106 protein-coding genes, 20 tRNA genes and 1 other annotated feature (1 of these 127 running past the window's edge) are annotated in these 115,343 nt (G+C 30.9%); of the genes, 25 read left to right on the forward strand and 101 right to left on the reverse strand.

The features are described from left to right. Positions 1-343: 343 nt before the first annotated feature. Positions 344-1,336: a DUF5050 domain-containing protein gene (locus tag PTZ02_RS12160; RefSeq protein ID WP_274228098.1), complete on the forward strand. Its 993-nt coding sequence runs from the start codon at positions 344-346 to the stop codon at positions 1,334-1,336. 97 nt (positions 1,337-1,433) lie between these two features. On the opposite strand, the gene murD is transcribed toward PTZ02_RS12160, so the two are convergent. The 51 genes from murD to purR all read right to left on the reverse strand — a co-directional run bounded on the left by murD (position 1,434) and on the right by purR (position 39,711). After that, positions 1,434-2,813 (reverse strand): UDP-N-acetylmuramoyl-L-alanine--D-glutamate ligase, encoded by a 1,380-nt coding sequence (gene murD / locus PTZ02_RS12165; RefSeq protein ID WP_274228099.1) that lies wholly within the window; start codon positions 2,811-2,813, stop codon positions 1,434-1,436. 267 nt (positions 2,814-3,080) lie between these two features. Further along, positions 3,081-4,472, reverse strand: a complete 1,392-nt coding sequence (locus PTZ02_RS12170; protein ID WP_274228100.1) for a glycine--tRNA ligase — start codon at positions 4,470-4,472, stop codon at positions 3,081-3,083. Positions 4,473-4,859: 387 nt separating this feature from the next. Further along, a tRNA-Asn gene (locus PTZ02_RS12175) sits at positions 4,860-4,934 on the reverse strand. Positions 4,935-5,039: 105 nt separating this feature from the next. Continuing rightward, entirely contained in the window at positions 5,040-6,545 is a 1,506-nt protein-coding gene (lysS, locus tag PTZ02_RS12180; RefSeq protein ID WP_274228101.1) for a lysine--tRNA ligase, read from the reverse strand. A 13-nt stretch (positions 6,546-6,558) separates the two neighbouring features. After that, a complete protein-coding gene (gene greA, locus PTZ02_RS12185) occupies positions 6,559-7,041 on the reverse strand; it encodes a transcription elongation factor GreA (RefSeq protein ID WP_202766002.1) in 483 nt (160 codons plus the stop codon). A gap of 117 nt (positions 7,042-7,158) precedes the next feature. Further along, a complete protein-coding gene (locus PTZ02_RS12190) occupies positions 7,159-7,971 on the reverse strand; it encodes a hypothetical protein (protein WP_274228102.1) in 813 nt (270 codons plus the stop codon). A 46-nt stretch (positions 7,972-8,017) separates the two neighbouring features. Next, positions 8,018-9,004, reverse strand: a complete 987-nt coding sequence (gene dusB, locus PTZ02_RS12195; protein ID WP_274228103.1) for a tRNA dihydrouridine synthase DusB — start codon at positions 9,002-9,004, stop codon at positions 8,018-8,020. A 6-nt stretch (positions 9,005-9,010) separates the two neighbouring features. Next, entirely contained in the window at positions 9,011-9,790 is a 780-nt protein-coding gene (locus PTZ02_RS12200; RefSeq protein ID WP_274228104.1) for a type III pantothenate kinase, read from the reverse strand. 239 nt (positions 9,791-10,029) lie between these two features. Next, on the reverse strand, positions 10,030-11,697 hold the full coding sequence (locus PTZ02_RS12205) for a formate--tetrahydrofolate ligase (protein ID WP_274228105.1): 1,668 nt from the start codon (positions 11,695-11,697) through the stop codon (positions 10,030-10,032). Between the two features lie 148 nt (positions 11,698-11,845). Beyond that, positions 11,846-13,648, reverse strand: a complete 1,803-nt coding sequence (gene ftsH, locus PTZ02_RS12210) for an ATP-dependent zinc metalloprotease FtsH (protein WP_274228106.1) — start codon at positions 13,646-13,648, stop codon at positions 11,846-11,848. Positions 13,649-13,725: 77 nt separating this feature from the next. After that, the gene (hpt, locus tag PTZ02_RS12215) at positions 13,726-14,265 is read right to left on the reverse strand and encodes a hypoxanthine phosphoribosyltransferase (RefSeq protein WP_274228107.1); all 540 of its coding nucleotides are present in this window, start codon (positions 14,263-14,265) and stop codon (positions 13,726-13,728) included. A 5-nt stretch (positions 14,266-14,270) separates the two neighbouring features. Further along, complete coding sequence (gene tilS / locus PTZ02_RS12220) at positions 14,271-15,665, reverse strand: tRNA lysidine(34) synthetase TilS (RefSeq protein WP_274228108.1); 1,395 nt, start codon at positions 15,663-15,665, stop codon at positions 14,271-14,273. Positions 15,666-15,787: 122 nt separating this feature from the next. Next, entirely contained in the window at positions 15,788-18,184 is a 2,397-nt protein-coding gene (gene spoIIE / locus PTZ02_RS12225; RefSeq protein ID WP_274228109.1) for a stage II sporulation protein E, read from the reverse strand. A gap of 489 nt (positions 18,185-18,673) precedes the next feature. Further along, positions 18,674-18,762: transfer RNA gene (locus PTZ02_RS12230), tRNA-Leu, on the reverse strand. A gap of 13 nt (positions 18,763-18,775) precedes the next feature. Next, positions 18,776-18,852: transfer RNA gene (locus PTZ02_RS12235), tRNA-Met, on the reverse strand. Positions 18,853-18,861: 9 nt separating this feature from the next. Further along, positions 18,862-18,937, reverse strand: a tRNA-Met gene (locus PTZ02_RS12240). 6 nt (positions 18,938-18,943) lie between these two features. Then, positions 18,944-19,032: transfer RNA gene (locus PTZ02_RS12245), tRNA-Leu, on the reverse strand. Between the two features lie 13 nt (positions 19,033-19,045). Further along, positions 19,046-19,122: transfer RNA gene (locus tag PTZ02_RS12250), tRNA-Met, on the reverse strand. A 9-nt stretch (positions 19,123-19,131) separates the two neighbouring features. Further along, positions 19,132-19,207: transfer RNA gene (locus PTZ02_RS12255), tRNA-Met, on the reverse strand. 6 nt (positions 19,208-19,213) lie between these two features. Further along, positions 19,214-19,302 (reverse strand) — tRNA-Leu (locus tag PTZ02_RS12260). A gap of 13 nt (positions 19,303-19,315) precedes the next feature. Then, positions 19,316-19,392 (reverse strand) — tRNA-Met (locus PTZ02_RS12265). 9 nt (positions 19,393-19,401) lie between these two features. Further along, positions 19,402-19,477, reverse strand: a tRNA-Met gene (locus PTZ02_RS12270). A 6-nt stretch (positions 19,478-19,483) separates the two neighbouring features. Next, positions 19,484-19,572, reverse strand: a tRNA-Leu gene (locus PTZ02_RS12275). Positions 19,573-19,585: 13 nt separating this feature from the next. Then, positions 19,586-19,662 (reverse strand) — tRNA-Met (locus PTZ02_RS12280). 12 nt (positions 19,663-19,674) lie between these two features. Next, a tRNA-Met gene (locus PTZ02_RS12285) sits at positions 19,675-19,750 on the reverse strand. Positions 19,751-19,756: 6 nt separating this feature from the next. Next, positions 19,757-19,845, reverse strand: a tRNA-Leu gene (locus tag PTZ02_RS12290). A gap of 13 nt (positions 19,846-19,858) precedes the next feature. After that, positions 19,859-19,935: transfer RNA gene (locus PTZ02_RS12295), tRNA-Met, on the reverse strand. Between the two features lie 12 nt (positions 19,936-19,947). Next, positions 19,948-20,023: transfer RNA gene (locus tag PTZ02_RS12300), tRNA-Met, on the reverse strand. 6 nt (positions 20,024-20,029) lie between these two features. Further along, positions 20,030-20,118 (reverse strand) — tRNA-Leu (locus PTZ02_RS12305). 13 nt (positions 20,119-20,131) lie between these two features. After that, a tRNA-Met gene (locus tag PTZ02_RS12310) sits at positions 20,132-20,208 on the reverse strand. A gap of 12 nt (positions 20,209-20,220) precedes the next feature. Further along, a tRNA-Met gene (locus PTZ02_RS12315) sits at positions 20,221-20,296 on the reverse strand. A 6-nt stretch (positions 20,297-20,302) separates the two neighbouring features. Continuing rightward, positions 20,303-20,391: transfer RNA gene (locus PTZ02_RS12320), tRNA-Leu, on the reverse strand. 155 nt (positions 20,392-20,546) lie between these two features. Further along, positions 20,547-20,951 carry a S1 domain-containing RNA-binding protein gene (locus PTZ02_RS12325; protein WP_274228110.1) on the reverse strand — a complete coding sequence of 135 codons (405 nt, stop codon included), beginning with the start codon at positions 20,949-20,951 and terminating at the stop codon, positions 20,547-20,549. Between the two features lie 54 nt (positions 20,952-21,005). Beyond that, positions 21,006-21,287: an FtsB family cell division protein gene (locus PTZ02_RS12330; RefSeq protein ID WP_274228111.1), complete on the reverse strand. Its 282-nt coding sequence runs from the start codon at positions 21,285-21,287 to the stop codon at positions 21,006-21,008. A gap of 77 nt (positions 21,288-21,364) precedes the next feature. Beyond that, complete coding sequence (gene yabQ / locus PTZ02_RS12335) at positions 21,365-21,757, reverse strand: spore cortex biosynthesis protein YabQ (protein ID WP_274228112.1); 393 nt, start codon at positions 21,755-21,757, stop codon at positions 21,365-21,367. Positions 21,758-21,766: 9 nt separating this feature from the next. After that, on the reverse strand, positions 21,767-22,054 hold the full coding sequence (gene yabP / locus PTZ02_RS12340; protein WP_274228113.1) for a sporulation protein YabP: 288 nt from the start codon (positions 22,052-22,054) through the stop codon (positions 21,767-21,769). 123 nt (positions 22,055-22,177) lie between these two features. Next, entirely contained in the window at positions 22,178-22,438 is a 261-nt protein-coding gene (locus PTZ02_RS12345) for an RNA-binding S4 domain-containing protein (protein WP_274228114.1), read from the reverse strand. A gap of 75 nt (positions 22,439-22,513) precedes the next feature. Beyond that, on the reverse strand, positions 22,514-22,789 hold the full coding sequence (locus PTZ02_RS12350) for an HU family DNA-binding protein (RefSeq protein ID WP_202766016.1): 276 nt from the start codon (positions 22,787-22,789) through the stop codon (positions 22,514-22,516). Positions 22,790-23,003: 214 nt separating this feature from the next. After that, positions 23,004-24,455, reverse strand: coding sequence for a nucleoside triphosphate pyrophosphohydrolase (gene mazG, locus PTZ02_RS12355; RefSeq protein ID WP_274228115.1), 1,452 nt, complete (start codon positions 24,453-24,455; stop codon positions 23,004-23,006). Positions 24,456-24,471: 16 nt separating this feature from the next. Beyond that, positions 24,472-26,004 (reverse strand): putative polysaccharide biosynthesis protein, encoded by a 1,533-nt coding sequence (locus PTZ02_RS12360; protein ID WP_274228116.1) that lies wholly within the window; start codon positions 26,002-26,004, stop codon positions 24,472-24,474. Between the two features lie 142 nt (positions 26,005-26,146). Beyond that, on the reverse strand, positions 26,147-26,698 hold the full coding sequence (gene spoVT / locus PTZ02_RS12365) for a stage V sporulation protein T (protein WP_274228117.1): 552 nt from the start codon (positions 26,696-26,698) through the stop codon (positions 26,147-26,149). Positions 26,699-26,915: 217 nt separating this feature from the next. Beyond that, positions 26,916-27,920 (reverse strand): peptidylprolyl isomerase, encoded by a 1,005-nt coding sequence (locus PTZ02_RS12370; RefSeq protein ID WP_274228118.1) that lies wholly within the window; start codon positions 27,918-27,920, stop codon positions 26,916-26,918. Positions 27,921-28,063: 143 nt separating this feature from the next. Then, complete coding sequence (gene mfd / locus PTZ02_RS12375; protein WP_274228119.1) at positions 28,064-31,564, reverse strand: transcription-repair coupling factor; 3,501 nt, start codon at positions 31,562-31,564, stop codon at positions 28,064-28,066. 25 nt (positions 31,565-31,589) lie between these two features. Further along, positions 31,590-32,153, reverse strand: a complete 564-nt coding sequence (pth, locus tag PTZ02_RS12380; protein ID WP_274228120.1) for an aminoacyl-tRNA hydrolase — start codon at positions 32,151-32,153, stop codon at positions 31,590-31,592. A gap of 174 nt (positions 32,154-32,327) precedes the next feature. Continuing rightward, positions 32,328-33,494, reverse strand: a complete 1,167-nt coding sequence (locus PTZ02_RS12385; protein WP_274228121.1) for a S1C family serine protease — start codon at positions 33,492-33,494, stop codon at positions 32,328-32,330. A 14-nt stretch (positions 33,495-33,508) separates the two neighbouring features. Then, complete coding sequence (locus tag PTZ02_RS12390) at positions 33,509-34,930, reverse strand: sensor histidine kinase (RefSeq protein ID WP_274228122.1); 1,422 nt, start codon at positions 34,928-34,930, stop codon at positions 33,509-33,511. Between the two features lie 3 nt (positions 34,931-34,933). After that, on the reverse strand, positions 34,934-35,620 hold the full coding sequence (locus PTZ02_RS12395) for a response regulator transcription factor (protein WP_274228123.1): 687 nt from the start codon (positions 35,618-35,620) through the stop codon (positions 34,934-34,936). 229 nt (positions 35,621-35,849) lie between these two features. Then, complete coding sequence (locus tag PTZ02_RS12400; protein ID WP_274228124.1) at positions 35,850-36,809, reverse strand: ribose-phosphate diphosphokinase; 960 nt, start codon at positions 36,807-36,809, stop codon at positions 35,850-35,852. Positions 36,810-36,859: 50 nt separating this feature from the next. Beyond that, positions 36,860-38,227 carry a bifunctional UDP-N-acetylglucosamine diphosphorylase/glucosamine-1-phosphate N-acetyltransferase GlmU gene (gene glmU, locus PTZ02_RS12405; RefSeq protein ID WP_274228125.1) on the reverse strand — a complete coding sequence of 456 codons (1,368 nt, stop codon included), beginning with the start codon at positions 38,225-38,227 and terminating at the stop codon, positions 36,860-36,862. A gap of 296 nt (positions 38,228-38,523) precedes the next feature. Continuing rightward, positions 38,524-38,808: a septation regulator SpoVG gene (gene spoVG / locus PTZ02_RS12410; RefSeq protein ID WP_274228126.1), complete on the reverse strand. Its 285-nt coding sequence runs from the start codon at positions 38,806-38,808 to the stop codon at positions 38,524-38,526. 84 nt (positions 38,809-38,892) lie between these two features. Continuing rightward, positions 38,893-39,711 (reverse strand): pur operon repressor, encoded by an 819-nt coding sequence (purR, locus tag PTZ02_RS12415; protein ID WP_274228127.1) that lies wholly within the window; start codon positions 39,709-39,711, stop codon positions 38,893-38,895. 225 nt (positions 39,712-39,936) lie between these two features. Between purR and murC the strand changes: the two genes are divergently transcribed. Beyond that, positions 39,937-41,310 carry a UDP-N-acetylmuramate--L-alanine ligase gene (gene murC / locus PTZ02_RS12420; RefSeq protein ID WP_274228128.1) on the forward strand — a complete coding sequence of 458 codons (1,374 nt, stop codon included), beginning with the start codon at positions 39,937-39,939 and terminating at the stop codon, positions 41,308-41,310. A 252-nt stretch (positions 41,311-41,562) separates the two neighbouring features. Further along, entirely contained in the window at positions 41,563-42,285 is a 723-nt protein-coding gene (locus PTZ02_RS12425; RefSeq protein ID WP_274228129.1) for a hypothetical protein, read from the forward strand. Positions 42,286-42,400: 115 nt separating this feature from the next. On the opposite strand, the gene PTZ02_RS12430 is transcribed toward PTZ02_RS12425, so the two are convergent. Then, positions 42,401-42,964: a YdcF family protein gene (locus PTZ02_RS12430; RefSeq protein ID WP_274228130.1), complete on the reverse strand. Its 564-nt coding sequence runs from the start codon at positions 42,962-42,964 to the stop codon at positions 42,401-42,403. Between the two features lie 262 nt (positions 42,965-43,226). Here PTZ02_RS12430 and PTZ02_RS12435 point away from each other — a divergent pair, with 262 nt between their 5' ends. From PTZ02_RS12435 to PTZ02_RS12445, 3 genes are all read left to right on the forward strand, one after another. Then, positions 43,227-44,255, forward strand: a complete 1,029-nt coding sequence (locus PTZ02_RS12435) for a LacI family DNA-binding transcriptional regulator (RefSeq protein ID WP_274228131.1) — start codon at positions 43,227-43,229, stop codon at positions 44,253-44,255. Between the two features lie 122 nt (positions 44,256-44,377). Continuing rightward, entirely contained in the window at positions 44,378-45,550 is a 1,173-nt protein-coding gene (locus tag PTZ02_RS12440) for a phosphopentomutase (protein ID WP_274228132.1), read from the forward strand. Positions 45,551-45,570: 20 nt separating this feature from the next. Continuing rightward, a complete protein-coding gene (locus tag PTZ02_RS12445) occupies positions 45,571-46,389 on the forward strand; it encodes a purine-nucleoside phosphorylase (protein WP_274228461.1) in 819 nt (272 codons plus the stop codon). Between the two features lie 88 nt (positions 46,390-46,477). On the opposite strand, the gene PTZ02_RS12450 is transcribed toward PTZ02_RS12445, so the two are convergent. The 4 genes from PTZ02_RS12450 to PTZ02_RS12465 form a co-directional block, all read right to left on the reverse strand. Then, the gene (locus PTZ02_RS12450) at positions 46,478-47,251 is read right to left on the reverse strand and encodes a nitroreductase family protein (RefSeq protein ID WP_274228462.1); all 774 of its coding nucleotides are present in this window, start codon (positions 47,249-47,251) and stop codon (positions 46,478-46,480) included. A 66-nt stretch (positions 47,252-47,317) separates the two neighbouring features. Then, a complete protein-coding gene (locus PTZ02_RS12455) occupies positions 47,318-47,671 on the reverse strand; it encodes an ArsR/SmtB family transcription factor (RefSeq protein ID WP_274228133.1) in 354 nt (117 codons plus the stop codon). A 134-nt stretch (positions 47,672-47,805) separates the two neighbouring features. Beyond that, positions 47,806-48,171, reverse strand: coding sequence for a zinc ribbon domain-containing protein (locus PTZ02_RS12460; protein WP_274228134.1), 366 nt, complete (start codon positions 48,169-48,171; stop codon positions 47,806-47,808). Between the two features lie 26 nt (positions 48,172-48,197). Beyond that, complete coding sequence (locus tag PTZ02_RS12465; protein WP_274228135.1) at positions 48,198-49,271, reverse strand: M24 family metallopeptidase; 1,074 nt, start codon at positions 49,269-49,271, stop codon at positions 48,198-48,200. A 165-nt stretch (positions 49,272-49,436) separates the two neighbouring features. Here PTZ02_RS12465 and PTZ02_RS12470 point away from each other — a divergent pair, with 165 nt between their 5' ends. Beyond that, a complete protein-coding gene (locus PTZ02_RS12470) occupies positions 49,437-50,135 on the forward strand; it encodes a metallophosphoesterase family protein (protein ID WP_274228136.1) in 699 nt (232 codons plus the stop codon). A gap of 156 nt (positions 50,136-50,291) precedes the next feature. Then, a complete protein-coding gene (gene asnS / locus PTZ02_RS12475) occupies positions 50,292-51,689 on the forward strand; it encodes an asparagine--tRNA ligase (RefSeq protein WP_274228137.1) in 1,398 nt (465 codons plus the stop codon). Positions 51,690-51,748: 59 nt separating this feature from the next. Here the strand turns inward: asnS and PTZ02_RS12480 are convergent, their stop codons facing one another. Together PTZ02_RS12480 and PTZ02_RS12485 are read right to left on the reverse strand one after the other, a co-directional pair. Further along, a complete protein-coding gene (locus tag PTZ02_RS12480; RefSeq protein ID WP_274228138.1) occupies positions 51,749-52,693 on the reverse strand; it encodes a magnesium transporter CorA family protein in 945 nt (314 codons plus the stop codon). A gap of 120 nt (positions 52,694-52,813) precedes the next feature. After that, a complete protein-coding gene (locus PTZ02_RS12485; RefSeq protein ID WP_274228139.1) occupies positions 52,814-54,289 on the reverse strand; it encodes a leucyl aminopeptidase in 1,476 nt (491 codons plus the stop codon). 159 nt (positions 54,290-54,448) lie between these two features. Here PTZ02_RS12485 and PTZ02_RS12490 point away from each other — a divergent pair, with 159 nt between their 5' ends. Further along, complete coding sequence (locus PTZ02_RS12490; RefSeq protein WP_274228140.1) at positions 54,449-55,336, forward strand: alpha/beta fold hydrolase; 888 nt, start codon at positions 54,449-54,451, stop codon at positions 55,334-55,336. Positions 55,337-55,416: 80 nt separating this feature from the next. Here the strand turns inward: PTZ02_RS12490 and PTZ02_RS12495 are convergent, their stop codons facing one another. The 7 genes from PTZ02_RS12495 to nrdD all read right to left on the reverse strand — a co-directional run bounded on the left by PTZ02_RS12495 (position 55,417) and on the right by nrdD (position 64,168). After that, positions 55,417-56,013, reverse strand: coding sequence for a hypothetical protein (locus tag PTZ02_RS12495; protein WP_274228141.1), 597 nt, complete (start codon positions 56,011-56,013; stop codon positions 55,417-55,419). A 23-nt stretch (positions 56,014-56,036) separates the two neighbouring features. Then, on the reverse strand, positions 56,037-56,546 hold the full coding sequence (gene nrdG / locus PTZ02_RS12500) for an anaerobic ribonucleoside-triphosphate reductase activating protein (RefSeq protein ID WP_274228142.1): 510 nt from the start codon (positions 56,544-56,546) through the stop codon (positions 56,037-56,039). Between the two features lie 211 nt (positions 56,547-56,757). Then, positions 56,758-57,222, reverse strand: a complete 465-nt coding sequence (locus PTZ02_RS12505; RefSeq protein ID WP_274228143.1) for a hypothetical protein — start codon at positions 57,220-57,222, stop codon at positions 56,758-56,760. Between the two features lie 119 nt (positions 57,223-57,341). Further along, positions 57,342-58,550, reverse strand: a complete 1,209-nt coding sequence (locus PTZ02_RS12510; protein WP_274228144.1) for an NADP-dependent isocitrate dehydrogenase — start codon at positions 58,548-58,550, stop codon at positions 57,342-57,344. A 25-nt stretch (positions 58,551-58,575) separates the two neighbouring features. Then, on the reverse strand, positions 58,576-60,498 hold the full coding sequence (locus PTZ02_RS12515) for an aconitate hydratase (protein WP_274228145.1): 1,923 nt from the start codon (positions 60,496-60,498) through the stop codon (positions 58,576-58,578). Positions 60,499-60,514: 16 nt separating this feature from the next. Then, positions 60,515-61,669 carry a homocitrate synthase gene (nifV, locus tag PTZ02_RS12520; protein ID WP_274228146.1) on the reverse strand — a complete coding sequence of 385 codons (1,155 nt, stop codon included), beginning with the start codon at positions 61,667-61,669 and terminating at the stop codon, positions 60,515-60,517. Between the two features lie 381 nt (positions 61,670-62,050). Continuing rightward, positions 62,051-64,168: an anaerobic ribonucleoside-triphosphate reductase gene (gene nrdD / locus PTZ02_RS12525; RefSeq protein WP_274228147.1), complete on the reverse strand. Its 2,118-nt coding sequence runs from the start codon at positions 64,166-64,168 to the stop codon at positions 62,051-62,053. Positions 64,169-64,431: 263 nt separating this feature from the next. On the opposite strand from nrdD, the gene PTZ02_RS12530 reads away from it, so the two are divergent. The 4 genes from PTZ02_RS12530 (at position 64,432) to PTZ02_RS12545 (ending at position 67,186) form a co-directional block, all read left to right on the forward strand. Next, entirely contained in the window at positions 64,432-65,427 is a 996-nt protein-coding gene (locus PTZ02_RS12530) for a DUF3048 domain-containing protein (RefSeq protein WP_274228148.1), read from the forward strand. 178 nt (positions 65,428-65,605) lie between these two features. Continuing rightward, positions 65,606-66,448 carry a DegV family protein gene (locus PTZ02_RS12535; RefSeq protein WP_274228149.1) on the forward strand — a complete coding sequence of 281 codons (843 nt, stop codon included), beginning with the start codon at positions 65,606-65,608 and terminating at the stop codon, positions 66,446-66,448. 4 nt (positions 66,449-66,452) lie between these two features. Beyond that, on the forward strand, positions 66,453-66,905 hold the full coding sequence (locus PTZ02_RS12540) for a PadR family transcriptional regulator (protein ID WP_274228150.1): 453 nt from the start codon (positions 66,453-66,455) through the stop codon (positions 66,903-66,905). Between the two features lie 71 nt (positions 66,906-66,976). Then, a complete protein-coding gene (locus PTZ02_RS12545; protein WP_274228151.1) occupies positions 66,977-67,186 on the forward strand; it encodes a hypothetical protein in 210 nt (69 codons plus the stop codon). Positions 67,187-67,220: 34 nt separating this feature from the next. On the opposite strand, the gene PTZ02_RS12550 is transcribed toward PTZ02_RS12545, so the two are convergent. From PTZ02_RS12550 to PTZ02_RS12575, 6 genes are all read right to left on the reverse strand, one after another. Further along, the gene (locus PTZ02_RS12550) at positions 67,221-67,409 is read right to left on the reverse strand and encodes a ferredoxin (RefSeq protein ID WP_202766821.1); all 189 of its coding nucleotides are present in this window, start codon (positions 67,407-67,409) and stop codon (positions 67,221-67,223) included. Between the two features lie 114 nt (positions 67,410-67,523). Continuing rightward, on the reverse strand, positions 67,524-68,372 hold the full coding sequence (locus PTZ02_RS12555) for an Mrp/NBP35 family ATP-binding protein (RefSeq protein ID WP_274228152.1): 849 nt from the start codon (positions 68,370-68,372) through the stop codon (positions 67,524-67,526). A 140-nt stretch (positions 68,373-68,512) separates the two neighbouring features. Next, on the reverse strand, positions 68,513-69,340 hold the full coding sequence (locus PTZ02_RS12560; RefSeq protein ID WP_274228153.1) for a hypothetical protein: 828 nt from the start codon (positions 69,338-69,340) through the stop codon (positions 68,513-68,515). Further along, entirely contained in the window at positions 69,324-70,100 is a 777-nt protein-coding gene (locus PTZ02_RS12565) for a prolipoprotein diacylglyceryl transferase (RefSeq protein ID WP_274228154.1), read from the reverse strand. The genes PTZ02_RS12560 and PTZ02_RS12565 overlap by 17 nt, the downstream gene beginning before the upstream one ends. Before the next feature lie 92 nt (positions 70,101-70,192). Continuing rightward, a complete protein-coding gene (locus tag PTZ02_RS12570) occupies positions 70,193-70,753 on the reverse strand; it encodes a hypothetical protein (protein WP_274228155.1) in 561 nt (186 codons plus the stop codon). A gap of 180 nt (positions 70,754-70,933) precedes the next feature. Continuing rightward, the gene (locus tag PTZ02_RS12575) at positions 70,934-72,175 is read right to left on the reverse strand and encodes a DUF7922 domain-containing protein (RefSeq protein WP_274228156.1); all 1,242 of its coding nucleotides are present in this window, start codon (positions 72,173-72,175) and stop codon (positions 70,934-70,936) included. A 142-nt stretch (positions 72,176-72,317) separates the two neighbouring features. Here PTZ02_RS12575 and PTZ02_RS12580 point away from each other — a divergent pair, with 142 nt between their 5' ends. After that, the gene (locus PTZ02_RS12580) at positions 72,318-72,806 is read left to right on the forward strand and encodes a GNAT family N-acetyltransferase (RefSeq protein WP_274228157.1); all 489 of its coding nucleotides are present in this window, start codon (positions 72,318-72,320) and stop codon (positions 72,804-72,806) included. A 50-nt stretch (positions 72,807-72,856) separates the two neighbouring features. Here the strand turns inward: PTZ02_RS12580 and rsmA are convergent, their stop codons facing one another. The 4 genes from rsmA to PTZ02_RS12600 form a co-directional block, all read right to left on the reverse strand. Continuing rightward, positions 72,857-73,699, reverse strand: a complete 843-nt coding sequence (rsmA, locus tag PTZ02_RS12585) for a 16S rRNA (adenine(1518)-N(6)/adenine(1519)-N(6))-dimethyltransferase RsmA (RefSeq protein ID WP_274228158.1) — start codon at positions 73,697-73,699, stop codon at positions 72,857-72,859. Positions 73,700-73,702: 3 nt separating this feature from the next. Further along, positions 73,703-74,257: a ribonuclease M5 gene (gene rnmV / locus PTZ02_RS12590; protein ID WP_274228159.1), complete on the reverse strand. Its 555-nt coding sequence runs from the start codon at positions 74,255-74,257 to the stop codon at positions 73,703-73,705. A gap of 62 nt (positions 74,258-74,319) precedes the next feature. Then, positions 74,320-75,345: a ubiquitin-like domain-containing protein gene (locus tag PTZ02_RS12595; protein WP_274228160.1), complete on the reverse strand. Its 1,026-nt coding sequence runs from the start codon at positions 75,343-75,345 to the stop codon at positions 74,320-74,322. A gap of 380 nt (positions 75,346-75,725) precedes the next feature. Further along, positions 75,726-76,508, reverse strand: a complete 783-nt coding sequence (locus tag PTZ02_RS12600) for a TatD family hydrolase (RefSeq protein WP_274228161.1) — start codon at positions 76,506-76,508, stop codon at positions 75,726-75,728. Between the two features lie 423 nt (positions 76,509-76,931). Between PTZ02_RS12600 and PTZ02_RS12605 the strand changes: the two genes are divergently transcribed. Continuing rightward, positions 76,932-77,612, forward strand: coding sequence for a Crp/Fnr family transcriptional regulator (locus PTZ02_RS12605; RefSeq protein ID WP_274228162.1), 681 nt, complete (start codon positions 76,932-76,934; stop codon positions 77,610-77,612). A gap of 152 nt (positions 77,613-77,764) precedes the next feature. Here the strand turns inward: PTZ02_RS12605 and metG (PTZ02_RS12610) are convergent, their stop codons facing one another. From metG (PTZ02_RS12610) to PTZ02_RS12620, 3 genes are all read right to left on the reverse strand, one after another. Then, positions 77,765-79,393: a methionine--tRNA ligase gene (gene metG / locus PTZ02_RS12610; protein WP_274228163.1), complete on the reverse strand. Its 1,629-nt coding sequence runs from the start codon at positions 79,391-79,393 to the stop codon at positions 77,765-77,767. 191 nt (positions 79,394-79,584) lie between these two features. Next, entirely contained in the window at positions 79,585-81,522 is a 1,938-nt protein-coding gene (gene metG, locus PTZ02_RS12615; protein WP_274228164.1) for a methionine--tRNA ligase, read from the reverse strand. Between the two features lie 57 nt (positions 81,523-81,579). Then, positions 81,580-81,845: a binding site (T-box leader), on the reverse strand. A gap of 61 nt (positions 81,846-81,906) precedes the next feature. Further along, the gene (locus PTZ02_RS12620) at positions 81,907-82,350 is read right to left on the reverse strand and encodes a MarR family winged helix-turn-helix transcriptional regulator (RefSeq protein ID WP_274228165.1); all 444 of its coding nucleotides are present in this window, start codon (positions 82,348-82,350) and stop codon (positions 81,907-81,909) included. Positions 82,351-82,588: 238 nt separating this feature from the next. On the opposite strand from PTZ02_RS12620, the gene PTZ02_RS12625 reads away from it, so the two are divergent. Beyond that, entirely contained in the window at positions 82,589-83,086 is a 498-nt protein-coding gene (locus tag PTZ02_RS12625) for an FUSC family protein (RefSeq protein WP_274228166.1), read from the forward strand. A gap of 59 nt (positions 83,087-83,145) precedes the next feature. Here PTZ02_RS12625 and ppcA read toward each other — a convergent pair whose 3' ends face one another. From ppcA to PTZ02_RS12645, 4 genes are all read right to left on the reverse strand, one after another. After that, on the reverse strand, positions 83,146-84,762 hold the full coding sequence (gene ppcA / locus PTZ02_RS12630) for a phosphoenolpyruvate carboxylase (protein ID WP_274228167.1): 1,617 nt from the start codon (positions 84,760-84,762) through the stop codon (positions 83,146-83,148). Positions 84,763-84,899: 137 nt separating this feature from the next. Continuing rightward, a complete protein-coding gene (locus PTZ02_RS12635; protein ID WP_274228168.1) occupies positions 84,900-86,501 on the reverse strand; it encodes an ABC1 kinase family protein in 1,602 nt (533 codons plus the stop codon). Positions 86,502-86,670: 169 nt separating this feature from the next. Beyond that, on the reverse strand, positions 86,671-86,964 hold the full coding sequence (locus PTZ02_RS12640) for a phasin family protein (RefSeq protein ID WP_274228169.1): 294 nt from the start codon (positions 86,962-86,964) through the stop codon (positions 86,671-86,673). 91 nt (positions 86,965-87,055) lie between these two features. After that, entirely contained in the window at positions 87,056-88,291 is a 1,236-nt protein-coding gene (locus tag PTZ02_RS12645; protein WP_274228170.1) for an aminopeptidase P family protein, read from the reverse strand. Positions 88,292-88,546: 255 nt separating this feature from the next. Between PTZ02_RS12645 and PTZ02_RS12650 the strand changes: the two genes are divergently transcribed. Together PTZ02_RS12650 and PTZ02_RS12655 are read left to right on the forward strand one after the other, a co-directional pair. Next, on the forward strand, positions 88,547-89,893 hold the full coding sequence (locus tag PTZ02_RS12650; protein WP_274228463.1) for an MATE family efflux transporter: 1,347 nt from the start codon (positions 88,547-88,549) through the stop codon (positions 89,891-89,893). 112 nt (positions 89,894-90,005) lie between these two features. Beyond that, positions 90,006-91,379, forward strand: a complete 1,374-nt coding sequence (locus PTZ02_RS12655) for a radical SAM protein (protein WP_274228171.1) — start codon at positions 90,006-90,008, stop codon at positions 91,377-91,379. A 49-nt stretch (positions 91,380-91,428) separates the two neighbouring features. Here the strand turns inward: PTZ02_RS12655 and PTZ02_RS12660 are convergent, their stop codons facing one another. From PTZ02_RS12660 to PTZ02_RS12675, 4 genes are all read right to left on the reverse strand, one after another. After that, on the reverse strand, positions 91,429-93,084 hold the full coding sequence (locus tag PTZ02_RS12660) for a putative ABC transporter permease subunit (RefSeq protein WP_274228172.1): 1,656 nt from the start codon (positions 93,082-93,084) through the stop codon (positions 91,429-91,431). Further along, complete coding sequence (locus PTZ02_RS12665; protein ID WP_274228173.1) at positions 93,077-93,802, reverse strand: ABC transporter ATP-binding protein; 726 nt, start codon at positions 93,800-93,802, stop codon at positions 93,077-93,079. The genes PTZ02_RS12660 and PTZ02_RS12665 overlap by 8 nt, the downstream gene beginning before the upstream one ends. A gap of 184 nt (positions 93,803-93,986) precedes the next feature. After that, positions 93,987-94,508: a spore maturation protein gene (locus tag PTZ02_RS12670; protein ID WP_274228174.1), complete on the reverse strand. Its 522-nt coding sequence runs from the start codon at positions 94,506-94,508 to the stop codon at positions 93,987-93,989. A gap of 9 nt (positions 94,509-94,517) precedes the next feature. Beyond that, positions 94,518-95,093 carry a nucleoside recognition domain-containing protein gene (locus tag PTZ02_RS12675; protein WP_274228175.1) on the reverse strand — a complete coding sequence of 192 codons (576 nt, stop codon included), beginning with the start codon at positions 95,091-95,093 and terminating at the stop codon, positions 94,518-94,520. 158 nt (positions 95,094-95,251) lie between these two features. Between PTZ02_RS12675 and PTZ02_RS12680 the strand changes: the two genes are divergently transcribed. After that, positions 95,252-95,434: a hypothetical protein gene (locus tag PTZ02_RS12680; protein ID WP_274228176.1), complete on the forward strand. Its 183-nt coding sequence runs from the start codon at positions 95,252-95,254 to the stop codon at positions 95,432-95,434. 92 nt (positions 95,435-95,526) lie between these two features. Here PTZ02_RS12680 and PTZ02_RS12685 read toward each other — a convergent pair whose 3' ends face one another. The 3 genes from PTZ02_RS12685 to ileS all read right to left on the reverse strand — a co-directional run bounded on the left by PTZ02_RS12685 (position 95,527) and on the right by ileS (position 100,679). Beyond that, positions 95,527-96,207: a M48 family metallopeptidase gene (locus tag PTZ02_RS12685; protein WP_274228177.1), complete on the reverse strand. Its 681-nt coding sequence runs from the start codon at positions 96,205-96,207 to the stop codon at positions 95,527-95,529. Between the two features lie 80 nt (positions 96,208-96,287). After that, positions 96,288-97,286 carry a LacI family DNA-binding transcriptional regulator gene (locus PTZ02_RS12690; protein ID WP_274228178.1) on the reverse strand — a complete coding sequence of 333 codons (999 nt, stop codon included), beginning with the start codon at positions 97,284-97,286 and terminating at the stop codon, positions 96,288-96,290. Positions 97,287-97,571: 285 nt separating this feature from the next. Continuing rightward, positions 97,572-100,679, reverse strand: a complete 3,108-nt coding sequence (ileS, locus tag PTZ02_RS12695; RefSeq protein ID WP_274228179.1) for an isoleucine--tRNA ligase — start codon at positions 100,677-100,679, stop codon at positions 97,572-97,574. A 597-nt stretch (positions 100,680-101,276) separates the two neighbouring features. Between ileS and PTZ02_RS12700 the strand changes: the two genes are divergently transcribed. Then, on the forward strand, positions 101,277-101,495 hold the full coding sequence (locus PTZ02_RS12700) for a (2Fe-2S)-binding protein (protein ID WP_202766793.1): 219 nt from the start codon (positions 101,277-101,279) through the stop codon (positions 101,493-101,495). A 138-nt stretch (positions 101,496-101,633) separates the two neighbouring features. Here PTZ02_RS12700 and PTZ02_RS12705 read toward each other — a convergent pair whose 3' ends face one another. The 4 genes from PTZ02_RS12705 to PTZ02_RS12720 all read right to left on the reverse strand — a co-directional run bounded on the left by PTZ02_RS12705 (position 101,634) and on the right by PTZ02_RS12720 (position 103,653). After that, positions 101,634-102,230 (reverse strand): CHAP domain-containing protein, encoded by a 597-nt coding sequence (locus PTZ02_RS12705; protein WP_274228180.1) that lies wholly within the window; start codon positions 102,228-102,230, stop codon positions 101,634-101,636. Next, entirely contained in the window at positions 102,220-102,834 is a 615-nt protein-coding gene (locus tag PTZ02_RS12710; protein ID WP_274228181.1) for a DUF1643 domain-containing protein, read from the reverse strand. The genes PTZ02_RS12705 and PTZ02_RS12710 overlap by 11 nt, the downstream gene beginning before the upstream one ends. Positions 102,835-102,961: 127 nt before the next feature. Beyond that, positions 102,962-103,195, reverse strand: a complete 234-nt coding sequence (locus PTZ02_RS12715) for a hypothetical protein (RefSeq protein WP_202766790.1) — start codon at positions 103,193-103,195, stop codon at positions 102,962-102,964. Between the two features lie 62 nt (positions 103,196-103,257). Continuing rightward, complete coding sequence (locus tag PTZ02_RS12720; protein WP_202766789.1) at positions 103,258-103,653, reverse strand: hypothetical protein; 396 nt, start codon at positions 103,651-103,653, stop codon at positions 103,258-103,260. Between the two features lie 130 nt (positions 103,654-103,783). Between PTZ02_RS12720 and PTZ02_RS12725 the strand changes: the two genes are divergently transcribed. From PTZ02_RS12725 to PTZ02_RS12735, 3 genes are all read left to right on the forward strand, one after another. Next, a complete protein-coding gene (locus tag PTZ02_RS12725; protein ID WP_274228182.1) occupies positions 103,784-104,959 on the forward strand; it encodes a class I SAM-dependent rRNA methyltransferase in 1,176 nt (391 codons plus the stop codon). Between the two features lie 140 nt (positions 104,960-105,099). Next, positions 105,100-105,432: a PadR family transcriptional regulator gene (locus PTZ02_RS12730; protein WP_274228183.1), complete on the forward strand. Its 333-nt coding sequence runs from the start codon at positions 105,100-105,102 to the stop codon at positions 105,430-105,432. Between the two features lie 2 nt (positions 105,433-105,434). After that, the gene (locus PTZ02_RS12735) at positions 105,435-106,400 is read left to right on the forward strand and encodes a VanZ family protein (RefSeq protein WP_274228184.1); all 966 of its coding nucleotides are present in this window, start codon (positions 105,435-105,437) and stop codon (positions 106,398-106,400) included. Between the two features lie 41 nt (positions 106,401-106,441). On the opposite strand, the gene PTZ02_RS12740 is transcribed toward PTZ02_RS12735, so the two are convergent. Both PTZ02_RS12740 and PTZ02_RS12745 read right to left on the reverse strand, forming a co-directional pair. Beyond that, complete coding sequence (locus PTZ02_RS12740) at positions 106,442-107,371, reverse strand: TIGR01212 family radical SAM protein (RefSeq protein WP_274228185.1); 930 nt, start codon at positions 107,369-107,371, stop codon at positions 106,442-106,444. 148 nt (positions 107,372-107,519) lie between these two features. Further along, positions 107,520-108,644, reverse strand: coding sequence for a hypothetical protein (locus PTZ02_RS12745; protein WP_274228186.1), 1,125 nt, complete (start codon positions 108,642-108,644; stop codon positions 107,520-107,522). A 163-nt stretch (positions 108,645-108,807) separates the two neighbouring features. Between PTZ02_RS12745 and PTZ02_RS12750 the strand changes: the two genes are divergently transcribed. Both PTZ02_RS12750 and PTZ02_RS12755 read left to right on the forward strand, forming a co-directional pair. After that, positions 108,808-109,869 carry a YkvI family membrane protein gene (locus PTZ02_RS12750; protein ID WP_274228187.1) on the forward strand — a complete coding sequence of 354 codons (1,062 nt, stop codon included), beginning with the start codon at positions 108,808-108,810 and terminating at the stop codon, positions 109,867-109,869. A 47-nt stretch (positions 109,870-109,916) separates the two neighbouring features. Continuing rightward, positions 109,917-110,822, forward strand: a complete 906-nt coding sequence (locus PTZ02_RS12755) for a radical SAM protein (protein WP_274228188.1) — start codon at positions 109,917-109,919, stop codon at positions 110,820-110,822. Positions 110,823-110,874: 52 nt separating this feature from the next. Here PTZ02_RS12755 and PTZ02_RS12760 read toward each other — a convergent pair whose 3' ends face one another. From PTZ02_RS12760 to murI, 6 genes are all read right to left on the reverse strand, one after another. Continuing rightward, complete coding sequence (locus PTZ02_RS12760; RefSeq protein WP_274228189.1) at positions 110,875-112,200, reverse strand: peptidoglycan-binding domain-containing protein; 1,326 nt, start codon at positions 112,198-112,200, stop codon at positions 110,875-110,877. Between the two features lie 270 nt (positions 112,201-112,470). Beyond that, the gene (locus PTZ02_RS12765; protein ID WP_274228190.1) at positions 112,471-113,166 is read right to left on the reverse strand and encodes a helix-turn-helix domain-containing protein; all 696 of its coding nucleotides are present in this window, start codon (positions 113,164-113,166) and stop codon (positions 112,471-112,473) included. 60 nt (positions 113,167-113,226) lie between these two features. Further along, entirely contained in the window at positions 113,227-113,589 is a 363-nt protein-coding gene (locus tag PTZ02_RS12770; RefSeq protein ID WP_274228191.1) for a DUF3783 domain-containing protein, read from the reverse strand. 13 nt (positions 113,590-113,602) lie between these two features. Continuing rightward, positions 113,603-114,121, reverse strand: a complete 519-nt coding sequence (locus PTZ02_RS12775; protein WP_274228192.1) for a peptidylprolyl isomerase — start codon at positions 114,119-114,121, stop codon at positions 113,603-113,605. A 267-nt stretch (positions 114,122-114,388) separates the two neighbouring features. Then, positions 114,389-114,661, reverse strand: a complete 273-nt coding sequence (locus tag PTZ02_RS12780; RefSeq protein WP_274228193.1) for an STAS-like domain-containing protein — start codon at positions 114,659-114,661, stop codon at positions 114,389-114,391. A gap of 200 nt (positions 114,662-114,861) precedes the next feature. Further along, on the reverse strand, positions 114,862-115,343 hold the 3' portion of the coding sequence (gene murI / locus PTZ02_RS12785) for a glutamate racemase (protein WP_274228464.1). 292 nt of this gene lie beyond the right edge of the window; the window shows 482 of its 774 coding nt (coding positions 293-774); its start codon lies beyond the right edge, outside the window — the gene reads right to left on this strand; the stop codon is at positions 114,862-114,864.

The following is a 115,343-nucleotide window of genomic DNA, read 5'->3' on the forward strand; positions in this document are numbered from 1 at the left end:
AAATCTTACTTCATTTCCTCTGTTTAATTTTCAAAGAGCAATTAAAACTTGCTTAACTATAGTAACATTTTACTAATGTTGTGTCAAGCACTTTTTTGTTGCATCGCCATCAGCGACGAATAAAATAGTACCATGATGTATATATATATATTTCTCATTTAACCTTCAAATAATTCAAATAAATTGTTATTTCTTCAAATTCCAATTAAATTCTCATTTGTTCTATTATAGATACACTAGGATATGTTTATTTCGCTTTATCAATTATATCATGTTATCGTATAGTCTTTTCACTAAATTACGATATAATAAAATATATACCATTTAAAGGAGGTAATTAAATTTGAAGAAAATATTAATAGCTGTTTTAATATCATCCTTAAGTTTTTCTCTAATATCTTGTAGTAAAAGCAGTAGCAATGATACTAAAACCCCTAGTAGTTCATCTATATCTATTAATTCTCCAAGTACAAATGAAGCAACGCCAGTTACAATAACAGATACTATCGACACACCAAACAATTTTTATGCTATGGATTCAGAAAATATTTTTCCTGATTGGAGAAATAATAATAAATTAACATCATTTGATAAAAACCTTACAAATGGGATTAAGACAAATACTATATTTGATTCTATATCTTCCCCTAATTCAATTGCAGTTTCCGGAACCATTGTATATTTTGGAAATGCTAGTGATTCATCAGCACTTTACTCTTTTGATACTACTAGCAAAACTCCAACCAAAATATCTGATGACGTTCCTCAGAACATAATATTATCTCAAAATAACTTATTTTACATAAATAGAAATAATAATAACTATATAACAAAATATGATTTAGATAAAAAGACAAGTACTGCATTAACTCAAGATTCTAGTGGTAATTTTATTATTTCTGGACAATGGGTAATATATCAAAATTCCTCTGACAATTTCTCAATATATGCAGTAAAAACAGATGGTACTAATAGAGTGAAATTATCTAAATCTTCTGTTGAAAGCTTTATTATATATAAAAGCAATATAATTTTTGTTAATTCTTCTGACAATGATAAATTGTATTATTTAGATTTATCTACTCTAGAAGAAAAGAAGATATTTGATGTCAAAGCTGAAAAACTAAAATCTTCTAATAACAGTATTTTCTTTTTAAACAAAGATTCTTCCAATAGCATTTATTCTCTAGTAGACTCTGGCAATAACTCTTTTACAGACAAACAAATAACAACTGATTCAGTTATTGACTATTATATATTAGGTACTTCTATCTTATATCAAAAAAGTATCGCACCTGAAGAAAATGTGCTAATAGTTCAAAATGTTGTTAGTTAACTTAATTATTATAAATAATAAAACTTCGAAGGAGATAATGTACTTACAGACTTGTGTGAGTACATTATCTCCTTCTTATATAATTTCATATTTCAAACTACTTTAAGTTATTTACTATTTCCTTAAACTTATCTCCTCTTACTGCAAAATTAGGGAACATATCAAAGCTTGCACATGCAGGTGAAAGAGTTACAATATCCCCCTCTTTTGATAAGGCCTTAGCTATATCAACTGCCTCTTCTAGTGAAGCAACCATATGAACGGGCACATCAATTCCTTTATCCTCTTTTAATTTATTAAAGGTAGATTTAATCTTTTCTTTTGTAGCACCAAGTAATATAAGTTCTTTTATAAACATATATCCTTCTTCTGCTAGTGGTTCGAATGGTATATGCTTATCATAACCACCCGCTATCAATATTACTTTCTTATCAAAAGCTTTTAGTCCTGCTAAAGTTCTTGTAGGACTAGATGCTATTGAGTCATTATAATACTTTACTCCATCTATTTCTTTTACTAACTCACATCTATGTTCTACCCCTTTAAAAGTTGTAGCAACTTTCTTCATCGTAGCTATACTTACATCATCTTTTGTCACTAAAAATGCTGCTAAGTAGTTTTCCATGTTATGAGTACCTCTAAGTATTACATCTTTCTCAGCAACAACTTCTCTTTCACCTAGATATAGGATGCCATTTCTTAAATAAGCTCCATTTATCACTTCTTCTTTTGAGGAAAAAAAGTTCACTTCCCCCTTAGCCTCTTTTTCAAAACCATTGGTTATAGGATTGTCTTTATTTATAACTAACAAGTCATTTTTAGATTGGTACTTGAAAATATTTTTCTTAGATTCTATATATTCTTCCATTCCTTTATGCATATCTAAATGATTTGGGGTTAAATTAGTCACTATCGCACTCTCTATTCTGCTATCCATTGTCATTAATTGAAATGAAGATAACTCCAGTACAACTCTATCAGCTCCACTTATTTCTTCAATTTTTGAAAAAAGAGGAGTTCCTATATTTCCTCCAACCCAAGTTTTATATCCTTCCTCCATTAGCAATTTAGAAACAATAGTTGTTGTTGTTGTCTTTCCATCACTACCAGTTATTCCATATATCTTTGCAGGACAATACCTGACAAACTCCTCCATCTCTGAAGTTATATATGTCCCTTGTTCCTTTGCTTCAACTAATTCTGGAATATCAATTCTCATTCCTGGAGTTTTAAATATAACTTGGAAGCCTTTAAGCTTGGTCAAATAATCTTCACCCAACATTAGTTTCACATTTTTATTTTTTAATGATATAGCTATATCTCCAAGATCATTTTCTTCTTTTTTATCGAAAGTTGTTACTTTAGCATCTAAATTTAACAAAAAATCTATTAGAGGAATATTACTTACTCCAATACCTACTACAGCAACATTCTTTCCCTTTATGAATTTCTTAAATTCATTAAAATCTTTTTTCATTTAGTTTTCCTCCAAAAAATCTATATACACTAAATTTTTGCCTATTTTATTTTTATTATATCATTGGTTGTATTATAATTCCACTTTAGACAAGCTGCTTCACATACAATATACCCTTTTACTTTAAATCTGCTCAAAATATATATACATAGTATGATTTTATGAAATAATATTCTACTAAAATATTGTGGTAAATCTTTTTAATTGTAAAAAGAGCTGCCACAGAACGTTTTTCAATAAAATCATTCTGCGACAGCTCCCTTAATATTAAAACTCTAATCTTTTTTCTATATATGCTTCTAAATCACTTATTTTAATTCTCTCTTGAGCCATTGTATCTCTATCTCTTACAGTTACTGCTCCATCTTCAAGAGTATCAAAATCTACAGTTATACAGAATGGAGTTCCTATTTCATCTTGTCTTCTGTATCTCTTACCTATACTTCCTGCTTCGTCATATTCAATATTAAACTTTTTGGCAAGAGATGCATATACTTCATCTGCCTTTTCTGATAATTTCTTTGAAAGTGGTAACACTGCTGCTTTAAATGGTGCTAAAGCAGGATGTAGGTGTAATACTGTTCTTACATCTCCACCTTCAAGTTCTTCTTCATCGTAAGCATCTATTAAAAATGCAAGTGTTACTCTATCTGCACCTAAAGATGGTTCTACACAGTATGGAACATATCTTTCATTTGTAGCAGGATCTAAATAGCTTAAATCCTCCCCTGAATGCTCTTGATGCTTTTTAAGGTCATAGTCTGTTCTATCAGCTATCCCCCATAATTCTCCCCATCCAAATGGGAATAAGTATTCTATATCAGAAGTTGCATTTGAATAAAATGAAAGTTCTTCAGCTTCATGATCTCTCATTCTTAAATTATCTACATTTACCCCTAGGTTTAATAGGAAGTTCCAGCAGTATTCTCTCCAGTATTTAAACCATTCTAAATCAGTTCCTGGCTTACAGAAGAATTCCAACTCCATTTGTTCAAATTCTCTTGTTCTGAAAGTAAAGTTTCCTGGTGTTATTTCATTTCTAAAAGACTTACCAATTTGAGCTATTCCAAAAGGAACTTTCTTTCTTGAACTTCTTTGAACTGATTTAAAGTTTACAAATATACCTTGAGCAGTTTCTGGTCTTAAGAAGATTTCTGACTTAGCATCTTCAGTTACTCCTTGGAAAGTTTTAAACATCAAATTAAATTTTCTTATCTCAGTGTAATTCTTCTTTCCACATTTAGGACAAACTATATTATGATCATCAATATACTTCTTAAGTTCTTCATTACTCCATCCATCTGCTGTTGCTACCTCAGCTCCATTTGCAGTCATGTGATCTTCTACAATCTTATCTGCTCTAAATCTAGTTTTACATTCTTTGCAATCCATTAATGGGTCAGAAAATCCACCTACGTGTCCTGATGCTACCCAAACTTCTCTATTCATAAGTATTGCACAATCAACACCAACGTTATATGGGCTCTCTTGAACAAACTTTTTCCACCATGCTTTTTTAACATTGTTCTTAAACTCTACTCCCAAAGGACCATAATCCCATGAATTTGCAAGTCCTCCATAAATCTCAGATCCAGGAAATATAAAACCTCTGTTTTTTGCAAGTGCAACAATTTTATCCATTGTTTTTTCTACCGCCATAATAATACCTCCAACCTAACTTAATTTATACTTTATAAATTTCCAGTAAAATAAAAAAAGCCATCACCACAAAGGGACGAAAATATCTTTCCGCGGTTCCACCCTTCTTGGCAATTGCCCTGCTTTAACATTTTGTGCACTCAAAAGCGCCCTTCACTTTAAGACTTGATAGTTTTCACCAAACACTACCTCTCTAAATAAATCCTTAAGCTACTCCTCTTTATCATCATGCTTATTAAATTTTATATTAATAATATAATCAAATCCTTACATATTGTCAACCAAAATCCATAATATTCAAAACATCTATTTTAAATTTTCACCTTAAAATAAAAAAAATCAGCTTACGCTGAATCTCATTAACATTATTCTCTTATAAAATAAAATTGGCTCCGCGAAGAGGGCTCGAACCTCCAACCTATCGGTTAACAGCCGAGTGCTCCACCATTGAGCTATCGCGGAACGTCAATCACAAATATTATTATATCAAGATTTTAATAAAATGCAATAGTTTTCTCAAAAATTTTTCATAAAAAAATCGCCCACTTCTGGGCGATTTATCAAAACTTACTGTAATGGCTTCATTGTTGGGAATAGAATTACGTCTCTAATTGACGCAGAATCTGTTAAAAACATGATTAATCTATCAATACCGATTCCTAATCCACCTGTTGGAGGCATACCTGTTTCTAAAGCACTCATGAATTCTTCATCAATCATGTATGCTTCATCGTCTCCTAGATCCCTTTCCTTTTCTTGTTGTTCAAATCTTTCTCTTTGAACAATAGGATCATTTAATTCTGAGTAAGCATTACATACTTCTCTTCCAAAAACAAATCCTTCAAATCTTTCAGTGAATTCTTCATTTCCTCTTTTCTTTTTAGTAAGAGGAGATATTTCAACTGGATAATCTATTACAAAAGTAGGTTGTATCATTTTTTCTTCACAATATTCTTCATAAAGAGCATTTAATACTTCTCCTTTTGTTACAGTTGATAAAGGTTTCTTAAATTCTAGATTTCTTTCTTTTGCTATTTTTTGAGCTTCTTCATTGCTTGAAATAGCATTGTAATCTACATTAGCATATTCCTTAACTGCATCAACCATAGTTATTCTTCTCCATGGTGGTTTGAAGTCTATCTCAGTTCCTTGATATGAAACCTTAGTTGTTCCATTAACTTTTTCACAAACATATGCCACCATATTTTCAGTGATTTCCATCATATCATTATAATCTGCGTATGCTTCATATAATTCTATTGTTGTAAATTCAGGATTATGTTTTACTGACATCCCTTCATTTCTGAAGATTCTTCCCATATCATATACCTTTTCAAATCCACCAACTATACATCTTTTCAAATGTAATTCTGTAGCAATTCTTAAATACATATCTATGTCTAATGTATTATGGTGAGTAATAAATGGTCTAGCAGCTGCACCTCCTGCAGTTGGTGATAGCATAGGCGTGTCAACTTCTAGATATCCTCTATTGTCTAAGAATTGTCTAATACCAGATATTATCTTAGATCTCTTAATAAAAGTTTCTCTAACATCTTGATTAGTTATTAAATCTAATTCTCTTTGTCTATATCTTAAATCTGGGTCTTTTAGTCCGTGCCACTTTTCTGGTAGAGGTTTTAATGACTTACAAATAAGTTTAAATTCATTAACCTTTACAGATATTTCCCCTGCCTTAGTTTTGAAAACTTCTCCTTCTGCTGAAATCCAATCTCCTAAATCGAAAGTCTTAAAGGATTTAAGATTTTCTTCTCCTACAGCATCAAGTTTTATAAATAATTGAAGTTTTCCTTCTTTATCATGGATATCTGCAAAAATTACTTTTCCTTGACCTCTTTTAGACATTAGTCTTCCAGCAACCTTTACATTTTTTCCTTCCAAAGATTCAAAATCTTCTTTTACTGCTTTTGAAGAATGGCTTACTTCAACCTTATAAACGTCGAAAGGATCATTCCCTGCAGCCTTTAATTCTTCAAGTTTTTGTCTTCTCAATCTCTCTTGTTCACTAAATTGAGCTTCTAACTGGTTAATGTTCATTTCCTCATTTGACATTGTGAAACCTCCGTTACTCTCTTCTAATTCCTAAAACTTCGAATTTATTTGTACCACCTGGCACTATAACTTCTACTGTGTCTCCTACTTTTTTACCTAAAAGTGCAGCACCAACTGGTGACTCATTTGATATTTTATAGTTCATTGGATCTGCTTCTGCTGAACCAACTATTATATACTCTACTTCTTCATCGAACTCAAAATCTTTAACTTTTACAACTGACCCTACTGTTACTGAATCTGTTGAAATTTCAGACTCATCAACAACTACTGCATTTTTAAGCATATTTTCTAATTGAAGAATTCTTCCTTCAGTGAAAGCTTGCTCATTCTTAGCTTCATCATATTCTGAGTTTTCACTTAAATCACCGTAACCTAAAGCTACTTTTATTTTTTCAGTAATTTCTTTTCTTTTAACAGTTTTTAAAAATTCAAGTTCATCTTCTAGTTTTTTAACTCCTTCATAAGTTAAAATTACCTTTTTTTGCTCGCTCATTTCTTTCTCCCCTTCTACATAGCTCATTTTATACAGTATATTTTAATTTAATACATATTTTTGACTATAGGATTATTTAACATATTATAAAACTAAGTACACTTACTGTCAATAATTCTATACCTTTATTTCCTTTTTTCCAAGTTTTATTTTGCTAATTTCTATCTTGTTAAAACTTAGTATTTCCTCTACTGTTTTATTATTCCTCTTGCTGGATTTTAATAAAGCTCCTAATAATTCAGGTGGGATATCCTCTTTTAGTTCGGGAAAATAAAACTCAACATCATTTATTGCATGCATAATATCATTTTTAGGGAAATAGTAATTATTTAAATACCAAACCCCTAAAGAATTATATTCCTTATCATATTCTGAGACTATAAAATCTATATTCTCAGCCTTATCCTCTGTAAAAACTATTTCTGGTGATACTCCATAGTTAGCTATTATATATTCCCTTATTTTACTTGCTTCTTTATATTTTTTTGTTATTAAAAGAATTTTATTTGTATACAAGGCACATTGCTTTATTATCGGCAAGTTTGATATATTTCCTCCGTCTTCTATACCTATGGTAGCGCTGCTTATTTTCTTATGATTATTCATAAGAATAATTTTTATTGATGCAATAATTCCATAGGATAAAACATCTCTTTGGAAATTCCCTAAATAATTAAAATCATATTTTCTGTTTCCTTTTACGCTAACGGAATCCCATCTTCTCTTTCCTATTGCCCTAACTACATTATTAGAGTAAGAATCCCAATCAAGATTTGGTGGGATACTTACTCTAACTATATTACTGTGAAACTCATTTAAATTAATTTGTTCAATTCTTTTTATTTTAAAACCGTCTAATATTTTTGTTACAGAGTTATTTTTGAAATATGGTTTTCCTTCAGCTACCCGTATATCTAAAATATCTCTCACTTAACTTTACCTCTTATATTATTCTTATGGTATATTATTCACTAAGCTAATTATTAATACCTTCTGATTCTAAATATATCATATAACTTTTTAAAACTTCAAAAACATCATCGATATTTTCTTCAAGGTTTATTTTATTTTTAATATCTGTACAATTACTTAATCCTTTTATATACCAAGCTGAATGTTTTCTCATTTCTCTGATAGCTTTATATTCTCCATCATACTTATTAGCCAATTCATAGTGTCTCATACACATTTTTATCTTTTCTGAAGGAGTTGGATATGTAACCTCTTCGCCTTTAAGTATCTGAGAAATTTGCTTAAATATCCACGGATTCCCCATACTTCCTCTTGCAATCATGATTCCATCACAATTAGAAATTCTTTTTAGTTCTAAAGCATCCTCTGGTTTGAATACATCCCCATTTCCTATAACAGGAATATTAACAGCATTCTTCACCTTAGCTATTATGTCCCAATCAGCCTTACCTTCATACATTTGTTCACGAGTTCTTCCATGGACTGCAATGGAATCGGCTCCTGCATCTTCCATACATTTACCAAATTCTACTGCATTTATATTATCCTCATTAAATCCTTTTCTAAACTTTACAGTTACAGGTTTCTTTGAAACTTTCTTTATAGAATTTACTATCTCCCAAGCAAGTTTTGGATCTTTCATCAAAGCTGACCCTTCACCATTTTTTACTATCTTAGGAGCTGGACATCCCATATTTATATCAATAATGCATATATCTTCTCTTTCATTAAAATATTTCTCAACTACCTCAGCCATAATTTTTGGATCATTTCCAAAAATTTGTGCTGCTACAGGTCGTTCTTCCTCTGCAGTTCTAAGTAAGTTCATTGTATTGTCGCTACCATAATACATAGCTTTTGAACTTATCATTTCTGTATACACGAGCTCGCAACCCATCTCTTTGCAAAGTCCTCTGAAAGAAATGTCTGTAACACCTGCCATAGGAGCTAAGAAAATAGCATTTTCAAATTCTAGATTTCCTATTTTCACTATATTCTACTCCTTATTCTTTTCATAAATTATCTTTAGTCCTTCTAATGTAAGTTGTGGCTCTATAATATCAATTACATCAGTACTTTCTGCAATAAGTTTAGCTAGTCCTCCAGTTGCAACTACTATAGGTTCATCTTCTCCAACTGCCATCATTTCTTTTTTCATTGCTTTTACTATATACTCAACTCCACCAACATATGAATATATTATACCAGCTTGCATACTAGATATAGTATTTTTACAAATAACACCCTTAGGTTTCTCTAATTCAACTCTAGGTAATTTAGCTGCTCTTTGGAAAAGTGCTTCTGATGATATTTTTATTCCTGGTACAATATTTCCGCCTAGATAATTTCCACTTTTAGTTAATGCACAGAATGTTGTTGCAGTTCCAAAATCTATTATTATTGAACTTCTTCTAAACTTTTCATGTGCTGCAACAGCATTTACTATCCTATCTGCGCCTACTTCTTTAGGATTATCATACTTAATATTTATTCCAGTTTTCACTCCTGGCCCTACAATTACAGGGTCAACATTAAAGCATTTTCTGATCATATGTTCCAGGGAATACATTATATTAGGAACTACTGAAGAAATTATTATCCCTTCAACGTCCCTTGGGTTTATGTCATTTTGATGAAATAACTGAGTAACTTGTATTCCATACTCATCAGATGTTTTATTTGCATCAGTTGATATTCTCCAACTTGCACTAAATCCATTTTTATCATTAAGTCCTAAAACTATGTTAGTATTTCCAACATCTATTAATAATATCATATTGCACCACCTAAAATAATAAAATAAGGAGGGTAAAAGATTCCTTCAAATCATTTAATAACAAAAGAACCGCCTCTCCATTTTAATAAATCAAAAAATTGAATTTTATACTGTAAATTTAACAATTTAATTTTAGCAATTAATTATCATTTGTCAAGATATTAACAAAAAGAAAGTTGTTAATAATTAACAACCTTCTTTTCATATTTTTCACAAACAATATTTTTAAATATCAAACTCTAAAATAATCCTACTATTTCACCATCATCTAGTATATCCATTCTATTTGCTGCTGGTACCTTAGGTAATCCTGGCATAGTCATAATATCACCGGTTAATGCAACTATAAATCCTGCTCCCTTAGAAACCCTAACTTCCCTAACTGTAATATCAAAATTAGATGCTCTACCAAGGAGATTCGGATTATCTGAAAGTGAATATTGTGTTTTTGCCATACATATTGGCAACTCATCACAATTTATTCTTTCTAATTCTTTTATTTGATTAATAGCTTGCGGTGTGAAATTTACCCCTCTAGCACCATATATTTCTTGTGCTATCTTCTTAATTTTATCTGCTATTTTATCTTCCACTTTATATAAAACTTTAAAATCTGAAACTTCATTATCTAAAATGTTGATAACTTCATTTGCAAGTTCTATTCCACCTTCGCCACCTTTTGCCCATACATCAGATAAAGCTACTTTTACATTTTTTTCTTTACAATAGTTTTCTATTAGCTTAATTTCCTCATCAGTATCGCTAAGGAATCTATTAATAGCAACCACCAACGGAACTCCATATTTATTAACATTTTCAATATGTTTTCCTAAGTTATCCAATCCCTTTGAAAGACATTCTAAGTTTTCTGTGCTTAAATCAGCTTTTGAAGCTCCTCCATGATGTTTTAATGCCCTAATTGTAGCTACTAATACAACGCAATCCGGATTAAGTCCTGCATATCTGCATTTTATATCGAAGAATTTCTCCGCTCCTAAATCTGCTCCAAATCCAGCTTCTGTTACTACAACATCTCCTAGCTTCAATGCCATTTTTGTCGCAATAATAGAGTTACATCCATGGGCTATATTGGCAAAAGGTCCTCCGTGTATTATTGCTGGCGTATTTTCTAAAGTTTGGACTAGATTTGGTTTTATTGCATCTTTCATCAATAAAGCCATAGCTCCTTGTACCTGAATATCTTTTGCATAGACTGGTTCTCCATCCAAGTTATAAGCAACTAATATATTACCCATTCTTTCCTTAAGATCTTTTAAATCTTTAGCTAAACATAAGATTGCCATTATTTCAGATGCTACTGTAATCATAAAACCATCTTCTCTTAAGAATCCATTAGGTTTGCCACCCATTCCAACTACTACTTCTCTCAATGCTCTATCATTCATATCCATTACTCTTTTAAATAATATTCTTCTTGCATCGATTCTTAATTGATTTCCTTGATGTATATGATTATCTATAGCTGCAGAAAGTAAGTTATTTGCAGTAGTAATTGCATGCATATCTCCTGTAAAATGCAGGTTTATATCTTCCATTGGTACAACCTGAGCATACCCCCCACCTGCTGCTCCACCTTTAACCCCAAATACAGGGCCTAGTGAAGGTTCTCTCATTGCTACTACAGAATTTTTATTTAAACTACATAGTGCTTGACTTAATCCAACAGTTACTGTAGACTTCCCTTCTCCTGCTGGAGTTGGATTTATTGCAGTTACCAAAACCAACTTACCATCTTTCTTTGATGGTTTTTCCATAACATCTAATGAAATTTTGCATTTGTATTTACCATATAACTCTATATCATCTTCACTTAACCCTAATTTTTCAGCTATATTAACAATAGGTTGCATTTTTGCACCTTGTGCAATTTCAATATCACTTTTCATTTCGAGACACCTCTTTTATTTAAAGTATTTAAATTTTCCTTGTTTATTATACCATTTATAAAAATAATTTTAAATAATTTTTTATTTATTTTCGTGCTAATACGAATGAATAAATAAAAAAGCCGTAGTTCATACGGCTTTTTGTTAATTATGCATTATTAAATACTTCTTGGAATTCATTAGCTTCAAGTCTTTCTCTTTCAAGTAAAGCTTGTGCTACTGCATGAAGCTTATTTATATTTTCTGTTAATATCTTTTGTGCACTATTATAAGCATCATCAATTAATCCCTTGATTTCATTATCTATTTTAGCTCCAATATCTTCACTAAAGTTTCTTGATCTTCCGATATCTCTTCCTAAGAAAACTTCATTCTGATCAGTTCCATAGCTAATTGGGCCAACTTCTTCACTCATTCCGTATTCCATAACCATTGCTCTTGCTATATTTGAAGCTCTGTCTATATCATTTTTGGCACCAGTACTTATATCTCCGATAACCAGTTTTTCTGCAACTCTTCCTCCTAGAAGCCCTACCATATCATCTTTAAGTTTTGACTTAGATGTATATGATCTATCTTCTTTAGGAAGATGCATTGTATAACCACCAGCCATACCTCTAGGTATAATACTGATTTGATGAACAGGATCTGAATTTTCTAAGAACATCGCTACAACGGCATGACCTGCTTCATGATAAGCTGTAAGTTTCTTATCGTGTTCACTTATAACTCTGCTCTTCTTTTCTGGACCAGCAATTACTCTAGTAATAGCTTCCTCCATTTCTTCCATTCCAATTCTATTTTTAGTTTTCCTTACAGAAAGCAGTGCTGCTTCATTAGTAAGGTTCTCTATATCTGCACCAGTGAAGCCTGGAGTTCTTTTTGCTAAAACTTCAAGATTTACATCTTCTGCTAATGGCTTATGTCTAGTATGAACCTTTAGAATTTCTTCTCTACCTTTAACGTCAGGAGCTCCAACCATGATTTGTCTATCAAATCTTCCTGGTCTAAGTAATGCTGGGTCTAAGATATCAGGTCTATTAGTAGCTGCTATCATTATTATACCCTCATTTACTCCGAATCCATCCATTTCAACTAGTAATTGATTTAATGTTTGTTCTCTTTCATCGTGTCCTCCACCAAGACCAGCGCCTCTTTGTCTACCAACTGCATCTATTTCATCAATAAATACGATAGATGATGGGAATTTCTTCGCTTGTTCAAAAAGATCTCTTACCCTTGAAGCACCAACTCCAACAAACATTTCTACGAAATCCGAACCTGAAATACTAAGGAAAGGTACTCCAGCTTCTCCTGCTATGGCTTTTGCAAGAAGAGTTTTACCTGTTCCTGGAGGCCCAACTAATAATACACCCTTAGGGATTCTTGCTCCCATATCTGTATACTTCTTAGGATCCTTTAAGAAATCCACAATCTCCGCCAGTTCCTCTTTCTCTTCATCTGCACCTGCTACATCTTTAAATGAAACTTTCTTTTTATCAGGTGTTGCCATTTTGGCCCTACTTCTACCAAAATTCATTACTCCACGGTTTCCACCACCGCTTTGAGATTGTTGCATAAAAATAAATAAGAAAATTAAGAACACAACTATCAACAATACGGTAGGAATTAAATTCAACCATTCTTTTGTGCTTTTAGGTGCATCAAAAGATAAATCAACTGAATCCTTTGGATTTGCTGTAATTAAAGTATTTAGTGTTTCTAAAGGTACATAAGCATTAAATACCTTTCCATCATTCAAAGTACCCTCTATAGTTATATTATCCTGATTTACACGTATTGATTTCACTTCATTGTTTTGGTAATGTTGTTTAAATTGACTGTATGATAATATGTCCTTAGTTTTACCACTTTCCCAAATAGTAAAAGCTATAAACATAACCATAACAGATATTATAATCCAGGCCGTTGCGCTTGAAAATTTTTTCATTTAAGGCCCCCCTCTCTTTCTAGTTATTATAAAATTTTATCATATATAAATTTATCTAACAACAATAAGATTTTATTCTATTTTTCATAAACCTCAGGTTTTAATATTCCTATAAACGGTAAATTTCTGTATTTTTCAGCATAATCTATTCCATATCCAACAATAAATTCATCTGGAACATCAAATCCTTGATATTTTACATCCACATCTGTTTTTCTTCTTGCTGACTTATTTAGCAAGGCAACTATGTTAATACTTCTAGCTCCCCTACCTTGTAAGTATTTCCCTAAATAGTTCAATGTTATTCCACTATCCACTATATCTTCTACTATTAAAATATCTTTTCCCTCAATTCCATGATCTAAGTCCTTTAATATCCTTACTACTCCTGAGGTTTCTGTAGAGTTTCCATATGAAGAAACTGCCATAAAGTCAATCTCGCATGGAACTTTAATGTTCTTAATTAGTTCTGCAGCAAAAATTACTGATCCCTTTAAAACTCCAACAATCACAAGATCTTTTCCTTTATAATCTTCACTTATCAAATTTGCTAATTCCACAATTTTAGCTCTTATCGTTTCCTCATCGAATAAAATCTCTTTAATATCTTTTATCATTCTCTTTATCCCTTTCTAGAAAACTTAATCCTTAATATATTTTTTGTATTTTTAGTTATTTTAAAATCCTCCGAAGTTCTAATGCCAACAATCCAGGCTATTTCATTATTAAAACATACTAAAGGAATTTCATCTCTTTCTTCCCTTGGAACTTTTAGATCCATAAATAAATCTTTAAGTTTTTTCTTCCCCTTCATTCCATATGGTTTTATAGCATCTCCATCTTTTCTTCTTCTTATTTCTATACTACTACCTATCTTATCATAATCAAAATATTTAATTAAAGAGTCTTTAGAAAAATTTAACTTTTCATCTTTTTTTAAAACATCAAATTCTATATTATAATTATAGAACTCTACTAAATAATTATATACATTTTCTTTGTTTATTAATATATTATTTTCTTTTATATTTTCTTTTTCGCCATTATTAGTAAATCTTATTTCTATATTTCCATAGGAATTTGAGGCTTCAAGCTCATTTGGAAGTGATATCCTACTTCCACTTTTCTTCTTTTGAAGAGATACAATATCATAAATATGTTTCATTTCTATATTATAATATTTTTGAGAAAACCTCATTATAGAACTTTTAATAGCTCTAGTTAATATTGCTTCTTTCAATTCAAAAATACCACTTTTAATTATAAGTTTTTCATTAAATGCACAATATTTCTCTATTGCTTCATCTACATAATATTGAATAAACTCACTATCCTTTTCTAGTAAAAGTGCTATTCTATTTAATGTATTTACTATATCTGTATTAAAATTTTCTCTTATATATGGAATTAATTCAAGTCTAACTTTATTCCTTGAATAAATATTTTCTAAGTTAGTTTTATCTATTCTTGGATTTAATCCTTTTTCCATGCAATAATTTTCTATTTCACTTCTATCACAATTTAAAATGGGCCTTATGTATATTTCATCTCTTTTAGCTTTTATACCTGTTAATCCTTCTAACCCGCTTCCTCTCATCAATCTCATTAAAACAGTTTCAGCTTGATCATTAGCATTATGAGCTAGCGCTACTTTATCATATAAGTGTTTCTTTCTTATTTCATCAAAAAAATTATAACGTTCTTCTCTTCCAGCCATTTCAGAACTTATTCCTTTTTCCTTAGAAACCTTATTTATATCTATTCTCTTAACATAACAAGGTATATCATTAAGTTCACATATTTTTCTAACATATTCCTCATCTGCATCCGCCTCTGCTCCTCTTAGCATATGATTTACGTGTGCTGCTCCAACTTCAATATTGAATTCATCTTTCATTTCTATAAGAAGATTTATCAAACATACAGAATCCGGTCCTCCTGAAAGAGCTACTAATATCTTTTCGCCAGGGTTTATTAATTTATTTTCATATATATAATTAGTTACTTTTTCTTTCATATTAAATTCACACCTTTAAAAACAAATTCATTTTCTATTATACCATTTATTATCACTAATCAATTATAAATTCTAAATAAAAGACCTGGTTAAAACCAAGTCTTTTAAATTTTTATTAAATTCTAATAGCATGCATATATCTTTGAAGCCACGATAGTCATATCATCTTTACATTTACCACCGGAAAGTTCTTTAGCTTTCTGCATTATATCTTGTGCCATCTCCTTTGGATTTGTTATCTTAGTTTCTCTTAAATAATTAACTATCCATCCAGTATTTCCAGTTTCATTCTTATTTATTTCTAGTATTCCATCACTTAAGGTTAGTAATATATCTCCATTTTTAAGTTTTCTATTTACCATTTCTATATCTGGCTTATCTAAAACTCCGAAAGGTAATGTTTTTGAATTTATTTCTTCAACCTTATTATTACTCTTAATAAAACTTGCTACAGCTCCAATCTTTATAAATTCTACTTCCCCTGTATATAAATCTATTGTATTCATATCTAAGGTAGCAAATTTTTCATCCTCCGCAAACTTCATGTTCATTATAGAGTTCACTGCATTAATTGCAGTTGTATTTTTAAACCCTGCAGAAGTAAACTTTTCTATCAATTCCACTGTAGCTTTCGATTCAGTTCCAGCACTAGGCCCTGATCCCATGCCATCACTAATAATCGTCATATAACCTCCATCTTTTGTATTACCAAAAGAGTAACTATCTCCAGTATACTTTTCTCCTTCCTTGCATGATAATGCAACATGACTTTGTACATAATATTTAGGCATCTCTTCGATGAGTACAGTACACTGATTATTACTAGGGTTAATGTGACACCCTTCTCCACCAACACTCATTGGTTTCCCTATAATATCATTGATTAATGGTATAACATCCTTTATACAGGTTTTACTACCTTTGCAGTTATCCATAGTTAGTTTAATATTAACCCTACAATTTTTATCTTCATAACAAAATACGTCATAGAATTTTATATTATTCTTTCTAAGCATTTTCTTCACATTTCTCTCAAGTTCGCTGCTCAATTCTATATCCTTATCTAAATTCACTAATATATCTTCTACTGTATTTGCCATATTTCCTATATGCCCTGCGAGCATTCTTCTTCCCTCAGCCAATCTTTTTTTCCACATAGAATTCAGTACATGATTTTCAACTATTTCTTCTGTGCTTTTTATTAATCTATTCTTTCTAACACACTTTTTTTCTAAATCAGCAGGAAATTTTATTTTTCCTTCTTCAGCTGATTTAATCAATTCAGAGAAGCTTACATAAGTACTATATAATTCTCTTTTCCAACACATATACTTCATATCACAATTAGAACATACTCTGTCCCCTAGGTTTTCTATCAATGCTGAACTTGTGTTTTTTAGAAGTAACCTATCATTATCATCAAAACTCTGTAAAGTAGTTGACATGTTCTCAAGTAGTTGAGTAAAATCTTTTAACCTTTTACCAAATTCCTCTTTAATCTTCATAAAATGAACTTGTGCATTTTTATCTTCTTTTTTTTCTGAATCAAATTCTAAGCTTAACTTATTGAAGATTTTTCTTGGAATTATAATAAATAAAGCTACTGATAATGCTCCTTCAATTCCATTGTACAATGTAAAATCTTGTGAATACATATTGAGTATCATATATATAATTAGGAAAGCTGCCATTGAAAAGATCTTTCCCATATCCTTAAATATACCAACTGTTAATCCGCACACTCCATATAGGCATACATAAAAGGGCATATCTCCTGTAGTTATCCCGATAATCGCTCCCAATGCTATTCCAGTTGTTGCACCTAAAGTACCTTCTGAAATATACGCTATTAAAATAACCATAAGTAATCCTATAACATTACGTAAACTAACATTAAGTAAAGTAAGTTGTCCAATTCCTGTTATAGTTAATGCAATTAAAATTATTACGCTTATTATTTCTTCTTTTGAAAATAAATGCTCTGTATTAAATTCCTCTATACATTCCAATGAGTATTTAATAATATAACTTACTGATGCCATTACCATAGTTAAGGAAAATGATAATATTATTGAAAAAAGAACTTCATATCCCTGTAATACACATTTATATATAAGAATTAACCCATATAGGAAAATAATATTTTTTATATTATTAATCTTCTTGTCAATCTTTAAGGGAATTACAGATGCTACTGTTAATATACAAGTAGTTATTATATACATGTTTCCATCGTTAACCTTACTAATAATAGTTAAATATCCGACTAACGTTCCAATGGATGCTGCTATTTTATATACCCTATCCCGCTCACCTAAAAAGGATAAAAGATATGCCACTCCAAAAGGAGCTATGTAGTCTACTTTGGATATATTTAAATTTATCAAAACTCTACTAACTAACAGTCCTACTGAAAATATCACAGCCAATTTAACTGGCGAATAATACATGGTTTCCTTGTTCTCTTTTTTTCTTTTACCTATTCTTTTATACGTTTCTACCTCTAACCCATACTGCATTTTTATACCTCCAATTACCAATAAATGTAATACCATTATATCAGCAGCTTTCCAAATTATATGTCATTCTTTGTTTTGAATATCTTTTTTCGTTGGACAAAATTATATATAATTCATAAAATTTATGTATCCCTCAGCATAGAACTCATTCTATTATTTTTTCTAGCATCTTTGATATTCTATTGAAATAGTTATGTTTAGAGGTATATATGATTAGATTTTGTTAAGATAATATTTTGTCATGTTATTTTACTCTTTGAAACTTTATAGAAAACAATTTTTGGAATACTCAATTTTCTATTTTTTTCTTAAGTACAATAGACACGTTTCCTCTCTTACTATTTTATATAGGGTTTTAATTGAACTATTAACTTATTCATGCCTGAAAATGTCAAGATGCCGACATTTTCAAACAAGTATAAGTTAAGTTTCCTATCAAAAACCCTATATAACAAAAAAAGTCTACAATTTTAAATTGTAGACTTTTCTTGGTGCTGGAGACCGGAATCGAACCGGTACGGTGTTTAAGCACCGCAGGATTTTAAGTCCTGTGCGTCTGCCAGTTCCGCCACTCCAGCATGTTATATTATTTGGTAGCGGGAACAGGATTCGAACCTGCGACCCTTCGGGTATGAACCGAATGCTCTAGCCAACTGAGCTATCCCGCCTAATTTTTATGGTTGCGGGGGCAGGACTTGAACCTACGACCTTCGGGTTATGAGCCCGACGAGCTACCAACTGCTCCACCCCGCGATATTATGGTGCTGAAGACCGGAATCGAACCGGTACGGTGTTTAAGCACCGCAGGATTTTAAGTCCTGTGCGTCTGCCAGTTCCGCCACTTCAGCATGTTATATTATTTGGTAGCGGGAACAGGATTCGAACCTGCGACCCTTCGGGTATGAACCGAATGCTCTAGCCAACTGAGCTATCCCGCCTAATTTTTATGGTTGCGGGGGCAGGACTTGAACCTACGACCTTCGGGTTATGAGCCCGACGAGCTACCAACTGCTCCACCCCGCGATATTATGGTGCTGAAGACCGGAATCGAACCGGTACGGTGTTTAAGCACCGCAGGATTTTAAGTCCTGTGCGTCTGCCAGTTCCGCCACTTCAGCATTTTATATTATTTGGTAGCGGGAACAGGATTCGAACCTGCGACCCTTCGGGTATGAACCGAATGCTCTAGCCAACTGAGCTATCCCGCCTAATTTTTATGGTTGCGGGGGCAGGACTTGAACCTACGACCTTCGGGTTATGAGCCCGACGAGCTACCAACTGCTCCACCCCGCGATATTATGGTGCTGAAGACCGGAATCGAACCGGTACGGTGTTTAAGCACCGCAGGATTTTAAGTCCTGTGCGTCTGCCAGTTCCGCCACTTCAGCATTTTATGTTATATGGTAGCGGGAACAGGATTCGAACCTGCGACCCTTCGGGTATGAACCGAATGCTCTAGCCAACTGAGCTATCCCGCCTAACTTTCTTTATGGTTGCGGGGGCAGGACTTGAACCTACGACCTTCGGGTTATGAGCCCGACGAGCTACCAACTGCTCCACCCCGCGATATTATGGTGCTGAAGACCGGAATCGAACCGGTACGGTGTTTAAGCACCGCAGGATTTTAAGTCCTGTGCGTCTGCCAGTTCCGCCACTTCAGCATTTTATGTTATATGGTAGCGGGAACAGGATTCGAACCTGCGACCCTTCGGGTATGAACCGAATGCTCTAGCCAACTGAGCTATCCCGCCTAACTTTCTTTATGGTTGCGGGGGCAGGACTTGAACCTACGACCTTCGGGTTATGAGCCCGACGAGCTACCAACTGCTCCACCCCGCGATATTATGGTGCTGAAGACCGGAATCGAACCGGTACGGTGTTTAAGCACCGCAGGATTTTAAGTCCTGTGCGTCTGCCAGTTCCGCCACTTCAGCATTTTATGTTATATGGTAGCGGGAACAGGATTCGAACCTGCGACCCTTCGGGTATGAACCGAATGCTCTAGCCAACTGAGCTATCCCGCCTAACTTTCTTTATGGTTGCGGGGGCAGGACTTGAACCTACGACCTTCGGGTTATGAGCCCGACGAGCTACCAACTGCTCCACCCCGCGATATTATGGTGCTGAAGACCGGAATCGAACCGGTACGGTGTTTAAGCACCGCAGGATTTTAAGTCCTGTGCGTCTGCCAGTTCCGCCACTTCAGCATTAGTTATCAGCACCCTTGGGTTGTGACAACAAAATTAATTATAAGGTACCATTGTACTTCTGTCAACACTTTTTATTTTTTTTTTAACTTTACCCCTAAATTTGAAGAGTTAAAAAGGCTTCTAACCCTTGTTAGAAGCCTATCTATCATAGTTTAACCGAAGTTCTTTCTACTCTTACTTTTGAAATCTTGATTTTTCTTAACATCTTGCATTCTGTCTTCACTATCTTTTAAAAACTTAGACATTATATCTTCAAAACTTTCTGAGCTTTGTTTTTTCTTTTCTGATGTCCAATCAATTTCTGCTGGTTTTACACTTTTTCTTTGAGGATTTGCTTGTTTAATAGATAAACTGATCTTTCCATTATCGTCAATTGAGATTACTTTTACCTTCACTTTATCTTGTTCTTTCAAGTGTTGTCTAATATCTTTTACAAATGAATCAGCAACTTCTGAAATATGAACTAAGCCTGTTTTACCTTCCACCTCTACGAATGCTCCAAAGTTTGTGATGTTTACTACTGTACCTTCTAAAATGTTTCCTGCCATCAAGGTCATGTTAAAAAGACTCCTCCTTAAAAAAATATATATGTTATAAAATAATAACCTTATTTATTTTGTGCTTGCATTATTTACGACTTTTTCTCCTGGTTTAATTAAACCTAGTCTCACCCTAACCATTTCTTCTATAAATTCATTATTATTACTTTGAATCTTTTGCACTTCTTGCTTAAGTCTATCATTGTCATTCTTCAATTCTTGAAGTTGTGCCTCTTTATCTGCTTTTTGTTTATTTAATCTTTTCATAGCAGTTTCTTGTCTAAAAAAGCTGAAACAAAAAAAACCTACCAAAAAGACTATAACCAAGTTCTTTAAGTTAATTCTTTTTCTCATATTTGTTCCTCTCTTTTATAACAATTCTTATCTTTATTTTAAAGAGAAAAGACTACATATTCAAGTAATTTTTAAATTTATTTACTTTTTCCTAAAATTTTATAAAAAATTATTTTAAAAATATAAATAACATTAATTAATATCATTCTAAAAAACTTATTTACACCTGATAATAGTACTTTTTCAAATCTTAAAATATACTTACTAATTAATCTTAAATATAATATGAATCCTATAATTATTCCACAGTAAACATAAAATCCTAAAAAAGCCGAATTATAATATAAAAGAAAAGTAAAAATAGCAAGGCCGCCTAATATACCAAAAAGCAAGTCTTCAAAAACTATTATAACCTTGTTTATTCCACTACCTCTTATTATCCTATATGCATCAAATAATATTCCTGTTAACATTCCAGCCAAAAGACTATATATAATTATGTTATACTGTATATTGTTAGGTAACAACATAACTATTACCTATTTAAATAGCCTTTTAAGTAAGGCTTCCTTTTCTTTTTTAACTTCTTTTCCAGAATAGATCATACTATATATAAGTCCTGCAATAATAACATCTCCATTTTCAACATCAAGTTTATTCATCTTTAGTTCTTGGCCTCTTATAACTAATAGTCCTTCACTTGTATTTAACTCTATTTTTTCCTCATCGAAGCTTAGAACTTCTAAAACCCCTGTTAGAGCTAATTTTTTTCTATTTTCAAGACGAATTGAACTTTCCTTTTGAATTATTTCCTTTTTACTTTCCATAATGTCTCTCCTTAATAATATTTCTAACAGAATATATGCAAGTAAATTGAAATTAAGAATTAACATTTATGAATTTAAAAAATTTTATAATTACTAATATAATACTTACTATTATTATCGGTACTACTCTTGATCTTCTTCACCCTCTAGTATCTCGTACATTTCTCTAGCATCTTCTTTTCTTACATGTTCTACAATACTTACTATCTTTGCCTTAATTTTTTTATTTGCAAATGTTATCTCTATAATATCGCCTTCTTTTATATCCGTTGAAGGTTTTGCTACTTTTCCGTTAATTGTAACTCTTCCTCCTTCGCAAGCTTCTTTGGCTATTGTTCTTCTTTTTATAATTCTCGAAACTTTCAAATATTTATCTAATCTCAATTTCTTTTCCTCCTTATTAAATGCTAAAGTTCATATATTCAAAAAAAACCCGAGATGCACTCGGGTTTTTTAAGATTATTTACTAACTTTTTCTTTGAATTCTTTTCCTGCTTTAAATACAGGTACAGTTGATGCTGGAATTTGGATAGCTTCCTTTGTTCTAGGATTTCTTCCTTCTCTAGCAGCTCTTTCTCTTGTTTCAAATGTTCCGAATCCAACTAATTGAACTTTATCTCCATTAGCTAGTGCTTCTTCAACGCTTTCTATTAAAGCTTTTAAAGCTGCTTCAGCATCTTTCTTTGTTAATTTACTCTTTTCTGCAATACTAGTGATTAATTCTGCTTTATTCACGATTACATCCTCCTCGATCATAGAGATATTAAATTACTGTAGTTTTTATTACTTATGTACTACACTATCTCATCCTATTATATACCTTGATTTCAGCCTAGTCTATAGAAATATAGATATTTTGTGTAAAAAAGGTATTTTTATGATAAGTAGTAATACATTTATACAATTTATATATATTCTCCTTAAATTTCTAATTTCCTCCTAGATTTTATTATTTTTCTTTATTTTTTGATTCTTCCCATATTACATCTAGCTCATTTAATGACATTTCTTGTATTTTTTTCCCTAATTGCGCAACTTTTTGTTCTATATATGACATTCTTTTTATAAATTTATCAGTAGTTTTATTTAATGCTAATTCTCCATCAACATCTAGAAATCTAGCTACATTAATACATGCAAATAACAAATCTCCTACTTCTTCTGTTATTCTTTCCCTATTTCCTTCCTTATATACCTCTTTTATTTCATTTAATTCTTCAATTACCTTTTCCATTGCTGGTTCAACGTTATCCCAATCAAATCCAACCTTTTTTGCTTTCTTTTGGACCTTATTTGCTCTTATTAATGCTGGCAAACTCTTAGCAATAGCCTCCATCTCTTCAGTAAGACTCTCTAATCCTTTTTCCTTTTTCTTCAGTTCTTCCCAATTTACAAGAACTTCTTTTGATGATTCCGCAGTTTCATCCCCAAAAACATGAGGATGTCTGTATATCATTTTATTACATATTCCTTCTATTATATCTCCTATGTTGAAATATCCATCTTCTTTACCTATTATTCCATGGAACACTACCTGAAGTAGTACATCTCCCAGTTCTTCAATTAATGCATCATCATCCAACTTCTCTATGGCATCTATGACTTCGTAACTTTCCTCAATCAATGCAGATTTCAAACTTTCATGTGTTTGTTCCCTGTCCCAAGGACAACCATCAACACCTCTTAGCCTCTCAATGATTTTTACTAAGTCATTGAAATCCTTTTTGTTATTTAAGTCCTTTGGAATATAAATAGATGTAAGATAATCTATATCTTCCTGTCTATCTAATTCAAATAGGGGGATTTTTCTTACACTTTCCATTCCTTTAATTCCAGCTGCCCTAACATAAAATATCTCAGTATCATCATTATAGTATTCTGACAGCTTTAACTTCACTTCTGAAGCTATAAATTGATTATAAACTTGTGTTATAATCGTACCTATTCGCTTATCCAACACCTGATTATCAATATCAAAAGCATCTATTATCTTAAGTCCTTCAATAGGATCAATTTTTAGCGCATCCATCATTGCATCCACAAAGCTTACTGCAGGAAATATATTATATTGGATATTATTCTCATCACACAATGATATTATGTTGAAAACAGATTTTTCAGCAACCAAAGGATGTCCTGGCACTGCATATACCACATCTCCGAACTGATCATGAACTTTTAATAATTCTTTTGCTATAGCTTCATATACTTGGTCAAAACTTTGGCTTTCTTCATATTTAGAATCATATGTTTCAAATTCAATATCCATTTCCTTTAAATACTCAACTGTAGGGTGCTTTTCAGTTCTCAATAAAACCTGTTTACTTTCTTTCAGTACTTTTAAAGTTCCTAATGTCAGTGCCTCTGGCGCACCTGGACCCAAACCTACTATTTTTATCATTAAGCTCTCTCCTTTTTTATCTCCTTAATCTGCTTCTAATGGTATCATATTTAAAAACTCCTAACATTACTATTAGAACTATATATATAATAATACCCAAAAATATTGAAATCAAGCAAGCTAAAGAAGGACTATTTATTTTATATGTTAACATTACATAACTTCCCATAACCCCTATTATCATTGCAATTGTTGCATACGCAGGCTTAATCAATATTTCATAGAACTTAATTTTTAATTTTAAATGTATCTTTAAACAAATCAAGTTTAATATAGATGAAACTAAGTATGCTGAAATGCTTGCTATAACTGCACCATATACGTTTAGTTCATTAATTGATACTAAGGTTGATGTCAAGAATATCTTTATTCCACATCCTATTAATAAATTTATTACCGGAATTATATATCTCCCCGTACTTTGCAAGATTGCAGTTGTTGTTTGAGCTAGAACTATAAACGGAATTGAAATGGATAAATATTTTAAAATCTCATATCCATCATATCTTCCTGGAAATATTATTTGCATTATTGGTAAAGCTAAAAAGTACAACCCTGCTAAGGATGGCAATGCTATTGTAAATGATAGTTTCAAAGATGTATTAACCTTTGAAAGCACTTCATCTTTATTACTTAATATATAATTCTCCGCAATTATCGGAACTATAGAAGCACATAATGCCATAGAAAGAGTCAATGGTATATTTGTTAATACTGCTGCCTTACCTGTGAGCTGAGCATAGAGAATAGTTGCTGTCTTTGAGTCTAATCCAGCTTCCAATAGTTTTCTTGGAACTAGAACAGAATCTATAAGCCCCATAACACTACCTACTGTAGCGCCTAGAGATATAGGAATAGAAATTTTAAGTAATCTAGTTAATACTTCTGGATTAAATGAAACTCTTTTTATACCAAATTCCTTTTTAACTTTCCTATATTTAAAGTATAAATAACTACCTCCTAGTAATGCTCCAGCAGTAGCTCCAAAGGCAGCGCCACCTGCTGAATATTCTATTCCCCTAGGAAGTAATATAATAGCTAAACCGACACCAACAATTACTCTGGCAATCTGTTCTAATATCTGAGAGATTGCCGAGGGTGTCATGTTTTGTAATCCTTGAAAAAATCCTCTATATATAGTGGTAAAAGTCATTATAATTGGTGCAAATGAAATTCCTATCAATGAAAAGTAGGCTTTACTGTCCCACTTTAGAAGGGATATTAATGGTCTTGCACCAAAAAACAAGAACAAACTAGTGCCTGTCCCCAATATTGCCATTAGCAAAAATGCTTCCCTAATTATTTGAAAAGTATCTTCCTTATTTCCCACAGCATTATTTTCTGAAACCATTTTGGATATAGCTACAGGGACTCCTGCAGATAAAGCTATAAAAAACATATACAAAGGATAAGACATTTGATAATATCCTACTCCTTCATCTCCTATGAGCATTATTAATGGCCATCGGAAGAATATGCCTAAAAACTTTGCTATTATTCCTGCCATACCAAGTATTATACTTCCTTTTATTAGGGATTGCTTTCTCATAAAATACCTCCAGTTTGAAACTTTACTACAGAACTTAAACTATGAAAATCAATTATTCTTATATTTTCATTGTTAATTGAATCTATACTAATGTCTATTTCAAACATAGAGGTATTATTCTAACTTATATTAAATTATGTAGTTATTGTTCCATTTGCTTTCCTAAAAATGCTGATGCAGTTTCAGCTAATTTCATTTCTAAATCACCCAATTTTTGTCCATCATCTTTTTCAATTATTACTACAGCACCAATTGTATCTCCTTCTGCTATTATTGGAGATATTACTTGTGTACTATACTTACCTGCATCATCATCACTATATAGTGGCACTACTTTACCAGTACCACCTCCTAATAATATAGTCTTCCTTTCTTCCATTATTGCTTCTAGTTCGCTTGATACCTTCTTTTCTATATAATCTTTTTTTGATACACCGCTTACTGAAATAAACGCATCCTTATCAGCAATTAGGATAATGTGTCCAATTGATTGTTGCAATGACTCTGCATATTCCTTTGAGAAATCTGTTAACTCACCAATAGGAGAATATTTTTTTAGTATTACCCCACCCTCTCTATCTGTAAAGATTTCAAGAGGATCTCCCTCTCTTATTCTTAAGGTTCTTCTTATCTCCTTTGGAATTACTACTCTACCTAAATCGTCAATTCTTCTTACTATGCCTGTAGCTTTCATCCTTTGTCCCTCCTATTTTTATACTTTGAAGTAATTTTTTCTTTACAACATTATTATTTTTCTAAATAAATTTTTTATACGTAAAACTGGCTATTTTTATTCTAATTAGCAATAAAGATTTCTCATTGATGATTATGGAATATTCTAATTGTTATATCTACTAAAAAAGAGTCATATCAAGAATTTTCTTGATATGACTCCTAATATTAAATATCTATTATAGTTTATCTTCGTAAGTTGTTACTTTATAATCTTTCTTTAATTGTTCTAAGGTAGAATTAATTAAATCACTCTTCTTCTGATTTGTTACATTTGTAATTATGTCTTCTTTAACATCTTCAAACTTCTTAACAATATCTTGAGTTTGAATACCAGTTACTTTAATAATATGATATCCGAATTGACTCTTTACAGGACCTGAAATATCTCCATCTTTTTTAAGAGCTTTAACTCCAGCCATAAAATCAGCATCATATTGAGTTGAGTTGTAAGGAATGAATCCTAAGCTTCCTCCATTATCTTTTGATCCAGTATCTGTTGATGAAGCTTTAGCTACATCTTCAAACTTAGCTCCACCATCTAATTGTTGTTTTATTTTTTTAGCTTCATCCTCAGTCGCAACTAATATATGTGAAACAGTAGCTCCTGCACCTTGCGTAAACTCAGTAGCCTTATTTTCTTCATAGTATTTTTTTGCATCATCTTCAGTTACTTTTACATCTTTAGTAAGAGCTTCTTGAGCTTTTTGAACTATTGCTTGTTCTCTTATAAGCTTTTTAAGTGAATCTAATGTCATTCCTGCTGCTTTAATTGCATCATTTAACTTATCTTCTCCACCATACATTTCTTGGTATGATTTTATTTGGTCATCTACTGCTTTATTTAAATCTGCATCTGAAGGAACTACTTTCAGATCCTCAGCTTTTTTAAGCATCATTTTTTGATTTACTAATTGAGTAAGAACTTCTTTTCTTTGACTTGTTAATGCACTTTTAGCATCTGCATTATCTAAATATTTATCTCCATATTGTTGCTTTAGTTGACTTATAGTTTGTTGTAGATTTTCATCTACTTCTCCCAATGTTATCTTTTGATCGCCTACTTTTGCTACAACAGTCTTTGCGATAGCTTCTGGTGTTTTTTGAACCATATTACAACCAACTACAGAGAAACTTAATACTCCAACAATTATAAGCCCTAATAATTTTTTAACTTTCTTCAATATCTTCCTCACCTTTCATTTTAGCTTTAAGTTCAACTAGCAATACATATATAATTAATTTTAAGTTAAACCATTTTGACATAATATTAGTATATCAATATTTTCTATTTATTTCAAAGCTATCAAAATTCCAAAGATTTTTCTTAAACAACTTTATTCAACAATTCTTTTATTTCTTCTAATAAAGTTTCCTTTTTACCTTCACTTATTTTGTAAGCAAATGTCGGTTTTTCTCCAAGGTTAATATAAATTTTATTTTTGTAATTATCTAGTAAAGCTTTATATATATCTAGTTTTACTCTATCTCTACCTTGGAAAATAAATAATACCTTGTTATCTTTTTCTTTTACCTCTTCAACTCCAAGAATTTTTGCTTTGCTTTTTATATACGCTATGTCCATCAAATTAAATATTTCTGATGGAATTTTTGAATATCTATCATTCAGCTCTTCTTTTATATCATCATAATCTTCTTGATTTTCAATAGCTGCAATTTTTTTGTAGACTTCAATTTTCTGAATTTCGTCTTCAATATAATTCTCTGAAATAAATGCATCCACCTTAATATCTACTGTTGTTTCAATTGGCTCTTGATCTATTTCACCTTTAATTAATTTAATTGTATCTTCAAGCATTCTACAATACAAATCATAACCAACAGATGCCATGTGACCATGTTGAGCTGATCCCATCATATTTCCAGCTCCCCTGATTTCTAAATCTCTCATGGCTATTTTAAATCCAGAACCCAATTCTGTAAAATCCTTCAATGCTTTTAATCTCTTTTCAGCGACTTCTGTAAGGATTTTATCTTTTTTATATACAAAATATGCATAAGCTATTCTGTTACTTCTACCTACTCTACCTCTAAGCTGATATAGTTGAGACAATCCCATTTTGTCAGAATCATAAACTATCATGGTATTTACATTAGGAATATCTATCCCAGTCTCTATGATAGTTGTACAGAGTAATATATCATATTCTTTATTCATAAAGGCAATCATTTCTTTTTCAAGCTCTCGTTCAGTCATTTGCCCATGAGCAATTGTAACTTTTGCTTCAGGTATCAAATCCATTAAGTATTTAGCCATCTTTTCAATATCTTCAACTCTGTTATAAACAAAAAACGCTTGCCCACCTCTATTTAGTTCTCTTAATATTGCATCTCTTACTAATTGGTCGTTATGTTCAACTACATAGGTTTGTATAGGGTATCTTTCCTCTGGTGGTGTCTCTATTACCGAAATGTCTCTTACGCCTGTTAATGACATATGAAGTGTTCTTGGAATCGGAGTTGCGCTTAAGGTTAAAACATCAACATTCTTTTTTAAATTCTTTATTTTTTCTTTTTGAGTAACTCCAAATCTTTGCTCTTCGTCTACTATCAGTAAACCTAAATCTTTGAAAGAAATATCTTTGGATACGAGCCTATGGGTTCCAATTAATATATCTACATTTCCTTCTTTTAATGCCTTCAAAGTTTCTTTTTGCTTTTTAGCTGTTCTAAATCTACTTATCATGTCAATCTTAATTGGGAAATCAGAAAATCTCTTTCTCATGTTATTATAATGTTGTTCTGCCAAAATTGTTGTTGGTACTAAAAATGCTACCTGTTTCCCATCCATAACAGCTTTAAAGGCTGCTCTAATTGCTACCTCTGTTTTTCCATAACCAACATCCCCACATAGAAGTCTATCCATAGGTTTATCAGATTCCATATCCTTCTTAATTTCTTCTAATGATGTTAGCTGATCTGGTGTCTCTTCAAATGGAAATTCATCCTCAAATTGTCTTTGCCATTGAGTATCTTTAGAATAAATATGTCCTCTTAATGTAGCCCTTGCTGCATATAGTTTCACCAATTCTTCAGCAATATCATTTATAGAATTTCTTACCTTAGCCTTTGCCTTTTGCCACTCGGTACCACCTAATTTATTTATTTTAGGAGACTTACCTTCACTTCCTATATATTTCTGAATCATGTCTAATTGATCAACAGGAACATATAGCTTATCACCTTTATCATATAAAATATCTAAGTAATCCCTTGTATGACCAGAAACCTCTATCTGTTTGATTCCTTTATATACACCAATACCATGATTTACGTGAACAACATAGTCACCAGGTTTTAGTTCTCCAAAACTCTTTATCTTTCCTACACCTTTTTGCTTTGAAGGCTTTCTAGAAATCTTTCTTTTTGCTTCACCAAATACTTCTTTATCTGAAATTACACATAATCTTAATTCAGGATATTCAAACCCCTTAAGGAGATTACCAAAGGTAATAACTACTTCTCCAAATTGAACTTCTTTAACCTCATCCCTATAAGAGCTCTCAATTCCTCTATCTCTTAAAGTATCTACCAGTCTTTCCCCTCTGCTTCTTGTTCCTGATAATATTAAGGTTTTAAAACCTTTTTGTTTTTTATCTTTTATATCTTCAATTAAAAAATCCAATTGTCCTTGATATTCATGAAGTGTTAGTTGTGTAAAATTATTTATTGCAAGAGGTCTAAGATACTCCCTGCCTTTAGCTAAAGCATCTATAGTTATTAATTCTTTATCTTCTAGCGCATTATAAAGAATATCTTCCTCTATTAAAAGTTTTCCTTGAGAGGGGAGTATATCCCCTCTTGATAAAAACGAAGTATAATTTTCACCAAACTCATAATATAGACTTTCTAATCTACCTTTACACCTTTGGGTATCATCCATAACAACTAAATAATCATTAGTATACTGAAATAAACTCCAAGGATTCTCATATAAAAAAGGCATATAACTTTCTATAGTCTCGAATGTCCAAGTTTCCTTTAGAAGCTCAATATTATTTCTAACTATCGAATCTAGTTTTTCACATACCTCTTTTTCTTTTTTTCTTTTATTCTTAACCTCATTAAATTCACTTTCGATATTACGAATAGATCTTTCTAATGCTACTTTATCTAAGACCACTTCTTTAGCTGGAAAAATTTCAATTTCATCAACCTTAGAAACACTTCTCTGAGTTTCTAAGTTAAAGCTTCTTATTGACTCTATTTCATCTCCAAAAAACTCTATTCTATATGGTGTTCCATATTGAATCGGAAACACATCTAATATTCCACCTCTTAAAGAAAACTGTCCTTTTCCTTCAACTATTTCCACAGCTTCATAGCCACTTTCAACTAATAATGTTGTAAGTTCTTTTAAGTCATATTCATCTGAAATTTTTAATTTTACAAAATGACTTTCATAAAGTTCTTTTGGTGTATACAAGGATGCCAAGTTCTCTATAGATGTGACTACTATCTTTTTCTTATTATTTAACATTTCCTTAAATACTTTAAGTCTTTCCCATCTCAAGTCCCCGGAAATAGCATCAATATTATAAAAAACCACTTCTTTTGCAGGCAAATAAAACACATTCATATGGAACAGGGAAAGATCTTCATACAGATTTTTCGCCTCCATATCCGAATGCGTTACAACTAAAATAGATTTATGGTAATTTTCATAAACACCATTAATAAAATAGCTTTTACCAGAATCGCCCAAACCATACACTCCCACTGGAGTAGTATTTGAATCTAAGTTTTTAATAACTTCTTTAAATTTGTCGGAAGATTCTAGAGGTTCCATAATACCTCTTAATCTCATATGATACACCACCGTTCAAAAACTTCTATAGTGAAAAGCTATTATACTTATTCATAGCTTCAACTTCTCCGCTTTTAATTATTTCTTCTGCTGACTCTCCAGCAGCACTTATAACCTTTCTCAACATCTCTTGTTCCTCTTTTGAGAACTTACCTAAGACATGAGAAACTAAATCTCCTTTAGGTTGTCCTACCCCTACCTTAATTCTTGGAAAAACATCACTACCTAAATTTGTTATAATACTTTTTATTCCGTTATGTCCTCCAGCACTTCCTTTACCCCTTATTCTTAGCCTTCCAACAGCCAAGCTAATATCATCATATATTACTATAATCTGCTCACTGGAAATTTTATAAAAGTTTATTACCTCTCTTATACTCTCCCCGCTAAGATTCATATATGTAGTAGGCTTAAGCAAAATAACTTTTTCACCCGCTATATTACCTTCTCCATATTCTGCTTTAAACTTTTTTTTGTTAATATTAATATTATTTTTTTCTGCTAAATTATCTATAACTTCAAACCCTATATTATGTCTTGTTCCTTTATACTCACTTCCTGGATTTCCAAGCCCCACAATTAAATACATAGTTTCCCTCCAGACTACTTATGTTATGCAATTAAAAACTTTTAATGATATAAATAATACATTAATAATGTTTCATTATGATGTCAAAACATAAAAAGTTGTTTCATAATTACATAGTTAATTATATCACTGAAATTATGATATTAATCTCAATAATCTTCTTGATTTATATCTTTAAAGAGTTAAATTTATATCTACTAGCTGTCCGCTTCTTAAAATCTTACAGCTTATATTATCTCCAACATTATATTTTTTAATAATCTTATCTAAATCTTCAATAGTTTTTATTTTTTCTCCGCCTACTTCTTTAATTATATCAGTAGGTCCAATACCTGCTTTTGCTATGTCACTATCTTGCATAACACTTTCTACATAAACTCCTTCATAAGTTTTTCCATCCTCAGACCTTATACTCCCACCAATAAAACCCAACTTTATCTTATCCGCATTTCCTGTATCTATTATTGCCTCTATTATTGAAACTAGCTCACTTCCCCCAACTATCACAGATAAATTATTCTCACCATGCTCCTTTTGGAATTCCAACGAACTAATTCCTATTACTTCCCCGTCTAAATTACATAATGGTCCACCATTATTATCCTTCGTTATTATAGTACTACTTTGAATGGAATTAAATGTTTTCTCAGCTTCTTCATCATGATTTATTGCTATTTCGATTCTATTTGATGTTACTACTCCAAAACTAGCAAACCCTACTTCACTGGCACTTAGAGGGTGTCCAATTGAAACAACACGATCTCCCACAGCAGTTTTGTCATCTTTGTCTAGCTCACAAGCAGTATATCCTGTTCCTTCAATCTTAATAATTGCAATGTCTAAAGGCTCATACTTTCCTATAAACTTACCTTGCATTGGTTTGGTTCCTGGTGAAGAAAGCCCAACATATATGCTCTTTAAATTTTTAATAGAGCTAAAACTAGTTGCTATATATCCTCGAGAGTCTATAATCACTCCTGTTGCTCTATCTGTAAATGACTTATTTGTATTCAAGTTCTCCTTATTGTCACTTATAGTAACTAATGATACGGAGGTTTTCTTTATTACTTTGGAAAGATAAATATTATTCAAAACATTTTCATAAGAAACATAATCATTTCCATAAATAGTGTTCAAGCCTAATTCTTTTATTTTCTTATTTATAATAATCTGAGATGTTATTACGCCTGTAATTACTGACAATAAAACGAGAAAAGTCCCCAGTGCAAATACCTTTAGAAAAATCTTACGTTTGTTCTTTTTTACACTTATAGATACTTTTCCTTCATCTCTTTTTTCACTTACATCAATATCATCTTTTTTTTCATTATTATTTAGCATATAATACCCTCACTTTAGGTAGCTCTGGACAAAGTAAAAGTAAAAATTACTCCTTTTCCATCTTCACTATTTTGAACCCATATATCATTACCGTGCTGAGTAATGATTTGTCTTACTATAGGAAGTCCTAACCCTGTACTAAGTTTATTAGTTCTCGATTTATCAGCCTTATAGAACCTCTGCCAAATATTATTCAAGTCTTCTTTAGAAATAGTTGGTCCATCATTATATATACTTATATATATCTTATTCAATTTAACCTTAGTATATATTTTGATATTTCCGCCTGAATATGAATATTTAATAGCATTATCAACTACATTAGTCACTACTTGAATTAGCCTATCCCTATCAGCTAAGGCAAAAATGCGTTTTTCTTCAAAAACCACATCTACCTTTAACTTTTTATCTAATGCTTTATTTTCCAAATTCATAACAACTCTTGTAATTAAACTATTTACTTCTACTTCACTTATTTCTAATTCTACCTTTCCTTCTTCCATGGCTGACATATCTAATAGTTTATTTATTAACCTTGTTAATCTCTGAATTTCATCATAAACAATTTTTAAATATTGATTTTCTTTATCTTTAGTAATAACTCCATCTAGTATTCCTGCTATAAATCCTTTTATTGACGTAATTGGAGATCTTAACTCATGAGAAACGTTTGAGATAAACTCTCTTCTATTATTATCTACCTTCTCAAGAGAATCTGCCATTATATTAAATGACTCTCCCAATTCCCCTATTTCATCATTTGATCTAATTATTACTCTTTGACCAACTTCTCCCTTAGCTATTCTTTTTGAAACTGCATTTATTTCTGCTAAAGGCCTAATTAGAATATTTTGAGCAAGCAAATAAATCACCACTACAGATGATGCAATAGCAATAACAGCTGAAAACCATATAACAAGATAAACTTTATTGAGTGGAGCCCTAATCTGCTCTAGTGGGGTTACCATTACAATAAATCCATAAAAGTTTCCTTTGCTTATTATAGGTTTATAATATACATATTCTGACGAGTCTGAAAATCTCTCTTTAGGATCCTTTACCTCAACTGCTTTACCTGCCTTAAGTTCATCCATATTTTCTACTTGAAGCTTTGTATATTTTAAAGATTCGTAGCTTTTATCAGACACAGCATATACATACCCCATATTATCAGCTAAAAGAATATCTATAGAGAGGCTTCCGCTAACATAATTCATTACATTATTTAATGAAGCTAATGAATTTTGCTTATTTGATAAGTAATCAATTGATGTTGATGAAATTAACTGAGCCTGATTGTCTAAAAGGCTTTTTCTTCTATCAAAAAAATATCCCTCAAACCAAAATGAAAGGCTAGCTGCAATTATAATAAAAGATAATGCAACTATACCTGTTACTGCAATAAGCAATTTTGAAACTAAGCTCTCTCTTTTCATTTGCTACTTCACCTCGAATTTATAACCTACCCCCCAAACAGTCTCAATTTGCCAAGTGCTACCCTCAGGAAGTTTTTCTCTTAATCTTTTCACATGAACATCTACAGTTCTAGAGTCTCCTGGATAATCATATCCCCAAACCTCACATAAAAGTTGTTCCCTTGTAAATACTTTATTTTTATTTGATGCTAAGTAGTACAATAACTCAAATTCTTTTGGTGGCATTTTTATTTCAGTTCCTTTATAAACTACATTATAAGAGTTCGCATCCACACTTAAATCTGAATAGCTTATTACTTCTTTATTTGAAGGATCTGAGGTATATCTTCTAAGTACTGCCTTTACTCTAGCCAAAAGTTCTTTAGGCTCAAAAGGTTTTACTATATAGTCGTCTGCCCCTAATTCTAAAGCAAGTACTTTGTCAAAAGTATCCCCCTTTGCAGTTAGCATAATAACAGGTGTTTCTCCTTCTTTTCTAATCCACTTAAGTACATCTATTCCATCTATATTAGGAAGCATTATATCAAGCAAAACTAAATCTGGTTTATATTCCATAAAAGTTTCTTGTACATCCTTCCCATTATATACAACCTTACTATCATAATTTGCACTATTTAAATACATCTTAATTAACTCACAAATATTTTCATCGTCGTCCACTACTAATATTTTACCGATTGTTCCTTCCATTCTTATCTCCACTCCTTTCATATAAATAATTTACCACAAGTTTACATAATAAAATATAGTTTTTATAATATTGTAGCTTTTTTTTAACTTATGTAAAGATACCAAATAATATTTAATGAAAAAAGGATGGCAAGTCATGCCATCCTCTTTTAATATAAGTAACTTTCAATTTTAATTTCCATACGCAACTTAAAATTTTCACTTATCAATACTATATAACTTATATGTATTAAGCTTCAAATAATTTACTTAATGGTTCCTCATCATAGATCCTCTTAATTGCTTCTGCAAATAGAGGTGCTACTGAAATAGACTTAAATTTATCTAAATCATTTCTTTCTGGTAGTGCTATAGTATCTAGCATAATTAACTCTTCAATTGCACTTGCATTGATTCTGTCAAATGCAGGACCAGATAAAACACCATGAGTACAGCATGCATATACATTAGTTGCTCCTAAATCTTTTAAAGCATTTGCTGCATTAGCAATCGTTCCTGCAGTATCAATCATATCATCGATAAGTATACATGCCTTACCTTTAACTTCTCCGATAATATTCATTATTTCTGATACGTTAGCTTTTGGTCTTCTCTTATCAATTATAGCAATTGGTGCATGTAACTTATCTGCAAACTTTCTAGCTCTTGTAACACTTCCTAAATCAGGAGATACTACTACAACATCTTCTCTATCTTCAAATCCTTTTTCAACAAAGTATCTAGCTAGTATAGGTGATCCTAATAAATGATCTACTGGTATATCAAAATATCCTTGTATTTGAGCGGCATGTAAATCCATTGTTAAAACTCTATCTGCCCCTGCAGTAGTTAATATATCAGCAACTAGTTTTGCAGTGATTGGGTCTCTAGATTTTGCCTTTCTATCTTGTCTTGCATAACCATAGTATGGAATAACAGCTGTTATTCTTCCTGCTGATGCTCTTTTAAGCGCATCAATCATAATTAGCAATTCCATAAGATTGTTATTAACTGGTGAATTAGTTGATTGAACTACGAACACCTCTTGTCCTCTAACAGTCTCATTAATATCTACGCATATTTCTCCATCGCTGAAGGTTCCTACCTTCGCATTACCCACTGGCACCCCTAATATATCAGCTATGTCTTTTGCAAGTTTTGGATGTGAATTTCCAGTGAAAATTTTAATATTTCTTCCATGGGTAATCATTCCTTAGAATACCTCCTTAATATATTTTAAAAAGTGCCTTTGTAAAATTGTTATTTTTTAAGCCCTTTTTTATTAACCCATCCCTCAATGTTTGTTTGTTTTGCTCTTGCAATAGCAAGACTACCTTCTGGGACTTCTTTTGTTATAGTTGAACCTGCAGCAATATAAGTATTATCCTTAACTTCTACAGGAGAAACTAAATTCGTATTGCATCCTATAAATGAATTGTTGCCTATTTTTGTTTTATGCTTATTCTTACCATCATAGTTAACAACAACTGTTCCACAACCAAAGTTACAGCTTTCTCCTACTTCTGCATCACCAATGTAGGTTAAATGTGATACTTTAGTGTTATTTCCAATAGTTGATTTTTTTATTTCAACAAAGTCACCTATTCTAACTTTTTCGCCAATTACTGATTCTGGTCTAATATATGCAAATGGACCTACAGTAGTATTTCCACCAATCTTACTATCTAAAATTACTGAACTTTGAATCTCTACATTATCTCCAATTTTAGAATTACTAATTCTTGAATTAGGATATAACATACAATCAGTGCCTATTTCAGTATTTCCTTCTATAACATTACCTGGATAAATAATTGTATCTTGACCAATAGTTACATCAATTCCAATGTAAGTTGATTTAGGATCAATAATAGTTACCCCATTTTCTAAATGCTTATTATTTATTCTTTCTTTCATTATCTCTTCTGCTTTAGCTAATTCAACTCTTGAATTAACCCCTAAGGTTTCTTCAAACTCTGTAACCAATGCGCCTACTTTTTCCTCTTGGTTTTTTAGTATTCCTATAACATCAGTTAAATAATACTCTCCTTGAGCATTATCATTTGACAACTTATCTAAAGCCTCTACTAGTGATTTTATATTAAAGCAGTACATTCCTGCATTTATTTCTTTTGTCTCTAATTCACTCTCATTACAATCTTTATGTTCTACAATTTTTTCAACACTATCTCCACTTCTAATTATTCTTCCATACCCAGCTGGATTATCGATTATAGAAGTTAATAATGTTGCAGAATTTCCTTCTGTTATATGCTTATTTATTAAGCTTTCTACAGTTTCATTTTTTACCAATGGTGCATCACCAGTAAATATTGCAACTACACCATCTTTATCCTCTAAGAAATCCTTAGCACATATAACTGCATGCCCTGTTCCTAATTGTTCTGATTGTATTGAATAACTCACATTCTTTTCTTGAGTCATTTCTTGTACAAGTTCTGCACCTTTTCCAATTATAACATTAACATCTTGTATTTTAGCCATTCTCATAGTGTCTATTACATGATTAACCATTTCCTTACCACATACTTTATGCAGTACCTTAGGTAGGTTTGATTTTATTCTCTTTCCTTGCCCTGCTGCTAGGATTAAAGCACAACTATACATTAATACACCTCTATGTTCTTTCACTTAATTTTAAGTTGAATTATGATATTTTTTAACGTACCTATTATATTATAGGTTATTAAATCTACTATTTCAACATAATCTAACGAAATCTTCATATCCCTAATTTTCTGAATTTTACAGCAAATTCTACAATACAGGTACTGCTTAAAGCATAGCTAATTTTTATATTTTTTAAATTATAGTTTAATGTAACTTTGTGTAATTTTATAGGTTACTATTCTTTTTCTTCTAAAAGTAAAAAAAGGAAGCTCTGCTTCCTTTTTTATACATGATTATTCCTGTACAGACTCTTCATCTTCTTCTACTTTGGCTTTTTCATATTCATCCAAAATAGCATTTTGAATCTTTTCTCTAGTCTCTGTATTTATTGGATGCGCTATATCTTTAAACTCCCCATCAGGAGTTTTTCTACTTGGCATTGCAATAAATAGACCATTTTGTCCTTCAATAACTTTAATGTCATGTACAACAAACTCGTTATCGAAAGTAACAGAAACTATAGCCTTCATCTTTCCTTCAGCAGCTATTTTTCTTATTCTTACGTCTGTGATTTGCATTTCACTACACCTCCAGTTGTTTATTGTAGTTTATATTCTATAAAAGTTACTAAAATCCTTTTTTTTGTTGAAATTTTTAGAATATTAAATTAATAATTTTGATGGCTTTAAGTCGACCACTCCATTTTTATCCACATTTTTCAATTCTATTATAGAAACATAATCATCAATTAACTTTTTTTCTGCTCCAATATGATCCACTAGAACCCCTATTCCTACTAATTCCGAATCAAATTCATTTAGCAAATCTTGTATACCTTTTGCAGTTCCGCCTCCTTTTAAGAAGTCATCAATAAATATACATCTACTTCCTGTTTTTAAAGACTTTTTTGAAAGAGACATTTGTTGAATCTTACCGCTACTTCCAGAAACGTAGTTTATTGTAACCGTAGGTCCTTCAGTAACTTTATTATTGTCTCTTCTTGCAATCACTAATTCTGTTCCTAGATTTTTCGCAACTTCATAAGCTAATGGTATTCCTTTAGTTTCAACTGTAACTACATAATCAGCTTTATGATTTCCAAGCGCAGTTGCTAAAATAACCCCAGCCTTGCTTATTATTTGTGGATTATACATTAAGTCTGTCATGTAAATAAAATTACCAGGTACTATTCTTGATGGTTCCTTTAAGAGTTCGCATAATCTTTCTCCAAATTTCTCCCTACTCTCATCACTAATTCCATTTATGAATTTTATCCCTCCAGCTGCACCAGAAATGGTCTCCACTCTTCCCATTCCCAATTTCTCCAAAACTTCTCTTACTATTACTATATCTTCACTAACTGTTGATTTTGCCGCATTTAATAAATCCGAAAAATTATTTAATCCTATTATTTTATTTGGATTCTCCATTAATAGTTTTGTAATGGCTACAACTCTGCTATTTCTACTTAACTTTTCCACAAAAATCACCTACATTTTTATCATATTTAACGAATTTTCTATATAAAAAACTATCTTAATATTCATATTTTATTCTATATTATGGCCATAATCAATATTATTTAAACAATTAGCAAGTATTTTATTATATTTTTCTTCCAATTATTAATTCTTCTATAAAAAGTGTGTTCAATTTCATAAAATTGTATATAATTATAAATGAATTAACTTAAGGAGTTGATAAAATTGTCTTTTGATTTTTTAAAGGATAAACACATGAAGGTATATTTCATAGGTATTGGTGGAATAAGCATGAGTGGATTAGCTGCTGTGCTTTTAAATGGTGGTTATAGAGTCTCTGGTTCCGATGCTAAAAATTCTAAAATAATTGATTCACTTAAAGCTAAAGGTGCTGAAATATACATAGGTCATAAAAGAGAAAATATAGGAGATGCAGATTTAGTTGTTTATACTGCTGCTATTCCAAAGGACAATCCTGAACTACTAGAAGCGAAGGAAAGAGGACTTGCATTAATGGATAGAGCTGAATTTTTAGGCCATATTATGCAAGGTCATAAATATAATGTTGCAATTGCTGGAACTCATGGGAAAACAACAACAACATCTATGGTTTCTCATATAGCACTTGAAGGAAATTTAGATCCAACTATACTGGTTGGAGGAGAATTAGACATTATTAATGGTAACTATAAAGTTGGAAATTCTGAATATTTCATAACAGAAGCATGTGAATATAAAGCTTCTTTTTTAAGTTTTTATCCATATATAGGAATAATACTTAATATTGATGCTGATCACTTAGATTACTACAGAGATATCAATCATATTCAAGAAACTTTTGAAAAGTTCGTAAAACTTATACCACAAGATGGTTACTTAATTGGAAATAATGATGATCCTAGAGTTGTGAAAGCAATGGAAACTGCATCTTGTAATGTTATAAGTTACGGAATTGATGGTGGCATTATTACTGCTAAAAACATAGTGTTTAATGAAAAAGGGTGTGCAACCTTTGATGCGTATAAATATGAAGATAAATTATTTACAATTTCATTAAATGTTCCTGGAAAGCATAATGTTTTAAATGCGCTTTCATCTGTAGCAGTAGGTTTAATCTTTAATCTTTCTGCTGATGCAATAACTCAAGGTCTTACTTCCTTCGGAGGAGCTCATAAGCGTTTTGAATATAAGGGTGTAAAAGATGGTGTAACTGTTATTGACGATTATGCTCACCACCCAGTAGAAATAAAGGCTACATTAAGTACTTCAAAAAACATTAAGCATAATAACTTGTTTTGTGTTTTCCAACCTCACACATATACAAGAACAAAAACTCTTTTTAAAGAGTTTACTGAAGCATTCAATGATGTTGATGAACTTATTTTAATGGATATATATGCAGCTAGAGAAAAGGACCCTGGAGATATAAACTCCAAAATGTTAGGTGATGCTCTAAGATCTAAAGGTATAAAATGCATAAATGTCTCTTCACATAAAGAGGCATGTGATTATGTAAAAGGTAAAATGAAGGATGGTGACATACTTCTTACTGTAGGTGCAGGTGACGTAGTTCAAGTTGGAGAAATGTTCCTACAATAATATGTTAAGGTTAGGTAGTTAAAGAATTTTATAACAATTCATTTAACTACCTTTTTTTACTCTTTAATAAATTATAACGTTTTAAGTATTCAAGTAACTTTATAAGTTTGAAATTAAATTTAAGGATCAGCTGCCTTCCCATAAAAAATAAAAATAGAATTGATTGCCTTGACGATTTTTTATATTACTTTCACATTACGACCTTATTTCGCATATATCATTAATGTAAAAAAAATTTATCGGAGGAAACTCATGTATCGTGAACAATATGACGATCAAGGAAGCAGTAGCCAGACTAATACTCAGGATAATCTATATAATCAAGGAACTCAATATGGTTCTGGAACTCAAGGAACCCAATTTGGCTCAGGTACTCAATCAGGCCTAGGAACTCAATTTGGACAATACGGTCAAACTACTCAGGACATGATGCAAGGTGGCCAAATGAGTCCATTTGCTAGTTGCATGGAATATCTAAAAACTGTTCCATTTTTACCAAATCCTTATTACATGCCTCAAGGACAAACTCAAGGTCAAGAAGGACAATACCCATATATGCAAATGCCTGGTGGCATGCAGATGCCCGGAGGTATGCAAATGCCTGGAGGTATGCAAATGCCTGGATCAACTACTCCATACATTCAATCTTATCCAGGAACCCAGTCTTCAACTACAGGTTTAACTTCTGGAGGATCTAGTACTTCAGGCTCTACTACTGGTTCTACAGGTTCTACTACTGGTTCTAGCGGTTCTACTACTGGTTCTAGCGGTTCTTCCACCGGAACTAATAGACAGCAATACTCCAATTATAAGAATTATCCTAGCTATGGTCATGGATATAAACAACCTTACCAACATCCTTACTATCATCATTACTATCATCCTTACTATCATCCTTATTATCAATCATACTATCAACCTTATTATTATGGCTACAATCCATTACCTTGGTTTCTTCTTGGTTCCTTATTCTAAAAATAAGTTAGAATTATATGCTTATACTTAATAAATTCCTATGCCAAAGAAATTTTTCTTTATAACTTAAATCTAATAATCACTCATTTTAAAATGAGTGATTATTATTTTTCTACTATCTAAAACTATCTTTAATTATTGCAGGGATTTCTCGTATTCCACCATAAATCTCAGTTAACCATTTATCCTTCACAAATACTCCTGAATATTTTGCATTAATATTTAACTTATCACCTAACATCTTTGCTCTTCTTAAATGAAACTCATTTGACACTACAATTACATGATTAAACTTTTTTTCTTCAACTATTTCCTTAGAATTTCTTAGATTTTCATAGGTATTTTTTGATTTATCTTCAAGTAACAACTTATCTTCTGGTATACCTTCATCAACCAATATCTTCTTCATACACAAAGCCTCAGATATTTCTTCACCTGATCCCTGCCCGCCTGATAATATTATATATTCTCCCAGTCCCTCACTATATAATTCTTTTGCTTTTAAGGTTCTTTCTAATAAAAATCTCGAGGGATCTTTTCCATTCACCTTGCAACCAAGAATAATTATAGCATCACTTTTTTCTATATTTTTTTTAGTTCCACCAGTGAAAATATATAATTGACTTAAGCCCAACAAAACCAGTAATACACCTAAAATCACAAAAATCCTCTTCTTCATAGTATTCTCCTTAATCCATTATATTAATGTTATCTAACTTAGTTCTATTTTAAATTATACTTTATTTCCCTATGATTTAAATGTAATTATATTAACAAAAGTCCAGTTTTTCTTTAATTTACTATTGATTTTTATGTTGATTTGTTGTAAATTATGGGTGAAAATGTTACCATTATATATTGATATATTTAGTCCATTAATTATTTATTTTTGTACTACTTACATATAATATTATTACTATTTATTTTTTGGGGGGATTTAAATGGCTGCAACGATTTCTGATATTGCTAAAGCTGCTGGTGTTTCTCTAGCTACTGTTTCAAGGGTACTTAATAATTCTGGTTACGTTAAATTAGAAACAAAAGAAAAGATATTAAAAATTATGAAGGATTATAATTATACTCCATCTGCGATTGCAAGAAGTTTATCTAAAAAACAAACTAATACAATAGGAGTAATTGTTCCAGATATAACGAATCCTTTCTATGGTGAAGTATTTAGAGGTATAAATAAAGTTGCTGAAGATAATAACTTTAACATAATTCTCTGCGATTCACATGAATCAATTCAAAAAGAAATTAGAAGCATTCAATCCTTAAGAGAACATAGAATCCGTGGCCTATTAATTACACCAACCTCCTGTGAAGATGACCAAAATGTAGATTGCTTAAATGAATTAAATAATTTAGGTATTCCTGTGGTTTTGATAGATGGGCATCTAAAGCATTCAAACTTTTCTGGTGTCTTTGTAGACAACCTAGAAAGTAGTTATAATGCAGTGAATTCATTAATCCACGAAGGGCATACTAAGATTGCAATAATTACTGGAAGAATGAATTCTAAGTCTGCTCAAGAACGTCTTGATGGTTACAAACGAGCTTTAAGTGAAAATAATATTCAGATAAATGATGATTATATTCTTTATGGTGACTATACACTTGAATCTGGATATAATTTAACAAATAGAATTTTAGAGTTACATAATGGCCCAACTGCAATTTTCACTAGCTCTAACCAAATGACTATCGGGGCCATAAAATCTATACGAGAAAAAAATTTATCTTTTCCTGAAGATATTGCACTAATTTCCTTTGATAGAATAGATTTATTTAATATAATAGGATTAGATATTAGTTATATTGATGGTCCAACTACTGAACTAGGAGAAATAGGAATGAACTTACTTCTAGATTCTCTTAACTCAGATGATAAAGTAGAAGTACAGACTATAACACTTAAATCTTCATTAGTACTTAAAGGATCTGAAAAATATTATAAAAAACAAAATTAAAATTTTTATTCTAGAGGATATACTCCTTTAGAATAATTAACCCTTAAAAGTAAAGCGGTTACACTTAATATATAATCTAGGATTCTTAGATTATATTCAATTATTATTTTGGAGGCGATATTATGATAAAAAGAGTAATTTGGATAGTTCTAGATAGTGTTGGAATGGGTGCTCTTCCTGATGCAGATAAGTATGGTGACGTTGGTTCAAATACTATAGGAAATGTTTCAAAATATAATGGTGGATTAAAGCTACCTAATATGGAATCCCTTGGTCTTGGATTAATTGATGGTATGGAGAACATAAACAAAGCCCAAAATCCTATAGGTTGTTATGGTAAATTGCACGAGGCTTCAAATGGTAAGGATACTGTAACTGGCCATTGGGAAATGGTTGGGGTAAAAACTGAAGTTGCCTTCCCTACATATCCTAATGGATTTCCTAAAGATTTAATAGAAGAATTTGAAGAGAAAACTGGAAGAAAAGTAATAGGAAATAAAGTTGCATCAGGAACTGAGATACTTGATGAATTAGGTGAAGAACAATTAAAAACTGGTGCACTAATAGTATATACTTCAGCTGACTCAGTATTTCAAATTGCAGCTCATGAAGAATTAATACCACTAGATGATTTATATAAATATTGTGAAATAGCTAGAGAAATGTTACATGGAGATCGTAAAGTAGCTCGTGTAATCGCTAGACCTTATATAGGCGAACCAGGTAACTTTAGCAGAACACCTAATAGAAAAGACTATGCATTAGTTCCACCACATGAAACAACTTTAGACATATTAAAATCAGCAGGAGTTCCTGTTATGGCAGTAGGAAAAATCGAAGATATTTTCTCTGGTAAAGGAATAACTCACGCAGTTCATACTAAAGATAACATGGATGGAGTTGATAAAACTCTAGATTATATGAAGGAAAGTACTTCTGGATTAATTTTTACTAATCTTGTAGATTTCGATTCTAAGTGGGGTCATAGAAATAATGCAAAGGCTTATGGTGAGGGATTAGAAGCATTTGACCAAAGATTAAAAGAAATAATAAGCAATATGAAGGAAGAAGATGTATTATTTATAACAGCTGACCATGGATGCGATCCTACATTCCCTGGAACTGATCACACAAGAGAATATGTACCATTCTTAGCATATGGAAAATCACTAAAAGAAGGTTATAACCTAGGTATTAAAATGGGATTCTATAGTATGGGGCAAACCATATGTGATATATTTAATACTGAAAAAATACAAAATGGTGAGAGTTTCCTTAAAGAAATATTGAAATAAGAATAAGGAGTGGAATAATGATTGATTTAAATATAAAAATAAAAGAAGCTGGTGACTTTATACTATCTAAGACGAAATACAAACCTGAAATTGCACTTATATTAGGATCAGGACTAGGTGCAATTGGTGATAAAATAGAAGATGCAGAATACTATAATTATAATGAAATACCTCATTTTCCTGTATCTACAGTAGAAGGTCATGCAGGAAGACTGGTTATTGGTAAACTTCAAGGAAAATCTGTTATTGCAATGCAAGGACGTTTTCACTTTTATGAAGGATATAAAATGAATGAAGTAACTTTTCCTGTTAGAGTAATGAAACTTCTCGGGGTAGAAACACTAATCGTAACTAATGCTGCTGGAGCTGTTAATACATCTTTTGAGCCAGGAGATTTAATGCTAATATCAGACCATATTAATTTATCGGGTGATAATCCACTAATAGGAAGAAACTTAAATGACTTTGGTCCTAGATTCCCTGATATGTCCAATGCCTATGATAAAGATTTAAGAGTAAAGGCTAAGGATATAGCATCATCATTGAACCTTACACTTAAAGAAGGTGTATATGCAATGATGAGTGGCCCTACTTATGAAACACCTGCTGAAATAAGAATGATAAGAACCTTAGGTGGAGATGCTGCTGGTATGTCAACTGTTCCTGAAGTTATAATAGCAAAACATCAAGGAATGAAGGTACTAGGTATATCTTGCATGACTAATATGGCAGCTGGAATATTAGATCAACCTTTAAGTCATGAAGAAGTTATGGAAACTTCAGAAAAAGTAAAAAACACCTTTATTTCATTAATGAATAATATAATAAAATCTCTATAAAAATATTTAAAGCAAAAAGCAGAGAAATATATATTTCTCTGCTTTTTATATTTTATCTATAACTTTCAAATGAATTTTTTCTTGAAAACTACACAAATTGAATGTCTGCTTTTTTTCTCGGTACAGTCCTTTCATATGTCACATTTGGATATCCAATTACTAGGACAGTTGCAACCTTTTGTCCTTTTTCCATTTTTAAGAGACTTCTAAGTTTAGCGCTTATATTTACTGCTCTAGTAAAAAATCCACTGTAAAATGTGCCGAGCCCTAACGACTCTGCCATTAACTCCATATTAGATGCTGCTAAAGAACCATTAACTTGATCCTTTGATACTACAACAATAACAGCTGGAGCATTTTTAAAATAAAATTCATCATCTACAGTAATTGATTTTACAATTGGTATAAATAGTCCAAGAGGCTTTTTGAGTAATCTCAATAACTTTACCGCTTCTTTTTCAATTTCCTTATTCTTTTCTGTAATTACAATATATGAAACATCCTGTTTATTACTTGCAGTTGCTGTATAACGTCCTGCTTCAATGATCTGCATTAACTTTTCCTTTTCTACTGGAATATCTTTAAATTGTCTAATGGAACGTCCACCTTTTATTACCTTTAGTAGAGTATCACTATTAAGTTTGTCCTCCTCACTTATAGGTATAATTTCTTCTTCATCATATTGAGGTATTCTCACTGCGCCTTTAGGACAAATAGCCACACAGTGACCACATTTTAGACATTCATCCCTTCTTATGACAGCTTTATTATTTTCCATCACTATATTATATTCTGGACAATCTTTTACACACTTACTACAACCAACACATTTTTCTAAATCAATACTAACATCTGATTTCATATCCACTCTTATTCCTCCAACAATTTTAATCCTTATTTTTGATTATGCAATTTTCACGTCTAATATTTAAAAATCATCTCTTCTATCAGGTGCATGCTTCATAATAGCATTGACATGGTTAAAAAGCCTTATAATCTTATTTAACTCATTATCCCTTGCTTCTAGATAATAATAATTTTTTGTTCCTTCTCTTCTCACACTTATCATATTTGCATTCTTTAATATTTGTAAATGATGTGATACTGATGGTCTTGAAAGATTAGTCTTCTGAGCAATATCACCCACTCTTATACCGCTGCAATCACTTAAAAGTAATGCACTTATAATTAACTGCCTTGTTTCATCCCCAATTGCTATTAATGCCTTTTGGCATTCTTTAAATTCTTTTGATAGCACTAATAATTCATTAGATTCATTCATTATTAAGCTCCTTCCGGAAATAAATAATTTTAATGGTTTATTGGTTTAAGCCATTATAGCATAAGTTTCTTTGAAGTGGTTTATTGGTAAAGAAAGTCTAGATGAATGAAAAAAAGGCTTTAATAAGCCTTTTTTTATATTTTACTTCCACAATGTGGGCAGTATTCAAATTCTTCATTCACTTCCCTATGACAATTACTACAGTATACTTTAACATCTCCCCTACGCAATACCTTCAAATCCCAGTAAGTTATTTCTTCAATACTCTCTTCTACAGCCTTACCTTTTTCCTTAGATATTTCATAGACAGTATTACAATCTCTGCATACTAGGTAGTATCTTACTCCCCATTTAATTAGTGGAATAAAAAAGAAGTGAAACATATTAAATTGTTTATATAATATTAGCTCACCAGTCCTACATTCTTTACATGATGCTGATGCTATCCTTTTAATTTCTTTTTGTTTTGTTTCAATACCAAAAATACCTATAAAAAACATTCTTTTATCCTCCTTAACAAAGTATGTTAAAGAACTACAATATCCTTTGTTACTTTATTTAATACCTCTACTCCAGAATCTGTTACTAGAACTAAATCCTCTATTCTTACTCCTACATCTCCAGATAGATATATCCCTGGTTCTACTGAGAAGATCATTCCTGGTACTAACTTATCTTCATTAACAGCACTTACATTACCATAATCATGTACTTCTATTCCAATAGAATGTCCAGTTCTATGAGTAAAATACTTTCCATACCCAGCTACCTCTATATGATTTCTAGCCGCGTTATCAACATCACAAAATCTTCTGCCTGGTTTAACAGCTTCCTCTCCCTTTAAATTTGCTTCCTTTACAATATTATATACTTCTATTGCTTTACTTGAAGGTTCACCATAAAACACTGTTCTTGTCATATCTGAACAATAGTGGTTGTATAAACATCCAATATCTATAACCACCCCTTCTCCTTTTTTAAGTAGTGATTTGTCTGGTTCATGGTGTGGATCTGCCCCATTAGCTCCATAAGCTATTATAGGTGCAAAGGAATACCCTTCCGCTCCTTCTTTATCGTATAATTCTCCTAATAATGCTCCCATTTCTTTTTCAGTCTTTACTTCCCCTATGCTTCTCCAAATTTCTCTCATGGCTCTATCATTTATATCACTAGCTTTTTTCATAAGTTCTATTTCTTCATTGTCTTTTATTGCTCTAGCCTTATCAATTATTGGAGATCCATTTACAAATGCTTTTCCTGCTCCTAGTTCCATTAATCTTATTAAAAAATGAGCTGGCCAATTCTTATCTATTCCAAGTGATTTTTCTTTATCAATAAATTTACTTAAAATAAGTATTGGATCTTCAGTATCCTTATACCATAAAACTTCCACACCCAAATCTTCTACAATTGGGAATAACTCATTAACCACTAGCTTAGGTTCATTCTTAGTTGATAAATAAAGAGCTATCATACGCTCTCCAACTTCAAACCATTTACCTGTTAAATAAAAAATAGCAGCTGAGGATGTAACTATCATTTGTTCTAAGCTTTCTGCTTCCATATCCCTTAATATTTTTTTAACTCTGTCTACTTTCATTTCCTTCACTCCTACTAAATATAAATTCTTACATAACATTATTATATCATTCTTATTTAACCAAAATGTAACTGATTTATCATATTATATAGTATTTACAATATTTAAAATTGAAAAGCATTGTAGTAATATATTAAATATAAAAATAATAATGGAGGAAATACTATGAGAATAGCTGCAATATCAGATGTACATGGCAATATATATGCATTAATGAGTGTCCTAGAAGATATAGATAGTGAAAATATTGATTTTATTATGTGCTTAGGAGATCTAGTAGGTTATGGTCCTCATCCAAATGAAGTTATTGCCTTAATTAGGAGAAAGAGAATTCCTTGCTTAAAGGGCAATTACGATGCTTCTGTAGTTGATAATGATTTTACTTACATTAGAGATACTTCTATAAATTCCTTTGTACTTCCATGGACCGTTAATGAGTTAAGGGCCTCAAATAAAGAATTTTTAAATAATCTTCCAAGTTCCATGACACTAGAATTTGAAGGTAAAAAAATAACTTTTGTTCATGGAAGTCCAAGAAGGATAAACGAATATTTATTACAAGACTCGGAGGAAACAGCTGAAGTTATGAAGGAGTTCCAAGGCAACATCTTGGTAGCTGCCCACACTCATTTACCTGGATATAAGGAATTCAATGATAAGTTATTTATAAATGATGGATCAGTTGGTAAACCTATGCTTGGTAGACCTAATGCTACTTATGCAATAATTGATATACAAGGAGATTCAAAGCCTAAGGTTAATTTCAAAGAGGTTCCTTATGAATATAAAAGAATTATGAAGGATATGCAGCTGCTTGATTTTCCAACTAGACTTATAGATGGTTACGAAAGCGGTACCGAATAAGTCTGGCGGCTTCTTGCAAATACTGGCTTTTTGTTGTAAAATCTCATTATGACTTATATGCAATTATTAGTAATATAACTTTTAGCTGTGTATATAACGGTTTTAGAATAAATTATAACTTTCGGACTACATTTAAAAAGTTTAAGGAGGATATCTATGAGTAACAACATTTTAGTAAAGTCTCTTTATAGAGAACAAAAAGATTTTGCTAACAAAGAGATTAAAATTAGTGGATGGATTAGGACTTTAAGAGCTTCTAATGCCTTTGGATTTATTGAATTAAATGACGGTTCTTTCTTTAAGAACGTACAAATAGTTTTAGATGCTAATAAATTAGAAAACTTTAAAGATATTTCTAAGTTACCTATCAGTTCATCAATATCTGTTATAGGTACTTTAGTTGAAACACCTGATGCAAAACAACCTTTTGAAATTCAAGCAGATCAAATTATAGTTGAAGGAATGTCTTCCTCTGACTACCCTCTTCAAAAGAAGAGACATACTTTTGAGTATTTAAGAACAATTGCTCACTTAAGACCAAGAAGTAATGCATTTTCTGCAGTTTTTAGAGTTCGTTCTGTTGCAGCATATGCTATACACAAGTTCTTCCAAGAAAGAGGATTTGTATATACACATACTCCAATTTTAACTGGATCTGATGCTGAAGGTGCTGGAGAAATGTTTAGAGTTACTACTTTAGACCTTAATAACATTCCTAAAACTGAAGAAGGTAAGATAGACTATTCAGAGGATTTCTTTGGTAAAGAAACAAATCTTACTGTTTCAGGACAATTAAACGGAGAATCTTTTGCATTAGCATTTAGAAACATTTATACTTTCGGACCTACTTTTAGAGCTGAAAATTCTAATACTGCTAGACATGCAGCAGAATTCTGGATGATAGAACCTGAAATATCTTTTGCTGATCTTAAAGATGATATGGAACTAGCAGAAGACATGTTAAAGTTTGTTATTAACTATGTTATGGAAGAATGTCCTGAAGAATTAGAATTCTTTAATCAATTTATAGATAAAGGTCTTTTAGAAAGACTTAACCATGTTGTAACTTCTGACTTTGGTAAAGTTACTTATACTGAAGCAGTTGAACTTCTTCAAAAATCAGACAAGAAATTTGAGTACCCAGTAGAATGGGGAATAGATCTTCAAACTGAACATGAACGATATTTAACTGAAGAAATATTTAAGAGACCTGTATTTGTAACTGATTATCCAAAAGATATCAAAGCTTTCTATATGAGACTTAATGAAGATGGAAAAACTGTTGCTGCAATGGACTGTTTAGTTCCTGGAATAGGCGAAATCATCGGTGGTTCTCAAAGAGAAGAAAGACTTGATGTGTTAAAGAAAAAGATGGCTGAATTAAACTTAAATGAAGAAGATTACTGGTGGTACCTAGAATTAAGAAAATATGGTGAAACACCTCACTCTGGATTTGGTTTAGGTTTTGAAAGATTAATTATGTATATAACTGGAATGACAAACATAAGAGACGTTATACCATTCCCAAGAACTACAGGTCAATCAGACTTTTAATAAAAAACTCCAGTAGCTAAGCTACTGGAGTTTTTATGTTTTATATTTTATATACACAATTAAAACATATCTTTTTTCTTTAATATTAAAGCAGCTACAACACATAGGAAAACTATAAATCCAACTACAGATATAAGACCTACTGGGCTTTCTGAAAATGGATTTCCTCCAACATTCATTCCAAATATTCCTGAAATCATATTAGGAATAGACATAACTATAGTTACTGCAGCTAATACCTTCATTACAATATTTAAGTTATTTGCAATTACTGATGCGAAGGCATCCATTGTGCCTGCTAGTATATCACTATATATTCCTGCCATCTCTATAGCTTGCTTATTTTCTATAATAACGTCTTCTAATACATCATTATCCTCAGGGTACTTCTGCATTATTGACATCTTCATCATTTTTTCTAAGGTTATTTCATTTGATTTAAGTGAAGTTGAGAAATATACCAAAGATTTTTCTAGTGATAACATTTGAATCAATTCTTTATTCTTCATTGATTTATGAAGTTTCTTCTCTATCATTAAACTCTTCTTATCTATTTGTCTTAAGTATAGAAGATAGTATGTTGCTATTTTACTTAATATCTGTAGTATAAATCTTGATCTTTTAAATGTATAAAAACCTCTTATTACACCTTTAGCGAAATCTGTTAATATTTTTGAATTCTTTAAACATACTGTTATGATTTCTTTTTCAGTATGTATTATTGCTAAAGGATAGGTATCATAAGTTAATGAGTTGTCCTCCATTTCAGTAAATGGAATATCCACTATAACCAAAATATTATTATCTATAATATCAATTCTTGAAGTTTCTTCATCATCTAAAGGAGCCTTTAAAAATTCAAGAGGTACCCCAGTCTTCTTTGCTAGTAATATTATTTCTTGCTCTGTAGGGGCCACAACATTTACCCAACATCCAGCTTCAATATTTTCTATAGTCTTCAATGTAAGATCTGTTTCACTTGTAGTCTTATAAATATTTATCATATTATTACCTCCTTCTTAGCATCCCTTAACTATTATATCAGCAAACAAAAATAAATAACAGTAATTAAATATATGCAAAAAATTAAAGGACTTGGTATTCCAAATCCTTTTAATTTTATATTATTTAGCTCTTCTCTTTAAAAGTTCATATAAAGTTCTTAAAGGTTCTCCAGTTCCACCCTTTTGTGAATAATCTCTAGCTGAATCATTCCAAGCAGTTCCTGCTATATCCAAATGCATCCATGGCTTATCTTCCACAAACTCTCCAATAAATAAACCAGCAGTTATTGTTCCAGCATATCTTCCACCAGTATTTTTTAAATCTGCTATATCTGATTTAATTAACTTCTTATATTCTGGGAAGCTTGGAAGCTGCCATACTCTTTCCCCAGAGTATTCTGATGCTGCACTAAGTTCTCCATAGAACTCATTATTATTTGTTATTACTGCTGTTGTTGTAGTTCCTAAAGCAACTAAAGCTGCACCTGTTAATGTGGCAACATCAATTACTTCATTAACTCCTTCTTTTCTAATTATGTATGTAACTGCATCTGCAAGAGTAAGTCTTCCTTCTGCATCTGTATTTATAACCTCAATCTTCTTACCTGCCATAGAGCCTATAATATCTCCTGGCTTATATGCATCACCTGATATCATGTTTTCACAAGCTGCTACAACTGCTATTACATTAGTCTTTAACTTTCTTCTAGCTATAGACATCATTGTTCCAATTACTGCAGCTGCTCCTCCCATGTCAGACTTCATAGTTTCCATTCCACTACTTGGCTTTAGTGAATATCCACCTGAGTCATATGTAAGTCCTTTTCCAACTAAACCTAAAACTTTATCCTTATTATTATCATCACCGTAATATCTCATTACAATTAACTTAGGACTGTTTTTAGATCCTCTTGCAACAGTTAGAAATGCTTCCATTCCTAAAGCTTTAATTTCTTCATCATCTTTTACTTCTACTTCAAAACCATATGTATCTCCTAAGTCTTTAGCCTTTTCAGCTAAAGTTCTTGGGTATAGAGCATTTGCAGGTTCATTAACTAAATCTCTAGCAACTTCTGCTGCTTCAACTAAAACTTGCCCCTCTTCTATTGCCTCATTGATATTACTAGTCTCTTCATCACTAATATCTCTTCCTGCTAAGGAGAAACTTAATTCAATTGTTTCATTCTTACTTTTATATTTCTCAAAGCTATATGCTCCTAGTCCTAGTCCTTCTACAATTGCTTTTGAGGTTTCATAATAGCTTAGTTTTGAGTTTTCCGGAATCTTAATAAATATCCTTTTATCCTTTAACTCTTTTGCCTTTCTTACAGCTTTTGATAAAGCTACTCTAATGGCTTCATTTGACAGTTCTTCTTCTTTACCAAGACCTGTGATTATTGCATCTTGAAGGTTTCCGCCTAAATCTCTTATAAAGCTTATTACTTCCCCTTTAGCTCCTTTAAACTGTCCCTTAGCTTTTATTAAATCTAAGAACCTATTAGTTTCTTCATTGGGCACTTCAACCTTTCCTTCAAATAAAGGTATTATAACTGCATCAGCCTCAGAACAAGGAAACTTTTTATAGTTTATGTCCATATTTATCACCTCTTAATAGTTACTATCAATTAATAATTTAAATATACCATAATCTTCATAAATATACTATTGTTATTGGCACATAATAAAAATTAGAAAGTATCTCTCATTTAATGGTATAATAAACTTAAATATCTACCTTTGTAGGAGCATAAATTTATGAAGAAATTGATTAATCGTTTTATTAAAATAATAGTAACTTCATTATTACTACTTATAGGTTTTTCTTATCTTACGAATTTATTCATTTCTATTTCGTATAAAGATAAATTTAAAGATAATAAGTTTCTAGAATTAAATAATTATAAAATTAGGTATACGGATGCGGGAAGTGGCGCACCTATAATCCTTGTTCATGACTTTTTAGGAAGTTCTAATGATTTTTATTCAATTAAAGATGAACTTGCAAAAAATCATAGAGTGATTACTATAGATTTACCTGGCTTTGGTCTTTCCTCAAAAGATTCAAAACAAGAATATACATATACTTCATTTAGTGAAGCCATAATTAATTTAGCTAATGCATTATCAATTAGTAAATTTTCAGTACTAGGACATGGAATGGGAGGGGCTGTTGCAATAAACCTATCTCTAACTCATTCAGATAGAATTAATTCCTTGATTTTAGTAAATCCCACAATACAAGCTGGTAAAAAACAAGTACCTATACCTTCAGTAATTAAGAAGGAAGCATACATAAACTATTATGTTCAAGGAGCAAGCTTTTCTAAGAAATTTATTAAAAACAGCAACATGGATATGGATTACTTTAGAGAAGACTACTATTTTAATAGGACTATTCCCGCTCAAACCCTTAGTAAACTAATTACTACTAAGAATACAGGAATTCCTATGGATAAAATAAAAACCCTACCTAATAAGACTTTACTCTTATTTAGTTCAAATGATAACTCCGTCCCAGCTTCACTAGGTATGGACTTAAATAGTATTATTGCTAATAGTAAGCTAGTTGTCTTTAATAATTGTGGTCATTATCCATTTATTGAAGCAAAGGATTTGTTTTTAAAAGAAGTTAATAATTTTTAAGATAAAAAGAAGCTCAATAAGTCTATATCACTTATTGAGCTTCTTTCTTAATTTAAATTATGGCTTAAACGGAATTTCTATTATTCATCAGGGGTCCAATTATCATCATACTTTTTGTTTGTAGATTTCTTAGTGTATTCAAAAGTATTATAATTAAGATTATCTCCTTCCCAAATAACTTCTGAAATTATAAATAGCATTATCATTAGTTCTCTTGAAACATTGCTATTAAACATTACTCTATAAAAGAAACTATCAAAATATTTGTTAATTTTAGTTCTTTGTGTTTTTCCAATCTGTTTTTTACTATTATAGATATACTTAACGTTAATGTTTGGACTTGCTAACTTATACTCTTCTTTATTAAATGTACAATAAATATAAGAATATTTATTTTTCACCTTACCTACATTTTCATTATCTTTATAGTATATAAACGGACACGAACTAAAACTAAAAAGGTTAATTATTGGCATACATTCCATTATAAAATTTAGTATATTTTCTTGTTTTGCATAACATATTTCCTTACCATCTGCTCCATATAAAGTAACTTTCTTAGGCCAAAGAAGATTAGTAGTATTTACTACTCCTTTATAAATCAAGATTTCATTCTCATATACATTATATATGCAATTAGCCATGCCTACTGGTTTTGGTTTAATTATTAATTCCATCTACAAACCCCATTTTCTTTTATCTAAATCTCAACCAAAATAACTTTTCCTTCTCTTAAACTCTCAGGCACATTGATAATCCTTTGATTTGATGATCCTCTAAACCTAAGTCCATCTTCTTTTCTTTCTACTTCAAATCTTCCATCAACTAAGGCATCAATATTATTAATTAGTTCTTTCCAACCTTCTCTTTCCTCTAGATGGCTTAATATATATTCAAAGGTATATCCAGTATAGCTCCAAATATTTAATCCAAGTTTTTTAAATTCCTTAGCCATATAAGCGAATTTATCAGCTTGTTCAAATGGGTCTCCACCTGAGAAAGTTATTCCCTTTATCATTGGATTTTCCTTAACATCTAGTATAAGTTCATCCATATCTCTAAGTTCTCCCCCATTAAAATCATGGGTGTCTGGGTTAAAACATTCTTTACAATTATGTATACATCCTTGGGAGAAGAAAACTCTTCTAATACCAGGGCCATTAACTAAAGATTCATATGCTATTCCTGATAATCTAATATTTTTATCCATGTGTTATTCACTCCAAACATTTATTATAATTTGATAATAAGAAGGGTGGTAAAAAACCTCATCCATGCATAATCTGGTGAGCATTCCTTCAATTTTTTACCACCCTTTATTATTTAATCAAATTTCAACAACTTCTTAACTTTTGAATTAAATTGGGCAACTCCCAATACGTAATATATTATATCATTTTTAAAACCTAAATTAAATTTTCTTAAAGCTTTTGTTCTATATGTTTATCTAATTCAACCGTCTGATTACTTTCCTTCTCAACACCATCTAGGGTGTATTTAAATCTTATATCTAGTACTTTATCTAATTCTATCTTTTGGGGAAAAATTCTTGAATCCCCAAGCTCATCCATACCAGGTTCATACTCCTGATTATGTTCAAATCCAAACATGGAACTTTTTATGAGTTTCCCATCCTGATATATTTCCATTGAGATATCACTCACTTTTCCTTTTGATGAATTTCTTTTCTCAATTTTATAGTCTTTTGGTATATAGTATTTATCCTTAAACGTAACTAAAGTAAAATCTCTAACTATAAAGTCATCATTTATTACATCAAAGTTATATTTAACTACTGTATAAGTTCTTAAATTAAAATACATGGTAATCACCACTATTATAAGCGTATATAATATAACTAGTATAAATTTTGATTTCTTTCCCATAGCTACTCCCCTTTATTTTTCCATATATTACAATTCTATCACAGGTATTTTTATAGTGTCTATATTAGCTTAACTATTATAGAAAAAGAACCTGGATTTCTCCAGGTTCTTTCTAAATCTTAAAGCGCTGCTTCAAGTCTAGTTCTTATTTCTTTTATAAAATCTTCAGTATTTACTACTTTAATATCTTTTATTGATGAAAGACTTGCTAAATCCTTTGTCATTACACCTTCTTCTATTGTTTGAATAGATGCTTTCTCTAGCTTATCTGCAAAAGTTATAAGCTCAGGGATGTTATCTAATTCCCCTCTTTTTCTCAATGCACCTGTCCAAGCAAATAGGGTTGCCATAGAGTTAGTTGAAGTTTCTTTTCCTTTTAAGTGATTGTAGTAATGTCTTTGTACTGTTCCATGAGCTGCCTCATATTCATAGAAACCTTCTGGTGAAACAAGTACTGAAGTCATCATAGCTAGTGAACCAAAAGCTGTAGCAACCATGTCACTCATTACATCTCCATCATAGTTCTTACATGCCCATATAAAGCCACCTTCTGATTTAACTACTCTTGCTACTGCATCATCTATAAGTGTATAGAAGAATTCTATACCAGCCTCATCAAATTTAGTTTTATATTCCTCTTCAAATATATCTTCAAATATATCCTTAAAAGTATGATCGTATTTTTTAGATATTGTATCCTTTGATGCAAACCATAAATCTTCTTTTCTATCTAATGCAAAGTTAAAACATGCTCTTGCAAAGCTTTCTATAGATTTATTAGTATTATGCATTCCTTGAAGAACTCCTGGTCCATCAAAAGTATGGATAACTTGCTTTTCTACTTCTCCATTTTCTGAAGTAAATACTAATTCAGCTGTACCTTTGCCTTCAACCTTTATTTCAACATTTTTATAAACATCACCATAAGCATGTCTTGCTATAGTTATAGGCTTTTTCCAAGTTCTAACGAAAGGTTCAATAGAATCTACTATTATAGGACTTCTGAATACTGTCCCATCTAATATAGCCCTAATAGTTCCATTTGGACTCTTCCACATTTCTTTTAAGTTATATTCCTTAACTCTTGCAGCATTTGGAGTTATAGTTGCGCATTTTACTCCAACACCATACTTTTTAATAGCCTCAGATGCTTCAGTTGTAACTTTGTCATCTGTTTCATTTCTATATTCTAAGCCCAAATCATAATACTCTGTTTTTAAATCTATAAATGGAAGTAATAATTCATCTTTAATCATCTTCCATATTATTCTTGTCATTTCGTCTCCATCCATTTCAACCAATGGAGTTTTCATTGCTATTTTCACCATTTGTATAGTCCCCCAATTCTTTGTATTATGCATTAATTTTTACGTAGTTTAATCTTCCACCTGCATTTATTACTTCTATTTCTTTTTCAGTTAATTCTACATTTACCTTGAATGTATAATTTCCTGTTTTATTTGTAACTTCTAATACTCCAGAATTAAGAGCTTCTTTAATATCAGAAATAACTAACTCGTCAAAATGATTTATCTTATCATAATCTTCTTCATTTGCAAAAGTCATAGGTACTATTCCATTATTAATTAGATTAGCCTTATGAATTCTTGCAAAACTCTTAGCTATAACTCCTTTAACTCCTAAATAAAGTGGTGCAAGTGCAGCATGCTCTCTTGATGAACCTTGACCGTAGTTACCCCCTCCAACTATAAATCCACCGTTATTTTCCTTTGCATACTTAGGGAAGTTTTCATCTACTGTATTGAAACAGTAGTCTGCTAAGTAAGGAATATTAGATCTATATGGTAGTAATTTTGAATTTGATGGCATAATATGGTCAGTTGTAATATTGTCTCCAACCTTCAATATAGCTTTTCCTTCTAAAGAATCTCCAAGTGGATTATTAACTGGGAATGGCTTTATATTAGGGCCTCTCTTTATTTCAACCTTGCTCCCATCTACTGCTGGAGCTATTATCATACTATCATCAATTAAGAATCTTTCTGGTAGTTCTACCTTTATATCAATATCCAATTCAGTTGGATCAGTTAAATATCCATTTATAGCTGATACAGCTGCTGTTTCTGGTGATACTAAATAAACTTTTGCTGATAGAGTTCCACTTCTTCCATAGAAATTTCTATTGAAAGTTCTTAAGGAAACTGCATCAGTTCCTGGTGCTTGACCCATACCTATACAAGGTCCACAAGAATTTTCAAGTATTCTAGCTCCTGCACTTATAATATCTGCAAGTGCTCCATTTCTAGATAGCATCTCCATAACCTGTCTTGATCCTGGTGCGATTACTAAGCTTACTTCTGGATGTACTTTTTTACCTTTAAGAATCTTAGATACTTTCATTAAATCCTCATAAGATGAATTAGTACAGCTTCCTATTGCAACTTGATCAACTTTTATTTTTCCGATTGTTTTAATTTCTTCAACATTGTCTGGTGAATGTGGCTTAGCCGCAAGTGGCTTAAGCTCTGATAAATCTATTGTAATTTCTTCATCATATATTGCATCTGCATCTGGTTTAAATTCTATCCAATCTTCTTCTCTTCCTTGAGCTTTAAAATACTCAAGAGTTCTTTCATCACTTGGGAATATTGAAGTTGTAGCTCCAAGTTCTGCTCCCATGTTTGTTATAGTTGCTCTTTCTGGAACTGAAAGAGTTTTAACTCCTTCTCCTGCATATTCAAATACTCTTCCAACTCCACCTTTTACTGTAAGTTGTCTTAATACTTCAAGAATTATATCCTTTGCCGCTACCATTGGGTTTAGTTTTCCTACAAGATTAATCTTGCAGACTTTAGGTGTATTAATATAATAAGCTCCTCCACCCATTGCTAAAGCAACATCTAATCCACCTGCTCCCATAGCAAGCATTCCAACTCCACCTGCTGTAGGTGTATGTGAATCTGAACCTGTTAAGGTTTCACCTGGAGTTGAGAATCTTTCTAAGAATACTTGGTGACATATTCCGTTTCCTGGTTTTGAAAAATACACTCCATATTTGGATGCTACTGTTTGAATAAATGCATGGTCATCAGCATTTTCAAAGCCTTGTTGTAGCATATTATGATCAATAAAAGCAACACTTCTTTTAGTTTTTACTCTATCTATACCCATAGCTTCTAATTGAAGATATGCCATTGTACCTGTTGAATCTTGAGTAAGGGTTTGGTCTATTTTAATACCTATTGGTTCTCCTACTACAAGTTCTCCTTCTACTAAATGTGATTTTAATATTTTATATACTAAATTTTCGCCCATCTTTCTTCCCCCTTGCTTATTGCTTATTTATTCTCTTATAATCTCTATAGAGCTGAACTATTTCTTTATCAAAAAGGCTTCTCTTAAGGTTAACAGAAACTTCTCTAACTTTAGCCAAAAGCCAATCTGCTGCCTGACTATCTAGTTCTTCCCCATACTCTTTAAACTTATTTACTATGCTTGCTCTTCCGGAATGTTTACCTATAACTAACTGTCTTTGAAGTCCAACTTCATCTGGTGAAAAAGCCTCATAGTTTTTAGGATTTTTTATTGCCCCATCTGCATGAATTCCTGATTCATGAGCAAACATATTTGTACCAACTATAGCTTTCCATATAGGAAGATCTCTTCCTGATGCTCTAGATACATATTCAGATAATTCTCTAAACATCTTTGTATCTGCATTAACTTCATATCCATAAACGTGTTTAAGAGCCATTAAAACTTCTTCTAGTGCTGCATTTCCTGCTCTTTCCCCTAATCCATTTACAGTTACTCCAACGTGAGTTGCTCCCCCTAAGATTCCTGCAATAGCATTTGCTGTAGCCATACCAAAATCATTATGAGTATGCATTTCTATATCAAAATTTGTATTATCTCTTAAATCTTTAATGATACTATTAATTTTAAATGGTTCCATTATTCCAACAGTATCACAATATCTAAATCTATCGGCACCTGCCTTTTTAGCTTCTGTTATAAACTGTACAAGGAAATCCCTATCAGCTCTTGAAGAGTCTTCTCCATTAACAGATATATATACTCCATTTTTCTTAGCAAACTCTACTGCTTTTACCATACTTTCTAAAACCCATTCTCTTGAGGTTTTAAGCTTATGCTCAATATGGATATCTGATACTGATATAGAAATTGCAACAGCATCAACGCCACAATCAATAGATTGCTCAATATCTGAAATTACGGCTCTATTCCACGCCATTATTGAAGCTTTTAAGCCTCTCTTTGCGATAGTTTTTATAGCAGCTTTTTCATCTCCACCCATAGTAGGAATTCCGACTTCAAGCTGATCTACACCTAATTCATCAAGTAATTCTGCTATAGCTACCTTTTCATGATTCGAAAAAACTACACCTGCAGTTTGCTCTCCATCACGTAAAGTAGTATCTACAATAGTAATCTCTTTACCTGTTTTTAAATCTTTAATAGACATTCTGATCCCCCTTTTTACTTTTTCTAAACCCCAATTTACACTCTTTGTCAAATTGTCATCACTTATGCAATAGATAAGCCTTCACAATTCAATATACTCAATTTTATCACAACAAAAAAATAATAACAAGATTTTTTATACACCTTTGTATTCTTGTGTTTTCAAGCTTTAAGGCCTAAATTCCTTTGAAATTCCCTATTCCTAGCATTTTTCACTTTTTGCAAGTTCAAAAAAATTTCTTTCACCTTCTTTGTAACAGCACGCTACAAAAAACATCATTTTTAAACATGTTTTTATATTATAAGGTAATAAATTATTATATTTTTCACTGAAAATTAAAAAAGAAAACCTTCCTAATAAATTAGGAAGGTTTTAAAAGTATTATACACACTTATAGTTCTTATTATGTTTTTCTGTATGAGTGATTCTATCTTCTCTCTCTTGGTATTTTCCTGGACCAAATCTTTCATCTAAACTTAAATATCCAGTTACTCTTGATACACCTTGAATATCTGTGCTTCCACAACTTGTGCATTTACTCTCATTGCTGTGAAGATATGTTCCACAAGTTCTACAATATCTTATGTGGAAGTTTATTCCTAGGTAACTTATATTAGTATTCTTATAAGCATAATTAAGAATATCCATTATAGCCTCTCCAGTTGGGCAGTCATCTACTTCAAGATAACTTATATGTCCAGCATTACAAAGCTTATGATAAGGAGCTTCTATTTCAATTTTAGTTTTTATAGATAAAGGTTGACTTACTGGTACATGATAACTATTTGTATAGTACTCTTTATCAGTTACACCATTTAATTTACCAAACATCTTTTGATCTTGTTTAATAAACTTACCGCTAAGTCCTTCTGCTGGTGTAGCGTAACAACTCCAGTTTAATTTAGTTTCTTCTATAAATCTATCACATTTATTTCTTAAATGAGTTACTATTTTAACTCCTAATTCTCTAGCTTCTTCACTTTCACCGTGATGTTTACCAGTTAATGCAACTAGTGTTTCAGCTAATCCTATAAATCCTATACCCCATGTACCTTGCTTTAATATAGGTTCAATGGAATCATTTTGATCTAACCCTTCTGCACCTTTCATTAGATGTTGTCCAGCAACAAAAGGTAAATCCTTAACTCTTAATTGTTTTAATATACCATATCTATGAAGTAATGATTCTTTTGCTAGTTCTATTCTTGAGTCAAAAATCTCAAAGAATTTATTAATATCGCCTTTTGCAAGGATACCTATTCTTGGTAAGTTGATTGTAGTTGGTGCAATATTTCCTCTTCCCTTACAACCAGGTTCCCCGTTTACATTTTTCATTAGGTATGTTCTACATCCCATTGTCGCTGGCATGTATCCTTGATCATAGTATTCTTTATTAAAATCAGCATCTATATTCATAAATGTCGGATTCATTCTCTTTGCAGCAACCCTGCAAGCTAATTTATATAAATAATGGTATGGATCATTTGGTTCTCTATTTACCCCTTCTTTAACTCTAAAAATTATGTTAGGGAATATAGGTTGTTCTCCTCTACCAAGTCCTTTTTCATATTCTAGTAAGAAGGCTTCACATACTAATGCAGCTTCCTTCGAATGAGGAATTCCTAAGTTTATAGAAGAAAATGGTACTTGTGATCCTGCTCTTGAATGCATTGTATTAAGATTGTAAACTACTCCTTGCATTGCTTGATGAACTCTTTCAACAAGTTTTCTCTCTATAGTCTCTTCTAACTTTTCTCCTTCTAATCCATATGATACAAGTTCATTTCTAATTTCCTCTCTTGTTGGCTCAATGAATATAGCCATATCATTATCAAAGTCTGGATGAGATTGTCCACCAAACATATCATTTTGAGTAGATTGTAATAATATACAAGAAAGTTCTGCTGCAGTTTCAATTCTTCTAGGCATATTAATAGTTCCATACCCAGTGTTGAAACCCTTTTCAAGCATTTCTTTTGTAGGAATATGTAGACAATTTGTTGTCAAGTTGTATGAGTCTAAATCATGGTAATATACATCTCCATTTTCATGAGCTTTTGCTAGATGTTTAGGCATTGATGCTAAGTTGTGCCATTTGTTTGACTCAGATGCAATTCTTAATAGCTTTGAAGAAAAATTATTTCCTACATTAGCATTATCTCTATCTGTCTCTACACCTATTTTTTTAATCGCAGTCATTAAATCTGATTTTATTTCTCTAACCTTTGTTCTTTCATCTCTGTAAGCAGAATAATTACCTGCAATTTCATTTAATCCACTATCTTTTAGTGCTCTAACCACAAGATTTTGGATTTCCTCTACTGTAACTCTCTCTTGTTCTGACATTTCTATGTAGGTTATAACCTTCTGTACTAAGTCAATAACTTGACCTTCTCTTAAGTGACTCCCAGCTTCCTCTGCCGCGCGTTTAATGGCATTAGAAATTTTCTCTGAGTTAAATTTTGTTTCTCTACCGTCTCTTTTCACAACATCTAGCATGTCGCATACCTCCATAACACCATATATTGTACTTTGATTATTATATATTAGGAAAATTTTATTATCAATCTTCAAATTTCTCCTTTAAAGGTTATAGCATTTAATATATCCTTTTTACTCCTATTTTTAAGTTTTTTTAAAGGTTTTTGACCTTTGACTTTTATAGAAAAGTTTCAACCTCTTAAAAACTTAATAGAAATCAGTAATTTATCCATTACTATTCTTAATATAATTTATGTAGATAATGCTATAAGGAGATTATTATGATAAAAAAATTTTTTTCCCTAATACTATGTTCATCATTAATACTCGTTGGATGCTCCAAACACCCCAACACCCAATTGGATAATAATACAGATTCTTCTCCTGTAAGTAAATCTGAAGTTACACAAGTAAGTTCTTATACTGGAGAAGATACCTCCCAAGAAATACTAAATAATTCCCCCTTTATGGTTATCGTAGAAAACTCTACCGCCTCAAGACCTCAAAGTGGATTAAATTCTGCTGACATTGTCTATGAAACTATGGCCGAGGGAGGAATACCAAGGTTTATAGCCCTCTTCCAAAAAAATTTACCAAAAAAAATTGGTCCTGTAAGAAGTGCTCGGGCATATTTCATTTCAATTGGAAAATCATTGAATCTACCCTTTGCTCATTGCGGAGGAAGTGAAGAAGCTCTATCTCTTATATCAAAGGATAAATCTTATATGAGTATTAATGAAATGTCTAATAGAAATTTCTTTTGGAGGGATAATGAAAGAAAAGCTCCTCATAATTTATATACTTCTGGAGAAAATATAGAAAAGTATATTAAAAGCAAAAATCTAACTTATACTCCTAATAAGTTTATGACCTTTAATAATAATTATTGGAGTAATCCTTCTCTGCAAGATCTTAATGCACTTAATCTAGTGCTAAATAAAAGTTATTCTACAAGTTATATTTATAAAGATGGTTTTTATGAAAAATCTATGGATGGAAAACCTGCTTTAGATATGAATACTAATAGCATACTTAAATTTAAAAATGTTGTTATTCAAAAGACTGAAATATCATTATCAAAGGATATGGTTCATTTGAATATAAGACTAACTGGTACCGGAAATGCCTTTGTATTATCGAATGGCAAAATAATAAATGGATATTGGAAACAAGAAAATAACAGAACTATACTTTATGATAACAAAAACAATGAGATTCCTTTATCTCCTGGAAATACAATTGGGCATATAGTTGCAAATGATGTTAGTGTGAATTAAGATGTTATATTTTTAGAAGTTTGAAATTCTCTCATTACATTAGATATTGAGCGGATTTCCTTCTGAAAATATATTTTTTTAAAAACCTTATCAATACTGATATATTTTATCCTTATCACTATTGATAATGTTATCTATTATGCTATAATTAGCTTACAAGTTATTTTGGAGGTTTATTATGGAAAAAATCGCTTTAATCACAGATAGTTCTTGTGATTTAGAAATGGATGAAATAAATAAGCATAACATAAAGCTTCTTCCTTTTAGAATCATCTATAAGGATAGGGAGTTTAGAGATAGAATAGATATTTCACCTGAGTATTTATATTCAAATATTGAAAAAGAGGTTCCTACTACTTCTCTTCCTAGTATAGAAACCACTGATGAAATTCTAACCTCTCTAGAGAGAGAAGGTTATACACATGTTATTATAATCACTATCTCTTTAGGGTTTTCAGGAACATATAATAGTGTTAAACTAATAGCAGAAGATCATCCTAATCTTAAATTCCATATATTCGATACAAAAACTCTTTCTAGAGAGCAAGGATATATAGTTTTAGATGCAGCTAGAATGATCGAGGCTGGAGAAAGCTTTGATAACATTGTTAAAGCCCTCCCAGGTTGCAAGGAAAGGACTGGTATCTTCTTTACACTAGATACTTTAGAATACCTTAGAAAAGGCGGTAGAATAGGTCGAGTTGCTGGAGTAATTGGTCAGCTTTTAAATATAAAGCCTGTTATAACTGTTGCTCCTGATGGAAACTTCTCAGTTTACTCAAAAGTTCGTGGAAGAAAACAGTCTTTGAAAGTAATAAGAGAAATTTTAGATGAATGGCTAAGCAAGGGAAAATGTAAAGTTGCAGTTCTTCATGGAGGTGCTCCAGAAGAAGCCAAGAAATTCTATGATGAAATCAAAGACCTACCTAATATAACTAGTCTAGGATTTTCAGCTATCGGGCCTGCTTTAGGAGTTCACACTGGTCCTGGGCTTGTAGGAATAACATTAGAAAAGGAATAGTAGTATGAATAATTCAAGCTTTAATAGGGAAGAGAATATTAGAGCAGAAGAAAAAAGACTCTATGAAGAATATAAAAAGAAACTCGCAGATTTAAAAAAGATTAATAAAGAAAAAGAGGCTGTTGGTCAAGTTTTTACAAAAGGATTGTTGCCAATATACGTATTATATATATTAAGCCAAGGTTCTTCTAATGGTAATGATATTTCTCATAAGATTGGTGAAAAAACAAATGGTCTTTGGGTTCCTTCCACTGGTGGAATATATCCTACATTAAAAAGATTTGAAAAAGAAGGATTAATCATTGGTGAATGGGATGACCCTAAAAAGAAATTCCAAAAGATATATTCTCTTACACCGCTTGGTTTAGAAGAATTCGAAAAAAGAAAGGATCTATTAAAACCTAAGATTCAAGAAGCTCTAAAGGTCTTTAATACGATATATTCTCATCTTTATTAGCTTTATAAACGAATAACAATTACCTTCTATAGAAATAATAATATTATTATTTTACATAGGAGGTTTTTTAAGTGAAGGGAAAAATTCTTGAAATGAATCCAACAAGTGCATCTGTATTACTTGAAAATGGTACTACTTTAGATGTTCAAAGATCTCATATTCCAGCAGGTTCTATGGTTGGAAGTGAAGTCAATTTAGATTTTTCTACTGAGAGTGCACTAAACGGACAAAACTTTATGAATGACAAAATAAGCAATGAAAAACTTGTTGATTTCTTTTAATATAAAAAGTAGCCTTTATAGGCTACTTTTTATATTACTCTACATTTATAGCATTAACCGGACAATTTTCTTCTGCTTCCTTTGCGCTATCCTCGCTATCATTTGGAACTGGATCTGCTATTACTCCTGCCTTTCCATCATCCTGCATGTCAAATACATCAGGTGCTATTGATGGGCATAATCCGCATCCAATACAAGTATCCTTATCCACATCTGCTTTCATAGTTTTCCCTCCTAATGAATTTAATAACAAACTTATTATTTCACCAAAAACAATTTCTTATTCAAAAAAAATAACTTGGCAAAGGCCAAGTTATTATATCAAGCTTAATTATTATTAATATAATCCTTCAAAAACTAATGAATAAAGAGGATCTTCTTTAGCATACTCTTCTGCTTTTCCCTCTTCTAATGCTTCAGTTAAGTCAAGATTTATAGGCAATTCTGCTAATAAAGGTAGTCCTAGATATTCAGCATGTTCTTCTGCAGATTTTTTACTAAACACTCTTATCTTGTGATCACAACTATCACAAGTTATATAAGACATATTTTCTACTACACCTCTTACCTTAACATCCATCTTTTCTGCCATTATAACAACCTTTTTAACAATCATAGATACCATATCTTGAGGTGTTGATACGATTATCATTTCTTTTAATGGGAAACTTTGCATTACAGTAAGAGCTATATCACCTGTTCCAGGTGGCATGTCTATTAATAAATAGTCTAATTCACCCCAATCAGTATCTGTATACATTTGATTCAAAACTCCAGTTATAACTGGTCCTCTCCAAATAACAGGCTGATCTTCTACCGGAGTAAGTAAATTCATCGACATCACTTTTACTCCTAAGTTACTTTCCACTGGTTTGAATTTAAAGTTATTCTCATCAATAGGTAACATTTCTGCTCTTTTATTATTAATTCCAAAAAATCTAGGCATTGATGGTCCTGTTATATCTCCATCTAACACACCTACTTTATATCCTTTTTTAGCTAATTGAGTTGCTATTAATCCCGTAACAGTAGATTTACCAACTCCACCTTTTCCACTTATTATTCCAATAATATTTTTAACCTCTCCATACTTAGGCATAACTTTTAAACTTACATTTTGTGTTCCACAACCCTTGTCTTTAGTAGAACAAGTATCTTTGCTTGCACAGGTTGAACAACTTGACATAATAATTCCTCCTCGAATTAAAATATTTATTTTTACATTAAAAAAATCATCAAGGCGATTATGAGCCGTCGATTTTTTTCTCGCATCTGCCTTTCCAAACGCATGTGAGGAAAAATTGGCAGGCGCCTAATTCTACTTTTTTACCATTCACTAGGTTTCTTAGTATTTAATGAGATTTCCCAACTATTAAGATCATAATTTCCTGTTACATAGTAAGGCATATAACTATGATCGGTTTTATTTTCAATGCTAATACTAGTTTTAAATGTTTTAGATGTGTATCCTTGATTACTTACAGTAATAATAATATCATACTTATCCTTGTCACCTTTAATTATTCCTATATTTTTTACAATTTTTGAAGCATTTTTCTTAAAATCTTCTATATCAGTTGAAAGCATGTATTTTGTACATTCTACATCAGAAAGCATATCTATACCCACTTTTTTATTTCCTTCGTTTAAATAATCTTTTTTATCATTTAAAACTTTTAGGATACTTCCGAAATATATGCTTGCAAATTCTCTAGGTTTTCTAACAAATGATAAATTTTGTATTATATCATTGTCTAATCTACTTGATACAGAATATATCTTATTATCGTCATAAAAATTTCCCTTATCCTTAGAATTAACCCCTACTACATAATTAAATTTTTTAACTTCATCACCCATATGCATCTCAAATATATAATCAGGTTCTAAATCAGTTTTTTCTTTAGCTTCTTTTGATGAAGAAAGAAGTGAATACATATCTTGAATTGTCCTTTTATCAGTAACCACAAATCTAAAGCCTATATCTCTTGTGCTTTGTATAATTATTTGATTTACATTTTCATTTTTTATATATTCAAAATCATTATTTTTAAGTCCCATTTTTATTTTGGTATTATCTATAAATGAACATCCCACTAGCAAATTAGAGAACACTAATATGGGTATTAAAGCTTTGCTAATTTTTTTTAACATCTTCCTTCTCCCTTTTCAATATTTTACTTATGTTAAACAACAAAATACCAGCTATCAATGTAAATATAGAAATAAATTGTGATGTTGATAAAACTGATACTGCTCCTCTAGGGTCATCCCTAAAGAACTCAATGATAAATCTTCCAGTACTATATATAATTAAATAAAGAGCAAAAACTCTTCCATTTTTTTTGTTCCTTAAATCATATCTAAATAATATAAGTGATAGGAGTATATCAAACACAGCTGAAAACAATTGTGTAGGTATAATTCTAACTCCAAAAGGTGCTAATGAATTTTCTGGAAATACTACCCCAATAGGAAGATCTGTCTCCTTACCATAACAACACCCAGCTAAAAAGCATCCAATACGGCCGAAGCCTTGAGCAAGTGCTACTGTTGGAATTATCAGATCAAATATCTCTAATAAATTCCACCCTTTTTTTCTTGAATATAAAACAACTCCTATTGCTCCCCCAATAATAGCTCCATATATAACAAAGCCTGCTCCAATATTGTCTATAAGAAGCTTAGGTTCATTTATTATACTTTTCCACTCAGTTATATAGTAAAGTACTTTTCCACCTATTACACCACTTAAAACAGCTATTAAAGTCATATTGAATATATGATCTACATTGTATCCTCTCTTTTTTCCCCTTTTATCTATTAGTAAAATTGCAATTATTATCCCTAATGCAATCATAAATCCATATCCGTAAACTTCAACCCCGAATATTTCAAACAATATAAATTTCATCTTTCCTCCTAAAAGATTCCTTTTAAATAAGGAGAAGCATAGCTTCTCCTTAATATAATAAATTATAATACTTAATCTCTTCTTTATCAAATTTATTTAACAGAATCCACTATTGAAGTAAAAATATTTTCATAACTTTCTTTATAGTCATTTGAATTAACTTTGAAGGCTATTTTAGCTATCTTCTCTTCATCTAGTCTGATATAATAAATCCTATTTATATATTTATTAGATTTATTATCTATGGTTTCGAAGGAAACCTTACTTCCTCGATATTTCTTATCTTTTAATTGCTCCTTCTCATAATCTTTTATTTCATCCTTTATGTATTTCTTATCAAATTCAATTAACTTTTCTTCATCTTCAGTATAGTTAATCAATTGAATATATCCGTATATTCCTAATTTACTATCAGAGAAATTATTATTATATAAGATATAATTCCCAGGGAAGCTTTGAGTAGTAGTACTCCATTCTTGTGGTAGTAAAAATTTAACTTCTTCATCCTTTGAAGAATACTCTTTAAAAGTAGAAATATTATTATTCATGAGCGCAATCATCTTGAATTTCTCATCAAATATTCCCTGTCCTACAAAAAGCAAACCCATCAAAAATAATAACATAACTGTTATTGCTAATTGTTTTTTATTCATAAAGTCCCCCATTTTTTCTATTAGTATTACTATTATTTATACTATTGATGTTTACCTATTATTCTCTTTATGAATCTAAAATCAAATTACATAATAACCCTTATTCTCTTAATATTCTTATTCTTTATATAAAATAAAAAAAGAGGCAAGCCTCTTTTTCTAAATAATAAATATTTTACTTTAATTTTCTGTTGGAATAACAATAACAGAATTTCTGAAATCATAAAACATTAACCAATAGCCTAAATCCTTACCTAATGTTTCATCTTCCATCCAGGTTACAAAGCCTGTTTTACCACCATATGGTTGATCACTCTTATCTTTCTTACCAGGTATTCCGTAAATTATATATTGCATCTTTCCTTTTTTATTGCACTTATATCCAATATTATAATGTCCATATTTTTTGAAATATGGATAATAATTAATCATAGGATAATATATTACTGTATACTTATTATAGTCTGTAATATTGGTCATATCATCTAGACTAGCTATATATACTTTGTACCATTTTGTATGTTTTATATCCTTCTTCTTATTCTTATGCCTATCCATTTCGAAGTCTTCTGCTAGGGATTCAAAAAATTCTCCAACTGTTCCCTGAATTCTAAATTCTTCTTCATAGTTTTGAGCTTCAAGAGATTCTTCATATTTATCAAAAGGATTTTCTTCTTCTCTTACTTCATTAATCGGCTCTTCAACTACAAATTCATTACTACTTTCTTTTACCTCTTCTTCCTGTATAATTGGACTTTCTTCTCTTGTCTCTTCTTCATTTACTACTTTGACTTCTTCTACTTCTTCAACATTTTTGCTTTCCTCAGAAATAGGTAATGTTTCTTCTTCCCTCATATCACCAGCTTCAACTTTTTCTGGAGCAACTTTTTCTTGAGTCACATTTTCTGGAGCTGATTTAACTTCTTCAACGACCTTAACTTGTTCAACATCTTTTATTCTATTTTCTAATTTTACTTCCTCTACACCTTGTGCTCTTGTTATTTTATAATCTTTCCATTTATCTTTTGGTTGTTCCCCACTCATAAATCCGGTAATTAGAAACATTTTCTTGCCATCTGAATCTTTATATATAGCAGCTCCTGATACTTTATCGTAACTGATTCCTACTCCCCCTATGTTATCTGCTAAGTATTCTGTAGAAACCTCTACCTTACCTATGTCTGTTATGTTCACTTCACCTAAATTTATTATCTGCTTATTATCCTTCTTACCTGAAATTAGTACCATATAATGTTTATGTCCATCTTTTTTAATATTCTGAGCATAAAAAGATATCTTGCACCTTTCATCTTTAGCTTCTATCTTCGCATAACCAGAAAGAGGCTTATCTTCTGCTATTGAATGTCCTTTTTCGTCTTCTTGTAGAATTATAAAACTTCTATATAATTTTCCATGTGCCAACTAAGGGTCCCTCCACTATATTTATTCGTTACATTATATGTTTAAATAGTTTAAATATGTTCAAAGATTTTAAAAGTTCTGTACCTGGCATACATAATGTACTAAAATACTATTATATTAATAGTTTATAGGGGGGCCTTTTATGAATAATGATTTCACTATCCGTGCTGCAAAAGAAGAAGATATACCTAGCATTTTAGGATTTATAAAAGAATTAGCCGAATATGAAAATCTACTTGATCAGGTAGTTGCTACTGAGGAAATCTTAAAAGAATGGTTATTTAATAAAAAATCTGCCGAAGTTCTAATTGGGGAATTAGACGGAGAATCTGTTGGATATGCGCTTTTCTTCCATAGCTTCTCTACATTTCTTGGTCGTGCAGGCATATACTTAGAAGACTTATATATTAGGCCAAACCAACGTGGAAAAGGCTTTGGTAAAGACTTATTAACCTACTTAGCAAACTTAGCATTAGAAAGAGGCTGCGGAAGATTAGAATGGTCTTGTCTAGATTGGAATGAGCCATCTATAAAGTTTTACAAAAGTCTTGGAGCAAAACCTCTTGAAGATTGGACTATGTATAGAGTTGACGGAGATGCTCTAAAAAATTTGGCCACAAATAAAATATAAAATAAAAAAAGAAGCTTTTGCTTCTTTTTTAATAATATAAATTAAATTAACTATCCTCTATGTTTTACTATGTAAAGCGAATTTGCTAATTCTCCAAATTCTTCGATACTTAATGTTTCCCCTCTTCTTTTTTGATCTATACCAGCCTTAAGAAATACTTCTTCTAAATCTTCCTTGCTTAATCCAAAGGATTTTAGAGCATTCCATAAAGTTTTTCTTCTCATATTAAAGGAGTTTCTTACTATACTAAAAAATAACTCTTTATCTTTTAATTCTGCCCTAGGCTTATCTAATTTATCTAATCTAATAACTATTGAATCAACTTTTGGCCTTGGCATAAAAGATGCTGGAGAAACTTTTCTTATTATTTTAGTGTCGCAAAAATATTGAACTAAAATAGAAATTGCTCCATATTCCTTGCAGTTAGGCTCAGAATTTATTCTTTCTGCAACTTCCTTTTGGATCATTATAGTTAAAGATTTAAAATTATATCCTTCATTTAAAAGTCTTGCTATTATAGGAGTTGTTACATAGTATGGTAAGTTAGCTACTAATTTAACACTTTTCTCTTCTCCTATTATTTCATTAAAATCTACTTTTAAGGCATCTTCATGTACCAATCTAAAATTAGGATTATCCCCCAATTCATCTGTTAATATAGGAATTAACTCAGAATCTAACTCAATTGCTACAACCTTCTTTGCTTTTTTTAAAAGCTCTCTAGTTAATGTTCCTACTCCAGGCCCTATCTCTATAACCAAATCATCTGGACCAATCTCTGCCCCTGAAACAATATCTTCTAATACTGAATCATCTATAAGGAAATTTTGTCCTAAACTTTTGGTAAATCTAAAATTATATTTTTTTACTAAATCTTGAGTACTTACATCCATAAATTATTTTTCACTCTCCATAAGTTTTTCTATTTCATTCATAGCTTCTACAAACTCTTCCTTGGTTATTCCATAATTATTTAATCTTGAGATTAATTGATTGCTATTACCATAACCTATTCCTAAAGCTTTTCCTAGTAAATGTCTTCTCTCTCTAGCCTTATTGTCCCCAGTTAACTTAAAGAACATCATATCTTCAATGGTAAAAAAGTCTCTTTTTTCTATCACTGTAGCCTTTGCTCTATTTAAGGCTTTTAATATAACTTCAGGTGTGGCATTTTCTACTCCAATATCCCCATCCTTAGTACCTTCATCTCTTCCTATATAAGCATGCTTAATTCCTGGTACTCTTTTAGCTATAATACTTCTAATCTTTTCACCAGCATAATCTGGATCAGTAAGTACTATTACTCCTTTTCTTTTTTGTGCTTCTTTTATTCTATCTATTACCTTGCTATTTATTCCAAATCCACCTACTGCAATTATTTCAGAGTCTACAGCTTTTTTAACAGCTGTAACATCATCTCTTCCTTCTACTACGATAACTTCCTTAATCAATGGAATTTCTCCCTTCATTAAAAATTGAAAAAGATGACTCACTGCTGAGTCACCTCTTCATTTTACCACTGTCCTGGATATGCGACAACATATAGATTTACACTTCTTACTCCCCAACTGTAACACTCTCTATTGGAATTCATATAAATATCTATTTTATTATTCTTTATGGCTCCACCAGTATCTTCTGCAATAGCATAGCCGTATCCTTCAACATAAACCTTTGAACCTAAAGGAACTATTCTTGGATCAACAGCTATTGTACTTATTCCTGATGGATTTCTTCTTGGGGAAGTTCCTGTTGCAGTTGTACCTCCTCCAGTATAGGCACTTGCCATAACGGAAATTACTTTTTGATAGTAAAGTTTTGTATCTCCACCTCTGGAGAGTGCGATGAAATTCCTAGTACCTTCTGATACTACTTTACTAGTAGGTTCCTTAGTAACTTTTTCACTAACTGTTTTCCTACTAACTTCTACACCGTCCTCGTAACTTACTCTGACTGTAACTTCCTTTTCTCCTGGAGTTCCTTCCTGAACAGTTTTTGTAAATCCTTTATCCATACTGTCATCATTTTTAACGATGGTATCAAAGTCTAATATTTTAGTTTCAACTACATCTTTTGTTTGAACTCTTATTATTTTAAACTTCAACCCTTCTGTTATTGGGGTGTCAGCATCAACACTTAGTTTATCATCGTCACCAAGTTGAATGTTTTCAGCTGCTAACATATCATTAATGTTACTTTCGGCAGTTTCAATTTTTTGGTCTTTACCATCTACGGTAACCTCTACTGATACAGCTTTCTTAACAGTTATTACCTCATTGTCATTAAGCATAGTATCTAATCCAGGTTCTACCTTATCTTTAGATGATAGAGATATGTTACTGCCTTGTAGCGCCCCTTTAACAGTCCCTGCGTATGTCAATATACTCTGTTCTTCGCCGTCTATACGAACAATCACTGTCTTTTTCATGTTGTAAATTGTCAGTATTAACATTGATGCTACTATTAAAAACAACACGATTTTTGCCTTAGGACCGTTAGAAAAAACTCTTTTAGCATTAACCTTGAATTTTTCTACCATAATATTCCCTCCTTTGGCAAGAGTGTCTTTTGCATTATAAACGAAATTTAAATGCTTGTCAAACTTAACATCTCCTGCAATTTGTTGTAACTGTTAAAAATGCAACTTTTGCATAATAAATAATAAATAAGATGATAACTTAATATATCTATAATCTAAAACTTCTAACCCACAATTAATCAACTCTCAATTTTAAAGTAACCTAGAAGATAATTTTCAAAAGGGGCTGGCAATCTTGTTAACTTTATTACAAGATTTTTTAGATTATATTAAACAGTTACGTAATAGGGAATGTACATTTCTTCAGCCCAAAGCTTGGTTATAGGATCTTCTTTTGTTTGTTTCACCACCAAAATAAAACTTGCAAAGATAATTTTACCTTATTTTTCCATATTGAACAACCTGTTAATATTATCATTAAATAGTTTGTTCGCTGATTTGGGGTCAATTTCTTTGATTTCAGCCAATTTTTCTATAATATACTCAATATAGCTAGACTTATTTCTCTTTCCTCTATAAGGAGTCGGTGCCATATAAGGACAATCTGTTTCAACTAATATTCTGTCCATAGGTACATCTTTAGCAACCTCTAATATCTTTTTTGCATTCTTAAATGTTACTACTCCTGTAAAGCCAATATAATATCCTAATTTTATGCATTCTCTTGCGAATTCTACACTTCCAGAAAAACAATGAATTACTCCTGTAACCTTTGGATATTCTTTTAGTATTTCTAATGTATCTGCATGAGCATCTCTATCATGAATTACTACAGGTAATCCTAATTCCTCTGCTAAACTCATTTGTTTTCTAAAAACTTCTTTTTGTACTTCCCTAGGTGGATTTTCATCCCAATAATAGTCTAAACCTATTTCTCCTATAGCTTTTACTTTAGTATTTTTACTTTTCTCTCTTATTTCTTGAGCTGTATCTTCTGAGAATTCATCGGCATTCTCTGGATGTATTCCCAACGCACAATAGAAAAAATCATAATTACTTGCTAATACATATGATTTTCTTAGTCCCTTTAAAGATGAACCACAATTCAAAACTGCAGTTACTCCCTCTTGATGAATTTGTTTTAATACTTCTTCCCTATCCTCATCAAAAGCCTCATCATCATAATGTGCATGAGAATCTATTATGTTATACTTCTTTTCCATTCTTTACACCCCACATTTATAGATTATTGCATATTTTTTTAATTTTATTCATATAATAACTAATTACCTATAATTACATTGTTTATTATAGATTTACAGTTAAGTAAATTCAACAATCTAAATCAATTAATTTACTGAGTTTATTATTGGAAACTTAATTTATTCTTACATAAATAAGTTATTAGTTAAACTTAAAACTCTATACAACTATTATTTTCATCTGTACAATAAAGATACAATAAGGTTTTTATAGGAAACTTAATTTATTCTTGTTTAAAAATGTCGGTTTCTAGACATTTTCAGGCATGAATAAATTATTAGTTGAACTTAAAACCTTATAAGGTTTTTATAGAAAACCTAAAATCCTATACGTTTCTCAGATTATATTATTAATTATGCGATAAATATCAAGGAGGTTTTATTTTGGATAACTCTATATTACTGGAAGGGCTGAAAGCCTGTAAATTATTTAAATCTTTTTCTGAAGAAGAATTAAATTCTCTAGCTACCTCAAAAGAAGCCTTTTTAAAAAGTTATAGTTCTGAAGATATATTATTTATGGAAGGTGAAGAATGTAACCATCTTAGTGTGGTTGCGGAAGGAACCATAGAAATAGTTAAATTAGACTCTGAAGGCAATATACTTATAGTTTCTACATTAGAAAAAGGAAATGTTTTTGGAGAAAATCTTCTTTTTGGTGATATGCATTTCTATCCGATGTCAGTAGTATGTAAAAATTCTGCTAAAGTATTTCACATAAGAAAATCTTATGTTGCGACCTTACTGCAAAGAAATTATGAATTTTTACTTATATTCTTAAAGGTATTATCAAATAAAGCTATGGCTTTAAGCTCAAAATTAAAACAGGTCAGCATGAAATCTCTAAGACAAATGATTTGTGATTATATTTTAGATATCTATAATAAAGAAAAGTCTTTAGACATTTGTTTGAACATGTCAAAAAAGGAGTGGGCTGATAAACTAGGCGTTCAAAGACCTTCCTTATCAAGAGAACTTATGAACATGAAAAAAGATGGCTTAATAGATTATGATCGCAAAAATATTAAAATATTAGATTTAGAAGAAATCGAATTTAATAAATAATTTTATTTTGACACTTATTTGACACATTAATACTATATATTTAGTATTGTAAAGTTGTTAAAGCATTATTATTTACCCTTATACCATCATATTTTAAGACTCTTGAATAAATCTTATCCCCCTTTGATCAGATTTTCAAGAGTCTTCTTTTTTTACACTTTTTCTTCTTTAAGTTTAATTAGTTCTTCCGTTGCTTTAATCTTATCTATTCTCTCAAAAAGTACTGAAACCTCTCCAACCTTTGGTTCTTTGATTTCAATAAAGCTCCATGTAGGAACTTGTATTGAAAGAAACTTTCTTATTTTTTCACATGAGAAAGGTATAAACGGTTCTAATAAGTTTGAAAGGTTTGCTATTATTTGAACACAAGTATACAGTGTCTTTTCACAACTTTTTTTATCTTTCTCAATTTTTATCCATGGTTTTTCATCATCGAAAAATTTATTAGCTTTTCTTATATATGTAAAAATATCTTCTAGCGAACTTCTAAATTCTCCATCCTCTATTTTCTCTCCTACTTCTACATATAAATCAAAAAATTCCTTTTTCCATTTAGGATTTAATTCACAATTTGAAAGCTTTCCACCAAAGTTTTTGTGGATAAATACTAATGTTCTGTTAACAAAATTTCCAAAGGCACCTAGAAGTTCTCCATTATTTGAATTTACAAATTCTCTCCAAGAGAAATCTGTATTCTTGGTTTCTGGACCGTTAATAGTTAAAGAATATCTTATTGCATCTGGGTCATAATTTTTCACCATATAAGGAAGCCATACTGCCCAATTCTTTGTCGTAGAGAATTTCTTTCCTTCCAAATTCATATATTCTGAAGATATTATTCTTAAATTAGGCTTTTTAATCCCAAGCCCATTTAAAAGAGCAGGAAAAATAACAGTATGGAATGGTATATTGTCTTTTCCGTGGACGAAATAAATTCTTGAATCCTCATCCTGCCAATATTCTACCCAATCTTCCCCTCTATCTTCACAAACCTTAATACTTGAAGATAGATATGCCATTACCGCCTCAATCCATACATATATTCTTTTGTCCTCATACCCTTTAAGGGGTACTTCTACTCCCCAGGAGATATTTCTAGTTACAGCCCTATCTCTAAGCCCTTCATCAAGATATCTTTTAGTAAGCTTTATAGCATTCTCTCTCCAGCCATCTTGCTTAATCCAAAGTTTTCTTACATCATTCTCAAACTTAGAAAGAGAGAAAAATAGATGATTCACCTCTTTAACCTCTGGTTCTTTTCCACAGGCCTTACACTTTCTATCAATTAAATCCTCCGGGTCAAGAATCTCAGAACATTCCTCGCATTGATCTCCTCTTGCTGTACCGTGACAATGCGGACAAATGCCCTCTATCAATCTATCAGTTAAAAATTCTCCACATTCATTGCAATAATACTGAGTAACAGATTTTTCATATATATATCCTTTTTCATAAAGCTCTAATATAAATTTTTTAACTATTTTATGATGGTAGGGTGAACTTGTTTTTCCAAATAAATCATAAGAAAATCCTAGTTTTTCAAAACAGTCTTTAAACTCATCATTGTACCTCTCAGATATTATCTCAGGTGCTACCCCTTCTTCTTTTGCTTTTATGGAGATTGGCGTACCATTACAGTCACTACCTGAAACAAAGATTACTTCATCGCCCATTAATCTATGATATCTAGCCAGAATATCTCCTGGCATTAAGGAGGATAATCTACCTACGTGTAACGATCCATTAGCATAAGGCCATGCATTTCCAATAACTATCTTCACAATATACCCCCTATTTATAAAATCAGAGTTTAGATAATAAAAAGCCCCTATTATGGGTTTTTAAGTTCAACTAATAATTTATCCATGCCTGAAAATGTCCTGAAACTGATATTTTCAAACAAGAATAAATTTAGTTTCCTATAAAAAACCCCTATTACCTAACCTCTGAAATTTATTGAATATCTCTTAAACTATCTTACTTCACTTCCAGTTGGTAATTCTCCTGGATTAACTACAACAAGTTCTGAATCATCATCTGTCGCTGCAGCTAAGATCATGCCTTGAGATAATTCACCTCTTAATTTTACAGGCTTTAAGTTTGCTACAAGTACAACATTTTTTCCAACTAACTCTTCAGGTTTATAATATTTTGCTATTCCTGAAACCACTTGTCTTTGCTCTCCACCTAAATCAACTTTAAGCTTTAAAAGTTTTTTAGCTCCTTTTATTGATTCTGCCTCTAAAACTTTAACTACTCTTAGATCTATTTTTTCAAAATCTTCTATAGTTATTTCTTCTTTAATAGGCTTAATTTCAATTTGTTTATTAGCTTTTATTGAAGCTTCTTTTAGTGCCTCTAGTTCTTTAAGTTTTGCATCAACATCAATTCTAGGGAACAAGTTCTCACCTTTTACTACTTTTGTTCCTGCTGCTGTACCATCAAATGCTGAAAGAGAATTCCAAGTATCAACTTCAGTATTAATTTGTTCACTTATCTTCTTTGATGTATCAGGTAAGAATGGAAGTATTAATACGCTTATAAATCTTAAGCTTTCTGATAAGTTATATAGAACAGTTCCTAATCTATCCTTCTTATCTTCATCTTTTGCTAATATCCATGGTGTAGTTTCATCAATGTACTTATTAGCTCTTCCTATAAGTGTCCATATTTCTTCTAAAGCTTCTGGTATCTTTAAATGATCAATTGCTTCTTCAACTTTCTTTGGTGTTTCTAACGCTAGCTTAATAAGCTCATCATCAATATCTTCTTTAGCTAACGGAGCTGGAATTATTCCTCCAAAGTATTTTTCAACCATTGCTACAGTTCTAGATAATAAATTACCTAAATCATTGCATAAATCAGAATTAATTTTCTTAATGAATATTTCATTATTAAATAATCCATCTGCTCCAAAAGGTATTTCTCTAAGTAAGTAATATCTTACTGCATCTACTCCAAATTCTTTTACAAGAACTACAGGATCAACTACATTACCTTTAGATTTTGACATTTTTCCACCATCTACTAGTAACCAACCATGGCCGAAAACTTGCTTTGGTAATGGTTCACCTAATGCCATTAGCATAATTGGCCAATAAATTGTATGGAATCTTAAAATATCTTTTCCAATTAAATGTACATCTGCTGGCCAATATTTTTCATATAAAGATTTATCCTCTCCACCATATCCTAATGCTGTAATATAGTTAGAAAGTGCATCTATCCAAACATAAACTACATGGTCTGTATCAAAAGTTACTGGGATTCCCCAGTTAAAGCTTGTTCTTGAAACACATAAATCTTGAAGACCTGGCTTTAAGAAGTTATTAACCATTTCATTTTTTCTTGATTCAGGTTGTATAAAATGTGGATTATCTTCTATATGCTTAATTAGTCTATCTGCATATTTGCTCATTTTAAAGAAGTAAGCTTCTTCTTTCGCCTTTTCTACTGGTCTTCCACAGTCAGGACATTTTCCATCCACAAGCTGAGTTTCAGTCCAGAATGATTCGCATGGTGTACAATACCAACCTTCGTATGAATCTTTATATATATCACCTTGATCATAAAGCTTCTTAAATATATCTTGAACTGCCTTCATATGATAATTTTCAGTAGTTCTTATAAACTTGTCGTAGCTTATATGCATAATATCCCAAAGATCTTTAATTCCAGCAACAATTCCATCAACATATTCTATAGGAGTTACTCCTTTTTCTTCAGCTATTCTTTGGATTTTTTGACCATGCTCATCTGTACCAGTTAAGAACATTACATCATATCCTGTTAGTCTTTTGAATCTAGCTAAAGCGTCAGCTGCTACTGTTGTATATGTATTACCTATATGCAAATTTGCAGATGGGTAATATATTGGGGTTGTAATATAATAGGTTTTGTTTTTACACATAAATGAATTCCTCCCTTAATATAAGTAAAAAAAAGTCCCTACATAGGATTTTCCCTATGTAGAGACGCATTATACGTGTTACCACTCTACTTTATGCTAATGTTACCAAATAGCACCTTTATAAGTAACCTGATGATTACCCTGCAATATAACGGTTGCTCCCGTGACTCCCTAACATTATGATATAAATTAAACTTTAATCATATAGTTCAGAAGACCTACTCCAAGACCATCTTCACAAAATTTTCACTCACTGGCTTTCACCTTCCCCAGCTCTCTTATAAGAGTTTCCATCTTGCTACTCTTCTTTTCTTAGCATTTAATTAAGAATTTATTTTCAGACTATAAATAATATATTATTCCAATTTTAAATTACTGTCAATATTATAAGGTTTTAAAAAATTTATCCAATATAGGTTCTACTTCTCTAAGATTTCTATTTAATATATCTTTTGCTTCAGGCGTTAAAAATTCAAGGTGTTTTCCAAGCTCTTCAAGCATCTTCTCATTTTCTCTCTCTAAGAGTTTTTTACCCTCTTCAGTAAGTCCATAAAAGGTATTTCTTCTATCATTTTCATCAGTTTCTCTATATACAAGATTCTCATCTGATAATCTATTAAGCATAATACAAATACTTGAAGTGGACACTTCTATAGTTTGAGATAACTCCTTTAAGGTTATTCTTTCTTTTGAATTTAATGCAGTAAGAGTCCTAAATTGCTCTACTGTTAATCTAGTATCATATTTATAAGTATTAAATTTTCTAATTAATCTCTTTGTAAGGATTGCAAAATCCATTAAAGTTCTTGCAGTTTCTTTATTATCCATAGATTCCTCCATTTTTTTGCTTCTTTATAATTTTACTACATTATATTATAAATTTACATAAATTCTTAAATTCAATCATTATTTATCAATTTTCTTTTAAATCCAAGCATATATTCCTTCTCATAAGGTTCTAATAATTAAATAAATATTGTATTATATTATATAGGGTTTTAAGTTAAGTTTCCTATAAAAAACCCTATAATTGAAACTAATGAAATCTAACATTTGGAGGTACCTTATGAAGCTAAAAACCTTACCTAAGATCGGACTAAGAAATGTTAAAACTGCATTATCCGTATTAGCATGTATATTATTTTTTGAAATAATCCGTTGGGGACAGTCACCATTTTATGCCTGCATAGCATCTGTGATATGTATGGGTGATTCAGTTGAGAACTCTATGAAGGCTGGAAAAAACAGATTAATCGGTACTTTAGTTGGTGGATTAAATGGTATACTTTTCATATTTATATATCCTTTTGTTCCAATACCTCTACCTTTACTAGTTAGTTTAGGAATCGTAATAGTTATATATACTGGAGTTTTAATAAAAAAAACTGCCTCCGTATCAATTAGTTGCGTAGTTTTTCTAGCTATAACTACAAATCTAAAGGGACTTACAAGTTATGGTTATGCAATCAACAGAATTATTGAAACTGCTGTAGGCATAATCATTGCAATCTTTGTAAATAAATATGTAAACTTCCCTTCTAGGGATGATTCTCTATCTGAATAGTTGTAACTTATAATAAATAAAGAGGAACTCAAAATATTTTGAGTTCCTCATTTAAATTTCTATCCTATACTTCCTCTTGCTTTTCCCATTCTAACTATCCATTCGTTTAGGATTTTCAATTCTTCAGTTTTACTTGAAAGCACATCTTCTTCAACACCCATTAAGTGCATCACTATAGGCTTAGTTGTTTTTAAAAGTGTGTGATAGAATTCATTATCGTTAAGATATTCGAAATCTACTCCTAAGTCTAAAATTTCATTTGCTAGTTTTAAATCTTGCTCATATTCTAATCTAGCAGATTCATCTATTATTTTCTTTGGAACCTTTGCATTTGCAAACAGAGCTGCAAATCTAAAGTCCTTTCTTATTTGTGGGTAGAATTCTTTAAGTTTATCTATTCCTTCTTGTCCGTACTTTTCTTTTATTTCTTTGAGACCTCTTCCCATTCCTAAAAATTCTGGTGGCATACCTAATGTATACATAGCTCCAGTATAAGATATTGCTCTAGGTACCGAGAATTCTACATTAAGATCAATAGAAAGTAATTCTTCCTTTAATTTAGAATCTTTTACCCAGTCTGCAATCTTATCTATTTCTGGAAGTTCTCTTGAATACTCTAATCCTGTTTTAGTCTTAGTTAATCTATCTCTATTCTTAGGAATAAAGTCAGATACGAAAGAAACTGTGTTTATTATTTTTAGGAAAGTTGTTAAGTAATGTTTTGAAAATATACCTATGTATTCTTTCATTAACTCTACATCTTCCTCTGAGAAGTTTCTAGGAACTGATTTTTCTATACTACTATTAAGCTTATTTACAGCTTCTTTTGCCTTTTCAGGACCATGGTCATATCTTAAAGCTGATTGAAGAGTAAAAGTTTTAACCCCACCATATGTTTTAATCATGCTATCAACATTTTCAGCAGTAAAATGTCCTCTAAAAGGAAGTGATCCGCAACCTAATATTGGTGCCACTTCAACATCATGTTCCTCTCCCCACTTATATGCCTTATCAATTGCCATAAGTACAGATAAAACTCCTGATATTAATCCATAGGACATCGCTGAGTCAGAACGAGCAAGCATGAATCTTAAGGAGTCAAATTTAGCACCTTTCTCCTCTGATGCATGGTAAAACTCATCAAATATCTTATCTATATTTACTAATGCTGGTACTCCTTCAACTAGCGGAATTATTCTTATTGAGTTTTCTTCAAACTTTATATCATAGTTCTTATTTCCTAATTCAATAACTGAATTAACTCTGTCTTGAAATTGACACACTTCTTCACCTGTCTCAACCATTGGCACAACTACTTCTTTTATAGCTTGATATCCTGTGTGTTGATAAGCTTGAACGTTTGTTTCAACTATTGACATTATACTCATTAATTGTCTAAATACTGATTCTTTATTTGCATTAGGAATTCTAGGTGTAATTGCTACATCTTTTCCTGGAATTATTCCCTTTCCTATTAACCCTAAAGCTACTTGAGATGTTTGATGATAAGGTGTTAATTTCCCTTCAAAGTCAATCATTATCTCATCTATTCCAAGACCCCCATCTTTTTGGAATGTTAAACCATCTATAGCCTCTTGTGGTTCTTGTTGTATTGATACATATGTATCTACATTATCCGGATGCTGCGTCATCATTGAGTAAGGAATTCTATTCATAATATACCCCCAAATGAATTTTTATTTATCTTATAGTTTCAATTTTAACACAAATTTTAATAATGTAAAGACTTTACGCGTTACATATGCAAGTTTATTTTTTTCAACTTGCAATATGTAATTAATTTCATAAAATATTATAATGTTCCTGATTTAATTATGCTAATTATAAGCCACAAGCCTAAAATAGCCGCAACAAAATATCCGCCTAAACCTATTAGCGACATTCCATAAATTTGTATGGGTCCTTGATTGTATATTATTAATGAAGAACCAATAATCATTGCTGCAATAATCATTGAAAACACTACCCTATTTACCATTTTATTCAAAGCTTGAATTGATTTGTCTAAGTCTTCAACTTGGAGTAAAAATTTAGCCCTTCCTCCTTTTACACTATCTACAAGTTCCAAGAATTTTGTTGGGATGGAGAAGGTACTCTTAGCGAAATCATATGCCCTATATATTAATTCTTCTTTCGTCATATCCTTTAGAAAAAAGAACTTATTCCCGCTGCTTATGGTATTCATAAGTAATGTTAATATATCAACATTAGGAGACAATTCTGTAATTACCCCCTCAAATATCACCATGCTTCGAGCTAAAAGCACAAGATCTCTTGGCATCAATATATTATTTTTAGAAGAAATAAACATCAATTCTTGCAGCATTTGAGAAATTTTTATGTTTTTTAGGGAGGTTCCTAAATATATATCTAAAAAGTTTTCTACATCCATATAAAGGACATTTCTCTCTACCTTTCCATTCTTGACTCCAATTGATAGTATAAAATCAACGATTTTATTAATATCTTTAGTTCCTAATGCTATGATAACATCATTTAACGCTGCTTTGATTTCTGGAGAAATTTCTCCCATTATTCCAAAGTCTATAAAACATATCTTCTTCTCAGATATAAATATATTTCCTGGATGTGGATCACCGTGAAAAAAACCATCTTTAAAAACTTGTTTAAAATATATAGAAACTAATTTTTGAGATATATCGTCAAGATCATATCCCTTACTTATTAATGTCTCCTTATCATTAATTTTATAACCTTCAATCTTTTCCATTACCAATACCTTTTCTGCACTAAATTCATTGACTACATCTGGTACTTTAAGAGGTATTACATTAATATTGTTTTCTTTAAACTGTTTTAAATTTTCTCCCTCAATCCTAAAGTCCAACTCTTTTTCTGTCATCGCTTTTATTTCATTTAATGCTTCTAAAGGATCTACTAAAGTTTCTTTTATTCTTCCTTTTATAAGTCTAGCTAACCGAATTAATATCCTAATATCCTCTTCCATTAGTTTCTTAATGTTGGGTCTTTGAACTTTAATAACAACTTTTCGTCCATCTTTTAGTATTCCTTCATGTACCTGCGATACTGATGCTGATGCTAATGGAACTTCGTTGAACTCCAAGAAACATTCATTTATTTCTTTTTTCATTTCTTCTCTAAATACATTTTTAACATCTTCAATAGACATCTTAACTGCATCATTTTGCAGCTTTTTTAGTTCTATAATATACTCTTCTGGAACAATATCTGGTCTAGTACTTAAGATTTGCCCTATCTTTATAAAGGTAGGACCAAGTTTTTCAAAGGCTTTTCTAAAATTTTCAGCTTGTTTCTTTTTATCTTCAGCTTTATTTTCTTTTATCAACCCAATTCCATAGTATGTAAGTACAGATACAATCTGTCTAAATCTATCTAAAGTGTATTTTTTCACTTGCTCTTCCCACCTTTACAAAATCCTTAAATATAAGATAAGAGGATGTTATTATAATGATATAGGGTTTTAAGTTCAACTAATAACTTATTTATGTATGAATAAATTATGTTTCCCGTAAAAACCCTATATTATCATTCTTTGACATCCTCTTGATTACTTTGTGCTTTTAAACATTCTTCTGTTCTAAAGCCTCTATTCTTTTAACTAATTGATTTAATTCTTCTCTTTTTACATAACCAAGTTCCCTTAACAATTCTTCTACAGCCTCTCTATTTAGTGGTTTAACTTCTTTTGCCTTATTAGAGAAGTTTGTCTTTAATTCCTCAGTTAATTCTTTTCCTTCTTCAACTGTTATTCTACCTTTTTCCACTAACTCGTCTATTGCCTCAGATGCCTTCTCATAAGTAGTTGATACTGCTCCAACTCCTGCTAGTAACAGTTTTTTAACTTCACTTATCATAAAATCATCTCCCCTAAACTTATTACCTATATTATACCACTTTTACAAAATTATAATGTAACTTTTTATAATTATGTTTAGCTTTGAAAATTTATTTCATAAATTCTTCTATTTCGTGAACTTCTTTTATCATATTCTTTGTCAATACCTCATTACCGTCTTCAGTAATAAGTACATCATCTTCTATCCTTACTCCAATTCCTTCTTCATTAATATATATACCTGGCTCTACAGTAAATACCATACCTGGTCTAAGTTCCACATTCCTCTTACCTACATCATGAGTATCTAAACCTAAACTATGTCCTATAGAGTGCCAGTAGTATTTTCTAACATCTTCTTTATCTGCTATAAGGCCTAGCTTTACGCATTCCTCGCCAATCCATTCAGTAGCTTTATCATTTACGTCCTTAAAATTTACTCCTGGTTTTAATTCTTTTATTACTTTTTTATTTACTCTTAAAACTGCCTCATATACTTCTTTTTGCCTATCCGTAAACTTACCACTTACAGGGAATGTTCTTGTGATATCTGCATTATAATATTCACATTGTGCTCCTAAATCAAAAAGTATTAAATCTCCATCCTTCATTTCTGAATTGTTATCTACATAATGAAGTATAGTTGCATTCACACCCGCAGCTGCTATTGTTTTAAATGCGAAATCCTTAACACCTCTTCTTTTACAATTAAAATCAAAGTATGCCTCTAATTCATATTCTTTTAAGCCTGGCTTAGAATTTTTCATTAAAAGCTCAACACCTTCAATTGTTATATCTATTGCTTCTCTAATATATTTTATTTCTTCTTTACTCTTTATCATTCTAATACTAGCAATTTCATTATAAATATTCTTAATGACCTTATCAGGATATTTAGTCTTCAAAGTTTTTGCAAAATCCTCTTCTAGTGTAGTTCTCTGAGTATAGCTATCCCTTTCCAAGTTAAGATATACTGTTTCAACGCCTTCCTTAAACATAAAACTGTGAAGTTCATTCTCAAAATCTTTTGTATATTGTATTTCTTCAAATGCCCCTATTTCCATTGCTTCATTATCCCTAATAGATTTTCCTATCCATTTTTCTAACTCCAAATCTGGTTCTTTAATAAATAATATTTCCTTATCTTCTTTTCCCTTAACTAAAAGTAATATTATATCCTCTTCATCTATTCCTGTAAGATAATAAAAATTTCTATTTGGAGTAAACTCGTAAGCTTCGTCTGCAGTTTTTTTAGGAGCCTTACCTGCAAAAAGAAGCGCCATACTATTTTCCTCCATATGTTTAAATAATGCTTCTCTATTCTTTTTAAATACTTCTGCTTTCATATAATTAAACTCCCTTTCGTTTTTTATTTATTATAATGCATTAAAGAATTTATATGTCACCGTCAACTCTTAGAAGATTCAACTAAGAATTTTACCATGATATGTAATATGATTTTTGCATTATATTTACAATAATTATATCATACAAAGTTGTCTGTAAAAGTTAATTAACATCATTTGTATTTAAAGTGCTTTTTATATATAATTAACCTCAGACAAGAATAGTTATTCATCTTAAACTATGAGGAGATTTTTATTATGATTAATAAAAGCAGTATTAAAGAAGTATTAAGTTTAGCTCTTCCTGCCGTAGGAGAGATGATTTTATATATGATGATATGGGTTTTTGATACAATGATGGTTGGAAAATATGGAGGAAATCTTTCGGTTAGTTCTGTAGGATTATCTTCAGAAATTATTACTACTTTTTCTAACATACTCATTGCTTCTGGTATATCTATTGGAATAACTTCCTTAGTTGCAAGAAGTATAGGTGCAAAAAAAAGTGAACGTGCTGAACAATATGCATCTATAGGCTTCTTGTTAACGCTTATAATAGGATTTTTTCTTTCATGCATATTTTTCTTTTTCTCAAAAGAGATTCTTACCTTAGCTGGTGGGAATAATGATGTTATTTCCTTAGGAACCGGATATATGAAGATAGCCTCAATAGGTATTTTTTTTTCAATGTCAATGAATGCTCTTAATGGTACATTGAGAGGCTCTGGTAATACTAAAACTCCTCTAATTGCATCAATTATAATTAATATAATAAATATTTCTTTAGACTATATACTTATTTGGGGTAGATTTGGACTTCCTGAGTTAGGTATAAATGGAGCTGCTACTGCTACTTGTATTGCTCAAATTATAGGATTTGCTTTTATATTCATTTATGTATTTAAATTTTCTAAAATCAGACCTCGATTTAAATATATTATAGAGCTTCAAGGAACTAAATTTTCCTCTTTAGTCCGTCTATCTATACCTTCTGCACTTCAGGAAAGCGCCTTCAGTATAAGCAGACTTTTAAGTAATATATTTATTATTTCACTAGGAACTATCTCCTTCGCTTCAAATCAGATTGCCACCACAATAGAATCAATAAGTTTTATGCCTGGTTGGGGCTTTGCTGTTGCTGCAACAACATTAGTGGGCCATAAAATAGGAGAAGGAAATTATAAAAAAGCTAAGGAATATGCTAACACCTCTATTTTCTTAGGCGTTATTATAATGCTATTTTGTTCTATGTTGTTTTTAATAATTCCTAATACTCTCATTAACCTTTTCATTACCTCATCAGAAAAAGAAGTTATCACCTTAGGAACTTACTGTTTAATGATTGCTTCAATAGAACAACCCTTCATGGGCATATCCATGATTGTAGGGGGTGCATTAAAAGGCATTGGAGATACTAAAACTCCTTTTAAAGTCGCAATGTTTTCCTCTTGGGTTATAAGATTACCTCTAATGTATGCTGCTATTTATTTGTTTAGACTCCCAGTTACTTTTGTCTGGATTATAACTTCAATTCAATGGGCAATAGATGGAACTCTAGTTTATACTTTATATAAAAGAAAATTCAACAAATTATCTGCTTAATTTTAACCTTCATAGGCTCTCCTTGTAATATTAAAGCTTTTTGATTCATAGTATGTGATTAGTAAGTTTATTTTATATAGCCTTAATATGCTATATATAGGAGGAGTAATTTATGAAAAGTTTGAAGGAAACCTTTGAAACTATAGGTATTAAACAAGTATTAAATTACATCGAAAAAGACCCTGAGAAAAATATTCCCAAGGTATTAAACTGGGTAGAAAAGCTTGACAAAGGAGATATTTATCGCGGTGCCTATGAGACTATTCGTGAAGGAATCTCTGATACTAATAGCAATTGGAATACACTTATTAAAAGCTTTTATACCGATATTAATCCCTCGGTAAGGAAGAAAATTTTTGTTAACTTTATAGTGAAATCTGCAATCCTAGGGACTGAGCGAAGAGAATCACTAAAAGCAAAATATGATTGCAATATTCCTTGGGATATATTAATGGACCCAACCTCTGCATGTAACTTAAAGTGTATTGGCTGCTGGGCTTCAGAATATGGTAATAAGCTATCTATGGATATTGATACACTTGATAAAATTATTTGCCAGGGTAAAGAACTTGGAATATATATGTACATTTATTCCGGTGGTGAACCCTTAGTTAGAAAGAAGGATATCATATCTCTTTGCGAGAAACATGATGATTGTATTTTCTTAGCTTTTACAAATGGAACTCTAATAGATGAAGAATTTTCAAATGAGATGCTTAGAGTCTGCAACTTTATACCAGCTATAAGTGTTGAGGGCTTTGAAGCAGAAACAGATATGCGTAGAGGCAAGGGAACTTATAAGGCTGTTATTGATGCAATGGACTTATTAAAAGCTAAACAATTACCTTTTGGTTTTTCAACTTGCTACCATAGCAAAAATACTGATGTTGTTGGCTCAGAAGAATACTTAGATCTAATGATAGAAAAAGGGGCTAAGTTTGGTTGGTACTTCACTTATATGCCAGTAGGGGTTAACTCACCTACTAATCTTATGGTTTCAAATACTCAAAGAGAATTTATGTATAATAGAATCAGAAAATTCAGGGAAGAAAAACCCGTATTTACTATGGACTTCTGGAATGATGGTGAATATGTTGATGGTTGTATAGCTGGTGGAAAATGTTATATGCACATTAACGCTAATGGAGATGTTGAACCCTGTGCTTTTATTCACTATTCAAATATTAACATTAAGGAATCTTCTCTTTTGGATTCATTAAAATCACCTCTTTTTATGGAGTATAGAAAAAACCAACCTTTTAACTCTAATCATTTAAGGCCTTGTCCATTACTAGATAACCCTGATTACTTAAAAGAAATGGTTCATAACTCAAGAGCTAAGTCCACTGACTTAATGGAACCTGAAAATGTAGATTTTCTTACTTCAAAGTGCACTGAAACCTCAAAAAGATGGGCATTAACTTCTGATGAACTTTGGAAAACTTCCCAAATAAAGAAGTGTGAAAAATGTAATAGATGCAGTTAATTATAAAAGGTGTTTCCAAAACTTATTTGGTAAACACCTTAAATTATTATTATTCTATTCTTTCCAGTCTTAAAGTTGCTTTATTAACTAATATCTTGTAACTAATTACGATTCCTATAATTAATGCTATTGCAACAATACTTATTCCAAATAAATTCGATACTGTAAGTGAACCTGCTACATAAAGTATTATTGAAACTATAATTATTAACAAAGTAACTCCCATTGTTTTAAGAACATTTAAGTTATTCTTTACTGCTTGCTGTTCACTTTCCCATTCTAGCTTAGGTGCATAAGTATCAATTATTACACCTAAGATACAAATAAGTGTAATTACTATCTCTCCACCTAGAAAAGCTCCAATAACTACAAGTATATTCGCTTTAAATATAACTAATCCTAAAGCGCAAATTAAGTTTGTTATACTACTTAATAAAATAGCAACATAGACCTTTGCTAATAGTTGAGTCTTCTTTGTGGTAGGCAAATACTTTGTAACAAATATTTCTTGTCCTTCTCTAGATATAGCAGTTGATGCTATAGCATTAGTACTTACAAAGAAAGCCATGATTCCTGTGTATCCAGCCAATATTATCAAAGAAACACCAGTGCTAGATATTAATTTAATGACTTCCTCCATTCCATTTGATGCTCCTCCAAGAAAAGGAATTACCAAAACTATAATTGGCAATACCAAAGTACTAATACAGTTAATAACATAAGATGGAGTTCTAAGCAATACTTTAACTTCTCTCTTCATCCAAGTGACTAACTGAGAATTTTCCTTAAGCAAATTTTCTTTTTGTTTGCTAGATAAATTCTTTTTATTTGAGTTAGACTCTGATATTCCTACTACACCTTTAATATATAGAGTATCTGCTAGTTTATATAAGACAATCATAACAATAGCAATAACTAGTACTAATAGCCCTATATTAATTAAGCCTTTTCCAGTAGAGCTTTCTGTTAATGCATAAGTAGAAAACTTTACATTAAAAAATATAGTGGTCATTCTATCAAAAATTGATCCCTGTCCAAATATAGATTGAATATCCTGCGGATTATCAACTTTAAACCCATTCCCCATTCTTTGCATTATAACATTAATACCTAGACCTAATATTATACCAAAGAAACCAACTATAACCTTGAATGCATCCTTGTGTTTAGATAAATTAGTGAATCTCATTAGTACAAAGCTAAGAATAGTTCCGTATGCTATTGGAATTATAGGTAAAGTCAAGAATACTACTATAGAGTACAAATAATATATAATTCCTGCTCCGCTTATTACCCCATAAGTAAGTACTGCGGGAACAATACATGCTAATATTATATATTCATAGAATAATAAAGTTAAAAATTTTCCTATTACTATGTGCGATGGCTTTATTGGTAACGGCAATAACCACTCTACATCTTGAGAAAAATAAAATATGCTTATTATTCCGGTTATACCAAATATGAATACTACAGTGGAAGCTGCATTAAATAATGTCCCTAAAATCAATTCTTTTTGATTTAATTGTACTAAAGGTTCATATATAGCTGATACTAGAATAGTAATAGGCACTGCTATACTAACTAAAAGTATAAGTATAGCAATTACAGTTACTACTTTTTGACCTGTCCCTTTTAAACTTGCAGTAAGTCCATGAAGAAAGTTTTTAAGAAAAAATTTAGTTAATATCCAAAGCTTATTCATTTTCAGTCATCTCCAAGAACATTTTTTCTAAGGATTCATCTACTGCAAATTTGTCTTTAATTTCATCTAAGGTTCCACAGAATAAAATTTTTCCTTTATTTATAATGGCTACCCTATCGCATAGTTTTTCTGCCACCTCGAGAACATGAGTTGAGAAAAACACAGTTTTCCCTGATTCAGCATGTTCTTTCATCATCTCTTTTAATATAAATGATGATTTTGGATCTAACCCTGTCATAGGCTCATCAAGAATCCAAACTTCTGGATTATGAAGTAATGCCCCCATCAATATTATCTTTTGCCTCATTCCATGAGAATAGCTTTGAAGCTTATCACCCAATGCATTCTCCATTGAGAAACGTTTGGATAATTCATCAATCTTAACACTTCTCTCTTTAGAAGGAACATCATAGATATCAGCCATAAAATTCAAATATTCTATACCTTTCATCCTAAGAAACATATCAGGATTATCTGGTACATATCCAAAACTTTTTTTATATTCTAATGGCTTATCCTTTAAACTTAAACCGTTAATTAATATTTCACCTTTTGTAGCTTCGATGATTCCTGTAATCATCTTAATAGTAGTGGTTTTTCCTGCCCCATTTGGGCCTAAAAATCCGAATATTTCTCCATCTCTTATTTCAAGGGATATGTCATCTACAGCATTTACTTTTCCATTATAACTTTTAGTTATTCCATTAATCTCAATCACTTTTATCACCTCAAATTCATTATAGCTTAGCAATATTAAGAAAGTCTTAATTTTTTCTCAAAATATTAATAAGTGTAAGATTTTATATAGGGTTTTTGATAGGAAACTTAACTTATACTTGTTTGAAAATGTCGACTTCTGGACATTTTCAGGCATGAATAAGTTAATAGTTGAACTTAAAACCCTATAACAATATTTTCACCATAAGAATAGATAATATAATTGCAGTTATATCTGCCATAACTGCCGCCCATAAAGTATGTCTTATTTTTTTAATTTTAACTGCTCCGTAGTATACAGTAATGGTATAGAATATTGTTTCTGTAGTTCCCATAAGTACAGAAGCTACTAAGCCTATATAAGTATCCGCCCCGTAATTTTTTATAATGTCAGTAAACACCCCTACAGCTCCACTTCCTGATAAAGGTTTTATTAGTACTAATGGCAGTATCTCTTTAGGCAATCCTATTAATGAAGTAATAGGTGACAATATAAAATTAAGTATATCTAACAACCCTGCTTGTCTAAATATATTAACCCCTATAATCATGGCTAATAGATATGGAAATATCCTCATGCACACCTTTGCCCCGTCTTTGGCTCCTTCCACAAACCACTCGTAAACTTTTTTTCCACTTACCATGCCGTAAGTTATTATAATAAAAAATATTATCGGAATTATGCTTAAACTCAAATATTTAATCATGTTTCCCTCCTAAAAATACCTTTGAAGTATTTTTGAAGCAACAACACCAACAATAGCTGCTCCTCCAGTTGCGACCATAGCTGGTATTATTATTATGGCTGGATTTTTTGAATCACAGGCCGCTCTTATAGATATAATTGTAGATGGAATAAGCTGAATGCATGCAGCATTTAATACTAAGAACAATGCCATGTCATTAGAAGCTTTAGACTTATCTTTATTTAACCTTTGCATCTCTTCCATTGCTTTTATTCCAAAAGGGGTCGCAGCATTTGATAATCCAAACATATTTGCTGTTATGTTCATGACTATGGCTCCTAAAGCCTTTTCATCCTTGGCAGCATCCTTAAATATAATTCTTAGTATTGGCCTTAGTACCTTTGCTAATTTTTCTGTTAATCCGCTTTTTTCTGCCACCTTCATTACCCCACACCAAAAGCACATCATTCCTACAAGTCCAATAATAAGCTCAACAGATGCGCCAGAAGAATCTACTATCCCTTTACTTATTTCTGCACCTTTGCCTGTAATAAGTCCTACTATAATTCCTAAAGCAATCATAAAAAACCAAATATAATTTATCATTTTACACCTCATTTACTTAAATATTCTTATTTATGATAATCTGATAAAATATATGCCTTGAAGCCTTAGTTAATACGTGATAGGATTTAATTATAGATTAAAGATGCATAATCTATATTACTTTAAGCTAGATTATTAAATATCAAGGAGACTTATTTATGGAAGAAATTAAGTTAAAATTAGCACAACAAGAGGTTGATGAAGCTTTAGCAACTGTTGAGTCTATGGAACAAGTAATTGATGGAGAAAACTCAAAAGAATTATTAAAAGAAAAGTTCTTTACTCTTTCTCAAAAAGTACAAGAATTAGAAAACTTATTAAAGACTGAAGGAATACTATAAAATTTCAATAGAATACTCTATTAAGCAGTAAATTACCCATAAAATCATTTTTTTGATTTTATGGGTAATTTATTTGTAATCCATTATTAAATTTAGTAAACTCTATACTTATTTCCATTAGCTCTTAAGAACTCCCTATGTTTCTTATATTCTCCATCAAAAGTTTCAACCAATGTCCAGAAATTCTTTGAATGATTCATCTCCTTTAGATGACAAAGTTCATGAATCATAACATAGTTTATTACTTCCTCTGGCATCATTATAAGCCTATAGTTCAAATTAATATTCCCCTTAGATGAACAGCTTCCCCATCTAGTATTTACATCTTTAACTCTTACATCATTAAATTTAAAACCTAGCGTTTCTGCTTTTTCTTCTAACATCTTGGATAAATAAGCTTTTCCAATCTTCTTATACCATTCAATTAAAAGATTTTTTATAGTTGTCTCTTTATTTTTTTCTTCATTAAAAATAAATAATTCTATTTCATTCCCCGTATATTTCAATCTATTATTAGGCTCGTATATATATTGAAGCTTTATAGGAACCTTTTCACCTAATAGAAATACATACCCTTTTTCTAAAACACCTTTTTCTCTTGATGCTTTAGCTTCAAGCAGCTTCCTTTCTATAAAGGTCTTATTTATATTAACTACCTCTTCAATATATTTTTTTGTAGCATATTTGGGTGCAAGTACAATTATCTCATTTTCCTCTGATATTTTTATAGCAATTTTCTTTCTTCTACTATTTCTTACAATCTTATAATCCATATATTTAATCCTTAAAAATAAGTAGACTTATCATATTCATAATGATAAGTCTACCTTAATTTTCACATGAAATTCAAAAACTATTTGCAGCTTTCTCTTTCAATTAATTCATGCTCTAAAACATAGTGAGCTTGATCTATTGGTTTTTGATTTATTATCTTTATTAACATTCTCATTGCAACAGATCCCATATCATACATTGGTTGAGCTACTGTTGTGATTTTAGGATAGAAAAGATCTGCTACAGATATATTGTTAAATCCAATTACTTTAACATCTTCAGGTACTTTTATACCCTTATCTCTTAAAGCATTAATTGCACCCATGGCAACTTCATCAGATCCACAAACTAATCCATCAAGTTTTTTACCTGAAGATAATATTTCATTTATTCCTTCATAACCAGTATTAGCTTTTAATGATTTGAAGAAAGTAAGCTTATCATCAACTTTTACATTTGCTTCCTTTAGGGCTTTTTCATATCCATTGTATCTTTCTGCCCAAGCATTTAAAGCTTCTTTTTCCATTCCTATGTATCCAATATTCTTTAGTCCTTTATCAAGTAAATACTTTGTAGCATCATAAGCTGCTTTAACATTATCAATAATAACACTTGGAAGTGTTCCTTCTTTATCCTTAGTTTCTACAAGAACTGTCTTTAAGTCTAATTCATTAATTAAATCTAATGTTTCGTCTTGTAGTGATGAACTCATATATAGAACTCCATCAACCATTTTCTCTTTAAGTACTTTCAAGTATTCTTTTTCTTTTTCTCCATCAAAATCAGAGTTACATAGTATAACATTATAATCGTAAATATTTGAAACGTCTTCTGCTCCTCTAACTACTTCTGGATAGAATTGACTTGATATGTCTGGAACTAGTATTCCTATAGTTTTAGTCCTTTGTGTTTTTAAGCTTCTAGCTACTATATTAGGTCTATATCCTAATTTCTTTATAGCATCTAAAACCTTCTTTTTTGTTTCTTCATTTACTACATCGATATCATTTAGAACTCTTGATACAGTAGCTATGGACACGCCTGCTTCTCTTGCTACATCTTTAATAGAAGTCGCCATTAATATCACTCCCATTCACTTATTTATTTCAGCTTTATAATTAACAATATGAAATTCACAGTCTCATAAAACGTTTTCCTACTCTAATTATACGAAATGCAATTTGCGTTTTCAATTGTTTTCATAACATAATTATCATTTTAACAATAATAAATAAAAAATCAACCCTTATTTTTATATTTGAGGTTGATTTTTCTACACATTATACGTTTGCATTAATTTAATTATTAAGGAATTGGAAATACCTTCCCAATTCCTTAAGTTTCTTTAACATTTAATCTTTACTTAGATCTTCTCTACAGCCATATTTAGCTTTTCTCCATTAATATTGCTTTCAGTATAATTCTTATCTTCATTAAAGAAAATATTTTCAGTTAAAGTTTCCTTTTTAATATTTTCCTCAAACTTTTTAGCAACATTTTGTAGCATATCATTATTAGCTAAATATAAATTAATTTTATCAGCCACTTCAAAGCCACTTTCTTTTCTCATATTTTGTATCTTAGAAACAATCTCTCTTAAGTGTCCTTCTTCTTTTAATTCTTCAGTTATAGCGGTATCTAAAACTACACCTATTGAACCTTCTCCTGCAAAGGCATATCCTTCTAAACCTTGCATAGTTACAAGAAGACTTTCATTATTTAACACTATTTCATTTCCTTCAATTGATATAACTTCTTCTCCACCAGATTGAATCTTTTGAGCAAGTTCCATTTGATCTCTTGAAGCTATTTCTTTTCTTATTGCAGGAATCATCTTACCATAAGCTTTACCTAATACAGGTAGATTTGGCTTTATTTCAAAATTAACATATTTTGATAAGTCAGCACCAAAATCAATATTCTTTATATTAAGCTCATCCTTTATTATATCTCCATAATATACTGGAAGTGATGCAGTAGAAACTAACATTTCGCCTAGTGGCTGTCTGTTCTTAATGTTTGCAGTATTTCTAGCACTTCTTCCCATCTTAACTATTGCATATGCTAGATCCATTTCATTTTCTAATTCATGATTAACAGCTGATTCATCATATGCTGGCCAAGTGCATAAATGAACACTTTCTGGCGCATTATCATCTAATGAAACTACCAAGCTTTGATATATAGCTTCAGTCATAAATGGTACAAATGGAGCTGCTACTTTAGTTAAAGTTACTAAGACCTTATATAAAGTTGTGTATGCTCCAATTTTATCTTCATTTAATTCTGTAGTCCAATATCTTGCTCTATTTCTTCTTACATACCAATTTGATAATTCATCAACAAAATCTTCTATATCTAGTGCTGCTTGAGTTATCTTATATCCTTCTAAGTTCTCTTCTACAGTCTTTATTAATGTATTTAACTTAGATAATATCCATTTATCCATTACATTATCTGATTTAAAATCAGCATACTTTGTTGCATCAAATTTATCTAAATCAGCATATAGAACATAGAAAGAGTAAACATTCCAAAGAGTGCTTAAGAACTTTCTTTGAGTATCTGCAACATCATCCTTTGAGAATCTTGTTGGTAACCAAGGTGCACTAGCTGTATAGAAATGCCATCTTGTAGCATCTGCTCCCACTGAATCCAATACATCATTCGGAGCTACAACATTACCTTTAGATTTTGACATCTTTAATCCTTTTTTATCTAAAACGTGTCCTAGTACTATACAATTCTCAAAAGAATTTTTATCAAAAATAGCTGTTGATATAGTTAATAATGTATAGAACCATCCTCTTGTTTGGTCCACAGCTTCTGATATAAATTGAGCTGGGAAATTTTCTTCAAACAATTCTTTGTTTTCAAATGGATAGTGTAATTGTGCAAATGGCATTGATCCTGAGTCAAACCAGCAATCTATAACTTCTGCATATCTCTTCATTTCTTTTCCGCACTTATCGCATTTTAAATGAACATTATCAATAAATGGTTTATGAAGCTCTATATCTTCCGGAACATTAATTCCCTTTCTCTTTAGCTCTTCTATACTACCTATACATTCTCTATGACCACATTCACATTCCCATATTGGTAGTGGAGTTCCCCAATATCTATCTCTTGATATACCCCAATCTATAACATTTTCAAGGAACTTACCAAATCTTCCTGTTCTTATGTTATCTGGATACCAATTTATCTTATTATTATTTTCTATTAATTTATCTCTTAATGAAGTAGTTCTTACAAACCAGCTATCCTTTGGATAATATAATAGTGGAGTATCGCATCTCCAACAATGTGGGTATGAGTGAAGGTGCTTTTCTGCCTTGAATAATTTATTATTTTCTTTTAAGTATTCAACAATACTTTCATCACATTTCTTAACAAACTTTCCTGCCCAAGGAGTAACTTCTGGTTCGAACTCACCTTGTGCATTTACTAAGTTAACTAGTGGAAGATTGTATTTCTTACCAATTAAGCTATCCTCTTCACCATAAGCTGGTGCTATATGAACTATACCAGTACCATCTGATAAAGTTACGTAGTCACCATGAACTACATAGAAAGCTTTTTCTTCAACTTTGGCGAAAGGTAGTAATTGTTCATATTCTGTTCCTAAAAGTTCTTCACCTTTAAATTCTCTAATTATTTCATAATCTTCGCCTAAAACTTTTGTAGCTAAGTCTTTAGCTAGTATATATATTTCATCATCCTTTTTAACTTCAGCATATACATATGCTTTATTGATACATAAAGCCACATTTGATGGTAATGTCCATGGAGTTGTTGTCCATGCTAATATATATTTGTTTTCTTCTCCCTTAACTTTAAACTTACCAATTGCAGTTAAGTCTTTTACATCCTTATATCCTTGAGAAACTTCATGTGAAGATAAACCAGTTCCGCATCTTGGGCAATATGGCATTATCTTATGACCTTTATATAAAAGTTCCTTATTCCACATTTCTTTTAATGCCCACCATACAGACTCAATATATGAATTATGATAAGTTACATATGGATTTTCCATATCAACCCAGTAACCTATTTTATTAGTCATTTCTTCCCACATACTTACATAACTAAATACGCTATCTTTACACTCTTGAACAAATTTTTCTACTCCATAGTCTTCTATTTGTTCCTTACCTGAAATACCTAATTTCTTCTCTATTTCAAGCTCAACTGGAAGCCCGTGAGTATCCCATCCTGCTTTTCTAATTACTTTAAATCCCTTCATAACTTTAAATCTTGGGATAATATCCTTCATTACTCTTGTTAATACGTGACCTACGTGCGGCTTACCATTAGCTGTTGGTGGTCCATCATAAAAAGTAAAGAATTCTCCTTCTTTATTCATATCAAAGTTTTTCTTAATAACATCTTTTTCTTTCCAAAGGCCTGCTATTTGGTTTTCCATATCTACAAAACCTTTAGATGTATCAATCTTTTTGTACATAACTTTTATCTCCCTTCTCGGAATTGTAATAATAATTTCAGAATAAAAAATAAAATAAAAAAAACTCCATCCAATTGGACGAAGTTATATTCGCTATACCACCATTAGTTTAACGCTACTAAACAATCTTTGAAACTCTTCAAAAAAAACTTAGTAGTTATCTCAAGTACTATCATACTCTATCCTTTAACGCAGGCCAACGGGAAAAGCTTACTAAAGATTTCAACTGTGAAACTTTAATTTACACTTTTACATGCATAAATTATTGCTTCAATTGTAAAACTCTATATGATATTGTTCAGCCTCCAACTCCCAGGTGATTTTCCTTAAACTTAGCTATGACTTTCCACCATACAGTCACTCTCTAAAAACCAATATTTTTAAGTACTTGCCCTGTTCATAGTCTCTAGAGAAATTATATACTAGGGTTTTTAAATTGTCAATGAAGTGGTAAATATTTTAATTATGTAATTAATAATTTTTATTAATTAATATTGACTTTTGTTGGATGGTATGTTTTAATATAGTTACAGAAAGAAATCCCCCACTCTCCCAATACTTTAATATACTTAAAGAAAATGTGAGGTAAAATTCAACATGGATAATAACTTAAATGAAGAAGTTTTAGATAAACTTACAAAGGTTTGCTTATGTAAAGCAATCCCTAGATCCAAAATTAAAGCAGCAATAAGGAACGGTGCTACTACCGTTCAGGAGGTACAAAGAGCAACTGGCGCTGGATCCGGTGGTTGTTCAGGAAGAAGATGTACCCCTAAGATACAAGAGCTAATTGATAAAGAATTAGCTATGAAATAACCAATATCTCCCCTTATCGTATTGGTAAAAACATTTTATATCTCCCTATTTGTATTATGGAGTCTCAAAAATATTTTTGAGGCTCCATTTTCATTTGTATAATATATATCTATTAACACACAAAGTAACTTATATTACTTATTCCTTTCTCAGCCATCCTAAAATATTCTCCCCATCACCTAATGTATATTTACCATCCTTTATAGTAAGTTTTATATCTTCTCTTGTCTTTTCATAAACATTTTGCTGTATTACCTCAATACTATTCTTCTCAACTTTTGTTACTATTGCAACATGTCCATATTTACCTTCTGAAAAAACAATTATGTCTTCCTTTTTAGGACTTATCTTACTCCCATTCTTATATTGTATTAATCCTCTTTCACTATTTAATTCTCCATCTTCAATCCCAACTTTATAGAAATCCTTTGCATTTCCTTTTGTAGAGTTCATCTTAAAATTTTTAGCGTAATAATAATATCTAACTATAAATTCTGGACATTGCCATTTATAACCGAATATATACCCATCCTTACTTTCACTAATTCCATGAGTAGTTAATATATCCTTTCCATTAGAATAAACTTTTACTCCATTAAAACTATCAATGCCCTTATTTGATATTCTTGTAAGTATAAATGAAATTAAAATTGAAATTAAACATACTGATAACACACCCACTATTAATAAAGTTATTAATTTAAGTTTATTTAGACATCTATATCTAGTATTCATTTAAGTTATCCCTAAAACTCCATGATAGTGGATGTCTAGGGTACCCCCTTAAACTCATCTTACCAACTACGAATACTTTCTTTTCTTCCTTAGCTTCGAGTATACATTCCCTTAATATTTTAAGAACACTTTCAATTCTTTCATTATAAAGTGTCTCCATTCCTTTTATTGGTTCACCCCAAGCCAGTATTATTTTTTGTGATTCTCTTATTGCATTTTTTATTACTTCATCATTTCTTATAGGAATATCCCCCTGACCTAATACATCTCTATTTCCTACTATATAATGTTTATAATCTTTATCTAATTTTCTATTTATCATATCACTATTCAAATCATGTGCAGAAAATAGGTTTACCATTATGAGTTCCCTTACTTTTTCCTCAGGACAAATCTTTAACTTAAAATATTTAAAAATTCTTTTTGTTACCTTATTACACTGTCCATCTTGTACCCTATACGGATTTCTCCCAATAACTAAATATTTTCCTCCATTTTTATTGTCAAAACTTATATCAATTCTAAAACATCTATCTCCAGCCTTATCATATATACTATTTAATAAATGTTTATAATGATTTTTAGGATATCGAAATCCCCCCATCTCTTTACTCCTTTATGTCTAATATAATTATTAATATACAATATGAATAAAGTGCACTTAATTATGTGCTTAATTACATAAAAAAGAAGATAAAAATATTGTAATTAATATTTTTATCTTCTTTAAATTATAGTTTTCCTAAAAGTTCTTTAATTATATCTACTTGATTAACCGTAAGGCCCAAAATTTTCCCCATTGATCTAGAATCATATCCTTCGTGAATATACCACTTAAAACTTTCTAATTTTTCTGGACTTGTAATATAATCCTCTACTCTACTTGAGTCATCTTCTGATATATCTTTTAATTCTGAACTAATTTTATCATAAAGATTCATTTCCTTTATTTTATCCCAAGTCATAAAAAAATCCCTCCTTTCTACCTATACTTAGTATGTGAGAAGGATGAGATTTTTATAATAATTTATTCAATATTAGTTTCTAATTTTTTCAAAAGTGTCTTACTTATTAAAACACATATTCCAATCTGTATTATATACCCTATAATTGCTATTGCAGTAAAGTCAGCTATAGCTCCATAGATACCATTAATTACCCCAGCAGCTAAATATACATATATTGCTTTCTTCTTCCACATGAATATTCCTATAATAGCTACTAAAGTTATTAAGGATAAAATCGTTGATATTACAATTTGCATAGGTGTTAATGGAGTATAGAACTGTGCAAATGTAGGCTGATCTTTCAGTATTTGTTGCATACGTTGCTCATTAAAATATGTTGAAAGACCTAGAAATGAAAAAATACCTTGAATAACTAAAATTATAGTAATAAGTATACCTCTCTTCCTTTTCTCCATGTAAGAATCCTCCTTAAGTTTATATAATTAATAATACGATAAGTAAAAAATATAGTAAATAGGCAACATATATAAATCGAGGACTCTATATGCTATAATCTAATGTGAATTTATATTAAGGAGTGAAATTATGATTAGTAAATTCTATTTAAATAAAGGCATTACTAAAAAAGCTCTTCATGGACGCCCATGGATATACATAAGCGAAATCAATGAATATGATGGAGACTATGAAAATGGTGATATTGTTGAAGTTTATGATTCAAAAGGAATTTTTATTGGTAAAGGTTACATAAATGATCGTTCAAAAATAACTATTCGTATTTTAACAAAAGACTTTGATGAAGAAATAAATGAAAACTTCTTTAGAGAAAAACTTCATATGGCATGGAATTATAGAAAAAAAGTTATCGACACTTCCAGCTGTAGATTTGTTTTTGGTGAAGCTGATTTCCTTCCAGGACTAACTATTGATAAATTTGAAGATTATTATGTAATTCAAATATCTACATTAGGAATGGATAAATATAGAGATGTAATTGTAAAATTACTTGTTGAAGACTTTGGTGCAAAAGGTGTTTACGAAAGAAGTGATATAACTACTAGAGAAATTGAAGGACTAGAACAAAAGAAAGGCTTCTTAACAGAACCTTTTGATACCATGGTTCAGATAATTGAAAATGGCGTTAAATACTATGTTGATATTGAAAATGGTCAAAAGACAGGATTTTTCCTTGATCAAAAGGAAAATAGAAAGGCTATCCATAGAATATGTAAAGATGCTGATGTATTAGATTGCTTCACTCACACCGGTTCTTTCGCACTTAATGCTGGTATTGCAGGTGCAAAGTCAGTACTAGGCATAGATGTTTCTCAGCATGCAGTAGATTTTGCTAGAAAAAATGCTGAACTAAACGGTTTATCTGATACAGTAAAATTTGAATGTCATAATGCTTTTGACATCCTTGCTGATTGGTCAAAGGAAGGTAGAGAATTTGATGTTGTAATTTTAGATCCACCAGCTTTTACAAAATCAAGAGATACCATTAAGGGAGCAAAAAGAGGCTATAAAGAAATCAACCTACGTGGTCTTAAAATGGTCAAAAAAGGTGGCTACTTAATAACTTGCTCCTGCTCACATTATATGAGCCAGGAACTTTTATCTGAAACCATAATGGATGCTGCCAAAGATGCAAAAAGACAGCTTAGACAAGTAGAATTTAGAACTCAATCCTGTGATCACCCAATACTTTGGGGTTCAGATGAATCATATTATTTAAAGTTTTATGTATTCCAAGTAGTTTAATATATATGATTTGATTAAAGCAGAAACCAATTGTGGTTTCTGCTTTAATTTTTATATTAAGTAAGAATGTAAATATTTTTTGAAAACTACTTTATAGTATAGAGTAGTCTATAGTATAATATATGCAGGAGGTGTATTTTTTGGAAATTCATAAAGAAATGCTAAAAGGATATATTGAAAGCATCATTCTATCACTTCTAATAGATGAAGACTTATATGGTTATGAAATTTCGAAGAGAATACGACTAATCAGTAAGGACAAGTTTGAAATAAAAGAAGGTACTCTATATGTAGTTTTAAAACGGCTAGAGAGTAATGGTCTAGTCTCAACTTATTGGGATGACAACGAAAGTGGTGGTGGAAGAAGAAGATATCACAAAATAACCAATGAAGGTTTAAGTTATCTTAAACTTAAGAAAGAAGAATGGACATTTTTTAGAGATATTTTAGATCTCTTCTTTAAGGAGGTATAGGAATGAAAGAAATTGATGATTACATTAACTCTTTATATAAAAATTCCCCAGAACACTCAACAGAAGTCAAAGAGTTAAAAGAAGAAATGAAGACTCATTTAGTTGAAGCAATAGAGGAATTAAAAAGAGAAGGTAAAAGCCAATCTGAGAGTATAAAAATAGCTCTAGATAGATTTGGTGAAACAGCCATGCTAGAAGATGAATTATCTGAAGTAGTACCAATTTATAAGAAAAGCGTAAATCCTATATTACTTTTATCAATTGGAGCATTAGTAATATTATTTTCACTAATCATATTGTTAATTTCGGAACTTGGTTCTGGTGGATTACGTGGGACAATAGCTGTATTTTTGTTACCCCCTACGTATTTGATTATTAGATGCGTAACCTTAAAAAATCAAAATAAATCAGAACATAAATTTAGTATAACAACTGAATTATATAAATTTATTTTTATATACTATATTAGCTTACTTATAGGCATAAAGTTATTTCCTATATATACTTACCCCAATTTTAGTAATCCACCTATATTTGACATAGGACTTATCCCTATTAAATGGACTATCCAAAATGTCACTACAGGTCTTCAACATGGTTTAACACTAAATTATATATTGATTAATCGTATACGTGCTATTGCTTTATTTATACCCTTAGGATTTTTAGCTCCTATTACTTACAGTAAATTTAAAAGTCTAAAAAAATCTATCTTACTAGGATTAATAGCCTATATATTAATTTCACTAGCAAATATTTTTCTAACATTAATTGGTATATCTGAGCTTAAATATATATTAATAAGTGTGGATATGTTATTAATTAATCTTACTGGAGTTTTCCTTGGGCACTTATTATTTTCTTTTTTGAATAAAAAACACTATTTAACCCTTCATAAAAATCTTATAATTTTATGTTCTTTTATTACTATTACTTTCTATTTCTATATTTTTCTTTTACGTAATTAAAATTATATACCCCGAGAATACAACCTATTCTCGGGGTACTTTTATTCTCTATACTTTCCTTGATAATAATCATTGTCTTCCATTGTCTTATCTATAGCGTTTAATACTTCCCACTTTTTTAAGCTCCACATAGGTCCAATTAATAGGCTTCTTGGAGCATCTCCAGTTAATCTATGCACAACCATTTTTTGAGGAATAATATTTATGCTCTCACATATTAGCTCTATATACTCCTCTTGAGTAAGAAATTTTAGCCTTCCTTGCTCATATAACTTTACCATAGGAGTATCTTTCATTAAATGTAATAGGTGGAACTTGACTCCTTGTATATCCTTATTCGAAATATATCTAATAGTCTCAAGCATTTCTTCCTTGCTCTCTTCAGGAAGACCAAATATAGTATGTACAACTACATCAATTCCTCTTTCTCTTAGCTTTTTTAATGCCTCTTCAAAAACCTCTAATGTATATCCCCTATTAATAAGCTTGGCTGTCTTCTCATGAACTGTTTGTAATCCTAATTCTACCCATGTATATACTTTGCTGTTCATTTCCTCAAGTAAATCTAAAACTTCGTCAGATAAGCAGTCAGGCCTTGTAGCTATTGCTAATGCTACTACATCTTCTTGCGCTAATGCTTCTTGGTATTTATTTCTTAAAACTTCAATAGGAGCATATGTATTTGTGTATGCTTGAAAGTATGCTATATACTTTCCATTCTTCCACTTCTTTGCCATCATATCTTTAATATCTACAAATTGCTTCGAAATAGAAAAGTTTCTATCTCCTGCATAATCTCCAGAACCTCTTTCACTACAAAACAGACATCCTCCACTACTAATTTTCCCATCCCTATTAGGACAGGAAAATCCTGCATCTAATGAAATTTTAAAAATCTTTTCTCCAAATTTCTCTCTTAAAAAATAGTTTAAACTTAAATATCTTTTGTTATCCCAAAGGATTTTTTCCATGTGCTCACCTTTTTCTATTTATTATATGCATGTACATCTTACTAATTAAACAAAAACCTTTTAAAGCAGCTTAGCCATTTTAATTTTAACCCCAAGATGCTTTAAAAGGAAAAATAAATCTAATTTCTGAAACCATATATATATTATATTACAATTTTTCTATTTTTAAATCCTTTAAACCAACTGAATATTCTCCCAGAACATCTTGCCTTACACCAGTTACTCCACCTATCGGCTCAACTTTAAAGTATAACTTATAGTCATTAACATTTTTTACCACTAAGTTATACATATTCTTAGGGAAGTTTTCATCAAACTTTATATCTAAAGCATCCCCACTACTGGCTTTATAGATATTAATTCCTTTTCTCCCGCTTTTATCTGAATGCTGTACTATAATATTTTCTTCATCTTTTCCGAAAATCATCAAGTCTACTTTTTTATCAGTGTATATATCTAATGTCACAATCTTCTTACCAATAGGTGTTTCAAGCATACCTGCTGTTTCTGCCCCGTTGCTAGTTCCTCCTCCTGCTCCTGAGCCACCACCAGCTCCGACTCCTGAACTATCACCTACTTCTCCACTAGCCTTTTTCTTTTCTTCTTCATCTATTTCTACTACACCTAAAATGGTCTTATCTCCATCTTTTCCTGTTACTGCTACCTTCTTCCCTTCATAGGCTATACTAGATACTCCAAATTCCTTAGGAGTAATATTTTCTTTGTAAATAGGAGCTTTATTAATCTTCGGATATATTTCTCTTGGAAAGTTTGAAAGCCTCATTAATAAATATCCTCTTACATCATCCCTATATTTTACCCTTAAGAAAGAATCTTGACCGTAGACTTCTAATTCAGTTGAAGATTGTACATCATCTATTTGATATTCTCCGCTTTCACTTTTATCAATCTTTACTGCATAATTATCTAAACTCCCATTAGGATTATCTGGTGAAGCCTTTACGACCCTATACATGTAATAGATATTTTTTCCGGTTTCTTTTGTATCTCTTTTTCTATATGTGATTATTGGATTTCCCTTTTTTTCTACATTCTTATTATTACCATTTAATTCTGGAGTACTAATTCTTCTTAAGTTTGTAAAATCATTTTTGGATAAGTAATCAATATATTGATTTGCAAGTTGTTCACTCTTTACATAATCAAAGCCTGCATCAGCACTTGCACTATCTAAGTTGTTTTTGCTCTTTTTACAGGCTATTAATGAAATACTTATTATAAATATAATAAAAATACTTATTACTCGTTTCAACTTAATACCTCCATTCTTTAGTTTATAAATTTAGCTTTTCCAAAATAAAATAAACTATTTATACAATGACATTGAGAATAAATAAAGAAACTGCATTATATATTTTATATATAATACATAAATTTATTAATCATATATTGGGAGATTATTAGGAGGGATATACTTGAAGGTAGAAATCAAAAAAATATTTCAAGTTGCTGCAGTGTTTATTGGAACCATTGTTGGCGCTGGACTTGCCTCAGGAAAAGAAATAACTCAATTTTTTACAGTCTACGGTGTTAAAAGTTTTATTGGAATAGCCTTATGTGGTTTATTCTATATTCTTATGGGAATTATTATTTCCCGAATAGGAATAGATAATGATCTAGATTCCTACTCTCAGGTAATAAAAAAGGTAAGTCCAAATATATTGGGAAATATCACTGGGATTATTACAACATTATATTTAATATCAAGTGCCTCCATAATCCTTGCCGGCTCCGGAGCACTATTAAATCAATTTTTTGGAATTCCAAAAATCGTTGGCACACTTATAATGCTATTTTTGGCATTAATGACTCTACTAAGAAATACAAAAGGACTTATTGAAATAAATTCTATAATAGTCCCATCACTTATTATTGTAATTATAACTATTATGCTACTCTATATTTTTTTCTATAAGGACTTCCTAACTTTTAAAAACTTAAATTCATTTCCTGTACAAAAAGAACATTGGCTTATTTCAACTATTTTGTATTCTGGATATAATATACTTTGCTGTAGTGGGGTTTTAGTTCCTTTGGGTAAAGAAATGAAGAAAAAAAGCACTTTATTTTGGGGCATAATATTTGGAGCTATTGGTTTAACCCTTTTATGCTTCTTAATAAATATTATGCTAATGTTAAATCAACCTTATATATACAAATATGAGATACCTTTACTTTATGTAACAAATAGGTTTGGAAACATTATTCAAGGTTTTTTACTTATAATTATTCTTCTTGAAATGTTTTCTACTGAGGTTTCAGATGTTTTTTCGATTAGTAAAACTCTTGAGCAAAGTTTTAAAATTCCATTTAAAATTGGAATATTCATAATTATATTTATAGCTCTTCCAATTTCACAACTTGGTTTCACAAATCTAATTTCCACCTTATATCCTATGTTTGGATTATTAAGTTTAATTTTCATTGTACAATGTTTATATTTTTATATTAAGAACTATGTAATAAAAAATAAGTAATTTATTTTAATGCCTCCTGGATGTATAATCTTTAGGAGGTGTTTTTAATGAATTCTTTAGATATGTTAAATAATTGTAATTTATGCTATAGACAATGTAATGTTAATAGGAATAATAATATTTTAGGTTACTGCAAAGCTGGAAAAAATCTAAAAGTAGCTAGAGCAGCTTTACACTTATGGGAAGAACCTTGTGTTTCAGGAGAAAATGGTTCTGGAACTGTATTCTTTTCTCATTGCAATTTTTCCTGTGTATTTTGCCAAAATCACCAGATAAGTCAAGAACATTCAGGTAAAGAAATCACCATTGAAAGATTGAGTGAAATATTCCTAGAACTTCAAGCTCAAAATGCTAACAACATTAATCTAGTTACTCCAACTCACTATATTCCACAAATAATTGAAGCTATTAAAATCTCAAAAAATAAAGGGCTTTCTATTCCTATTCTTTATAATACAAATGGATATGATACCTTAGATTCAATAAAAGCCCTACGAGGCTTCATTGATGTGTATTTACCGGACTTTAAGTATTATGACGATAAATATGCTATAAAATATTCAAAAATTAAAAATTATAGAGAAAATCTTATACCTGTTCTTAAGGAAATGTATGATCAGGTTGGGGAAGCTAAATTTGATAAGAATGGCATTATACTAAAAGGTATGATTATACGCCATCTTATGCTGCCATCGCTACTTTTTGATTCAAAAAAAGTTATCGATGCAATTCATGAAACATTTAACAACAAGGTTTATATTAGTATTATGAACCAGTATACTCCTATGAATCAGGCTCATAGTTTTCCTGAGATAAATAAACCTCTTAATCCAAAGCACTATGATTCTCTTGTAGATTATGCACTTTCTATAGGAGTGGCAAACGGCTTTATTCAAGAGGAAGGAAGTAGCTCTAAAGCCTTTGTTCCAAGCTTTTTAAATGAAGGGGTTTAATAAATAAAATGGGGTTTAAGGGAGCTAGAAAGCTCTCTTAAACCCCATCTTTTTATAACATATCATCATAATAAGAAACTCTTGGCATCTCAGAATTTGCAAAGTTATAACCAATTGGTGGCACAAATATCTTTTCACTTCCGTCTATGGATGATCTTAATTCTGCTATTTTAGTTACACCTACATAAACATCAGATATCTTATACCATGTTGCATAATCTACATCACCTGTTTGTGGTAATGAAAATACACCTTGAAATACTTTTACAGCTTCAGCTACTTTAGGTCCATACTTTCCATCTACATTTAACTTAGGAATAGCTGGATAATTTTTAGAGATAGCATTTAAGTAAGTTTGAATATCTCTTACAGGCTGACCTGTTGAACCTATTGTTAAGGTAGTCCCTGGATATGACTTAGGTATTCCTTTTACCTGCGGAGCAGTTGCTAATTGTAAATCACTGCCATAGTAGTTTGTTAGTATTTCTTGAGGAGGTGTTCCTTGATCTCCCATATACTTGCTTCCCCATTGACTTAACCATTGAGGGCATTTAACTCTTTGTCCATCGCAATATTGTGTAAGTAATGGTTGCTTACTTCCTGGTCTTTTTACATAACTAGTAAAAATTTCATCTACAACTCTACTTATATTTTCATATATATTTCTTCCATAGTTAAATGCATGATCAAAAGCTGTAGAATTAGTAATATCAAAACTCTTCCCTTTTCCTCTATACCATTCTGTAAATATTCTATTTAGTGTAAATGAAAGTATGCAATAAACATTTGCTCTTATAGTATTTTCTGACCAAGTTGAATAAATCTCACATGATGCAACATTCTTGATATAGTCTGTAAACTTAACTGTGTAATTAGGCCCTGCTGAATCAGGTGTACCTTGATGTACTATAACAAACTCTGGTACAACTGGTTGGGATAAAACAACCCCACTTGAAGGTGGTGGCAAAGGTTTTTCAGGACTTTCAGGTATTTTAGGTGGAAAGATACCAAAAAGTGTGTTAGCTTGTATGATTATTATTTGTTGTCTTGTTGCTCTATTAGTATTCTCATTTAAGTTTGCTGGTTGAATTGCAGTTCTTTCCGGAAATATCTGGCACCCCCTGATATTTAATGGATCAAAACCACTTCTCTCTACTTTTACATCACATAGACTATAAGGCATTTGCGCTGAAGGATTTTGAGAGTATTCTACTGGAGGGGCATCTACTTCTATTTCAGGTGTAAGACCTGAACTATCAGTTACAACATCATATACTTGACTTCCACCCCCCTGGGTATTTATTGTTATTCTACTATTATCTACAGGTACATAGCTATTTCTTACAAAACATTGCACCTTTATTCTTCCTTTTGGCAAAGCTTTATTCTCCCTTAAATTACTTTCTAGGTTATTATATGAAAAAGTAGTTATATTGTACTTATACTATAAAATCAAATGAATATTTTTATATTTATCCACAAAGAATACATTGATAACTGCTTCCTAAAGTGTTGATATTAAAAAGTTTCTTGGTGAGTTATCCACAATATTATTAACCTTATCCACATTTTCCCCACATCTTATAAACTTAAATAAAAAAAGAGTAGTAATAAGTTATTTTAACTTATTACTACTCTCTCTGATATATTAAAGTTCTATTTCTATCTTATCCAACTTAGCTAGTGGCTTTATATCCTTTATACTTACTGTATCTGTAACTAAGTTTCCTTTATTTGAAACTAGTAAAACTTTCGTATTATCTAATTTCTTTACTTGCCTTACTATCCTTTTTCCTTGGTGTTCTAAAAGCATAATACTATTGCTTTCAATTTCTTTTACAGAGTGAACTAAAGCTTTATCTCCCTTAGATATTCTAAATCCAAGCATATCCTCTTCTTCAATTACTATGTAAAATACTTTATCTACTGTATATCCATTGATTTTATTTGAATGTACTGGTAACTCAACTGCTCCAAATTCTTTTGTAAAATCATAATTATAAATAGGAACTTTTCTAAAAACTGAACTAAATGCATTGCTCCAGTCTTCATTTACCTCTCTAAGATCCATTTTAGGAGTCGTAATAGAAGGAGCTGCTTTTCTAACTGGTTCCTTTTTAACTTCCTTCATTAGCTCTTCATCTGTTACAACCATACTTATATCATTTAAATCTGTATTTAATACTTTTCCTATTCTATCAATTAAATTTTCACTTAATACTTTTCTTCCAAGCTCTACTTCATTTATATACTTCTCTGCAAGGCCAAGTTTTTTTGCTAAGGCCTTTTGAGTTAAGCCACTACTTTCTCTAGCCTTTTTAATCTTTTCGCCAACTCTACTCAAGGTTCTTTCTTCCTTCCGCTAGTTTTTTCAAATAGTCTAATTTCAAATAAACTTCTTTATTTATTTTTTTGCATTTGCTTTATACCATTCTCTCTCTTCTACTAGGTGTTCTATTAAATACTTAAAACTCCAATTTATAGATGTAGGTGTAACTACTGCCTTAATTGCATTTGGAGAAATTCCTTTTATTATACTAAGCATTATCTTAAGTTCATCATCTGTAAAATTATTAAATACTACCACTTGTTCTTTAGCTGGATTGCTTTCAAATGTCTCAAACCTTAATCCGTCAATTATATCCTTAAGTTTCATATTTATCATCTCTTTTGATACAATGACTGTATCGTATTTATCAGAGCTAAGAACACTGCTTTGCTCTTGACTAAATCCATAAACTAATACAGTTTTTTGGTTATTCAACATATACATCCCTCACTTAAATTGTTTCTGGTTCATCATATGACACGCCTAAAGTATCAACTTTAACTGACTTAATTACTTGATCTTCATATGGTTTATCTCTAAAATCTGTTTTTGTAGCAACTATTTCATCTGCAACTTCTATACCTTCAGTTATTTTACCAAATGAAGCATACTGACCATCTAAATGTGGAGCATCGGCTACCATTAGAAAGAATTGACTTCCAGCTGAATCCGGATGCATTGCTCTTGCCATTGATAAAACGCCTTTACTATGCTTCAATTCATTTTTAAATCCGTTACTTGTAAATTCACCTTTAATTGAGTAACCTGGTCCACCAGTTCCTTGTCCTTCTGGACATCCTCCCTGTATCATAAACCCTGGAATTACTCTATGGAATATTAATCCATCATAAAATCCTTTATTTATTAAACTAATAAAATTTTTCACTGTATTTGGAGCAATATCAGGATATAATTCTGCCTTCATCTCCTTGCCATTTGCCATTGTTATTGTAACTATTGGATTACTCATTTGCCTTTCTCCTTTCAACAAAAAACATTAAATATATATCCTATATATTATTATATATTTAACGCCAAATAATTCCTATATTTATTAAAGATTATACATAAACAAGAAGATATTATCAATTGTTCTATATTAATTTAGGTGAACTTTTTTATTTATTTTTTCTATAATTAACGACAAAAAAAAGAGGTCTTTCCTCTTCATTTTTGTGGAATCCCACTTTGGAATTCCATTCTTATATATAAATTATTTTTCTTTTACTCGAAATTTTTATGCAGTATAAGCTGTACCTTTAACAACTCTAGTATAGTCCTCATAATTTGATAAGTTTTTCACATTTACTTGATTAAAAATATACTCTCTACCTTGCTTGTTTATTAAATCTGTGAATAAGCAGCATAAAAATGTACTAGGAATTCTTTTAAATCCTTCAAAATCTAGCACTACTTCCTCTTGGATATTTTTCTCCACCATATCCCTAACTATGATAGCATCCTCTACTGCAAGCTTCTCTCCTAAACATTTTTTGATTTTAATTTCCATAAAAAACACCCCTTATTTACTGAATAATAGAATTTATTTATATTATTTAATCTTTTATTTAAATTTTCAGAAAATTCTCTCCCTGTTAATAATATATCAAACTCTCAATAGTCTGTCAATATTTTCACAAACTTTTCTTTAAAAAAATTAGAAGATTTCTCAAACCTTCTAATTTTCCTATTACATATGTTAAATTCTTTCTATACATTTATTAATGTATGACTCAATTTTATCTTTTCTTCCAAAGTATTATATATTTTAACATATCCCTTTTCTGACTCTATTTGTTTTATTTCCTTCCTAATTAATTTTCTTTTTAACTCTTTTACGGTCCCTAGACTTCCGTCAAGAATTGTAACTTTTTCCCCAACAACTTTTTGTATTGTATCTTTAACAAACGGATAATGTGTACATCCTAAAACTATTGAAGCTATATCCTCCATCGAAGCCTCTTCAAGAATTTTCTTAAGAAATTGTTCTAGTTCTTCACCATTCAATACCCCATTTTCTACAAATTCAACTAATCCAGGACATGGCAATGGATATATATCCTGCCCAAAAGAATATTCATTCATTAAATTCTTAAACTTTCTTTCCTTTAAAGTAGCATTTGTAGCCATGATGATAATTCTTCCTAATTTCTGTAATTCTACTGCTGGTTTTAATGCAGGTTCTATTCCTA

The sequence above is a fragment of the Clostridium sp. 'White wine YQ' genome, assembly GCF_028728205.1.
Lineage (GTDB): Bacteria > Bacillota > Clostridia > Clostridiales > Clostridiaceae > Clostridium_T.

Bases quoted from the DNA above. Each gene is read 5' to 3' on its own strand.
- murD (WP_274228099.1), bottom strand. From the start codon at position 2,813: ATGAAAAAAGATTTTAATGAATTTAAGAAATTCATAAAGGGAAAGAAT.
- PTZ02_RS12170 (WP_274228100.1), bottom strand. From the start codon at position 4,472: ATGGCGGTAGAAAAAACAATGGATAAAATTGTTGCACTTGCAAAAAAC.
- lysS (WP_274228101.1), bottom strand. From the start codon at position 6,545: ATGTCAAATGAGGAAATGAACATTAACCAGTTAGAAGCTCAATTTAGT.
- greA (WP_202766002.1), bottom strand. From the start codon at position 7,041: ATGAGCGAGCAAAAAAAGGTAATTTTAACTTATGAAGGAGTTAAAAAA.
- PTZ02_RS12200 (WP_274228104.1), bottom strand. From the start codon at position 9,790: ATGATATTATTAATAGATGTTGGAAATACTAACATAGTTTTAGGACTT.
- PTZ02_RS12205 (WP_274228105.1), bottom strand. From the start codon at position 11,697: ATGAAAAGTGATATTGAAATTGCACAAGGTGCAAAAATGCAACCTATT.
- ftsH (WP_274228106.1), bottom strand. From the start codon at position 13,648: ATGAAAAAATTTTCAAGCGCAACGGCCTGGATTATAATATCTGTTATG.
- hpt (WP_274228107.1), bottom strand. From the start codon at position 14,265: ATGATAAAAGATATTAAAGAGATTTTATTCGATGAGGAAACGATAAGA.
- tilS (WP_274228108.1), bottom strand. From the start codon at position 15,665: ATGAAAGAAAAAGTAACTAATTATATATATGAAAATAAATTAATAAAC.
- spoIIE (WP_274228109.1), bottom strand. From the start codon at position 18,184: ATGCAGTATGGGTTAGAGGTAGAAACGTATAAAAGAATAGGTAAAAGA.
- PTZ02_RS12325 (WP_274228110.1), bottom strand. From the start codon at position 20,951: ATGACCTTGATGGCAGGAAACATTTTAGAAGGTACAGTAGTAAACATC.
- PTZ02_RS12330 (WP_274228111.1), bottom strand. From the start codon at position 21,287: ATGAGAAAAAGAATTAACTTAAAGAACTTGGTTATAGTCTTTTTGGTA.
- yabQ (WP_274228112.1), bottom strand. From the start codon at position 21,757: ATGTTGTTACCTAACAATATACAGTATAACATAATTATATATAGTCTT.
- yabP (WP_274228113.1), bottom strand. From the start codon at position 22,054: ATGGAAAGTAAAAAGGAAATAATTCAAAAGGAAAGTTCAATTCGTCTT.
- mazG (WP_274228115.1), bottom strand. From the start codon at position 24,455: ATGATAAAAATAGTAGGTTTGGGTCCAGGTGCGCCAGAGGCACTGACA.
- PTZ02_RS12360 (WP_274228116.1), bottom strand. From the start codon at position 26,004: ATGAGAAAGCAATCCCTAATAAAAGGAAGTATAATACTTGGTATGGCA.
- spoVT (WP_274228117.1), bottom strand. From the start codon at position 26,698: ATGAAAGCTACAGGCATAGTAAGAAGAATTGACGATTTAGGTAGAGTA.
- mfd (WP_274228119.1), bottom strand. From the start codon at position 31,564: ATGAGATTAAGAGGTATTATGGAACCTCTAGAATCTTCCGACAAATTT.
- pth (WP_274228120.1), bottom strand. From the start codon at position 32,153: ATGTATTTAATTGTGGGGCTTGGAAATCCAGGAAGTGAGTATAAAGGA.
- PTZ02_RS12385 (WP_274228121.1), bottom strand. From the start codon at position 33,494: ATGCTAAATAATAATGAAAAAAAAGATGATATTGATGTAAGTGAAAAA.
- PTZ02_RS12390 (WP_274228122.1), bottom strand. From the start codon at position 34,930: ATGAAAAGAGAGAGCTTAGTTTCAAAATTGCTTATTGCAGTAACAGGT.
- PTZ02_RS12395 (WP_274228123.1), bottom strand. From the start codon at position 35,620: ATGGAAGGAACAATCGGTAAAATATTAGTAGTGGACGACGATGAAAAT.
- PTZ02_RS12400 (WP_274228124.1), bottom strand. From the start codon at position 36,809: ATGATTACCCATGGAAGAAATATTAAAATTTTCACTGGAAATTCACAT.
- glmU (WP_274228125.1), bottom strand. From the start codon at position 38,227: ATGTATAGTTGTGCTTTAATCCTAGCAGCAGGGCAAGGAAAGAGAATA.
- spoVG (WP_274228126.1), bottom strand. From the start codon at position 38,808: ATGCAAATCACAGACGTAAGAATAAGAAAAATAGCTGCTGAAGGAAAG.
- PTZ02_RS12425 (WP_274228129.1), top strand. From the start codon at position 41,563: ATGTATCGTGAACAATATGACGATCAAGGAAGCAGTAGCCAGACTAAT.
- PTZ02_RS12430 (WP_274228130.1), bottom strand. From the start codon at position 42,964: ATGAAGAAGAGGATTTTTGTGATTTTAGGTGTATTACTGGTTTTGTTG.
- PTZ02_RS12435 (WP_274228131.1), top strand. From the start codon at position 43,227: ATGGCTGCAACGATTTCTGATATTGCTAAAGCTGCTGGTGTTTCTCTA.
- PTZ02_RS12440 (WP_274228132.1), top strand. From the start codon at position 44,378: ATGATAAAAAGAGTAATTTGGATAGTTCTAGATAGTGTTGGAATGGGT.
- PTZ02_RS12450 (WP_274228462.1), bottom strand. From the start codon at position 47,251: ATGAAATCAGATGTTAGTATTGATTTAGAAAAATGTGTTGGTTGTAGT.
- PTZ02_RS12455 (WP_274228133.1), bottom strand. From the start codon at position 47,671: ATGAATGAATCTAATGAATTATTAGTGCTATCAAAAGAATTTAAAGAA.
- PTZ02_RS12460 (WP_274228134.1), bottom strand. From the start codon at position 48,171: ATGTTTTTTATAGGTATTTTTGGTATTGAAACAAAACAAAAAGAAATT.
- PTZ02_RS12465 (WP_274228135.1), bottom strand. From the start codon at position 49,271: ATGAAAGTAGACAGAGTTAAAAAAATATTAAGGGATATGGAAGCAGAA.
- PTZ02_RS12470 (WP_274228136.1), top strand. From the start codon at position 49,437: ATGAGAATAGCTGCAATATCAGATGTACATGGCAATATATATGCATTA.
- asnS (WP_274228137.1), top strand. From the start codon at position 50,292: ATGAGTAACAACATTTTAGTAAAGTCTCTTTATAGAGAACAAAAAGAT.
- PTZ02_RS12480 (WP_274228138.1), bottom strand. From the start codon at position 52,693: ATGATAAATATTTATAAGACTACAAGTGAAACAGATCTTACATTGAAG.
- PTZ02_RS12485 (WP_274228139.1), bottom strand. From the start codon at position 54,289: ATGGACATAAACTATAAAAAGTTTCCTTGTTCTGAGGCTGATGCAGTT.
- PTZ02_RS12490 (WP_274228140.1), top strand. From the start codon at position 54,449: ATGAAGAAATTGATTAATCGTTTTATTAAAATAATAGTAACTTCATTA.
- PTZ02_RS12495 (WP_274228141.1), bottom strand. From the start codon at position 56,013: ATGGAATTAATAATTAAACCAAAACCAGTAGGCATGGCTAATTGCATA.
- nrdG (WP_274228142.1), bottom strand. From the start codon at position 56,546: ATGGATAAAAATATTAGATTATCAGGAATAGCATATGAATCTTTAGTT.
- PTZ02_RS12505 (WP_274228143.1), bottom strand. From the start codon at position 57,222: ATGGGAAAGAAATCAAAATTTATACTAGTTATATTATATACGCTTATA.
- PTZ02_RS12510 (WP_274228144.1), bottom strand. From the start codon at position 58,550: ATGGTGAAAATAGCAATGAAAACTCCATTGGTTGAAATGGATGGAGAC.
- PTZ02_RS12515 (WP_274228145.1), bottom strand. From the start codon at position 60,498: ATGGGCGAAAATTTAGTATATAAAATATTAAAATCACATTTAGTAGAA.
- nifV (WP_274228146.1), bottom strand. From the start codon at position 61,669: ATGTCTATTAAAGATTTAAAAACAGGTAAAGAGATTACTATTGTAGAT.
- nrdD (WP_274228147.1), bottom strand. From the start codon at position 64,168: ATGCTAGATGTTGTGAAAAGAGACGGTAGAGAAACAAAATTTAACTCA.
- PTZ02_RS12530 (WP_274228148.1), top strand. From the start codon at position 64,432: ATGATAAAAAAATTTTTTTCCCTAATACTATGTTCATCATTAATACTC.
- PTZ02_RS12535 (WP_274228149.1), top strand. From the start codon at position 65,606: ATGGAAAAAATCGCTTTAATCACAGATAGTTCTTGTGATTTAGAAATG.
- PTZ02_RS12540 (WP_274228150.1), top strand. From the start codon at position 66,453: ATGAATAATTCAAGCTTTAATAGGGAAGAGAATATTAGAGCAGAAGAA.
- PTZ02_RS12550 (WP_202766821.1), bottom strand. From the start codon at position 67,409: ATGAAAGCAGATGTGGATAAGGATACTTGTATTGGATGCGGATTATGC.
- PTZ02_RS12555 (WP_274228152.1), bottom strand. From the start codon at position 68,372: ATGTCAAGTTGTTCAACCTGTGCAAGCAAAGATACTTGTTCTACTAAA.
- PTZ02_RS12560 (WP_274228153.1), bottom strand. From the start codon at position 69,340: ATGTTAAAAAAAATTAGCAAAGCTTTAATACCCATATTAGTGTTCTCT.
- PTZ02_RS12565 (WP_274228154.1), bottom strand. From the start codon at position 70,100: ATGAAATTTATATTGTTTGAAATATTCGGGGTTGAAGTTTACGGATAT.
- PTZ02_RS12570 (WP_274228155.1), bottom strand. From the start codon at position 70,753: ATGAATAAAAAACAATTAGCAATAACAGTTATGTTATTATTTTTGATG.
- PTZ02_RS12580 (WP_274228157.1), top strand. From the start codon at position 72,318: ATGAATAATGATTTCACTATCCGTGCTGCAAAAGAAGAAGATATACCT.
- rsmA (WP_274228158.1), bottom strand. From the start codon at position 73,699: ATGGATGTAAGTACTCAAGATTTAGTAAAAAAATATAATTTTAGATTT.
- PTZ02_RS12595 (WP_274228160.1), bottom strand. From the start codon at position 75,345: ATGGTAGAAAAATTCAAGGTTAATGCTAAAAGAGTTTTTTCTAACGGT.
- PTZ02_RS12600 (WP_274228161.1), bottom strand. From the start codon at position 76,508: ATGGAAAAGAAGTATAACATAATAGATTCTCATGCACATTATGATGAT.
- metG (WP_274228164.1), bottom strand. From the start codon at position 81,522: ATGTGTAAAAACAAAACCTATTATATTACAACCCCAATATATTACCCA.
- PTZ02_RS12620 (WP_274228165.1), bottom strand. From the start codon at position 82,350: ATGGATAATAAAGAAACTGCAAGAACTTTAATGGATTTTGCAATCCTT.
- PTZ02_RS12625 (WP_274228166.1), top strand. From the start codon at position 82,589: ATGAAGCTAAAAACCTTACCTAAGATCGGACTAAGAAATGTTAAAACT.
- ppcA (WP_274228167.1), bottom strand. From the start codon at position 84,762: ATGAATAGAATTCCTTACTCAATGATGACGCAGCATCCGGATAATGTA.
- PTZ02_RS12640 (WP_274228169.1), bottom strand. From the start codon at position 86,964: ATGATAAGTGAAGTTAAAAAACTGTTACTAGCAGGAGTTGGAGCAGTA.
- PTZ02_RS12645 (WP_274228170.1), bottom strand. From the start codon at position 88,291: ATGAAAGCAGAAGTATTTAAAAAGAATAGAGAAGCATTATTTAAACAT.
- PTZ02_RS12655 (WP_274228171.1), top strand. From the start codon at position 90,006: ATGAAAAGTTTGAAGGAAACCTTTGAAACTATAGGTATTAAACAAGTA.
- PTZ02_RS12660 (WP_274228172.1), bottom strand. From the start codon at position 93,084: ATGAATAAGCTTTGGATATTAACTAAATTTTTTCTTAAAAACTTTCTT.
- PTZ02_RS12670 (WP_274228174.1), bottom strand. From the start codon at position 94,508: ATGATTAAATATTTGAGTTTAAGCATAATTCCGATAATATTTTTTATT.
- PTZ02_RS12675 (WP_274228175.1), bottom strand. From the start codon at position 95,093: ATGATAAATTATATTTGGTTTTTTATGATTGCTTTAGGAATTATAGTA.
- PTZ02_RS12680 (WP_274228176.1), top strand. From the start codon at position 95,252: ATGGAAGAAATTAAGTTAAAATTAGCACAACAAGAGGTTGATGAAGCT.
- PTZ02_RS12685 (WP_274228177.1), bottom strand. From the start codon at position 96,207: ATGGATTATAAGATTGTAAGAAATAGTAGAAGAAAGAAAATTGCTATA.
- PTZ02_RS12690 (WP_274228178.1), bottom strand. From the start codon at position 97,286: ATGGCGACTTCTATTAAAGATGTAGCAAGAGAAGCAGGCGTGTCCATA.
- ileS (WP_274228179.1), bottom strand. From the start codon at position 100,679: ATGTACAAAAAGATTGATACATCTAAAGGTTTTGTAGATATGGAAAAC.
- PTZ02_RS12700 (WP_202766793.1), top strand. From the start codon at position 101,277: ATGGATAATAACTTAAATGAAGAAGTTTTAGATAAACTTACAAAGGTT.
- PTZ02_RS12705 (WP_274228180.1), bottom strand. From the start codon at position 102,230: ATGAATACTAGATATAGATGTCTAAATAAACTTAAATTAATAACTTTA.
- PTZ02_RS12710 (WP_274228181.1), bottom strand. From the start codon at position 102,834: ATGGGGGGATTTCGATATCCTAAAAATCATTATAAACATTTATTAAAT.
- PTZ02_RS12715 (WP_202766790.1), bottom strand. From the start codon at position 103,195: ATGACTTGGGATAAAATAAAGGAAATGAATCTTTATGATAAAATTAGT.
- PTZ02_RS12720 (WP_202766789.1), bottom strand. From the start codon at position 103,653: ATGGAGAAAAGGAAGAGAGGTATACTTATTACTATAATTTTAGTTATT.
- PTZ02_RS12725 (WP_274228182.1), top strand. From the start codon at position 103,784: ATGATTAGTAAATTCTATTTAAATAAAGGCATTACTAAAAAAGCTCTT.
- PTZ02_RS12735 (WP_274228184.1), top strand. From the start codon at position 105,435: ATGAAAGAAATTGATGATTACATTAACTCTTTATATAAAAATTCCCCA.
- PTZ02_RS12740 (WP_274228185.1), bottom strand. From the start codon at position 107,371: ATGGAAAAAATCCTTTGGGATAACAAAAGATATTTAAGTTTAAACTAT.
- PTZ02_RS12755 (WP_274228188.1), top strand. From the start codon at position 109,917: ATGAATTCTTTAGATATGTTAAATAATTGTAATTTATGCTATAGACAA.
- PTZ02_RS12770 (WP_274228191.1), bottom strand. From the start codon at position 113,589: ATGTTGAATAACCAAAAAACTGTATTAGTTTATGGATTTAGTCAAGAG.
- PTZ02_RS12775 (WP_274228192.1), bottom strand. From the start codon at position 114,121: ATGAGTAATCCAATAGTTACAATAACAATGGCAAATGGCAAGGAGATG.
- PTZ02_RS12780 (WP_274228193.1), bottom strand. From the start codon at position 114,661: ATGGAAATTAAAATCAAAAAATGTTTAGGAGAGAAGCTTGCAGTAGAG.